At 64.8% G+C, this 106,597-nt stretch carries 80 protein-coding genes, 1 pseudogene and 1 riboswitch; of the genes and pseudogenes, 49 read left to right on the top strand and 32 right to left on the bottom strand.

Annotated elements, in window-relative coordinates; translation table 11 throughout:
• Nucleotides 1-215: 215 nt before the first annotated feature.
• The gene (locus tag AC1VXC_RS04970) at nucleotides 216-1,031 is read right to left on the bottom strand and encodes an SDR family oxidoreductase (protein WP_481529204.1); all 816 of its coding nucleotides are present in this window, start codon (nucleotides 1,029-1,031) and stop codon (nucleotides 216-218) included.
• Nucleotides 1,032-1,173: 142 nt separating this feature from the next.
• Here AC1VXC_RS04970 and AC1VXC_RS04965 point away from each other — a divergent pair, with 142 nt between their 5' ends.
• The gene (locus AC1VXC_RS04965; protein ID WP_313173506.1) at nucleotides 1,174-1,848 is read left to right on the top strand and encodes a hypothetical protein; all 675 of its coding nucleotides are present in this window, start codon (nucleotides 1,174-1,176) and stop codon (nucleotides 1,846-1,848) included.
• Nucleotides 1,849-1,902: 54 nt separating this feature from the next.
• Here the strand turns inward: AC1VXC_RS04965 and AC1VXC_RS04960 are convergent, their stop codons facing one another.
• Both AC1VXC_RS04960 and AC1VXC_RS04955 read right to left on the bottom strand, forming a co-directional pair.
• Entirely contained in the window at nucleotides 1,903-2,445 is a 543-nt protein-coding gene (locus AC1VXC_RS04960; RefSeq protein ID WP_481539933.1) for a DUF2867 domain-containing protein, read from the bottom strand.
• Nucleotides 2,442-3,104: a protein kinase family protein gene (locus tag AC1VXC_RS04955; protein WP_313173508.1), complete on the bottom strand. Its 663-nt coding sequence runs from the start codon at nucleotides 3,102-3,104 to the stop codon at nucleotides 2,442-2,444. Before AC1VXC_RS04955 ends, AC1VXC_RS04960 begins: the two co-directional genes overlap by 4 nt.
• A gap of 126 nt (nucleotides 3,105-3,230) precedes the next feature.
• Here AC1VXC_RS04955 and AC1VXC_RS04950 point away from each other — a divergent pair, with 126 nt between their 5' ends.
• Entirely contained in the window at nucleotides 3,231-5,234 is a 2,004-nt protein-coding gene (locus tag AC1VXC_RS04950) for a bifunctional DedA family/phosphatase PAP2 family protein (protein WP_313173509.1), read from the top strand.
• A 171-nt stretch (nucleotides 5,235-5,405) separates the two neighbouring features.
• Here AC1VXC_RS04950 and AC1VXC_RS04945 read toward each other — a convergent pair whose 3' ends face one another.
• The 3 genes from AC1VXC_RS04945 to AC1VXC_RS04935 form a co-directional block, all read right to left on the bottom strand.
• Complete coding sequence (locus AC1VXC_RS04945) at nucleotides 5,406-6,014, bottom strand: LON peptidase substrate-binding domain-containing protein (RefSeq protein ID WP_313173510.1); 609 nt, start codon at nucleotides 6,012-6,014, stop codon at nucleotides 5,406-5,408.
• Nucleotides 6,015-6,129: 115 nt separating this feature from the next.
• Nucleotides 6,130-7,608: a UDP-N-acetylmuramate:L-alanyl-gamma-D-glutamyl-meso-diaminopimelate ligase gene (mpl, locus tag AC1VXC_RS04940; RefSeq protein ID WP_313173511.1), complete on the bottom strand. Its 1,479-nt coding sequence runs from the start codon at nucleotides 7,606-7,608 to the stop codon at nucleotides 6,130-6,132.
• Nucleotides 7,609-7,935: 327 nt separating this feature from the next.
• Nucleotides 7,936-8,499 (bottom strand): adenylate kinase, encoded by a 564-nt coding sequence (locus AC1VXC_RS04935; protein WP_313401961.1) that lies wholly within the window; start codon nucleotides 8,497-8,499, stop codon nucleotides 7,936-7,938.
• Nucleotides 8,500-8,640: 141 nt separating this feature from the next.
• Here AC1VXC_RS04935 and AC1VXC_RS04930 point away from each other — a divergent pair, with 141 nt between their 5' ends.
• The 3 genes from AC1VXC_RS04930 (at nucleotide 8,641) to AC1VXC_RS04920 (ending at nucleotide 11,834) form a co-directional block, all read left to right on the top strand.
• Nucleotides 8,641-9,897 carry a 6-phosphofructokinase gene (locus AC1VXC_RS04930; RefSeq protein ID WP_313493901.1) on the top strand — a complete coding sequence of 419 codons (1,257 nt, stop codon included), beginning with the start codon at nucleotides 8,641-8,643 and terminating at the stop codon, nucleotides 9,895-9,897.
• 691 nt (nucleotides 9,898-10,588) lie between these two features.
• On the top strand, nucleotides 10,589-11,254 hold the full coding sequence (locus AC1VXC_RS04925) for a hypothetical protein (protein ID WP_481538900.1): 666 nt from the start codon (nucleotides 10,589-10,591) through the stop codon (nucleotides 11,252-11,254).
• A gap of 4 nt (nucleotides 11,255-11,258) precedes the next feature.
• Nucleotides 11,259-11,834: a DUF2846 domain-containing protein gene (locus AC1VXC_RS04920; RefSeq protein WP_481538901.1), complete on the top strand. Its 576-nt coding sequence runs from the start codon at nucleotides 11,259-11,261 to the stop codon at nucleotides 11,832-11,834.
• A 48-nt stretch (nucleotides 11,835-11,882) separates the two neighbouring features.
• Here AC1VXC_RS04920 and AC1VXC_RS04915 read toward each other — a convergent pair whose 3' ends face one another.
• Nucleotides 11,883-12,389 (bottom strand): hypothetical protein, encoded by a 507-nt coding sequence (locus tag AC1VXC_RS04915; protein WP_313173516.1) that lies wholly within the window; start codon nucleotides 12,387-12,389, stop codon nucleotides 11,883-11,885.
• A gap of 242 nt (nucleotides 12,390-12,631) precedes the next feature.
• Here AC1VXC_RS04915 and AC1VXC_RS04910 point away from each other — a divergent pair, with 242 nt between their 5' ends.
• On the top strand, nucleotides 12,632-14,659 hold the full coding sequence (locus tag AC1VXC_RS04910; protein WP_313493895.1) for a sodium-translocating pyrophosphatase: 2,028 nt from the start codon (nucleotides 12,632-12,634) through the stop codon (nucleotides 14,657-14,659).
• A gap of 750 nt (nucleotides 14,660-15,409) precedes the next feature.
• Here AC1VXC_RS04910 and AC1VXC_RS04905 read toward each other — a convergent pair.
• The gene (locus tag AC1VXC_RS04905) at nucleotides 15,410-16,078 is read right to left on the bottom strand and encodes a glutaminyl-peptide cyclotransferase (protein ID WP_481538902.1); all 669 of its coding nucleotides are present in this window, start codon (nucleotides 16,076-16,078) and stop codon (nucleotides 15,410-15,412) included.
• A 47-nt stretch (nucleotides 16,079-16,125) separates the two neighbouring features.
• A complete protein-coding gene (locus tag AC1VXC_RS04900) occupies nucleotides 16,126-17,346 on the bottom strand; it encodes a helix-turn-helix domain-containing protein (RefSeq protein WP_481538903.1) in 1,221 nt (406 codons plus the stop codon).
• A 529-nt stretch (nucleotides 17,347-17,875) separates the two neighbouring features.
• Between AC1VXC_RS04900 and ppa the strand changes: the two genes are divergently transcribed.
• Complete coding sequence (gene ppa / locus AC1VXC_RS04895; protein WP_313173520.1) at nucleotides 17,876-18,421, top strand: inorganic diphosphatase; 546 nt, start codon at nucleotides 17,876-17,878, stop codon at nucleotides 18,419-18,421.
• Between the two features lie 161 nt (nucleotides 18,422-18,582).
• Complete coding sequence (locus tag AC1VXC_RS04890) at nucleotides 18,583-19,698, top strand: HDOD domain-containing protein (protein ID WP_313493889.1); 1,116 nt, start codon at nucleotides 18,583-18,585, stop codon at nucleotides 19,696-19,698.
• Nucleotides 19,699-19,917: 219 nt separating this feature from the next.
• Here the strand turns inward: AC1VXC_RS04890 and AC1VXC_RS04885 are convergent, their stop codons facing one another.
• From AC1VXC_RS04885 to AC1VXC_RS04845, 9 genes and pseudogenes are all read right to left on the bottom strand, one after another.
• Nucleotides 19,918-22,776, bottom strand: coding sequence for a TonB-dependent receptor (locus tag AC1VXC_RS04885; RefSeq protein ID WP_313173522.1), 2,859 nt, complete (start codon nucleotides 22,774-22,776; stop codon nucleotides 19,918-19,920).
• A gap of 61 nt (nucleotides 22,777-22,837) precedes the next feature.
• Nucleotides 22,838-23,740, bottom strand: a complete 903-nt coding sequence (locus tag AC1VXC_RS04880; RefSeq protein ID WP_313173523.1) for a helix-turn-helix transcriptional regulator — start codon at nucleotides 23,738-23,740, stop codon at nucleotides 22,838-22,840.
• Nucleotides 23,741-23,873: 133 nt separating this feature from the next.
• Entirely contained in the window at nucleotides 23,874-26,147 is a 2,274-nt protein-coding gene (locus AC1VXC_RS04875; protein ID WP_481538904.1) for a winged helix-turn-helix domain-containing protein, read from the bottom strand.
• Nucleotides 26,148-26,389: 242 nt separating this feature from the next.
• On the bottom strand, nucleotides 26,390-27,067 hold the full coding sequence (locus AC1VXC_RS04870; RefSeq protein WP_481538905.1) for an ion channel: 678 nt from the start codon (nucleotides 27,065-27,067) through the stop codon (nucleotides 26,390-26,392).
• Nucleotides 27,068-27,135: 68 nt separating this feature from the next.
• Entirely contained in the window at nucleotides 27,136-27,726 is a 591-nt protein-coding gene (locus tag AC1VXC_RS04865; RefSeq protein WP_313173526.1) for a DUF4136 domain-containing protein, read from the bottom strand.
• Nucleotides 27,727-27,831: 105 nt separating this feature from the next.
• The gene (thiC, locus tag AC1VXC_RS04860; protein WP_313493885.1) at nucleotides 27,832-29,706 is read right to left on the bottom strand and encodes a phosphomethylpyrimidine synthase ThiC; all 1,875 of its coding nucleotides are present in this window, start codon (nucleotides 29,704-29,706) and stop codon (nucleotides 27,832-27,834) included.
• A gap of 115 nt (nucleotides 29,707-29,821) precedes the next feature.
• Nucleotides 29,822-29,923, bottom strand: a riboswitch (TPP riboswitch).
• A 42-nt stretch (nucleotides 29,924-29,965) separates the two neighbouring features.
• Nucleotides 29,966-32,344 carry an NHL repeat-containing protein gene (locus AC1VXC_RS04855; protein ID WP_481538906.1) on the bottom strand — a complete coding sequence of 793 codons (2,379 nt, stop codon included), beginning with the start codon at nucleotides 32,342-32,344 and terminating at the stop codon, nucleotides 29,966-29,968.
• Entirely contained in the window at nucleotides 32,332-33,519 is a 1,188-nt protein-coding gene (locus AC1VXC_RS04850) for a YncE family protein (RefSeq protein WP_481538907.1), read from the bottom strand. The genes AC1VXC_RS04855 and AC1VXC_RS04850 overlap by 13 nt, the downstream gene beginning before the upstream one ends.
• A 167-nt stretch (nucleotides 33,520-33,686) precedes the next feature.
• Nucleotides 33,687-34,511, bottom strand: a pseudogene (locus tag AC1VXC_RS04845) (gamma-glutamyltransferase); the annotation flags it as partial.
• Between the two features lie 401 nt (nucleotides 34,512-34,912).
• Between AC1VXC_RS04845 and AC1VXC_RS04840 the strand changes: the two are divergent.
• Nucleotides 34,913-36,493 carry a BCCT family transporter gene (locus tag AC1VXC_RS04840; RefSeq protein ID WP_481538908.1) on the top strand — a complete coding sequence of 527 codons (1,581 nt, stop codon included), beginning with the start codon at nucleotides 34,913-34,915 and terminating at the stop codon, nucleotides 36,491-36,493.
• A gap of 311 nt (nucleotides 36,494-36,804) precedes the next feature.
• On the opposite strand, the gene ggt is transcribed toward AC1VXC_RS04840, so the two are convergent.
• Nucleotides 36,805-38,508, bottom strand: coding sequence for a gamma-glutamyltransferase (gene ggt / locus AC1VXC_RS04835; protein WP_481538909.1), 1,704 nt, complete (start codon nucleotides 38,506-38,508; stop codon nucleotides 36,805-36,807).
• Between the two features lie 153 nt (nucleotides 38,509-38,661).
• Between ggt and AC1VXC_RS04830 the strand changes: the two genes are divergently transcribed.
• From AC1VXC_RS04830 to AC1VXC_RS04760, 15 genes are all read left to right on the top strand, one after another.
• A complete protein-coding gene (locus tag AC1VXC_RS04830) occupies nucleotides 38,662-39,456 on the top strand; it encodes a prepilin-type N-terminal cleavage/methylation domain-containing protein (RefSeq protein WP_313173532.1) in 795 nt (264 codons plus the stop codon).
• Nucleotides 39,457-39,460: 4 nt separating this feature from the next.
• Nucleotides 39,461-40,036, top strand: a complete 576-nt coding sequence (locus AC1VXC_RS04825) for a hypothetical protein (protein ID WP_481538910.1) — start codon at nucleotides 39,461-39,463, stop codon at nucleotides 40,034-40,036.
• A complete protein-coding gene (locus tag AC1VXC_RS04820; protein WP_313173534.1) occupies nucleotides 40,033-41,415 on the top strand; it encodes a hypothetical protein in 1,383 nt (460 codons plus the stop codon). The genes AC1VXC_RS04825 and AC1VXC_RS04820 overlap by 4 nt, the downstream gene beginning before the upstream one ends.
• Nucleotides 41,412-41,936, top strand: a complete 525-nt coding sequence (locus AC1VXC_RS04815; protein ID WP_481538911.1) for a hypothetical protein — start codon at nucleotides 41,412-41,414, stop codon at nucleotides 41,934-41,936. Before AC1VXC_RS04820 ends, AC1VXC_RS04815 begins: the two co-directional genes overlap by 4 nt.
• A complete protein-coding gene (locus tag AC1VXC_RS04810) occupies nucleotides 41,933-42,553 on the top strand; it encodes a hypothetical protein (protein WP_481538912.1) in 621 nt (206 codons plus the stop codon). The genes AC1VXC_RS04815 and AC1VXC_RS04810 overlap by 4 nt, the downstream gene beginning before the upstream one ends.
• Nucleotide 42,554: 1 nt before the next feature.
• Nucleotides 42,555-43,343, top strand: a complete 789-nt coding sequence (locus AC1VXC_RS04805) for a type II secretion system protein (RefSeq protein ID WP_481538913.1) — start codon at nucleotides 42,555-42,557, stop codon at nucleotides 43,341-43,343.
• Nucleotides 43,344-43,377: 34 nt separating this feature from the next.
• Complete coding sequence (mshL, locus tag AC1VXC_RS04800) at nucleotides 43,378-45,105, top strand: pilus (MSHA type) biogenesis protein MshL (protein WP_313495736.1); 1,728 nt, start codon at nucleotides 43,378-43,380, stop codon at nucleotides 45,103-45,105.
• Between the two features lie 146 nt (nucleotides 45,106-45,251).
• Nucleotides 45,252-45,989, top strand: coding sequence for a hypothetical protein (locus AC1VXC_RS04795; RefSeq protein ID WP_482995009.1), 738 nt, complete (start codon nucleotides 45,252-45,254; stop codon nucleotides 45,987-45,989).
• Nucleotides 45,986-47,395, top strand: coding sequence for an AAA family ATPase (locus AC1VXC_RS04790; protein ID WP_481539730.1), 1,410 nt, complete (start codon nucleotides 45,986-45,988; stop codon nucleotides 47,393-47,395). Before AC1VXC_RS04795 ends, AC1VXC_RS04790 begins: the two co-directional genes overlap by 4 nt.
• Nucleotides 47,382-49,097 (top strand): GspE/PulE family protein, encoded by a 1,716-nt coding sequence (locus AC1VXC_RS04785; protein WP_313173541.1) that lies wholly within the window; start codon nucleotides 47,382-47,384, stop codon nucleotides 49,095-49,097. The genes AC1VXC_RS04790 and AC1VXC_RS04785 overlap by 14 nt, the downstream gene beginning before the upstream one ends.
• Complete coding sequence (locus AC1VXC_RS04780) at nucleotides 49,094-50,350, top strand: type II secretion system F family protein (RefSeq protein WP_313173542.1); 1,257 nt, start codon at nucleotides 49,094-49,096, stop codon at nucleotides 50,348-50,350. Before AC1VXC_RS04785 ends, AC1VXC_RS04780 begins: the two co-directional genes overlap by 4 nt.
• A 14-nt stretch (nucleotides 50,351-50,364) precedes the next feature.
• Entirely contained in the window at nucleotides 50,365-51,045 is a 681-nt protein-coding gene (locus AC1VXC_RS04775; protein ID WP_313173543.1) for a type II secretion system protein, read from the top strand.
• Between the two features lie 14 nt (nucleotides 51,046-51,059).
• Nucleotides 51,060-53,681 carry a hypothetical protein gene (locus tag AC1VXC_RS04770; protein WP_481539731.1) on the top strand — a complete coding sequence of 874 codons (2,622 nt, stop codon included), beginning with the start codon at nucleotides 51,060-51,062 and terminating at the stop codon, nucleotides 53,679-53,681.
• On the top strand, nucleotides 53,678-54,769 hold the full coding sequence (locus AC1VXC_RS04765; RefSeq protein WP_313173545.1) for a type II secretion system protein: 1,092 nt from the start codon (nucleotides 53,678-53,680) through the stop codon (nucleotides 54,767-54,769). The genes AC1VXC_RS04770 and AC1VXC_RS04765 overlap by 4 nt, the downstream gene beginning before the upstream one ends.
• Nucleotides 54,766-56,064: a type II secretion system protein gene (locus AC1VXC_RS04760; RefSeq protein WP_481539732.1), complete on the top strand. Its 1,299-nt coding sequence runs from the start codon at nucleotides 54,766-54,768 to the stop codon at nucleotides 56,062-56,064. Before AC1VXC_RS04765 ends, AC1VXC_RS04760 begins: the two co-directional genes overlap by 4 nt.
• A 184-nt stretch (nucleotides 56,065-56,248) precedes the next feature.
• On the opposite strand, the gene AC1VXC_RS04755 is transcribed toward AC1VXC_RS04760, so the two are convergent.
• Nucleotides 56,249-57,097 (bottom strand): AfsR/SARP family transcriptional regulator, encoded by an 849-nt coding sequence (locus AC1VXC_RS04755; protein ID WP_313173547.1) that lies wholly within the window; start codon nucleotides 57,095-57,097, stop codon nucleotides 56,249-56,251.
• Nucleotides 57,098-57,740: 643 nt separating this feature from the next.
• Here AC1VXC_RS04755 and ilvC point away from each other — a divergent pair.
• The 12 genes from ilvC to AC1VXC_RS04695 all read left to right on the top strand — a co-directional run bounded on the left by ilvC (nucleotide 57,741) and on the right by AC1VXC_RS04695 (nucleotide 71,003).
• Nucleotides 57,741-58,715, top strand: coding sequence for a ketol-acid reductoisomerase (gene ilvC / locus AC1VXC_RS04750; protein ID WP_313173548.1), 975 nt, complete (start codon nucleotides 57,741-57,743; stop codon nucleotides 58,713-58,715).
• 38 nt (nucleotides 58,716-58,753) lie between these two features.
• Complete coding sequence (ilvG, locus tag AC1VXC_RS04745) at nucleotides 58,754-60,481, top strand: acetolactate synthase 2 catalytic subunit (RefSeq protein ID WP_481538882.1); 1,728 nt, start codon at nucleotides 58,754-58,756, stop codon at nucleotides 60,479-60,481.
• Nucleotides 60,465-60,716: an ACT domain-containing protein gene (locus tag AC1VXC_RS04740; RefSeq protein ID WP_313173550.1), complete on the top strand. Its 252-nt coding sequence runs from the start codon at nucleotides 60,465-60,467 to the stop codon at nucleotides 60,714-60,716. Before ilvG ends, AC1VXC_RS04740 begins: the two co-directional genes overlap by 17 nt.
• 111 nt (nucleotides 60,717-60,827) lie before the next feature.
• The gene (locus tag AC1VXC_RS04735; protein WP_482995008.1) at nucleotides 60,828-61,928 is read left to right on the top strand and encodes a threonine dehydratase; all 1,101 of its coding nucleotides are present in this window, start codon (nucleotides 60,828-60,830) and stop codon (nucleotides 61,926-61,928) included.
• The gene (locus AC1VXC_RS04730) at nucleotides 61,925-63,478 is read left to right on the top strand and encodes a 2-isopropylmalate synthase (RefSeq protein ID WP_414717093.1); all 1,554 of its coding nucleotides are present in this window, start codon (nucleotides 61,925-61,927) and stop codon (nucleotides 63,476-63,478) included. Before AC1VXC_RS04735 ends, AC1VXC_RS04730 begins: the two co-directional genes overlap by 4 nt.
• Before the next feature lie 35 nt (nucleotides 63,479-63,513).
• A complete protein-coding gene (gene leuC / locus AC1VXC_RS04725; protein ID WP_481538885.1) occupies nucleotides 63,514-64,932 on the top strand; it encodes a 3-isopropylmalate dehydratase large subunit in 1,419 nt (472 codons plus the stop codon).
• Between the two features lie 85 nt (nucleotides 64,933-65,017).
• Nucleotides 65,018-65,596: a 3-isopropylmalate dehydratase small subunit gene (gene leuD, locus AC1VXC_RS04720; protein ID WP_481538886.1), complete on the top strand. Its 579-nt coding sequence runs from the start codon at nucleotides 65,018-65,020 to the stop codon at nucleotides 65,594-65,596.
• Between the two features lie 172 nt (nucleotides 65,597-65,768).
• Entirely contained in the window at nucleotides 65,769-66,830 is a 1,062-nt protein-coding gene (leuB, locus tag AC1VXC_RS04715; RefSeq protein WP_481538887.1) for a 3-isopropylmalate dehydrogenase, read from the top strand.
• A 135-nt stretch (nucleotides 66,831-66,965) separates the two neighbouring features.
• Nucleotides 66,966-68,309: an NADP-specific glutamate dehydrogenase gene (gene gdhA / locus AC1VXC_RS04710; RefSeq protein WP_313173130.1), complete on the top strand. Its 1,344-nt coding sequence runs from the start codon at nucleotides 66,966-66,968 to the stop codon at nucleotides 68,307-68,309.
• A 359-nt stretch (nucleotides 68,310-68,668) separates the two neighbouring features.
• A complete protein-coding gene (locus AC1VXC_RS04705; RefSeq protein ID WP_481538888.1) occupies nucleotides 68,669-69,937 on the top strand; it encodes an aminotransferase class I/II-fold pyridoxal phosphate-dependent enzyme in 1,269 nt (422 codons plus the stop codon).
• On the top strand, nucleotides 69,934-70,194 hold the full coding sequence (locus AC1VXC_RS04700; RefSeq protein WP_481538889.1) for a hypothetical protein: 261 nt from the start codon (nucleotides 69,934-69,936) through the stop codon (nucleotides 70,192-70,194). Before AC1VXC_RS04705 ends, AC1VXC_RS04700 begins: the two co-directional genes overlap by 4 nt.
• The gene (locus AC1VXC_RS04695) at nucleotides 70,194-71,003 is read left to right on the top strand and encodes a hypothetical protein (protein WP_481538890.1); all 810 of its coding nucleotides are present in this window, start codon (nucleotides 70,194-70,196) and stop codon (nucleotides 71,001-71,003) included. The genes AC1VXC_RS04700 and AC1VXC_RS04695 overlap by 1 nt, the downstream gene beginning before the upstream one ends.
• A gap of 35 nt (nucleotides 71,004-71,038) precedes the next feature.
• On the opposite strand, the gene AC1VXC_RS04690 is transcribed toward AC1VXC_RS04695, so the two are convergent.
• The 3 genes from AC1VXC_RS04690 to AC1VXC_RS04680 form a co-directional block, all read right to left on the bottom strand.
• Nucleotides 71,039-73,990, bottom strand: coding sequence for a ligand-binding sensor domain-containing protein (locus AC1VXC_RS04690; RefSeq protein ID WP_481538891.1), 2,952 nt, complete (start codon nucleotides 73,988-73,990; stop codon nucleotides 71,039-71,041).
• Between the two features lie 143 nt (nucleotides 73,991-74,133).
• A complete protein-coding gene (locus AC1VXC_RS04685) occupies nucleotides 74,134-77,295 on the bottom strand; it encodes an efflux RND transporter permease subunit (RefSeq protein WP_313492872.1) in 3,162 nt (1,053 codons plus the stop codon).
• 3 nt (nucleotides 77,296-77,298) lie between these two features.
• Nucleotides 77,299-78,426 carry an efflux RND transporter periplasmic adaptor subunit gene (locus tag AC1VXC_RS04680; RefSeq protein WP_481538892.1) on the bottom strand — a complete coding sequence of 376 codons (1,128 nt, stop codon included), beginning with the start codon at nucleotides 78,424-78,426 and terminating at the stop codon, nucleotides 77,299-77,301.
• Between the two features lie 106 nt (nucleotides 78,427-78,532).
• On the opposite strand from AC1VXC_RS04680, the gene AC1VXC_RS04675 reads away from it, so the two are divergent.
• From AC1VXC_RS04675 to AC1VXC_RS04665, 3 genes are all read left to right on the top strand, one after another.
• Complete coding sequence (locus AC1VXC_RS04675; RefSeq protein WP_481538893.1) at nucleotides 78,533-79,207, top strand: TetR/AcrR family transcriptional regulator; 675 nt, start codon at nucleotides 78,533-78,535, stop codon at nucleotides 79,205-79,207.
• 125 nt (nucleotides 79,208-79,332) lie between these two features.
• Nucleotides 79,333-79,980 (top strand): protein-L-isoaspartate O-methyltransferase family protein, encoded by a 648-nt coding sequence (locus tag AC1VXC_RS04670; RefSeq protein ID WP_481538894.1) that lies wholly within the window; start codon nucleotides 79,333-79,335, stop codon nucleotides 79,978-79,980.
• A gap of 20 nt (nucleotides 79,981-80,000) precedes the next feature.
• The gene (locus AC1VXC_RS04665) at nucleotides 80,001-81,359 is read left to right on the top strand and encodes a TolC family outer membrane protein (RefSeq protein ID WP_313173122.1); all 1,359 of its coding nucleotides are present in this window, start codon (nucleotides 80,001-80,003) and stop codon (nucleotides 81,357-81,359) included.
• Between the two features lie 251 nt (nucleotides 81,360-81,610).
• Here the strand turns inward: AC1VXC_RS04665 and waaA are convergent, their stop codons facing one another.
• On the bottom strand, nucleotides 81,611-82,918 hold the full coding sequence (gene waaA / locus AC1VXC_RS04660; RefSeq protein ID WP_481538895.1) for a lipid IV(A) 3-deoxy-D-manno-octulosonic acid transferase: 1,308 nt from the start codon (nucleotides 82,916-82,918) through the stop codon (nucleotides 81,611-81,613).
• Nucleotides 82,919-83,120: 202 nt separating this feature from the next.
• Between waaA and AC1VXC_RS04655 the strand changes: the two genes are divergently transcribed.
• On the top strand, nucleotides 83,121-84,041 hold the full coding sequence (locus AC1VXC_RS04655; protein ID WP_313173120.1) for an LpxL/LpxP family Kdo(2)-lipid IV(A) lauroyl/palmitoleoyl acyltransferase: 921 nt from the start codon (nucleotides 83,121-83,123) through the stop codon (nucleotides 84,039-84,041).
• A gap of 29 nt (nucleotides 84,042-84,070) precedes the next feature.
• On the opposite strand, the gene AC1VXC_RS04650 is transcribed toward AC1VXC_RS04655, so the two are convergent.
• Genes AC1VXC_RS04650 through AC1VXC_RS04640 form a run of 3 tightly spaced genes read right to left on the bottom strand, consistent with a single transcriptional unit; the run spans nucleotide 84,071 to nucleotide 86,706 of the window.
• Nucleotides 84,071-85,405: an O-antigen ligase family protein gene (locus tag AC1VXC_RS04650; protein WP_481538896.1), complete on the bottom strand. Its 1,335-nt coding sequence runs from the start codon at nucleotides 85,403-85,405 to the stop codon at nucleotides 84,071-84,073.
• Nucleotides 85,386-86,498 (bottom strand): glycosyltransferase, encoded by a 1,113-nt coding sequence (locus AC1VXC_RS04645; protein WP_313492880.1) that lies wholly within the window; start codon nucleotides 86,496-86,498, stop codon nucleotides 85,386-85,388. The genes AC1VXC_RS04650 and AC1VXC_RS04645 overlap by 20 nt, the downstream gene beginning before the upstream one ends.
• 10 nt (nucleotides 86,499-86,508) lie before the next feature.
• Complete coding sequence (locus tag AC1VXC_RS04640) at nucleotides 86,509-86,706, bottom strand: zinc-finger domain-containing protein (protein WP_282267169.1); 198 nt, start codon at nucleotides 86,704-86,706, stop codon at nucleotides 86,509-86,511.
• 77 nt (nucleotides 86,707-86,783) lie between these two features.
• Between AC1VXC_RS04640 and AC1VXC_RS04635 the strand changes: the two genes are divergently transcribed.
• Nucleotides 86,784-86,918 (top strand): hypothetical protein, encoded by a 135-nt coding sequence (locus AC1VXC_RS04635; protein WP_481528058.1) that lies wholly within the window; start codon nucleotides 86,784-86,786, stop codon nucleotides 86,916-86,918.
• A gap of 70 nt (nucleotides 86,919-86,988) precedes the next feature.
• Here AC1VXC_RS04635 and AC1VXC_RS04630 read toward each other — a convergent pair whose 3' ends face one another.
• Nucleotides 86,989-89,733, bottom strand: coding sequence for a M16 family metallopeptidase (locus tag AC1VXC_RS04630; RefSeq protein WP_481538897.1), 2,745 nt, complete (start codon nucleotides 89,731-89,733; stop codon nucleotides 86,989-86,991).
• A 194-nt stretch (nucleotides 89,734-89,927) separates the two neighbouring features.
• Complete coding sequence (locus AC1VXC_RS04625; protein ID WP_481538898.1) at nucleotides 89,928-91,028, bottom strand: HlyD family secretion protein; 1,101 nt, start codon at nucleotides 91,026-91,028, stop codon at nucleotides 89,928-89,930.
• Nucleotides 91,029-91,477: 449 nt separating this feature from the next.
• Between AC1VXC_RS04625 and AC1VXC_RS04620 the strand changes: the two genes are divergently transcribed.
• Nucleotides 91,478-91,843, top strand: a complete 366-nt coding sequence (locus tag AC1VXC_RS04620) for a helix-turn-helix transcriptional regulator (protein WP_313173115.1) — start codon at nucleotides 91,478-91,480, stop codon at nucleotides 91,841-91,843.
• Between the two features lie 239 nt (nucleotides 91,844-92,082).
• Here the strand turns inward: AC1VXC_RS04620 and AC1VXC_RS04615 are convergent, their stop codons facing one another.
• Both AC1VXC_RS04615 and AC1VXC_RS04610 read right to left on the bottom strand, forming a co-directional pair.
• Complete coding sequence (locus tag AC1VXC_RS04615) at nucleotides 92,083-94,374, bottom strand: NADP-dependent malic enzyme (RefSeq protein ID WP_313173114.1); 2,292 nt, start codon at nucleotides 94,372-94,374, stop codon at nucleotides 92,083-92,085.
• 238 nt (nucleotides 94,375-94,612) lie between these two features.
• Entirely contained in the window at nucleotides 94,613-95,944 is a 1,332-nt protein-coding gene (locus AC1VXC_RS04610) for a dicarboxylate/amino acid:cation symporter (protein WP_313492882.1), read from the bottom strand.
• A 184-nt stretch (nucleotides 95,945-96,128) separates the two neighbouring features.
• Here AC1VXC_RS04610 and AC1VXC_RS04605 point away from each other — a divergent pair, with 184 nt between their 5' ends.
• Nucleotides 96,129-98,771 carry a PAS-domain containing protein gene (locus AC1VXC_RS04605; RefSeq protein ID WP_481538899.1) on the top strand — a complete coding sequence of 881 codons (2,643 nt, stop codon included), beginning with the start codon at nucleotides 96,129-96,131 and terminating at the stop codon, nucleotides 98,769-98,771.
• A 298-nt stretch (nucleotides 98,772-99,069) separates the two neighbouring features.
• On the opposite strand, the gene AC1VXC_RS04600 is transcribed toward AC1VXC_RS04605, so the two are convergent.
• Entirely contained in the window at nucleotides 99,070-99,711 is a 642-nt protein-coding gene (locus AC1VXC_RS04600; protein WP_313173111.1) for a response regulator transcription factor, read from the bottom strand.
• A gap of 116 nt (nucleotides 99,712-99,827) precedes the next feature.
• Between AC1VXC_RS04600 and AC1VXC_RS04595 the strand changes: the two genes are divergently transcribed.
• From AC1VXC_RS04595 to AC1VXC_RS04570, 6 genes are all read left to right on the top strand, one after another.
• Nucleotides 99,828-100,976 carry an OprO/OprP family phosphate-selective porin gene (locus AC1VXC_RS04595; RefSeq protein WP_481539895.1) on the top strand — a complete coding sequence of 383 codons (1,149 nt, stop codon included), beginning with the start codon at nucleotides 99,828-99,830 and terminating at the stop codon, nucleotides 100,974-100,976.
• Between the two features lie 124 nt (nucleotides 100,977-101,100).
• On the top strand, nucleotides 101,101-102,366 hold the full coding sequence (locus tag AC1VXC_RS04590; protein WP_481539896.1) for an amino acid deaminase: 1,266 nt from the start codon (nucleotides 101,101-101,103) through the stop codon (nucleotides 102,364-102,366).
• A gap of 23 nt (nucleotides 102,367-102,389) precedes the next feature.
• Nucleotides 102,390-103,745: a GntT/GntP/DsdX family permease gene (locus AC1VXC_RS04585; RefSeq protein ID WP_313173108.1), complete on the top strand. Its 1,356-nt coding sequence runs from the start codon at nucleotides 102,390-102,392 to the stop codon at nucleotides 103,743-103,745.
• Nucleotides 103,746-103,747: 2 nt separating this feature from the next.
• Nucleotides 103,748-104,623: a MurR/RpiR family transcriptional regulator gene (locus AC1VXC_RS04580; protein ID WP_313173107.1), complete on the top strand. Its 876-nt coding sequence runs from the start codon at nucleotides 103,748-103,750 to the stop codon at nucleotides 104,621-104,623.
• 3 nt (nucleotides 104,624-104,626) lie between these two features.
• Entirely contained in the window at nucleotides 104,627-106,066 is a 1,440-nt protein-coding gene (locus AC1VXC_RS04575; RefSeq protein ID WP_481539897.1) for an N-acyl-D-amino-acid deacylase family protein, read from the top strand.
• A 34-nt stretch (nucleotides 106,067-106,100) separates the two neighbouring features.
• Nucleotides 106,101-106,499 carry a RidA family protein gene (locus tag AC1VXC_RS04570; protein WP_481539898.1) on the top strand — a complete coding sequence of 133 codons (399 nt, stop codon included), beginning with the start codon at nucleotides 106,101-106,103 and terminating at the stop codon, nucleotides 106,497-106,499.
• Nucleotides 106,500-106,597 lie beyond the last annotated feature (98 nt).

The raw sequence follows: 106,597 nt of genomic DNA, 5'->3' as shown, positions 1-106,597 counted from the left end.
GTCCCCGCTGGGCCTCGGGGGTGTCCACGCGGGCGCTCGGGTCCAACTGCGCGGCCGCCCCGGGCCCCCCCCACTACAGGTGAGGCTGTAACGGTGAAGTCCCCTGCCCGGCATGGCTCGGCATTACAAGTTGGGATTCCCGGTAAAGCCCCTTGCCGAGCATGGCTCGGCACTACGGGGCTCCCCTTGCGCGTTGCGCGCAAGGGGGAAGGCAGTCAGAGAAACAGATCCGGCATCAACGGACGCGACGGGTCCACCGCATAACCCGACAAATCGGTGATGCCAGCCTCAGCCAGCACCTCGTCATCCAACAGGAACTGCCCGCTGAACCCGGCCGCCGGCCGCGTCAGCACCGCATGGGCGGCATCCGCCATGATTTCCGGCTTGCGGCAACCACCCACGTCCACGCCAGGAATCATGTTGATCGCGTCGGTGGCAATCACCGTGCGCGGCCACAAGGCATTGACCGCCACGCCCTTGCGGCCGAACTCTGCTGCCAGGCCCAGGGTGACGAAGCTCATGCCCATCTTGGCCAGGGTGTAGCCGGTATGCGGGCCCCACCATTTCGGATCGAGGCTGGGCGGCGGCGCCAACGTCAGGATGTGCGGGTTGGGGGCCTGCAGCAGGTGCGGCAGGCAGGCCTGCGCGCACAGGAAGCTGCCGCGTGAGTTGACCTGCTGCATCAGGTCGAAACGTTTCATCGGCGTGTCCAAGGTGCCACGCAGCCAGATCGCCGAGGCGTTGTTGACCAGGATGTCGATGCCGCCAAAGGTGTCCACGGTTGCAGCTACTGCCGCATTGACCTGGTCTTCTTCGCGGATGTCGCACTTCAGCGCCAGACCCTGCCCACCCGCGGCATTGACCGCCTCGGCCGCGGTATGGATGGTGCCCGGCAGCTTGGGATTGGCGACCGCCGACTTGGCGGCGATGGCGACGTTGGCACCATCGCGCGCGGCGCGCAGGGCGATGGCCAGGCCGATGCCGCGCGAGGCGCCGGTGATGAAAAGGGTCTTGCCTTGCAAGCTGCTCATGCGCACTCCGGAACCGGTAAGAAAGCTGTCCGCATTATGCAGATACCAGCACCCACGCACAGTCCCGCCGCTTTCCTGAGGCGCGACACTCAGGGTTCATATGGTTTGCCGATACTTGTGCACTATCGCGCAAGGATTCCCGATGAAGACACTGCACCTCGCTGCTCCGCTGCTGCTCGCCCTGAGCCTTGCGGCATGCCAGAAGCCACACCCCGCTGCCGAAGTTGCGTCGGCGACCAAGGATGTCACCGCGCAGACCACCGGCCTGGGCGAACAAGCCACCCGCATCGGCCCCACCGCCGTATGGACGGGATCGATTGAGGCCTGCCGCACCGACACCGCCGCCGACAACTGCCTGTTGCAGGTAATGCGCACCGCCGGCGCGTCACCTGTCGCACTGGCGGCTGCCAGCACCTTGTCCGCGCAGGGCAAGCCGGGCTATGTGACCGCATGGCAGGACGTCGAAGGCGTCGGCGTGGCCACGCTGGAATTCCCGTTCCGCGCCAACACCAACCAGGGCACCTGGCTGGTGGATGCCAATGGCCTGGCCATCGATGTGGACGAGGAAGTGCTGGATGACACGGCACGCGGCTCGGACGCCTACAAAGCCTTCTCCAGCAAGCATCCCGACTCTGGCCCGTTCGCGCCGGCAGTGGCCGCCGGCACCCAGGCCTTGCCAGACGGCGGTGTGCGCCTGCGCTACACCACACCGCTGCGCAGCTGCCATGCCTGCGCCGATGATGGCCATGTGACCATCGGCTACGACTTTGATGGCAAGCGCGGCTTCAAAGGCAAGCAACTGCTCGAGCTACGCTGAGAAAGCGCCCGTTGTCGCAGGGCAAGCACTTGCGCTCGGCACAGGCAGTGAAGCTCAATGCCGCCCGGGCGCAGCCATGCGCCGCGCATAGCGCTCCAGCAGCTGCGGCACGATGCGCCGGTGCACGGGTGCTACCGGCAACATGTACAGCCGCCCAAACGGCCGGTGCAGGTGAACCACGGTGCTCACCTGCAGCTGGCAGCCGTCGTGCCCGGGGCCAAGCTCTACTGACAGTTCGACGCGCAGGTGACGGTCGCTGTCGCCCAGTACCACGCCATCGCCCGTCAACGCCCGCACAGTGAATATCCCGAGCCTGTCGCCAACCGCCAGTCCTTCCGGTGCCTGCACCGGCACGCTGCGGATCGCGCCCAGGTGCTTCATTCCCAGCAGGCGCATTCCGGCATTGCGCAGCCGCATCAGGCCCTCGAACCAGGCCGGCACCTGCCGGGCGATATCCAGATAGGCCTGCACCGCACTGTCCGGCCGGCGCTGCAAACGCAGCTCGGCCGCATGGGCGAAATGGCTGCCGGGCAACAGCGGGTGCAGCATCGCATCGGCGCCTATCTCGACCTCGCAAGCACGCCCAATACGGCTCAAGGCTTGGGTCCCTGCCCCTCGTTGTCTTCCCAGTGCAGGATGCGGCGGGTGACAAAACGATAGACCGGCTTGCCTGTCGCAAACCAAAGCTCGCGTATCCATGAGTGCCGTTTTAGCAGGCGCAGCTCCACCGGGGTCAATGCCTGGCGGCAGTACATGCGCTTGTGCTTGAGCAGGTGACGCAGGTCCTCGCGCGCCAACAGCCGCATCCAGCGCGAACGCGGGTTGCCGCACACGGCCAGCTGGAAGTCGATCAGCGCCGGTGAACCATCCTCGCGTACCAGCCAATTGGCCTCCTTGGCCAGGTCGTTGTGGGCGATGCCGTGGCGGTGCACGCGTTGCAGCAGGCGCCGCGCCGCGCGGAAATAGCCCACGTCGCCATGCGGCGGGCGCTGGTACATGGCCGCGCCCTCCATGAAGCTGCGGTCCAGCCAACGCCCATCCCAGGCCAGCAACCGCGGCGTCGCCTCCATGCCGGCAAGCTTGGCCAGCGCGCGCGCTTCGCGCCGCGCCAGCCACCACGCAGGCAATCGCAGCCACCAGGGCGTCGCCCCGAGGTCTCGGCGCACGAAGCGTCCGTTGGGGCCTTCCATTAGCAGGATGCGCCCGAAGCTGTCTGCTTTGAGCGCGGCAACGGTAGCCGGTGAGGATTCAGTCATCACAATAGTCTAGTCGCCACGCTGGCATTCACCGAACGGCATCGCAGGTGAACAGGCCACCGCACATTCCACTGAACCTCCACCGCTGCCATCGGTCTGACTCGGGCTTCCCTTTATAATCGGCCGATGAATTCTTCCTGGATCGACGCCACGCTTGCGTGGATCGCCGCCCATCCCGTCCTTGCTGGCCTGGCGATCTTCGCCATTGCCTTCTGCGATGCCGTGATCATCCTTGGCGCCATCGTGCCGGCCCTGCCGCTGATGATCGCGGTAGGTGTATTGATCGGCATGGGCGAGCTGTCCGGCCCCTATGCGGTGATATGTGCAACCTTGGGCGCCTTCGCCGGCGACGGCTTGAGCTATTGGGTGGGCCGCCGCTGGGGTGATCGCCTGCGCGGCGTCTGGCCGTTCAGCCGCTACCCGCAACTGCTCGACCGTGGCGAGTTCATGTTCCGCCGCAATGCCTTCAAGAGCATCCTGATCGCCCGCTACGTAGGCGCCATCCGGCCCTTCGTGCCAGCAATCGCCGGCATGGCCAACATGCGCTTCAGCAGCTATCTCAAGGCCAGCGGCCTGGCCTGCCTGTCCTGGGCGATCCTGTTCCTGCTACCCGGCTGGGCGCTGGGCCAGGCCTATGACGCCGTGGCGGCGGTGGCCGGGCGCCTGTTCCTGGTGATTGCCCTGCTCGGCACCTTGCTGGGACTGGTCTGGGCCATCGTGCTGTACAGCTACCGCTGGTCGGCGGCACGCATGGACGGATGGCTGGCCCGGCTGCTGGCCTGGTCACACCGCCACCCGCACTTCATCGGCCATTCGCTGAGCGACCTGTTCGACCCCAAGCGTCGCGAATCGGTGCCGCTGGCGATGCTGGCGCTGATGCTGCTGGTGCTGGGTTGGGGCTGGTTCGCGCTGCTGATGGTGGTGGTGGGACATGGCGAGCCGCTGGCGCTGGACCTGGCGGTGCACCGGCTGATGCTGGCCCTGCGCAACCCGCTGGCGGACTATCCAATGGCGGCGCTGGCCTCGCTGGGCGATTGGCAGGTGCTGTTGCCGGCGATTGCCGCGGGCATGGGCTACCTGGCCTGGCGGCGGCGCTGGATGGCGGTCTTCCATTGGTTGGCGGCGCTGGCTTTCGGCCTGGCCCTGACCAAGCTGCTGGGCGCCACCGTCGATGTGGTGCGGCCGCCGGCCGCGAGCAGCGGGTTTGGTTTCCCGTCGGTGGCAGTGACCATGGCGACCATCACCTTTGGCTTCTTCGCCGTGCTGATCGGCCGTGAACTGCCAGGACGTACCCGCGTCTGGCCGTACCTGCTGTCTGGCGCGGTGGTCACCGTGATCGGCTTTGCCCGCATCTACCTGGGCGCGCACTGGCTCAGCGACGTGATCGGCGGCATGTTGTTCGGCGTGTTCTGGCTGTTGGTGCTGGGCGTGGCCTATCGGCGCCGCTTCAACCGCTCGTTCTGGGTCAAGCCGGTAGCCTGGCTGTTCTATGGCGTGTTCGTGATTGCCGGGCTCTGGTATGCCCCGCGCAACGTGCCGGCCAAACTGGCCAAGTTTGAACCTGCGGCTGCCAGCATCGTGCAGATGGACGCCTCGCATTGGTGGCAAGCGGGTTGGCGCGAGCTGCCGGCACGCCGCAATGATTTCGATGATGACCAGCGTTGGCCGCTGGACGTGCAGGTGGCCGGGCCGCTGCCCGCCCTGCAGCAGCAGCTCGAACGCAATGGCTGGAACCGGCAACCACAGGCGGGCTGGCAGCAGGCGCTGATGATGCTGGACATGAAGGCCACGCCGCAGCAGGTACCGGTATTGCCGGCAACGCTGGACACCAATGTCGAGGCACTGCTGATGCTGCGCCCCGGCGAACGCCCGGATGAGGTCTACGCCCTGCGGCTATGGCCCTCTTCGGCCCGTCTGCAGCCGGGACAGGCTCCGGTGTGGCTGGGCAGCGCACAGACCCTGCGTTACCAGCGCCACCTCAAGTTGTTCGGAATGTGGCGGCCGCTGCGTGGGGTAGACCCCGCGCTGGATGCACTCAAGCAGTCGCTGGATGGCGTTGAAACCCAGCAACAGGTGCAGCCGGAAACCGGCTTGCCGTTGTTGATGATCCGCGCCGAACCAACACCATGACAACGTAGTGCCGAGCCATGCTCGGCAAGAGGGGCGTTCCCCGCGACACGTCAGTGCGGTAGTGCCGAGCCATGCTCGGCAGGAGGCATTATCGGGACAGCTCCTGCCGAGCATGGCTCGGCACTACGACCGCGGACCGCGTTGCCCGCTCACGCCGCTCCTGCAACTCGGCTACAGATCGCCCTCGATCGGCACGTCCAACTCGGGGATCCACTCCAGCAAACGATCCAGGCGCCGCTGCGGATCGTTCTCCTGCAGCAGCTGCAACCGCTGCGTTTCACGCAGCGGCAATAGTTCGGCCAGGCGCCAGCCCACCCACGCCGCCTGATCCAGCTGCGCCGGACCGGCAGTCGTGTACTCGCCACCAATCTGTTCGATGATGTGCTCCAGCACCGTGCCCAGCAAACCGTGCTCGGGCTGCAGTTCGTCATCACTGTCGCGCTCGCACCACTCCACGTCGGCCATCACCAGGCCGTTGTCACGCACGTGGCTTGCACTCACATGGAAGCGCCGCGCACCGCGCAGTCGCAACACCAGGATGCCGTCCGCACCGACATCGAAATCCTCGACCACTGCCTCCACCCCCCATGCAGCAGGGATCGCCGGCGCACCCACTTCTTCACCCTCCAGGATCAGGCACACGCCGAAACTGCTGCCGCTGCGCCCACATTCGCGCACCAGGTCCAGATAGCGCGGTTCAAATACACGCAGGCTCAAGGTCGCACCGGGCAGCAACACCGCGTGCAGGGGAAACAGGGCAAGACTGAGCAATTGCATCATCCGGGTAACGTTTCAGCAGACGCCCTGATGGTACTCCACCGCATCGAAGCGACCATTCATCGCCTGCCGCAGCCGCCGCTGCAGCGCCGGGTTGCATGCAACCCGGCCTGCCTCATCAACTGCCCTGCAGTTGCGCCAGGAAACGTCGCGGTGCGCCATCAAAGCCGCCGTTGGACATGAACACCACGTGGTCGCCAGCACGTGTGACATTGCCGAGCTCGCTCAGCAATGCGTCCGTATCGGATACGGATTGCGCATCCCCACGCACGGCATCGATCACCCTGGCGGCATCCCACGGCAGTTCCGGACGCGCCAGGAACACCACCGCATCGGCAATGTCCAACGACGGCGCCAGCGCCTGCGAATGTGCGCCCAGGCGCATCGAGTTGCTGCGTGGCTCCATCGCCACCACGATGCGTGCCTCACCCACCCTGGCGCGCAGCCCTTCCAGCGTGGTGTGGATCGCTGTCGGGTGATGGGCGAAATCATCGTAGATGGTGATGCCCTGCGCCTGGCCGATGACCTCCATGCGCCGCTTGACGCTGTGGAAACCCGCCAGGGCCGGCGCAACCTGTGCCGGATCCACGCCCACCGCATGCGCGGCTGCCAGCGCGGCCAGACCATTGAGCACGTTGTGCCGACCCAGCAGCGACCATTCCACCGTTGCCACTTCAACACCGCGATGCAGTACCGCGAAAGCGCTGCCGTCCTGCTGGATCAGGCGCGCGCTCCATTCCAGCGCCGGATCAAATCCAAACCGTTCGACCGGCGTCCAACACCCCATCGCCAGCACTTCGGCCAGATAGGTGTCCTCACCATTGACGATCAGGCGGCCACGGCCCGGTACGGTGCGCACCAGGTGATGGAACTGACGCTGGATCGCAGCCACGTCCGGGAAGATGTCGGCGTGATCGAATTCCAGGTTGTTGAGGATGGCGACCAGCGGACGGTAATGGACGAACTTGCTGCGCTTGTCGAAGAACGCGGTGTCGTACTCGTCAGCTTCCACCACAAAAAGCGGTCGACTTGAACCTGATCGATCCGAAAGGATCGACGCGTCCTCCCCTTCCCCCGCCGGGGGAAGCTGCCCCGCAGGGGCGGATGAGGGTAAGACCTTGCCCGCAACCTCGACCAGCGACCGTCCCAATCGCGCCGACACCCCGAAATCCTCGGCCACGCCGCCGATCAGGAAGCCCGGCTCACGTCCTGCGGCCTGCAACAGATAGGACAGGATGGTGGTGGTGGTGGTCTTGCCGTGGGTACCCGCCACAGCCAGCGTGTCACGACCGGGCAGCACCCGTTCGGACAGCCATTGCGCCCCGGAGGTATAGCGACGGCCTGAATCGAGCACAGCCTCGACCGCAGCATTGCCACGCGAAAGCGCGTTGCCCACCACTACTTCGTCGCAATCCGCACTGATATTGGATGGCAGGTAGCCCTGCGACAGGCGGATACCCAAGGTTTCCAATTGCGTGGACATCGGCGGATAGACCGCCTGATCGCTGCCCTCGACCTGATGACCGAGTTCGCGGGCCAAGGCGGCCACACCGCCCATGAAAGTGCCGGCAATGCCGAGAATATGGATCTTGCTCATTCACCGATTGTCGCCGATGCGTCGATCCAGGGGTATCCGGAGCAACCCCCAGCTGTACCCCTAATCACATGTAGGGGATTCCCCGATACCGTCACACGACATTCACACTGAAAATACGTGACGCCAGCCTCAGTATCCCTCAGGTCCTACTCCCCAAGAGGCCATCCCCAGGGAGCTCATGCTGATGGGGCCGTGAGCACGCCCTTAGCTGGCTTTTATAAGCGAAACGCCCGGATCCAGTGCATGGATCCGGGCGTTTCCGTATGCGCGGCGGCCTTCGCTGACACGCAGACGGCCGTGGCGGTCACCCGCCACAGCCGGACATCCTCAGCGCTTGATCGCCGCCAGGATGCGGGCCAGCACTTCGTCCAGCGCGCCAACGCCATCGACGCGGGCCAGGGTGCCCTTGGCGGCGTAGAAATCGATCACCGGCGCGGTGGAATCGTTGTAGACCTGCAGGCGCTGGCGCACCGATTCCGGGTTGTCGTCGGCGCGGCCCTGCTCCTTGGCGCGGCCGGCGATGCGCTCGACCAGCAGTTCGGTCGGCACGTCCAGCTGCACGATGGCATCCAGCGGCTGGTTCAGCTTGGCCAGCAGTTCACCCAGTGCATTGGCCTGGGCCACATTGCGCGGGTAACCGTCCAGGATGAAACCCTTGGCGGTATCGGCCTGGGACAGGCGCGACTCCAGCATGCCCAGCAGGATGTCGTCGGACACCAGGTTGCCGGCATCCATCACCGCCTTGGCCTGCTTGCCCAGCTCGGTGCCGGCAGCCACTTCGGCGCGCAGCAGGTCACCGGTGGAAATGTGCGGAACCTGCAGTTGTTCCTTCAGGCTCGTCGCCTGCGTGCCCTTGCCCGAACCGGGCGGTCCCAACAGAACCAATCGCATTCCTGACTCCCATATGTTTGAGGTAACGGGACGGACAGCGGCGTTAGACTCATGGGCCGATTCACGCTGCACCGCAATATGTGCAGCTTACCGCATCCGGCCAATGTCCCGGAATGTCCCCCGCTCTGGAGAGTATTGCCCATGTCCAAAGGCACCTTGCTATATGCCCAGTCCGGCGGCGTCACCGCCGTCATCAATGCCACCGCCTCGGCCGTCATCAGCGAGGCAAGATCGAAGAAAATCAAGGTGTTGGCTGCACGCAACGGCATCCTCGGCGCCCTCCGCGAGGAGCTGATCGATACCTCGAAGGAGTCGGCCGCCAACATCGCCGCACTGGCCCACACCCCGGGCGGCGCGTTCGGCTCGTGCCGCTACAAGCTCAAGTCGCTCGAGGCCGACCGCGCCAAGTACGAGCGCCTGCTGGAGGTGTTCAAGGCGCATGACGTGCGCTGGTTCCTCTACAACGGTGGCAATGACTCGGCCGACACTGCGCTGAAGGTCTCACAGCTGGCCAAGGAGTTTGGCTACCCGCTGACCTGCGTAGGCGTTCCCAAGACCATCGACAACGATCTGGCGGTCACCGATACCTGCCCTGGCTTCGGCTCGGCGGCCAAGTACACCGCCATTTCGGTGCGCGAGGCGGCGCTGGATGTGGCGGCGATGGCCGAAACCTCGACTCGCGTCTTCATCTACGAAGCGATGGGCCGCCATGCCGGTTGGCTGGCCGCAGCTGCAGGACTGGCTGGCGAGAACCCCGATGACGCGCCGCAGATCATCCTGTTGCCGGAGCGTGCCTATGACGAGCCGGTGTTCCTGGCCAAGGTGAAGCAAGTCGTTGAGAAGGTCGGTTTCTGCGTCGTGGTGGCCAGCGAGGGCATCCATACCGCCGACGGCCAGTTCGTCGCCGATGCCGGCGGGGTCAAGGATTCCTTCGGCCACACCCAACTCGGCGGCGTGGCCTCCTACCTGGCCGGCAAGGTCAAGGCCGAGCTCGGCTACAAGGTGCACTGGACCTTGCCCGACTACCTGCAACGCTCGGCCCGCCACATTGCCTCCAGGACCGACTGGGAACAGGCGCAGGCGGTGGGCAAGGCAGCGGTGCAGTTCGCGCTGAAGGGACAGAACTCGGTGATGCCGGTGATCGTGCGCAGCTCCGACGTACCGTACCGCTGGAAGATCGAAGCCGCGCCGTTGTCCAAGGTAGCCAACCACGAGAAGAAGATGCCGGCCGGCTTCATCCGCAAGGATGGCTTCGGCATCACCGAAAAAGCACGCCGCTACCTGCAGCCGCTGATCCGTGGCGAAGCGCCGCTGCCGTATGGCCGCGATGGCCTGCCCAAGTACGTGACGTTGAAGAACATCGCCGTAGCCAGGAAGCTCCCGAGCTGGGAAGCCTGAGCAGGCAATGTAGTGCCGAGCCATGCTCGGCAGAGGCTCCACCGGCAACGCCTCAGCCGAGCATCGCTCGGCTATACAGGGGATGATTTCCTGGTAACGCCTCAGCCGAGCATGGCTCGGCTCTACAGGGGACGATTTCCCGGTAACGCCTCAGCCGAGCATGGCTCGGCTCTACAGGGGACGATTTTCTGGTAACGCCTCAGCCGAGCATGGCTCGGCTCTACAGGGGACGATTTTCTGGTAACGCCTCAGCCGAGCATGGCTCGGCTCTACAGGGGACGATTTCCCTGTAACGCCTCAGCCGAGCATGGCTCGGCTCTACAGGGCAGGTACTGCCATGACTTCAGACAGGTGTGGCGCGCGGAATGGCGGCGCATCCTTCGGCCAAGGTTCCCACCCGGCCGGTGCAGCATGTTCCGCAAGATAGTGATCGGGATGCTTGGCTTCCTCGTCGTCTGCATATTGGCCGGCGCGGGTTACCGCGTTGGTCAGCATCTGGCACAGCAGGACAAGGCAGCCGCCGCAAGGTAAACCATCCCGGCATCAACCCGTCACAACAAATGGCGCTCCTCTCCGCTGCCATCGGCATGCCCTGGCTGACACATTCCAAATCCATGTCAGTGCCGCTAGCATCGCCTGTTCAGGCAGGGGGCCTATCCACATGTCATCACTTCTGTTCCGCTGCGTCGCCATGGCGCTGGCACTGCATGCGGCATCCAGCAACGCAGCCAATCAGGGGCTGGACTCACACGCGCTTGCGAGCGCTGTCGAAACTGCACCTGCACCGGCAGCTGACACGCTTCCCATGATTCCTGCCGGCACGCCCGTCATTATTGAAATCGCCGAACCCCTGGCATCCTCCACCAATAAGCGCGGCGACGTATTCGCCATCACGCTGGTCGAGCCACTGCTGCTGGATGGCGTTGAACGCCTCCCGCGCGGCATCCGTGGAACCGGTCAAATCGTCCACGCCGCAGCGGCGCGTGGCGGCGGCGCCCCCGGTGAACTGCTGATTGCCGCACGCACATTGGAAACATCGCAGGGCCAACTGCTGCTGCGCGGTTTCAGTCTCGGTGCCGCCGGTGATGACAACACCGGCATGGCGCTTGGCGTATCAATCGCAGCGGGGCCTTTTGCGATGTTCATCCGAGGCCGGGAAATCGAGATTCCCGCAGGCACGCGCGGCATCGCCAGAACCAAGGCCGCGGCAACACCTGTAACCAGCGCAACTCCTGCCGCCGAGCCGGACACCACAAGCCATCCTGATCCAGCCGTCGACTCCGGCAACGGCAGCACCGCCGTTGCCGGCCCTGTTGTCCCACCCCCGCCGGAAACCCCGGCCCAATCCAAGGAATAGTTCGATGCGCCTACGTTCGTGCGCGATGGCACTGTCTGCAAGCTTGCTGATACCGCTTGGTGCTTTCGCACAGCAAGTGCAGGCACCCACCGATGCCACCATCGCCACCCAGGAAGCGTCCGTCAGTGCGCCGGAGGAAGCAGAAGCAGCCGATACCGCGACAGCTGGTGATACGGCGCAAACCGCGCCTGCAGCGGTCGCTGACAGTCCTGCCGCAGCTGAATCCCCCGCCCGCAGCGGTCTGATTGCAGCCGCACCCGCCGACAAGGCACAAATCGTGTTCTTCCGTCCCTCAAAATTCACTGGCGGCGCGATCGGCTTCAAGGTCCGCGAGGGTCAGCAGGAACTGGGCAAGCTGCGCAGCGGCAATTATTTCATCCACCTTGCCGAGCCCGGCACCCATGAGTACACCGTCCACTCCGAGGCCAAGGACGTGTTGACGATTGAGGTGGAAGAGGGTGAGACCTACTTCGTGCAGGGAACCATCACCATGGGCGTGTTCGCAGGCCGTCCCAACCTGTCGCCATCCGACCAGAGCACCTTCGACGGCATGGCAGACAAACTCACACTGCGCGAGTAAGCAGCATGGCATGGGCGCAGCGCTGCGCCCTGCAGTGACCTGCCGCCCTCAGCGACAGCTTGCTCCTTCCATTCTCAGGACGGCCGAATACGCTGGCAATGCGGCCAGGCGCCCCGCCGCCGCCTGCGTCTTGGCATCTTCCAGGTACACCCGGTTCTGACCCTGCCCGTCCAGCGCCACCTGTTGGCCGGCCGGTTTTCGCCACACCTCGATCAAGGCCTGCTGCGTGTTGCAGCTTGCCGAGGGGATGCGCACGACTTCGTTGAGTTTCCAACCGCTGGCTTCGCTGGGCGTCACCTTGGTTGAATCAAGGAAAGCAGCGCGCGCCTGACATTGCGCGCTGATCCGCACCAACTGCATGTCATAGGGAGCGGCGGCATCGCCAGTGAAACGCCCTTCGATGCGGGTGCAGGCTTCGGGAATCTGTCGCACGGTGTGCAGCGCAGCAACGGCCTGTGGGCTGGCTGCTGGCCGTTCGATCTCGGGCTTGGCGTTGGCCGCGAACAGCGGCAGTGGCAGCGCGGCAAGCAGGATCAAGTGGAATGCGACTTTCATCATGGTGTTCCCTATCGGCAAGCTGCCGACGTTGCCAGCGTCTGCCTGAACCGCCGGGCAAGAACGCTGCCTGCTGGCGGTGGAGACAGCTGGCAGTCATACTCAGGCCGCCTCAGAGTGTTTGAACACAGCGACACGTACCACAGCCGCACGCGGCCCGGGTCTGTTCCAGTGCTTCGATCTACCCGGCGTGTCCCCGCTTCATCCACAGCTGGATGGCATCCACCAACGCTGGAGGGGTCATGCTCGAACAGTACGGTCTTGTGCTTTCGCTTGTCTGCGCCGCTGTCGCCATCGTCTACGGCATCATCTCGGCCCAATGGGTCCTACGCCAACCTGCCGGCAATGCCCGCATGCAGGAAATCGCCGCCGCCATCCAGGAAGGTGCGCGCGCCTATCTCAACCGCCAATACCTGACCATCGCCATCGTCGGCGTGGTGTTGTTCGTGCTGGTCGGTGTCTTCCTCAGCTGGTACACGGCGATCGGTTTCGCCATTGGCGCGGTGCTGTCCGGTGCTGCCGGTTATATCGGCATGAACGTGTCGGTACGTGCCAACGTGCGCACCGCCGAGGCCGCTCGCAACGGCATGAGCGCGGCCATGGATGTGGCGTTCCGCGGCGGTGCGATCACCGGCATGCTGGTGGTCGGGCTGGGCCTGCTTGGCGTGGCGGGCTACTACCTGCTCCTGCAGCGCATGGGTCTGAGCCAGGCCGACAACCTGCATGCGCTGGTTGGGTTGGCATTTGGCAGCTCGCTGATATCGATCTTCGCGCGACTGGGCGGCGGCATCTTCACCAAGGGTGCGGACGTCGGCGCCGATCTGGTCGGCAAGGTCGAAGCCGGCATTCCCGAGGACGACCCGCGCAACCCGGCGGTGATCGCCGACAACGTCGGTGACAACGTTGGCGACTGCGCCGGCATGGCTGCCGATCTGTTCGAGACCTACGCGGTAACGGTGATCGCCACCATGCTGCTCGGCGGCATGATGATGGCCGAAGTCGGCCGCAACGCGGTGCTGTACCCGCTGGTGCTGGGCGGCGTGTCGATCATCGCCTCGATCATCGGTGCGTTCTTCGTCAAGGTGAAAGCCGGCGGCTCGATCATGGGCGCGCTGTACAAGGGCGTGATCGTCTCCGGCGTGCTGGCCGCCATCGCCTTCTGGCCGGTCACCACGCAACTGATGGCCGATTCCAGCCACGGTGCCACCAATCTTTACATCTGCGCCTTGATCGGCCTGGTGTTGACCGGCCTCATCGTGTGGATCACCGAGTACTACACCGGCACCCAGTACAAGCCGGTGCAGCACGTGGCGCAGGCATCGACGACCGGCCACGGAACCAACATCATCGCCGGCCTCGGCGTGTCGATGAAATCCACCGCACTGCCGGTTATCGCAGTGTGTGTGGCGATCTGGTCGGCCTTCCACTTCGGCGGCCTGTACGGCATCGCCATCGCAGCAACTGCGATGCTGTCGATGGCCGGCATGATCGTCGCGCTGGATGCCTACGGCCCGATCACCGACAACGCCGGCGGCATCGCCGAGATGGCAGAGCTGCCGTCGGACATCCGCGACATCACCGATCCGCTGGATGCAGTGGGCAATACCACCAAGGCGGTGACCAAGGGCTATGCGATCGGTTCGGCGGCATTGGCAGCACTGGTGCTGTTCGCCGACTACACCCACAACCTGCAGGTGGCGCATCCGGGCGAGGCCTTTGCCTTCGATCTGTCCGACCACACGGTGATCATCGGCCTGTTGATCGGCGGCTTGATCCCCTACCTGTTCGGCGCGATGGCGATGGAAGCGGTAGGCCGCGCGGCCGGCGCGGTGGTGGAAGAAGTACGCCGCCAGTTCCGCGAGATCCCCGGCATCATGCAGGGCACCGCCAAGCCGCAGTACCACAAGGCGGTGGACATGCTCACGCGCTCGGCGATCAAGGAAATGATCGTGCCGTCATTGCTGCCGGTCGCAGTACCGGTGGTGGTTGGCCTGCTGCTCGGGCCGAAGGCGCTGGGTGGCCTGTTGATCGGCACCATCGTCACCGGCCTGTTCGTGGCGATCTCGATGACCACCGGTGGCGGTGCCTGGGACAACGCCAAGAAATACATCGAGGACGGTCACTTCGGCGGCAAGGGCAGCGAAGCGCACAAGGCGGCGGTGACTGGCGATACCGTGGGCGATCCGTACAAGGACACGGCCGGGCCGGCGATCAACCCCCTCATAAAAATCATCAACATCGTGGCATTGTTGCTGGTGCCATTGCTCTGATCGAAGCCGACTGCGCATGGCACCTTCCCCTGCTCGCGAGGGAAGGAGACGGGATGGGGCGCCGCAGGCGCAGAGCACGATCATCAACATCGTGGCGCAGCTGTAGGCGCCGCTGCTGTAGTTGAAGCTGACCGCGGGAAGCGGCCCTCACCCCAACCCCTCTCCCGCGCGCGGGAGAGGGGCTTTGTATCCGGCGACGTGACGGTCGGAAGCTGCAGGTAATGTCTCCGCAACCAGCGGCACCTGCAGGAGCGGCGTATGCCGCGAAGCAGATGGCATAGTCGTCATGCTGCTGTTGGTGCTGTTGGTGCTGTTGGTGCTGTTGGTGCTGTTGGTCCCGCTGCTGTAGTTGAAGCTGGCAGCGAGAAGCTGCCCTCACCCCAACCCCTCTCCCGCCCGCGGGAGAGGGGCTTTGTATCCAGCGACGGGAAGGTCGGAAGCTGCAGGCGATGTCTCGGCAACCAGCGGCACCTGCAGGAGCGTAAGCCGCGAAGCAGATGGCGTAGTCGTCATGTTGGTGCAGTTGGCGCCGTTGTTGGTGCCGTTGCCGTTGTTGAAGCCAACAGCGAGAAGCTGCCCTCACCCCAACCCCTCTCCCGCACGCGGGAGAGAGGCTTTGTATCCGGCGACGGGAAGGTAGGAAGCTGCAGGTAATGTCTCCGCAGCCAACGGCACCTGCAGGAGCGGCGTGAGCCGCGAAGCAGATGGCGTATCAGCCACAAATCCTCGGTGGTACTGCCACCGCTCCAATCAACGCGGCCGCTTCACCGCATACACCCTGCCGTCGTTGCCGCCGCCGCAATAGAACAGCTCGCCGCCATCGCCTTCCAGGCCACTGACGCTGATCCCGTCCGGCATCTGCAGGCGTTCCAGCACCGCGCCGGTATCGGGCTGGACACGACGGATGTCGCTCTGCCCGGCCTCGCCAGTGGCATGCCAGAGTTCGCCATCCACCCACGACACGCCGGTGACGAAACGGTCGGATTCGATGGTGCGCAGGATGGCGCCATCGGCGGGATCAATCTGGTGGATTTTCCGCTGGCGGTATTGGCCTACCCACAGGCTGCCTTCCGCCCATGCCATGCCCGAATCCGTGCCACCGCCGGGTGCGGGAATCGTCGCCAGCACCTCACCACTTCGCGGGTCGATCTTGTCGATGCGCGCCTCGGCGATCTGCCAAAGATAGGTGCCGTCGAACGCCGTGCCTGCGTCACAGGGCAACGCCAGGCTGCGCACGGGTTCGCCACTACCCGGATCGAAGGCCACCAGGGCGACACCCGTGGCAGCCCAGACATTTTGTCCGTCGAAGCTGACGCCGTTGACGGTGTCCGAGCCGGCAAACGGGCCGTACTCGCGAATCACCTCGGCGGGTCGAACCTTGCCTGCCGCCATCGCAGGGTCGAGTGCTTGTGTGTTCATCGCTGCAATCTCCTGGCATGTCCGTGTTTGGCTGCCTGGCAATCAAACTAGTCAATCGGTAGCGCAGCAGGGAGTAACAAGATCGTCGTGAATCCGCCCAGCGGCATCGCCCGCCAGCGCTGCGCGCGGCCACGCCCTTGCGCATGCACGCGCCCTGCCGCCTCCAGTTCCAGCAGCGCCCGTTGCACATTGCGTTGGCTGCTGCCCAAGGCCAGTCCCAAGGCCGACGAGGACCAGGCCGCGCCATCGGCAAGCAGCGCGATCACTGCAGCCAGTTCCCCTTCGATCGGCGGCACCAGCACCCTCACCACGCTGGCGCTGCGGGGAGACAAGCGGAAACCCGCAGGCGTCGCTTCAATGTGCGCCTGCACCGTGATGAGTCTGCGCAGGCGGCCGATCTCCACCCGCAACCGTGCCCGCAGCGTGTCGTCGTAATGACGCATGCCGAACGCACGCATGATCAGCACCTCGCGATCCACCTCGGCTGGCCAGGCCTCGGCCAGCGCCCGAGCAAGCGCGAGCAGCACCGGCCGCCTCGCCAGTGACAACCAGCAGTCACCTATCCTGATGCCGCGCCGGCAAGCGTCCACGATCAGCGCGCCCGACTCCAGCAGCGCCTGTACCTGATCGATGCACAGCAGCTGATCGATACCGTTGCCAAGACAACGTGCCGCGGGCTGGTCCAGCTTGAGCAAGGCTCGGTCCACCTCCGCCCGCAATGCGGCAATGCCTGCACCTGCGGCAGCGCTACGCGCATGCGCGAGGGCCGTGCGTGCCTGGCCGATCCGCATTCGTCGCAGGGCCAGCGTTGCCGCCGTCAATCCGGCCATGGCAGCCAGCGCCGCCGGCAGTGGCTTGCCCTCCAATCGCGCCAATGCATCCGCGGCCTCCTGCAACCTGCCCAGCAACAGCCATCGCCGCGCAAGAATCAGCCAGGCCTGCAGCGCATTGGCGTGATCGCCGCACGCGTCCAGCACCCTTGCAATGGCAATCAGCGGCTCGGCGTTACCGCCGAGCTCACGCAATGCCAGCCCCACTTCGGCCTCGGCCAGCTCACAGCGCGCGCGCGCCACTACTTCGTGCGCGCCGAAGCCACGCCGCGAATTTCGCAGCAGTTCGCGCGCGCGCGGCAGATCACCCAGTTGGGCCATGGCGATCCCGCGCAGCGCCAGCGCTGGCGGATCCTCGCGCAATGCGACGTGCTTGAGTGCGGTCAGAACGTCGCCGGTGGCAAGGGCACGCGCGGACGCGGAGATCAGGGAGTCCATGGGTGCAGGCTAGCCGCGGTCGTGCGCGGATGCACTTGTTCGGCGCAGCACCGCGAGTGACGGCTGGACCATTGTGGGTGGCCGATGGGCAGTGGCCCCCCATTGCGCCCCCTGCGTGGCGCGGCGTAATCGCCACAAGTCCCGGCGCAGCCCCCGCGCGTGCGCTGGTGGAGCTCGGCATGCAGACACCCGGATCTTGCCTCCCTGGATGCCGTCACCGGTTTCGCCGCCCCTGCAGGGCAGCCGCGCCGGTACTCGCCGCAGCGGGGGCCCTTCACTGATCAGCGGTCCGTCCAGGCCTGGCATTGCTGGACGTGGACGCCGTAGCGGCAAGCCGCGGGCGCCGAACTGGCTGAGCGGGGGCGGCAGAGCGACGGGCCAGCAGGAAATGATAATGATTCCCATAACCTCCATTCAGGCAGGCGCCCTTCTGTCGGTTCGGCCCGCTCGCCGCGGTTTGGTGCGCCGCAATAGCCGTGGGCGTAGAATGGAGCTCTTTTTCAACCAACAACGATTCGGAGTCAGCGCAATGGGCCTGAAACTGGTCTCGCCGGGCAAGAACCCGCCGGAAGAAATCAACGTCATCGTCGAGATCCCGAAGGATTCGGAGCCGGTGAAGTACGAAATGGACAAGGAAAGCGGCGCGATGTTCGTCGACCGCATCCTGTCCACCCCGATGCGCTACCCCTGCAACTACGGCTTCGTGCCGCAGACCCTGTGCGGCGACGGCGACCCGGCCGACGTGCTGGTGGTGCTGCCGCTGCCGCTGGTCCCGGGTTCGGTGGTGCGCTGCCGTCCGGTTGGTGTGCTGAAGATGAGCGACGAAGCCGGTAGCGACGAGAAGATCCTGGCCGTGCCGGTTGCCAAGATCTTCAGCGGCTACGCCCATGTCGAAGATATCGCCCAGGTGTCCAGCCACTGGCTGGAGCGCATCGGTCACTTCTTCGAGCATTACAAGGACCTGGAGAAGGGCAAGTGGGTCAAGATCGAAGGCTGGGGCGATGCCGCTGAAGCCAAGCGCATCCTGAGCGAAGCCCACAAGACCTACCTCGCCACCCAGGAACAGGACGTCTGATTGCGCCCGCGCACGGTCGTAACACCCGGCCCTGCGTAGCGACAACCATCACGTTTTTCTCGTAGAGGGCATGACCCTTTGCCAGCGATTAGCTACATTGACAGGCCGGTTTCCGGCCTGTTTTTTGTTCGGATTTTGCGTTTTGTCCAAGGGGAAGTGTCTTGCGAATCCTGTTAGTCGGCGGCGAAGCCAGCCTGTCGGCCGAGCTGCTTGAGTACATCGGCGATCTCGGCGACGAGTGGGAAGTAGAGTCGGTCCCGGACGGCAGTGCCGCCATCGTCGCAGTGTCTTCCGCCACGATCGATGCGGTCATTGTTGCCCCGGTTCTGCCCGACCTGGCCCCGGCCACCCTGCTCGGCCAGATCCGGACCCTGCGTCCGGAAACCATCCGCATCGCCCTGATCGACGGCGACAACAGCCAGCGCGTGCCATCGGCGCGCATCATCGGTGTCGCCCACCGCTTCCTGCCCCTGCCGCTGCCACCCGAGATCCTGCTCGAGGCGCTGACCAGCCTGGAAGAACTGCGTGAGCTGCTGGACAGCCCGCGCCTGCGCCAGGCCATCGGTCGCATCGAGAAACTGCCCTCGCCGCCGCACCTGTACCTGAGCCTGATGCACGCGCTGGAAGAGGACGAGGAGAGCAACGCGGCGGAGATCGCCAAGCTGGTTGCAGCCGACCCGGCCATTGCCGCCAAGGTGCTGCAGCTGTCCAACTCCGCGTTCTTCAACAATGGCCGCGCGATCTCCGATCTGCGCGGCGCGGTGACCCGCCTGGGCATGGCAACGCTGCGTGACCTGGTGCTGGCCAGCGAAGTTTTCGCCCTGCCCGGCATGTCCGGGCCGGATCGCAACACCATGCAATCGCGTGCCCTGCTGGCCTCGCGCCTGGCCGCGAAAATGCTGCCGTCCGCCAGCGCCGAGCTCGGCTCGACCGCGGCATTGCTGGCCGACATCGGCCTGCTGCTGCCGGGTGTGCGCGACGAGCGCCAGCCCGCCGAGGCCGACGAAAGCCGTCCCGGCCATGCGGAAGCCGGTGCCTATCTGATGGGCTTGTGGGGCCTGCCGATGCCGATCATCGAGGCGGTCGCCTTCCAGCTGCAGCCAGGCCGTTCCAATGTGCGCAGCTTCTGGGTGGCCGGTGCCGTCCACGTCGCCACCGCCCTGGCCGCTGGCACCGCGGTGGATGAGCAGTACCTGGCCAATGTCGGCGTGTTGCCCAAACTCGAACAGTGGCGTGCGATCGCCGACGAGATGATGGGCCTGAGCGTGGACGCCTGAGCCAGCGTCGCATCGGCACGCATGACCAGCAGTGAATGACAACGGCCGCCCAGCGGCCGTTGTTGTTTTTGCAGGGCGCACCCGGTTGGCGTGCCGTGCGATGTGCAGCCCGCCCCGCTCCCCCGGGCTGCGCGCGCCTACCCGGGCCAGGCAACACACAAAAAAGAAGGGTGGGCCTTTCGGCCCACCCTTCGTCACGCATCACAGTGCTTCAATGGATCAGAAGCGCTGGGTGTACTTCATGTACAGGAAACGGCCGATGTCGAAGCCGCCGTAGTAGGCGAAGTCGCTGTTTGGAGCCGAGTACTGCAATGCACCGCGGTGGTTGAACACGTTGTTCGCGCCCACTGCGATGGTGGCATCCCACGGCGCCTTGTAGCTGACCTGCAGGTCGTGGAAGGTGTTCGAACCGGTGGTACGCAGCGGAGCCTTCTCACCGTTCTCATAACGGTTCGGCAGGTCACACCAGCCCTCGGCCTTGGAAACGCAGGTTTCCTTCATGCCCGAGTAGTAACGCGCGGTGTAGTTCACACCGAAGTCGCCGTACTCCCAGTTCACGCCCAGGTTCGAGCGCACGCGGAAGATACCCGGCGAACCAACGTTGCCGACGATGATGTTCTGGCCCTTGCTGTTCTGGCCGACTTCGTCGTACTTGGCGGTGTAGGTGGTCTGCGAATCGATCGAGATCTGACCGAACGACATTTCCGGCAGACGGTACTTCACACCCAGGTCGTAACCTTCGGTTTCCATCTGACCCAGGTTGGCCAGGCCGTAGAACATGTCGCTGATGTGGCCATCAGCAGCACGCACGACGTTGGCGCAACGGCTGTTGTCACCCAGCACGTAGCAGTCACGCAGGATGCGGTTGACGCTGTCGGAGATGATCATGTCCTTGATCTGGTAGTTGTACCAGTCAAGCGAGATGTCCAGACCCTGCACCCAACGCGGGCTCCACACAACACCGATGGTCTTGCTGGTCGAGGTTTCCGGCTTCAGCGCCGGGTTGGAACCGGAGATGAACTGGTCCGGCGTCTGGCACGGGTAGGTGGTGCACGGGATCAGACCCTGGCCCAGCTGGGTGTAGCCCAGCGGCACGCCAGCAGCATTACATGCTGCATTGCCGTTGACGCTGCCCGGTGCGCCGATGCCGCACGGATCGGTGTACTTCTCGAAGCTGCCACCGATGCCGCCGTACATGTTGTCGACCGACGGAGCGCGGAAGCCTTCAGCGTAGGTACCACGGACCAGCAGTTCATCCAGCGGACGCCAGGTCACGCCGAACTTGCCGTTCACGGTGTCACCGAAGTTGCTGTAGTCCGAGTAACGGCCAGCAACGTTGATGGTCAGTTCCTTGGCGAACGCCATGTCGGCCAGCACCGGGATGTTCAGTTCGAGGTAGACCTCGTCCAGATCATACTTGCCGTTGGTGGTGCTCTGCGGCAGGCCGGTGTACTCGCCCGACTGCATGAACGCGTCCGGCACGAAGCGGCCTTCTTCTTCACGGTGCTCGACACCGATGGCGAAGCCCAGGTCACCGGCCGGCAGGGTCACGATCGAACCCGCCAGGTCAGCGGTGAACGAGGTGGTCTTGGTGACGCCGGTGGTGGTGAAGGTCGGGAACAGGAACTCCTGCAGGTCCTTGTTGTCCAGCGAACCCGGGCCAGCAACGCCGGCCGGCAGCAGCGGGTTCCAGGCAAGGCAGCCAGCGATCGGCTTGGCAGCAGTGCCGCAACGGGCAACGCCGTCAGCGTCGATGAACGACTGGCCCAGGGCCTGACGTGCAGCAATCAGGCTCATGTCGCCGTGGTTGCTCTTGGTCGATTCGTTGCGGTTGAACAGCGCACCGACGTTCCAGTCGAAGGACTTGCCGGCGAAATCGAAGAAGCCGCTGATGGTCGGCGCGAAGCGCAGGGTCTTCAGCTTGCTTTCGGTGGTACGCGGCATTTCCCACAGGCGGCGACGGAACTCGACGTCCTGGCCGATCGGGTTGAATGCGCTGTTGCCAGCCAGCGGGGTCTCGAAGGACTGCGACTGGTACGGGTAACCGGCGATCTGCTGGTCGGTGGAGCGCTCGTTGTACAGGATGTCGGCATTGAACGACACGTTGTCCGTGAAGTCATAGGTGCCATTGACGTACACCGACTTGCGCTCGATGCCGGTCTGCAGGGACATCTGCTGGTTGGCGTTGGCGTACTCGCCCGGGGTCAGCGGGTGGTAGTCGTTTTCGTTGGTCGGGTTGCCACCCGGGTTCAGGGTCTGCCAGATGACGGTCGGGCCGTCCTTCTTCTGCAGGCAGTCGCCGAATACGCGCGGATCACACCACACGCCGTTCGGGCCGATCGGGCTCAGGTCGGCAGCAGTGGTGTTCGGGCCCTTGCCACCGTTGCGCGAGAACCAACGGTCCTTCGCCATCACCGGATCCTGCTTGGAGTACTCGGCCGACAGGGTCAGGCTGCCGCGCTCGCCAGCCGAACCCAGGGTGAAGGAGTACTGGTTCAGGTCACCGTCGCCTTCGCCGTACTGGCCGATATAGACGTTGGCTTCAGCGCCGTCGAAGTTCTTGCGGGTGATCACGTTGACCACGCCGGCGATGGCGTCCGAACCGTAGATGGCCGAAGCGCCGTCCTTCAGGACTTCAATGCGTTCGATGGCCGACATCGGGATCTGGCTCAGATCCTGGTAGCCGCCCGAGGTAGCGCCCAGGCGCTTGCCGTTCATCAGCACCAGGGTGCGGTTGGCGCCCAGGTTGCGGATATCGATGTAGTAACCACCGACGTTCTCGCCCGAAGCCAGCGACTCCGAACGGGAGATTGCCGGGGAACCGGCCGAGGTCATGTTCTGCAGCACGTCGGCGACCGAGGTGAAGCCCTGCTTTTCCAGGTTCTCACGGCTCAGGGTCAGGATCGGCTGCTGGGTTTCCATGTTCGCGCCACGAATGCGCGAGCCGGTGACTTCCAGGCGGTCCAGCGTGGTGGCGCCGGCAGCAGCTTCCTGCGCCGAAGCAAAAGACGGGGTCAAGGCAATAGCAATGCCGGCCGGGAGCAAGCCCAACCGCACTGCAGAATTACGAAGCTTCATCAATCTCTCCAAAGAGCTAAACAAACGACAAAGTTAGCGGTGTGTTAAACACCCCTGAACGTTACGTTCGTACTGCCGCCTTGGTTTTGCGCAAGCCATCCTTAAACTTTGCCGAATCTGGCTTCAACGCCTCCGGCGTCTCGCGGTACTGCGTGGCCGATGCGCCAAAACGTGCACGAAATGCACGCGCAAAGCTGCAACAGTTATCAAAACCGCTGGCAGAGGCCACTTCACCGATCATCATGTCGGTATCACGCAACAGCATCGCCGCGCGCTCCAGTCGCAGCCGCGCCGACAGGGACTGCGGGCTTTCTTCATACAGGCTCTGGAAGGTCTTGGACAGGTACCAGCTGGAGAAGTTCGTCAGCTCGGCCAACTCACCAATGCGTACGACGCGGTGGCTGTTGCCTTCCAGATACATGCGCGCACGCTGCATGCGACCGAACACCTGCCGCTTGCGGATGCGCGAACGCCCAGGGCAACGCTGCACCGTACCGGCGAGATCACGTTGCAGCGAAGCAAGATGCAGCAGCAGCGGACGCAGCTGGTGGATGGTTGAACCCGGTGCCTGCGCCTCGCGCCATAGCCGCAGCGCCAAGCGCGCCTCACCCAGGCTCATGCGGCCGCGCCCGGTATACACGCTGCAATCGGCCAGCGTGCCCAGCATGCGCAGCGCGTCGGTATCCAGGCTCACGCCAATGCAGATGCCGTCCCGGCCCGCCTGGATCAGCGGCCGCGATTCTTTCTCGAAGGCAATCCATTCGCGCTGACGCAGGCGGAACTTTCCTTCCTTGGATTCCACCCAGGCAGTACCGCGCAGCTGCAGCCAAACCGTGAATACCGTGCCCGAGGTCTGCAGGCTGCCGAGTCGGGCCACGCCGACACAGGCTGGCCGCGGGCCATCCTCCGCAGGCTTTTCAAACGAAACCGACTGACCACGATCCACCCACGAAACCTGCCGCATGTCGCACACCATCGTTTGCTCTTATTGAGCGAACGTTTTGCCAACTTTGGCGATGTGGGTCAGGAAAGTCTGGCGAGATTGCTGCGAATTCTTCCCGATATGGCATACGAAAAACTTACGAAACCAAATTTCCCTATGGTGACAACCACTTGGCCAAGCCCATCACCCGCCGCGGCGCACGCTGCGGAACCCGCATCATGCCGATATCGGCGTTGTCGGCGGTGGCCAAGGCGATGAAAACAGCACTGCCGTCCGGCGCCAGGCTCAGACCATTGCCGGCGCTGAAGCGCTTGGCATCCAGGCACTGGCTGGCACCGTCGCCGGCAATGGCGGTCAACCGGCTGCTGCAGTTGCGGCTGATCTCCTGGTACTCCACTGCACCATTGGCGGCCACGGCCCAGGTCCGGTAGCGCCAGCGGCTGGGCAATTCGGCGTGCACGTTTTTCACGCTGTCCTGCGCCAGATTGGATGCGGCCTGCCAGAGCCCACCACTGGCCAGCCGCGTGAACAGCACCCGCTGCGCGGCGCGGTCATAGCGCACCTGTGATACCCCTTCCAGCGATGCCAGGCGCTTCCACGGTTGTTGCCGGCGATCAAACAGGGTCAGCGCCATCCGCTCATCATCCCCGCGCTCCACCACCAACAGCGTATCGGGCGTGGGGCCATACACCGCCTGCAGCGGTTCCCGCACAGGCACCGCCAGCTTCACCCAATGACCTTCTTCCGGTGCCACCTCGTAGATGCCCGGCACACCGTCGGCATCACGGCCGGTCACCAACAGGCGCCGCCCATCCTCGGACCAGTCCATGGGCTGGCGTGCTTCAGGGCGCACGCCCTCGATAATCTGCAGCGATGCCGGCTCATCCAGACGCGCCCACCACAGCGCGAACGCACCGGAACGGTCCGAGGTGAACGCCAGCTGCGCGCCATCGGGCGACACCATCGGCTGGCCATCGCGCGCGGACGATGCAAACAGACGCTGCGGCGGCTCGTTTTCGTCGCCGAGTGGAATGCGGAACAGGCCGAACTGCGGCTGGCTGCGCACGAAGGCCAGATTGCCACCACCCCGCGACACCGCCGGGCTCTGCGCGTTGTCGATGCCCATGTCACGCAGTGCGCGCGTGGCCACATCCAGGCGATACAGGCGCGCTTCGCTGTCGATGCGACGACCAAACACCATCTCGTCCGAGCCCAACCAACTCCAGCCACGAATCTCGGCTGCGTCGTCGGTCAAACGCTGCGCATTGCTGCCGTCGGCATCCATCACCCACATATCCCCCACCTGGGGATTGCGCACGAAACCGATCTTTTTCCCGTCTGGCGAATAGCGCGGCGCATAGTCGAAGTCGTCGCTGCCCATCTCATAGCGCAGCGATGACCAGCGTCCCGATGCCAGATCCAGGCTGCGGATGCCGCGGCTGGCATAGCGCCCGGTCATCGACCCAAACAGCAGGCTCGCCCCGTCGGGCGCCCAGTCGAAGCTGAGCATGTCCGTGCCATCACAACGCGTGGCGCGACGCAGCCCGGTGCCGGTGGCCGATACCACCAGCACCTCGCAGTCGCCCTGTGGCAGGAATCGCGCAAAGGCCACATTGCGGCCATTCGGTGACCATACCGGGAAGCGATCCAGGGCGCCGGCAGGCGGCGTCAGCAGCGGCGTCGCGGTTGCATTGCTCACGCTCTGTATCCACAAGCTGGAACTGTTGTCCTGTTCGCGGGCGAACACCACCAGCGCGCCGTCGGGCGACAGCGAAGGATTCACCTCCACGCCTTCGGTCGCCGTGATCAGGCGGTAGGGACGCGCAGGACTGCCCACTACCCGATTGCCTTCGACCACCGTTGCGTCCGTCTGCGACGGCGCATCACGGCCCCACAGCAACCAGGCCATCATCAGCGTGCTCAACAACAAGGCGACACCGATCGCCAGCAAGCCGTAACGGCGCACCTTGCGCCGCGTATGGCGCGCGCCATCGTGCACAGGCGCCAGCGGCGCATCCACACCCGCTGCGTCAGCCTCCTCGGGCGCATCGGCAACCGCGGCGTCCGGGCTCGATTCCCAGGCAACCGGGGCCAGCAGGCGGTAGCCGGTTTTGGCGATCGTTTCGATATAACTTGCGCCTTCGCCTGCTTCGGTTGCAGCGAAGGCCTTGCGCAGCTGGGTAACCGCCTGGGTCAGCACGTCGTTGGTCGGCATGGTGTCCGGCCAGACCTCGGCAAACAGCTCGTCGCGGGTCACCACCTGCCCAGGTCGACGCGCAAGCACCAGCAACACCCCCACCGATTTGGGCGTGAGCCGTTGGGTTCTGGATGTTGCTGGCTGGTGCACCTCGCGGGAGGAAAGCACCACCAGACACTCACCGACACGCAGTCGGTCAGAGCTTGGTTTTTCGATGAAATTCGTTGCCATCGCGGTCGTTCAAAATCGCTGGCGGACACGCATCCTGTGTCCAGCTGTCAGGGCCCATGCCCTTCCAAGCCGCCAAGTTCCGCAAAAGGCATCAACGCACAGAGCAAATGTTTTTTCTGGAACCAATATTACTCTAACCGGGTTCCCCACGCGCCCACGCGTGGATGACATCAGGCTCTCTCTCGCCGACGTAATTACATAATCCGCTACATGATTCGCGCCGTACGGCGCGATTTTTTTATCTAGTGTTCAGTTTTCTCGGCTTTGTAAATGGTCAGGCCGACCAGCCGCGAAACCACCAAAGCAACGTACATAACGCCTGCAAACTGCTCCAGCATCACCAATGCACGGGCCTGCGGATGCACCGGCACGACATCACTCAAGCCTACCCCTGACAGCAAGCTGAAGCTGAGATAAAGCAACTCTACCCAGCTTCGGAAATCGCCCTCGCTGGTGGCCACAAAACTGCCCGGATACACGTGCTGGCAGACTGAATAGGCGAACGCGAACGCCCACGCCAGCAGCGTAAACGTGGCGCCTGCCGCGAACAGCTCATCACGCGTCACCTTGTGATCCTGCAGCATGTAGGCGATCAAGCTGCAGGAGGTATAGAAATACAGCAGGCATTCGAATGCCTGCGCCACCGCGATCAGCGAATAACGCCCGAGCAAGGCCCCGGCGATCGAGAACACCACCGCCGGGATCGCCAGCGTCAACGCCAGCCACAGCAACAACGGGCTGCGCCTTACCACCCACACCGCCAAGCCCAGCACCAGCATGCCGAATACGCCGAACAACGCGCGCCCGGCGGGCATGTGCTCCATCGCCGGGTACAGCAGTACGCCGAGCAGTTGCACCGCCAGCAGCCACGCCGACGGGTGCCGGCGCGCCATCACGATCCATCTCAAGCGCGATTGCATATGCTCTTTCAGTGCCTCAGTGCCGGTGGCGAACGCTGCTGTTGCTGCATTGCGCCTGGGCGGGAATATCAGGGAGCAGGATTGGCCGACATTCCAGCGCGATACGGATAGGTGGCAAAGATCGCCGCCACCGCTGCGTCAATCCGCTCGCCCCGCTGCTCCGGCTTGACCCGCCCGACCGTGCCCACCGCGACACCTTCCCAGACCAGGCGCTTCTGCCGTGCATCGACGACATCCACGTTCAATGTGCCCTCGGTGTACTGGCGCACGTCGGTGCGGTCACGCCAGTACGGCACGGCGACATAACCACGGGCGCGATAGCTGTAGTAATAGTCGTAATCCACTTCCGGCATCGTGGTGACCTGGGTCTTGTCCTGCAGGTAGGCGTTGAGGTTCACCCACAGGTCCGGATTGGCTTCATCGAACCGATAACCGCGCGCCTCCATCTGCGTGCGCACCGCGGCGCGGATGCGGTTGCTGGTTATGGTGGTATAGCCGTGCTGCTCGAGCGCCAGCGGCGTGAAGAACGCGAAACTGCGGTAGCGCGAGAAATCCGCACTGGGATCGGCCTGGCTGGCGACGCGCGGTGTACTGGCGCAGGCGCCCAGCAGGAGCAGCGTGGACAGGACGAAAAACAGCGAAACAAAGCGAAGTTTCATGGCCTACCCCTGGTGTGGACGGCTGCACGCTAGCACGTCCGTCCTGCGTGTGGCGTCAAGCATGGGCCAGGGCACCCGCGCAGGTGCCCTGGCCCGCTGGCGGGGCTATTCGGCGCGGTAGACCTGGCCGCCTTCGGCCAGGAACTGCGCGGACTTCTCGGCCATGCCCGCCGCCAGCGCCTGCGCCTCATCAACCCCCTGCTCGGCCGCGTACTCGCGCACGTCCTGGGTGATCTTCATCGAACAGAAATGCGGGCCGCACATCGAGCAGAAGTGGGCCAGTTTGTGCGCGTCCTTGGGCAGGGTTTCGTCATGGAATTCCTTGGCCTTCTCCGGATCCAGGCCCAGGTGGAACTGGTCCTCCCAGCGGAACTCGAAGCGCGCCTTGCTCAGTGCGTTGTCGCGAACCTGTGCGCCGGGATGGCCCTTGGCAAGGTCAGCGGCATGGGCGGCGATCTTGTAGGCCATGATGCCGTCACGCACGTCCTGCCGGTTGGGCAGCCCAAGATGTTCCTTGGGCGTCACGTAGCAGAGCATCGCGGTGCCGTACCAGCCGATCATCGCTGCACCGATCGCACTGGTGATGTGGTCGTAACCCGGCGCGATGTCGGTGGTCAGCGGCCCGAGGGTATAGAACGGCGCTTCGCCGCATTCGTGCAGCTGCTTGTCCATGTTCTGCTTGATCAGATGCATCGGCACGTGGCCGGGGCCTTCGATGATGGTCTGCACATCGTGCTTCCAGGCGATACGGGTCAGTTCACCCAGCGCTTCCAGTTCACCGAACTGGGCGGCGTCATTGGCATCGGCGATACAACCCGGGCGCAGACCGTCGCCAAGGCTGAAGGACACGTCGTAGGCCTTCATGATGTCGCAGATGTCTTCGAAGTGCGTGTAGAGGAAGTTTTCCTTGTGGTGCGCCAGGCACCACTTGGCCATGATTGAACCACCGCGCGAGACGATGCCGGTCACGCGTTTGGCGGTAAGCGGCACGTGTCGCAGCAGCACCCCGGCGTGGATGGTGAAGTAGTCAACGCCCTGCTCGGCCTGTTCGATCAAGGTGTCGCGGAAGATCTCCCAGTTGAGCTCCTCGGCACGACCATCCACTTTCTCCAACGCCTGGTAGATCGGCACGGTACCGATAGGCACCGGCGAATTACGCACGATCCACTCGCGCGTCTCATGGATGTGCTTGCCGGTGGACAGGTCCATCACCGTGTCGCCGCCCCAGCGGATCGCCCACACCAGCTTCTCCACTTCCTCGGCGATACCCGAGGACACCGCGCTGTTGCCGATGTTGGCGTTGATCTTGGTGAGGAAATTGCGGCCGATGATCATCGGCTCACACTCGGGGTGGTTGATGTTGTTCGGCAACACCGCGCGGCCCCGCGCGATTTCATCACGCACGAATTCCGGGGTGATGATTTGCTGAATGTTGGCACCGAAACTCTGCCCCGGATGCTGCGCGAGCAGACCGGCATCACGCACCGCGTCCAGCCGCTGGTTCTCGCGGATGGCGACGTACTCCATCTCCGGGGTGACGATCCCGCGGCGCGCGTAATGCATCTGGGTGACGTTGGCGGTACCAATCGCGCGGCGCGGCAGCGTGCGGCCGGGGAAACGTACGGCATCGAGTTTGGCATCGTGTTGGCGACCGCGGCCAAACTCGGAACTGAGCCCGGCCAACTGCTCGGTATCACCGCGCTCCTCGATCCAGGCGTTGCGCACCGCTGCCAGCCCCGCTGCCAGATCGATGGTGGCCTGCGGATCCGTATACGGGCCCGAGGTGTCGTACACGGTAATCGGATGGTTCTCCTCGCCGCCAAACAGGGTTGGCGTGCGGGTCTGCGCGATCTCGCGCATCGGCACCTGCAGGTCCGGGCGCGAACCGGCGACGAAGATCTTGCGCGAGCCGGGTATCGGCCGGGTCACCGACTCGGAAAGTTGCTGGGCCTGTTGCTGCAGGCTGGGCTGTGCATTCATGGGCATTCGTCCTGTCTATCCACACGCGGGGTGCGAAGGCCACGCGAGGGATTCGCATGACGGAACGAAGCGAAGGCGCACGCTGCCAAGTCCAGGCCCATCACGGGCTCATCGACTGGCAGCACACAAAGCTTCCCTACGCCGGTATGAACCGGATCAGGTTCGAAGGGTATGTCTCAACCGCAGCCCCAAGGCTGCGGTACCCCCGCTTCGGGCGCTATTAGACCTGCAAAGCCCCGCAAATCCAACCCATCTGCTGTCAGCGCACAGGATCCTCGGGTATCCCACCCGCGCCGGGCACGGCGATGCTGAAGGGTGCCTGTGCCGGATTGCGCAAACGCATGACACCTTGTTCGTTGACGTTGATCATCAGGTCGCCTTCCGCCGAGAACGCCAGACCACCGGGCTTGTGCAGGCCGCCCGGTAGCGCACCCGCCCTGTTGCCGACCTGATCCAGCGCACCTGCTATCACGCCAGCCTTGCCATCCAGCCCGATCCGCAGCACCGTGTTGTTGCCCACGTCGCTCAGATAGACATTGCCCTGCGCGTCCACCTCGATGCGCTCGGGGCGACACCATACCCAGCTGCAACTCGCAGCCGATAGCGCCTCCCGCTCCGCGCTGCTTTTGGCTTGTGCGTAAGCGAGCTCATACGCTTTCTCCAGCGGCCGCTCCGCAACGTGGAACAGCATGCGGTGCAAACCACTTTCCGGGTCGATCCGCCAGACTGCATTCTCGTCCAATGCATACACATACCCATCAGGACCGACCGCGATGTCCTTGTAGATCACGGTTACGGCCGCGCGGTTGACCCGTTGCAGCTCGCCTGACGGAGCGATCACGTCCATCGGCCGGTGTTCATCGGAGGCCAATGTGGTGACCTGGCCCGAGCGCAGATCCAGGCGCCGCAGACGCACGTCACCGCTGCCAACGTAGGGGGTGTCATCCAGCACGTACAGCACGTTGCGCGCTTCATCCAGTGCGATGTACTTCGGCTCGTAGAAGCTGGCCCTGGCAAAGTCGCCATCGCCGCGAAACGATTCCGAATAGTTGCCGGTCAGTGTCTGGACCACCCCGTCAGGCCGTACTGCACGGATCCGCGCACTGCCACTATCGGCAACGTATACCGTTCCGTCGCGCGCCCTTGCCAGATCCGTGGGATAGGTGAAACGCGCTTCAAGCCGCGGGCCATCGCTGCGGCCCTTCTTGTCGTTCCCCGCCCACAGCGCTGCGTTCCCATCGCGATCGACCTGGAACAAGGCGTTATCCAGTCTGGCGACATAGAGCGTGCCGCCATCGGGCAGCATGACAATGCTGTCGTCAAGCGAGGCCGGCAGTTTGGCCGACCTGCGTTTGTCGATGTCGTCACCTTGCCACCATGCCGAAGGCGGCGCATGCCCGGCAACCAGTGCCAGCCGGCCGTCCGCTCCCAGCGTAAACAGCGCGCTGCCACCGTCAATCGCCAGCACGATGCGCCCCTTGCCATCGACGGCCACCGCGTCGATCCGGCTGTCACCATAGCCGCGATCATCCGCTGCCGCTGGCAACGCCAACAGCGTCGTGAACTCCGCTGAGCGCGGCTCGAAGCGCAGCAACCGGTGGCGATCAATCAGCAAGGGCCGCCCTTGCGGATCAATCGTCAAACCACTGAAATCCACCGGTGCCGCGTCCCTGGGCCGCGAAGGCATCGGCGGCAGGCTGCCGCGTCCGGAAAACGGTACCTGCCCGATCAGCGCGGCTACCGGGCCACTGGCCGGCGGCTGGACGAGGTAGTCGGCCGGCGGCGTCCACTCGGGTACGTCCAGGCTGCCCATCACCTCGGCACGGTCGTCATGCAGGCGGAACAGCAGCTTGCCGTTGATGCCCCACAATTTTCCGTCGGCTGCCGCGGCGATCTTGCGCAGCATGATCATCTGCCCGGGTTCCCACAGACGTGCCTTGCCTTGCGTATCGATCACCAGGGTGCGCTCGCGATAGCTGCCGCTGTCGGCGACCCAGATCCGCCCCTTGGCGTCGACTGCAATGCCCGAGGGATCAGGTAGCAGTGGCGCTTCCGGCGCAACGGGAGCAGCAGTCTGGCGGCTTTCGGCAGGAAGTGACGGCGGCGATGGCGGCGCCGGGGCGACCACAATGTCCACGGATCCGCCAGCACCCAAGGCAGGGGCCTCCGCCATCGGCTCGCCCTTGCGAAGCTGCAGCGCGGTGATCCGGCCCTTGGCATCCACCGCGCGCAATCCCTTGACGCGCTGCTCGACCACCAACAGGCGACCGTCGGCCAGGCGGGCCAGTTCAGACGGGCGCGTCAGCTGCTGTGCGTCGCCGCCGGCCGCCATCGGATTTGCCGTGCCGGGCTTCCCGATGATCGTGGTGACAATCCCATCCTGGCCGATCCTGCGCAACGCATTGCCGTCGGCATCGGCTACCAGCAGTGCGCCATCCTTGTCGCGGTAAGGCGTCAGCGTTCCCATGAAGCGAGCGTCCAGCGCAGGACCGTCAGAATTTCCATAGGAGCCTGCCTGACCCATTTCCCATTGCAGGACCGAGTGTTCACTGGCCCCCACTGCTGCGGCCAGCATCAGCGGCACGACCAGCACCCATCGCGTCGACCTGGCCGACATCGCGCTCTTCAACGCATCCATTGCATCGTCTCCGTGTTCGGCTGGCAGAACAGTTCACTCAACTGCGAACGTAGCGGTTCAAGGTCCATCGGTGCATGCACATCCAGCAGCGATACGGATGCCGTATCTCCCGCATTGAGCACCGCAAGCAACCGCGAGTCGGGCGAGAACGCGACCTTCATCGGCCAGGCATCGGTTTGGAAGACGTGCGTCAGCAGGCCGCTGTCGCGCGCCACCACCATGGCCAACGCATTCTTGGGAAAGGTCAGCGCCAGTAGACGGCCATCGTCACTCAAGGCCATGTTCCAGGTAGTGACCTCATTGCAGAAGCGATAAGCGCGCAGCGGCGACAGCGTAGCGGCCGCGTAGTCGACGACGCCGTCTTCGTATAGCGCGACGAGATTGCCATTGTTCCGATCGACCGCCAGATCGTAAGGCGACGCCCCGCTTTCGATCAGCGCACTGCGCGAACGCTTCGCGGTATCAAACACCTCGATGCCGTCGCCGAAGATGCTGTTTACGTAGAGGTGACGCCCATCGACAGCCATCGTCAGCGCAAGCTGCCGTCCGAACGACAGGTTGCGCGCATCGCCGCCATCCAAGGGAAGCGCATCAGCAACCACCTCGCCGGTAGCGGCATCCACCACCGACAGGGAATTGGCAACGCCGTTGAACACCCACGCCTGCGCACCATCGGGAGTCAATAGCAGCGGCTGCGGAAAGCGCTGCAAGGGGGTGCTCCAAAGCGCCTGCCCGCTGCGCAGATCGAAAGCAGTCAGTGCATTGATGTTCCAGGAACTGACATAAGCGCGCTGACGCTGTGCATCGACGGCAATACCCGCCGCACCGCTGCCACGGCAGAAGTTGTGTGAGCAGCCGTCACCTTCCGGAGCTTTCCACCCGCCATCACCGAACCTGCGCAGAACGCTTCTGCGTGCAACATCGACTACGACAACCGTGTTGTCTTCGTTCTCGGTGACATAAAGTTGCTGCCCATCGGCGGAGAACACCATATCGGCCGGGCCCGCTCCAACCGCAACCCGTGCGCCCGTCGCGAACTCGGGTGATGCTTCACCCGCGCCAGCCGCGAGGCTGGCAATCAGACATGCCGAAAACACCATGATCCGTGGCATTGAAACAACGTGGGACATCGCGCGACTCCGAAAGGGAATGGTGCAAGTCCGGCCGATACGCATCGTTGCTGCTTATCGTCTACCGTCCATGGCTGCGCCATTCTAGCCCCAACCTGCCGCTTGGCGGGGTCAACCGTCCAGACCCGCGGCCACGCAACGGGAACATCCGCCGTGGGCATCACGATCCCGAGCGCGACCATGCGCTGCGAACCACCCTGTACGGGCCGAACTCAATAGCCTGCCGCCTGGCCATCCTTGCGGCTCTCCGATGCACCGTGGTAAACGCCGCTTTCCGGGTCGCGCATGATCGCCTGGTAACCACCATAAGGGCCATCGGCGAACGTCACCCGGTGCCCCTTGCGCATCAGGCCACGCACGGTTTCCCAGCTGAAGCCGGTCTCCAGGTTGACCTCGCCACCATCGCGCATCACGGTGGCCTGCCCGGTTGGCTCGGCAGAGCCTTCATGCTGGATGCGCGGCGCGTCGCCGGCCTCCTGCAGGTTCATGCCGCAGTCGACCAGGTTCATCACGTTCTGCGCATGCTGCATCGCACCGCCCATCACGCCAAAACTGGCGAACGGCTTGCCGTCCTTGGTGATGAAGGCCGGGATGATGGTCTGGAACGGGCGCTTTCCCGGCGCATAGCCATTGGGATGGTTCTTCTGCAGGACAAACATCTCGCCGCGATCCTGCAGGATGAAACCCAGCCCCGTCGGCGCCATGCCGCTACCCATGCCGCGACAGTTGGACTGGATCAGCGACACCATCATGCCGTCGGCCCCGGCCACAGTCAGGTAGATCGTGTCACCTTCCTCCAGCTGTTTCGGCGTATCCGGCTGCACTTCCTTCATGGCCTTGTCCAGCGAATTCAGCGCACGACACTGCGCGGCCTGCTCTTTGGAGAACAAGCGCGGTACCGGTGCCGGCGAAAATGCCGGGGCCGCGTAGAAACGGGCACCATCGGCGAATGCCAATTTCTTGGCTTCGACGAACAGATGAGTATGTTCTGCCGAGCCAAACGGAATCGTCGAAGAATCGTAGCCCTCCAGCACATTGCCCTGGCCCTATGCGGGCACATCGACTGGCGGCACACGAAGCTTATCTACGCCTGTATGCGCCGGATCAGGTTCGAAGGGTATGTCTCAACCGCGACCCAGTGGCCACTGCCCCCCCGGCTTCGGGCGTCATTGGACCTGCAATCAATGAGAACGCCAAGCCAACACCGGTCAACGGGCTGCAGCTACTGCTGGGTGGCAGCGCCATGCGCACCGTCACGACCCACTAACGCAATCGTGACACGCCATTCAGTAACATCCCGCACAGGCTCGTTCCGAATGACTGCCTTGCGGCGCTTGCCGCCCCTCCTTTCCCGGCCGGGTGCAATGGTGCCAGCCGGTTGTCCTGCAAGCTCAGGCCCACTCCCCTCAATCACTCTTTTGATCGGAGAAGCTCCTTCATGGTGTTTCGTGTCTCCATTGCATTGGTCGCGCTACTGGTGCTGATTGCCGGCCTCGCGCCCGGCCCCTTCAACGACGTGGTGCAGGCCGCGCTGGCCCAGGTTGTGCGTGGCGCTGGCTGGATGTACCTGCTGATCGTGTTCCTGACACTCTCCTTCCTGCTGTACCTGGCATTCGGCCGCTTCGGCAGCCTGCGCATCGGTGGTGAAGATGCCGAGCCTGACTTCTCCCGTGCCAGCTGGCTGTCGATGCTGTTCGCCGCCGGCATGGGTATCGGCCTGGTGTTCTGGGGCGCGGCCGAGCCGATATCACATTTCGTCACTCCTCCCGAAGGCCTGCCGCCGCAGAGCATGGATGCCGCCCGTGCCGCGATGCGTTACTCGTTTTTCCATTGGGGCCTGCACCCGTGGGCGATCTATGCGCTGATCGGACTGGCAATGGCCTGGTTCCAATACAACCGCAATGGTCGCGGGCTGATCAGCGACATGCTGCAGCCGGTCATCGGCCGCCATCATCGCGGCTGGATCGGCAAGATGGTGAACATCGCCGCCGTGGTCGCCACCGCAATCGGTGTCGCCACCACGCTGGGATTCGGCACGATACAGATCGCTGCCGGCCTGCAACGTGTGTTCGGTGTTACCGCAGGCGTGCCGTTGCAGATGACCGTCATCGCCATCGCCTTTGTGCTTTACATGATCTCCACCACCAGCGGTGTGGACCGTGGCATCAAGTGGTTGTCCAATTTCAATCTTGCGCTGGCGGCATTGCTGCTGGCCGCCGTGCTGGTGCTCGGCCCCACCGGCTTCATCTTCGATACCTTCACCACCACCCTTGGCGCCTATCTGAACCAGCTGGTGACAATGAGCCTGCGCATGTCGCCCTTCTCGGGCAGCACCTGGGTCGCCGATTGGACAATCTTCTACTGGGCGTGGTGGATCGCCTGGGCACCGTTTGTGGGTTCCTTCATTGCCCGGGTATCACGTGGCCGCAGCGTGCGCGAGTTCGTGGTCGGGGTGGTACTGGCGCCAACCCTGCTTGGCTTCCTGTGGTTCTCCGTATTCGGTGGCACCGCGCTATGGGCGCAACTGTTTGGCCACGCTGATCTCGTCCAGGCGCTGGGCAATGGTTATGAAACGGTATTGTTCACGCTGTTCGACAGCATGCCGGCCTCCTTGCTGCTGTCGGGCCTGGCCTTGGTCCTGCTGGTCATTTTCTTCGTAACCTCGGCCGATTCCGCGGTGCTGGTGCTGGCCAGCATGTCCACCGATGAGGCCGGCGACCCACCGCTGTCACGCAAACTGGTGTGGGGCATCGCCATTGCACTCATCGCAGCGGCATTGCTGCTGGCGGGTGGGCTGGATGCACTGCAGGGCATGATCACCATTGCCGCACTGCCGTTCGCACTGTTGATGGTGCTGGTGATGGTATCGCTGTATCGCGTACTGGACGCCGAGCACAACCGCCAGCGTCGGCTCGCGCAGCGCGCACGGCACATGATCGAGGCATGGATCGAGCGCGAGCAGGCAGCACAGGAAGAAGCACGTGCAGTCACTGAGCGTTTGTCAGGTCTGGACAGGTAAACGGGAGCTGCGGGGGCTGTGAACTGCCGCGGCGCATCTGGCTGGCTTGGCATCCAGCTGCGTAATGGGGCTGAACAATTGGGTGATAAGGACGGCAGCGAAGAGCTACCCCTCCCCAACCCTCCCCTTCGCTGCGCGAAAGGGAGGGGGCAGAAGCAGCTCCGCCGCCATCTTGTAGATCGCCAAGAACGGCCCCCTCCCTTTCGCGCAGCGAAGGGGAGGGTTGGGGAGGGGTGCTTTGGCTTTGGCTTTGGCTTTGGCTTTGGCTTTGGCTTTGGCTCCGGTCCTGCCACAACCAAAAGAAGCGAAGATCAGTACCCCGCCGCCTGACCGTCCTTGCGGCTCTCCGAAGCACCGTAGTAAACGCCGCTTTCCGGATCACGCATGATCGCCTGGTAGCCGCCATAGGGGCCATCGGCGAAGGTCACGCGATGCCCCTTGCGCATCAGGCCACGCACGGTTTCCCAGCTGAAGCCGGTTTCCAGATTGACCTCGCCGCCATCACGCATCACGGTGGCCTGCCCGGTTGGCTCGGTCGAGCCTTCATGCTGGATGCGCGGCGCATCGCCGGCCTCCTGCAGGTTCATGCCGAAGTCGACCAGGTTCATCACGATCTGCGCATGCCCCTGCGGCTGCATCGCACCGCCCATCACGCCAAAGCTGGCGAACGGCTTGCCGTCCTTGGTGATGAAGGCCGGGATGATGGTCTGGAACGGGCGCTTTCCCGGCGCATAGCCATTGGGATGGTTCTTCTGCAGGACAAACATCTCGCCGCGATCCTGCAGGATGAAACCCAGCCCCGGCGGTGCCATGCCGCTACCCATGCCGCGGTAATTGGACTGGATCAGTGACACCATCATGCCGTCGGCATCAGCCACGGTCATGTAGATGGTGTCGCCCTCCTCCAGCTGCCTGGGCGTGCCCGGCTGTACTTCCTTCAAGGCCTTGTCCATCGAGATCAAGCTGCGACGCTGTGCAGCGTAGTCCTTGGATATCAGTCGCTGTACCGGCGCCGGCGAGAATGCCGGGTCCGCGTAGAAACGGGCGCGATCGGCGAAGGCCAGCTTCTTGGCTTCAACGAACAGATGGATGTGCTCGGCCGAGCCGAATGGAATCTTCGAGAAGTCATAACCTTCCAGCACATTGAGGATCTGCAGCGCTGCAATCCCCTGGCTGTTGGGTGGCAATTCCCACACGTCGTAGCCGCGATAGTTGCTGCTGACCGGCTCCACCCACTCGCCTTCATGGGCGGCCATGTCTTCATAGCTCAGGTAACCGCCATTGGCCTTGAAGTAGTCGCCAATACTGCGGGCGATTTCTCCTTTGTAGAAGGCCTCGCGACCACCATCGGCTATTTGCTGCAAGGTGTTTGCCAGGTTTGGATTGCGCCACATCTGGCCCTTGCGCGGCGCATGCCCGTCGATGGTGAACTGTTCCCTGAAGCCCGGATACTGCACCAGCTTCGGCACCGAGCGGTCCCAATAGTAGGCAATGACTTCCGCCACCGGGTGCCCTTCGCGCGCATAGGCGATTGCCGGCGCCAGATTCTCAGCCATCGGCTTGCGCCCGAAGCGCGCGTGCAATGCGAACCAACCATCCACCGCGCCAGGCACCGACACCGGCAACGGCCCGGTCGCGGGAATCTCCTTCAGGCCGCGCCGCTGGAACTCCGCCAGCGTCAGCGGCCGCGGCGAGCGGCCCGAACCGTTGTAAGCATGCAGCTTGTGTGTCTTCGGGTCCCAGACAATGGCGAACAGATCGCCGCCAATACCGTTGCCGGTAGGCTCCATCAAACCCAGCGCCGCATTGGCGGCGATGGCTGCGTCCACCGCCGAGCCGCCATCTTTCATCACGTCCAACGCGATCTGCGTGGCCAGCGGCTGCGACGTAGCCGCCATCGCGTGCGGCGCAATCACTTCGGAGCGGGTCGCAAATTCGTGACCGGTAACACGGTCTGCGGCAAACGCAGCCGCCGATACCGTGGCGAGGGCAAGCAGAAGCGCAGTACGCAGCATGGCAGGTGACCGGCAGGAGAATGCCGGGAAGATAGCTCTTACGCACGTCTTACGCACGTCTTACGCCGCCGCCGTATCTAGTCCGCTGAAACAAACCACCCGTCGCTGCAGACCCGCGCCGGGTACACAGGTTCTTCCACAAGGGGCTCTTCAATGCAAATGCGATCCAAGCGCCATCAAGGCGGTTTCACTCTGGTCGAAATGGCCGTGGTGCTGGTCATCATCGGCGTGATCATCGGTGCGGTGATGATCGGCCGCGACGTCCAGCGCAATGCCGAATACACGCGCATCAAGCAGAAGTACGTCGATCAATGGGTCGTGGCCTACAACAGCTACCACCAACGCTTTGGTGCCCCCGTCGGCGACAACCAGGCCGCGCCGCGCTTGATGGTCGCCGGCAAGGAATACGACATCGACATGGCCAACAACACCGCCACCAAGGGCGCGATCTGCAATGGCTCGGCGTCGACCAAGAGCGACCAGCCGGTATCGGCTGCCTCGCAGGACGGTGACAAGCTGCGTGACTTCATGCGCGGCGCCGGCATCAGCTTGCCGCCGGGCCGTGGTGAGGGTTTTGAAGACCGCTATGTCTATCTGGATACCAACGGCAACCCGCAGGAGATCCAGGTCTGCTTCCAGTGGAATCCGGCAGAGACCGCCTCCGGTGCCGGCAATGTGATGGTCCTTTCCGGCCTGACCCCGGATCTTGCCCGTTCGCTGGACCAGATGATCGATGGCAAGCCCGATCCGCAGTCCGGTGCGTTCCGTCAGGTGGGCCTGAACAAGCGCAGCGTCGGCAGCAATGCCGATGCCGAGAGCATGGAGTGGAAGGGCAACAACACCAACAAGTCGGGTTCGGCCGGCTCGGCCAACTCCAACGTCGCCGGCGGTGGCGATGACACCGACCAGATCATCACCCTGGTCGCCCACTACAAGATGAATCAGTAATCCCATGACCATCGCCTCCATGCTGGGCCGGCTGCGCCGGTCACGACGTCTCTCCCTGACGATCTTTGCGGTGACCCTGCTGGCCCTTGTGGTCACCGCCGTGTGGTTCATCTCCGCGCGCAGCAGCCTGGCCCGCGCCTACGACCAGCTCAGCAACAGGAACGAGCTGCTGTCGCAGGCCCGGATGGCCCAGCAGGAGGCGCAATTGAAGGTCGACAACGCCAACTCCGCCCGCCAGTTGCTGGATCAGCTCGCCGATCTGGGCATGGAACCCATTGGCTGGGGCGAGCGATTGATAAACCTCAATCAAAGCCAGATGTCGCGCGTGGATTCGGATGCATTGCTGGGCAGCATAGCGCCCAGCCCGGATCGCATCTTTGGCGCCGACGTCTTCGAGCTTTCGGTCACCGACCCGAGCGAAGGGCTGTTCCATCTGCCCACCACCTTGTCCGATCGCCCGCCGGCACCTTTGTCGCTCACGCTACGTGGGAGCCTCCTTTTCCGCACCGCGACCGGTCCATTGGCGTCGAACGCCCCGGTGCCCCCGCCACAAAGCACGCCCGGAGGCGCGCAGCAATGAGCATGCACAGCATCGTCCAGCTAGCCGGGCGCTGGCTTTCCTTTGGCCAGGACAGCGTCGCCATCAGCGAGACCCGCCCGCGGCTGGAAGGTCCCGCGTGGCTGTTCGCCGAATTCGAAGGCGGCAATAGCGGGGTCATGTCGTTGGAAGGCAGCTCCGCCCATGCCGTAGCCCTGATCGAGAAACGCCTGCGTGCCGATGGTCTGATCGATGGCGATGCCAAGATCCTGATCCACAAGAACCGCTCGATGGGTGCCGGCTACCAGACCTTGTATACAGCGGTTCCGCTGGATACCTGGCAGCAGAGCTATGCATGGGCCGAAGCCCAGCCGGACCACTGCCTGCTGTTGCCGATCACCTCGCTGATGTGGCGCACGCTGAAGCCGGGTGAAGGCCTGATCGTGCACTGTGGACGGCAGATGAGCGTACTGGCGCTGCGCAAGCACGACATCATCCATCGTGCATCGATGGCCTACAGCGAAGATCCATCCGACCTGTCAATGACCGCCAGCGCACTTGCCCAGCAGGTTGCGGATGATCTGTCGCGCAGCGACGAGGAACCTGATCCATTGCTGTTCCGCTGGTGCTCGTTGTTGCTCCCGGCTTCCGAATCGGAGCAGATACCGCTCAATGAGCGGCTTGCCGAGATCTTCTCGATCGCTACCGGCAGCCAGGTCAAGCAGGTGCCCATGCACATCTACCGCGATGAGCACGGCCAGTCCTGGTCCAGCGGCATTGCCTGGATGCGCACGCAGGCATCCTCGCGTGATGCGGTGAACCCCTTGCCCAGCCGCGCGGCGTACCTCGCCGAATGGGCCCTGCCAATGGCATCGGCCGCATCGCTGCTCATCGCCATTGCATTGGGTGCGTTGGGTACCCGCTGGATGCTGGCCGCGCACGATGCCAACGAACGCAGCGAAGCCATCAGCCAGGAAATCAGCACACTGGAGCAGGAAGCCCGCCTGCTCGCCGACAAGGCAAACATGCCCGCCGGGCTGGATGGTGCCCTGCAGTTCGTCAGCAAGGCCAAGGCATTGACCGATGGCATCGATCCGGTAACCGGACTGGAATCGGTGCGCAGGGCCGCACAGGACGAGGTCCGCATCCTGCGCGTACGCGTCGAGCAGCCCGCCCCAGGCCAGGCCAATGCAGGTCCGCCGCGCACGCTGCGCGTGGATGGCATGGTCGATGCGGACCGCGGCACACCTGGCATGCAGATCGCGGCCTTCGTTGAGCGCCTGCGCCAGGAGGGCTTCGATCCAGTGCCGCTGGATCCGCAATCCGGTGGTGCAACGCGTGCCGGTGGCGGGGTCTTCTCCTACCTGCTCAAGACCACCACCCCAACCAGCGCCGACGCAGTGACGGAGCCCACCACGTGAAGAAGAAATACATCGCAATGACGGCCCTGCTTTGCTGGCTTGCGGTCTCCGGCTGGCTGGCCTCCATGGTCGTCGCCAAGCCGGCGGTCCTGTTCATTGGCAACAACGCCGAGGAGAGCGCAGAAGCTGCACGCCTGCGTGCCTCCCTGCAACGCAACAAACTGGTACTGGAAACGGCAGCAACACTGCGACCGCAGCCGCGCTTCGAGGGTAGCCAACTGATCGCGGTACCGGACAGCCCCGCAGCGGGTAGCGCGGGCCCCGCCAGCAATGGCGTGGCAGATGCCGATACCTTGTCCCTCGTGCCGGCATCGCTGTCGCTGGTGGTCACCGCGGATGGTCGCTCGACCGCGATCATCAACGGCATGCCGGTTCGCCAGGGCGCGCGGCTGGACGATGGCACCCGCGTGCTTGCCATCGGCAGCAACTGGGCGCGTGTGCGCAGCCCCGCTGGAGAGGTAAGCACCTTGCGTGTGCGCCACATCGGCCAGTCGCCTGAAGCCGCCGGAGCCAGCCGATGAATCCCTACGTCAAGATCGGCGCGATTGCCGGCAGCATGATCCTGGTGGGGGTGCTCCTGACCGTGGGTCTGCGCAAGACCAGCAATGCCCCGCTCGCAGCGCCAGCCGCGACAGCGGCAACAGCAACAGCCAGCGATAGCGCCCCCCCGCCCACCGCTACCGCTGCGGAGATCACGCCGTCCGCCACCGCGACCGCAGCACCGTGGGAGACCGGGCCGCATGCACGCACCACCGCCCCGGCCCCGGCGGCCGCCATCCGCATGCCACCACCATCGCCGCCAACCTCCTCGAATGCGCAACTGCGCACGGCCATGGAGCAGATGGATCGGCAGATGACCCAGAACGAAGTGCAGGCACAGGCTTTGCTGCGGCAGCTCGATACCGCCCAGGCGACCGGCAATCTTCCTCCCGGCATGAACCCCGAAGCGGCTCGCAGCAACATCCGCATCGCCATCAGGGCCCAGCAACTCGGGCGGGAACTGGTGAGTGTCAGCCAGCAGCCAGATACGCCAGGGCGTCAGCAGCGCATGGCGCAGATAAGCAACGAGCTGATCACCCTGCGCGAGAGCCTGCGCTATGACGTCAACCAGCCCATCGCGGCCAAGACGACGCCCTGACATGCACGGCCTCCGCCTACAACGTGGATTCAACCTCCTCGAGCTGACGATCGTGGTGGGTGTTCTTGCGTTGCTGACCAGCGCCGCAACGGGCACCTACGAGGCATTCCAGCAGTCGCGCAGCTACAGCGAGGCCAGCGCACGACTCGGTGAATCACGACAGGCGATCAAGGCGTTCGTCATCCGCAACAAACGCCTGCCCTGCCCCGACAGCAGCCCCAAGGGTGATAGCGGCCGCGAGAACGGCGGCGTGGCGGGGTGCCCATTGGGATTGAACGTCGGATGGCTGCCATACGAAAGCCTGGGACTGACGCTGCCAGAGCAACGTGCACGCATCCGTTACGCGGTCCACCGCAGCAGTACGGCAGACCTGGTGATTCCTGCTGGCAGAGGGGCCGAATTCGCCGACAAGGACGGTTCCAGCAAGCTGTTGGCAACCTTGGCAAGCGCCATGCGAGCGCCGGCCACTACAGGCCAGCCGTACTACAAGATGCCGCCCGCCAATACGCCCTATCCAAGCGAGACACCCGCGAATCCGGAGGTTGCCTGCAATGGCGTCGGCGAAACGATCAACCCGGCGTTCGCGCTGATCGCGCCGGGCATGGACATGGACCAGGCCGGTGGTGCCGCTGCCGGCTTCGACACCATGAACAACGCCATCGCCACGCAGCCCGCCAGCTCGCTGTGCATGGCGCCGCCCGAGCGCCCCGCAAGCTTCCGCAATGACGACCAGACCAGTGCCGAGTCAGCCACCAGCCTGCTCGGTTGGCTGACCTCCCTTGAACGATAAGCAATCGACCCCGCATAACTCCGAGGCCTTTGAAATGACGAGCCACCACAGCAACTCACCCTGCCAGCGCCAGCCGCGCCATCTTCCCCGCCTGCTGGCCGGTGGTGTCGGCACGCTGCTGTTGGCTGCGTGCACCAACATGCCACCACGCAGCGTGCAGGATCTTCCGCCCGTCGAGCACAAGGCACTGGAGCGCACCAGCACCGCTCTCGCGGAGGAGTCCGCGAAATTCCTGGAAGCCCAGGACAAGCGCCTTGCGGCGATCGAACACAAGGGCACGGCAGCACCAAGCACCAAACCGCTGGCACCGGTGTATGACCCGCTGGAGCACAGCGTGGTCAGCATCAGCATGTTCGATGCGGATGTCGGGCAGCTGCTGTGGGCGTTGGCCGGCGAGCTGAAGATGAACCTCATCGTCGATCCCAAGGTGCTGGAGCAGAAACAACGTTCCAGCCTGCAGCTGAGCAATGTGTCGGCGCGCGAGGTGTTCAACCACATCCTCGATGCGTTCGACCTGCATGGCGAGCTGCGCGGCGGTGCGCTGGTGGTGAGCCAGACCAAGGAACGCATCTTCAACGTCGACATGCTCAACTCGGTGACGTCATTGGAGCTCAACAGCGGTGGCGACGTATTCGGCGCCGGCATGGCCGGCGAAGGCGGCGGTGGCCAGTCACTGCGTGGATCACTGAGCATGAGCGGCAGCGTCGGCAAGGACAATGATCCTTACAAGCAGCTCGCGGCGGCACTGGACGTGATCCTGGATACCGACAAGAGCAAGCAGGCCGTTGCGCCCACCGGCCCGGACCAGCCCAAGCCGGCGGCCACCGCCAGCTACAACCTGGATGCCGGCAGCGGCACCTTGTTCGTGCGCGCACGGCCCTCGCAGATGCGCGCCGTCGAAGAACTGATCGAGCACAACAAGCAGAAGCTGCGGCGTCAGGTACTGGTCGAGGCGCAGATCCTGGATGTGACACTCAACGACAGCAGCAACTACGGCGTCGACTGGAACCTGCTGCGTGATCGCGTCGCCGGCATCTATGGCGATACCGCCGCCACCATCCTGCCCGACGCCAATAGCCCGCTGTCCTATGATGGCCTCACCCGCCTGGGTCAGCAGCCGCGCACCATCACCTTCCCCAACCAGACGCTTGGCTCGGGCCTGGGCCGGGCGCTGGGGCTCAGCTACGCCACTGACACGTTCTCCGCGGCGGTGAATGTGCTGCGCGGCTTCGGCAACGTCAAAGTGCTGTCCAATCCCAGCGTGCGCGTGCGCAATGGCAGCCCCGCCTACCTGAGCGTGGGCACCAACATCCGCTATGTCACCAAGTCCACCAGCAACTTCTCCAACACCGGTGGCAGCGGTGGCTCCTACAACCAGTCCACCGACATCCAGACCGATTCGCTGTTCTCCGGCGTGGTGATCGGCGTGGCACCGATGATCCATGAGAACGGCAGCGTCGAACTGCTGGTCCATCCAATGCAGACCGAGGTCGATACCAGCAGCCTGGTCCTGCGTGAGTTCCCCAACGGCAACGCCGTTACCCTTCCACAGGTCAACGTCAAGGGCATCACCACCACGCTCAACCTGCGCGACGGTGACACGGTGATGCTCGGCGGCCTCATCGATCAGAATGCGTCGCTGGACGATCGTGGCGTACCGGGGCTGTCCGACGTGCCGGTATTCGGGCGCATGTTCGGTTCCCGCGCCAAGACCCATAGCACCCGCGAACTGGTGCTGGTATTGCGGGTGAAGGTGCTGTGAGCCTGATCTTCGACGCCCTGCGCCAAAGCGCTACGACTACGGCGACCGGCACTTCGCCGGCCGCCGCGCAGGCGCACGGCCGGACGTCGCGGAAACGTCTGTATTGGCTGGGGGCTGCGGCGTGCGTAGTACTGGGATCGACACTGGTGCACGTATTCTCCAGCAACGCCAATCCGGTACAGGCAGCGCATCCCCACAACCTGGCTGGCGCAGTGCAGGCTGCGTCGGCAGCACCCGCCCGCCAGGTCGCCCCCGCGTCCTTGCCAAGCACGGCGCCGCCGATTCCGGCCTTGCCGCCCCTGCGCCCGGCCGCGGCAGTGGCTGGCGCGGCGCCTGCGCTGCCGCGCTCGACCCCGTCGCCCGCCGCCGCTGCGGGGGGCGCAACCGACCGTCCCCCGATTGCTGCGGCGGCACAGGACGTCGTCCATGTGCAGTCCCAGCAGTTGAACATCACCGTCAGCAAAAGTACGGCACCAGCCGCACAGACACGGCCCGCGGCCACTACCACCAGGGACAGTGAAACCGCCATAACCCAAGCCATCCGGACGCTGCAGGAGGCGGTGGCACAAAAAGACGATGCCGCCGTCGCACTGCAGTTGCAGAGGCTGCGCCAGCTGCTGCCCGCCGATAGCCTGACCCTGCTGCGCAATGAAGCCTGGATCGCACACAACCAGGGCGACCTGCTCGCCGCGGAAGAACGCTATCGGCAGATCCTGTCGCGTGTGCCCGAAGACACCCAGGCCGGTGTGAACCTGGCGCTGCTTGAAGCGGCACGCGGGCAGACCGACAACGCACAGACACGCCTGTTGCGGCTCGCTGCGGAGAACGGCGAGTCGGCGCTGATCATCCAGGCACTGGCGCAGATCCGCGGAACGCAGCAATGAATCCGGCCACCCGCCAGCACCTGCAGCAGCTTGGCCTGCATCGTTCGCCGTTCCCGCCGACGCCGGACAGCGTCGCCTACTTCCAGACCGCTTCGGTGGAGCGCGAGCTGGTGGAGGCAAGCCATTGCCTGCGCACGCGCTCGGGCTTCGTCCTGCTCACCGGCGAGGTGGGTACCGGCAAGAGCACGTTTCTACGCCGCCTGCTGGCCGCGCTGGAAAGTGAAGACATGGTGGTCTCGCTGGTCTTCAATACCTATCTGCAGGGCAATGACCTGCTTGCGGCGGTGTTGCGTGACTTCGGCCTGTCGCCCGAAGCGAGTGCCGCCGACAACATCGATCGCCTCAATCGCTTCCTGCTCGAGCGTTGGCAGCGCCAGGTCACCTGTGTCCTGCTGATCGACGACGCCCAGAATCTGGACATCGAAAGCCTCGAGTTGCTGCGCCTGCTTACCTGTCTGGAATCCGGGCAGGAGAAGCTGCTGCAGATCGTGCTGGCCGGGCAACCGGAGTTGCTGCAGTCGCTGGCGCAGCCCGCCATCCGCCAGCTCAGCAGCCGCATCAGCAAGCATGTGCAGCTCTCGGTCTTGCCGCAGGACCGCGTTGCCGACTATGTCCATTTCCGCCTCGACAGCGCCGGTGCGGACGGCAGCATCGCGCTCGACGACGCGGCGGTAAGCGCGTTGCATCGCCTCAGCAAAGGCAACCAGCGCCACATCCACCAGATCATGGACCGCAGCCTCTATGGCCTGTACGGGCATAGCACTACGCCCAGGAAAATCGATGCGGCATTGATACGCACCGCCGCTGCCGAGGCCGGCATCCGTGCGCCGACGGCAGTGCGCAGACATACCTGGGCCCTGGCCGCTTCGCTGGGGGGCATCCTCGTGCTGGGCGCGCTCGCCCTCTCGTTGCGTCCGGCGGTCACCCACGCCGAACCGTCGGCGCCGGCGCAGCACTCCGCCATCACCCACGCTCAGCCCGATCCTGTGTATGCCAACGCCAGCTGCCTTGCCGGGCTTGGCACGGGCGCACAGCTCAGCGTCGCCGTCCGCGCCGAAGCCGCGGCGCTGCTGCAGCAACGCGCCGATTTCTGCCTGCAACGGTCAGCGCAAGGGCTGCGCGCCACCTTCGTGCCGCACATCTCCGCCACGCAACTGCTGCAGCGCCAGCCCAATACGCATGTGCAGGAACTGCAGTACAGGCTGCAACAGCAAGGCCACTATGACGGCCAGCTCGACGGCCGCTTCGGCCCCCTGACCCAGCGCGCACTTTCGCGCATGCAGCAGCGCAGCTTCCTGCCTGTAACAGGCACGCCGGACCCCTTGACCTTGCACCTGCTTTCACTCAGCAAGCCGCAAGCCACCTCCTCGAACGACATGGATCCCTCCGCCAATGGCCACGGTTGATTCCCGCATCCCCTCCGCCTCCGCCAACTCGAGCCAAGGTCTGGTAAGCCTTGAACAGGCCAAGCTGGGCGTACTGCTAAACGAGCAGGGGCTGCTTGACCCGATCCAGCTGCTGTACGCCCGCCAGAAGAACCTGGTGGAGCAGACCAGCTTCGGCCGCCTGCTGATCCGCCATGGCCTGGCCAACGAATCGGACATCGTGCGCACCCATGCAGGCATGCTGGGCATCGAGTTCGCGCCGACGGAAACCCTGCCGATCGCCGACCCGCAGATCCTGGCCATGTTCAACCGGGAACTGTGCCAGATGCGCCAGTTCCTGCCGCTGCGTCGCGACGGGGATCAACTGGAAGTCCTGCTCGGTGATGCCGACCAGGCGGCCGTGGCCCAGCTTGTGCTGCAGCGCTGTGGCCTGCGTTGCCGCTTCCTGCAAGGCGAGTACGGCAAGGTCGCGCGGTTGATCCGGCAGACCTATTACTTTGCACAGAACCCGATCGAAGCGCTGCTGGAGAAAGAGATCCGCCGCCTTGCGACGGACAACGACCACGCCTACAGCCCGGAGAAGTTGCTGGACTACCTGCTCCACCTGGCCGTTCGTGAGCGTACAACCGACATCCACATCGCGCCGTCCGAACACAGCCTGCATGTCCTGTTCCGCGTCGACGGCGTGCTGCGGCCGATGTGGGCCATGCCCAACTCGCTCAGCCGCCTGCTGGGTTACATCAAGCTCGCCTCGGAGATGGACATCTCCGAGCAGCGCCGTCCGCAGGACGGCAGCTTCCGCGCCACGGTGCTCGACTCCGCGCTGACCGTTCGCGTCTCCACCCTGATCACCGAGTCCGGCGAGCGCATGGTCATGCGCCTGCTGCCGGAGCACAGCGATCTTGCCGGCCTGGAGGAACTTGGCTTCTTCCCCGAGGATGTCGCCCTGCTGGAGCGCCTGTTCGCCAAACCGGCGGGCCTGATCCTCATCACCGGCCCTACCGGCTCGGGCAAGAGCTCATCGCTGCACGCCGCACTGCGCATGCAGTCCTTGATCGAACGCAATGTGCTGACGGTCGAAGACCCCATCGAGTACCGCGTGCCGGGTGCCGGTCAGACCGAGGTCAACCGACGCGCCGGCTATGAATTCGGTTCCGCCCTGCGCCACTTCCTGCGCCACGACCCGGACGTGATCCTGCTGGGCGAAATGCGCGACGCAGAAACCGCACAGGCGGCAATCGAAGCCGCCGCAACCGGTCACCTGGTGTTGTCGACGCTGCACGTGACCACGGTCTTCGGCGTGGTACCTCGTCTCCGTCCATTGGGCCTGGAGGCACAGGTGATCGCGGACAACCTGCTCGCGGTTGTCAACCAGCGACTGGTCCGCCAGGTATGTCCGTTCTGTGCCGCCGATGTTCCCTTCAGCGACAAGGAGTGCGAATGGCTGGAGCTGCCCATCGGCAGCCTTGGGCGCCGCGGCCCCGGCTGCGACCGCTGCCGTGGCAGCGGCTTCTATGGCCGACTGCCGGTCTACGACATCATGATCGTCGACGAACCCCTGGCCAATGGCATTGCCGATGATGTCAGCCGCGAGGCCCTGCGCGGGCTGGCCATGGGTGCCGGCTTCAAGGGCATCGAGCAGGTCGCACGTGCACGTGTCATCGCCGGCCAGACCACCACCGAAGAAGTGTTGCGCGTGGTTGGTGTAGGCCCGTCGCCATGAACGTCTACTACTACCGACTGCTGCTCTCCAACGGCCGCGTCCGCGCAGGGGTAACCCAGCTGGCGGTCGAGCACGATGCCTCCGCACGCATGTGGCTGGAGAAGAACTTCGATGCGGTGGTGCTGAAACTCTACCGCTTCCCTGGCTGGCTGGCGGAAACCCAGCGCTCCATCACCCACCTGATCAAGCCCAGCATCAAGCCGGTGGAGCTGGCCGGCATGCTGCGCGACCTGGCGGTCATGACCAGCAGTGGCATTCCGGTCATGGAGGCACTGCGCGCAGTCGCCAACGAGGTCAGTTCCGGCCGTGCTTCCAATCCGGCCCGGCTGGCACGGCGCCTGCTGGATGAGCTGGATGCCGGTGCATCGCTGAGTGATGCCTTCGGCCGCTATCCGGATGCGTTTCCCGAGACGGTTCGCAACCTGATCATGATCGGCGATGAAACCGGCTCGATGGACAAGATGTTGATGGAAGCGGCCGACCACGTCGAACGCATCTCGCGGATGACCGCCGACACCCGCCAGGCCTTGATCTACCCGGCCTTCGTGTTCTCGGCGATCTTCGCCGCCGGTGGCTTCTGGATCTACTACGTCATCCCCAACCTGTCCGACCTCTTCAAGCAGATGAACGCCAAGCTGCCGCCGCTGACGGTCTGGGTGATGCGCAGTTCCGAGTGGCTGATCGGGCACATCGCCATGATCGCCGCCGGCATGGTGGCGCTGGCCTTCGTGCTGTGGGTGACCTGGCGCTACAGCCGGCGCTTCCGTCGCGCCGTGCACTACACACTGCACAAGCTCCCCATCGCCAAGACCATCATGTTCTCCTCGGGACTGGCCTTCTTCACCGAATACATGGCCCTGCTGATCCGCGCCGGCGTCGACATGGTCAGCAGCCTGCAGGTGATGGAGCGCGCCATGCGTGACGAGTACTACCGTGATCGCATCATCGCCATCCGCCAGGTGCTTGAACGCGGTGACCGGGTGTCCTCGGCTATGCGCCAGGTGGGCGGTTTCCCCTCGATGATGGTGCGCATGATCAGCGTTGGCGAGGATACCGGCACCCTGGACAGCCAGTTCTCGCGGCTGTCCGAGGAGTACAGCCTGCGCCTGCAGCGCCTGATCACCAACCTGTCGGAGATCATCAAGCCGGTTGTCGTCCTGTTCGGCGGCGGCATGTTCGTTTTCCTGATCGTCGCCTTGCTGCTACCGGTCTACGACCTGGTACAGCAGGCCATCACATCGCCGCAGATGTAAGGACCGCCCCGACCATGAAATCAATCCGATCCAACCGTGGCTTCACCCTGATGGAGATGTCGGTGGTGCTGGTCATCATCGCGCTCATCCTGGGTGCGGTCACTGTCGGCCGCGACGTCTACCGCGGCGCGGTCGCCGAACGCATCAGCAGCGAGTTCGTGCAGGGCTGGATTCTCGCCTATGACCGTTACGCGAGCCAGACCGGTAGCGTGCCGAACGACGGAACCCTCACCGGCATGATTGGTGGCGGCACCGCCGCGACCGCGCTGTGCAGCACGCAGCTGGTCGACGAGATGCTCAAGGCGGGCGTGACCCTGCCACAAGGTGCAATGGAGGGCCGCCAGGATGCCTACATCTACCAGGACCGCAATGGCCTGCCGCAACGCCTGCAGGTCTGCCTGCAGGCGATCTCCGGCTGGCACGAACCAACCAGTTCCACCGGCTACGTCCAGCGAACACGCAACGTGCTGGTACTCCACGGTCTGACGCCGGAGCTGGCACAGCAACTGGATCAACGCATCGACGGCAAGGTCGATGCGCGCGCAGGGCGTGTGCGCGAGAAGCGGCCAGGTACCAACAAGGTCGCCACCCCCACGGAGAACGCCGCCTGGTCGCGCGACGAAATGAGCAATGCAACCACCAGCATGGATGCCGCCAGCGCAACGGTCACCGCCTACATAAAAATGAGCCAGTAATCGGACCTGCAGTCATGCACAACGTCAGCCCTGATCCACTCGCCGATACCTCCACACCCCCCGCCCAACGCGGCTTTGGCCTGCTGCAGGTCATGCTGGTGCTGATGCTGGCAGGCGTGGCGGTGGCCGCCGCCACCCTGCTCCTCAACGCCAAGCGACCACTCGCCCAGGCAAGCAACCAGCAGCACACCCTGCGCTGGGCGGACGAAGCCCTCACCGCGTATGCCGCAGCATATGGACGCCTGCCCTGCCCGGCCAGCCGCTGGAGCGAGGAACCCTCCAGCGTATTGGAGAGCTGCGTTGATGATGGCAGCGCCGGCTCGCCGCAGGCCGTCGGCTTCCTTCCCGTGGCCGTACTTCCGGGTGCCATGGAACTCGGGGCCGGCATCGGACCGATCCGCTACTCGGTATCACGCGGCGTGATCGCCACGGACCCAGCTGGCGCGCAGCACCGCCAACCGGCCCTCTCCGACACCGGCGACGCCTACATCCCGGTCAACGAGCAGGGCGAAGCCTTCGAGGACTATGTCGATCCGGCCGCGGGCCAGGGCAATGGCCTGGACTTCTGCGCCGCGCTCGGCCAGAACGCCGTTTCCGGCGGCATCGCCGATGCCTACGCCACCACGAGGACCGCAGACCAGCAGTACAACCTTGCCTATGGCCTGGTAGCGGCCGGTATCACCGGCAATGAAGGCAGCCGTTTCGACAGCACCGCCTCAGCGGCGTTGCCAAGTCCCGCCAAGCCGGGTGATGTCGACTACGACGACCGCACGCTTGCCCGCACCTTCGCCGAGCTGGCGCCACTGGTGGGCTGCCGCCAGTACGCGGCAACGAACGCGATGGAGGCCCCCAGCAGCGTGGCGTTGCTGTCCATGGACGTGTTGGCCGGTGCCGTCGCCAATCATGCCACCGTCATCGATTTCCAGGACACGAATGAAGGCAACGGTGAGGCCCAGGTCCGCGATGCCACCTTCGCCCAGGTCATGGCGATCACCTCCATCGTGCTCAGCTCGCTGACGCTGGTGGATTCCATCCAATCGGCGGTATTCCACGGTGTCACCCTGGGGATCGATACCGCGATATGCATCGCCTCGCTCGGTATTGTCTGCGCGCCGTTGGGCAAGGACATCATCGCCAATATCCTCAGCGTGGGCGCCATGATCCAGTCGATCTCGGCACTGGTGCAGAACACCGTGGCGCTGGTGCCCATCGGCCTGGCCCTGGATGCGAACGTCAAGGCGCGTGATCGCGCCAAGGAATCAGGGCAGCGGCCGGACACAACCTCGGTCGAGGGGGTGCTCAAATCAATGGAAAAGATGTTGTACGGCGCCGATGCAACCGTCTGCGAGACGAAGACAGACCCCACCACCGGACTACCGATACAGCGCCGGGACCCCGCCGGAGAATTGATTTTCAACGACGCGGGCATCCCGCAATACGAGTGTGAGGAAAAAACCGGCTTCCAGCCCGGGTTGAAGCAGGATGTCGAGAGCGCAAAGGTGACCGAGCGCAACATGGTCGCCGCCGAACAGGTGTATTACGTCAACCGCATCCTGCCGTTCGAGGACGCATCGCTGGCCTCGTTGATGGTGCTGGGCCCATCCGCGGCCAAGTACAAGAGAACCACCTGTGAGTACACAGGCTCCGGCCCATACAAGAACAGCAACGGCAACTGCGTCGCGGTCATCCCACCGGAACCCGCGGGCTGGAGCTCGGTGACCCGCTTCCTGCCCAATGCGTTGCAGGATGCCAAGCTCCGTCGCGGCTATGCCCAGCGATGGACCGTGCTGCAGCGCGAGGCCAATGACATGAAGCGTGCCATCGACCAGAAGACAGCCAACCGGACGCAGTGGCTGGGATTGGTTGCGGGTGCGGAGAAGGACGCCGAAAACGTATGTCGCGGGGCCAACAACCCCGACTCCATGCAGATCTGCAAGAACTCGCGCCAGCAGGTCCATTACATGAAAACCTGCACCTATACCCTGGCCAACCCCGATGGCTCCACCCGCGTGTTCAACGAACTCAGCCCGGGTGCCGGGGAGCCGATCAACTATGACGCCCAATGCACGCCGATGATCGATCTTGACCTGCAGCGCGCAAAGGACGCGCTGGCAAACAAGGAGCGCGACCGCGACGCTACCAAACGCTCCTACGACCGGCAAAGCTCGCCCTACCTGAGGTACCCGACCAGCTGGAACAATCGCAGGGTCGTCATCGATACCAGCGTCCCGACGTTCACCTGGGACACCAGCAATGTCTGGCGCTACAACGAGCTGCCGATCGATGGCGCCAATGGCGTACATCTCATCAGCACGGAAAACGTGGTGTCCGGCGATGCCTGCGATTTCCTCAGGACGACCGGGCAATCGGGGTCCGAGTGCTCCCGCTATCCCTACTCCCGCGCCTATGGCGACTGGCTGCAGGCCAAGGAAGGTGCGGACAAGGCAATCACAAATCGCACACAGACCGAGGCCCGCTTCAAGGAGCTGGAAGCCAAATATCTCACGCTGCAGAATGCAGCAGGGCCGGGCTCAGGCAACGAGGAGGCGCTGGTAGTGGGCGCTCCCGCGCTGCTGCTGAAGGCCGACACGCGCGGCGCGGTGGGCCCAGCGCGCCCCGCGGTGGCTACGCCATGACCATCCATCGTCACGCACAACGCGGCTTCAGCCTCGTCGAGATGGCCATTGCCCTGGTGATTGCAGGGTTGATCTCGGCCGTGGTGTTCGCCTTGATACCTGCGGGCACGCAGGTGCTCAAGGCTGACAATGACGAACAACGGATGGCACAGGCCGAGCATGCCCTGCTGGGGTATCTGCGTGCCAACCTGAAGCTTCCGGCGGCGGACACCGATGGTGATGGCCGTGCCAATCCGGGCCAGACCGCCGGATGGCTACCGGTACGCGACCTGGGCCTGTCCAGCGACACGCGCATCCTCTACCAGGTGCAGGCGGATCTGCTGCCGACGCTTGGCAGCCATTTTTCCCCGCGCATCCCCGATGGCACTGCCACCAACCCGACCTCGCCGATAAACGGGCTGGACCTGTGCCTGCGCCTGATGGACCTGCAGAAAACCGCGCCGAAGCTTCCTGGCATCGAGTTTGCTGCAGCCTATGCACTGGCCATCAACAACCATCGCGCCGATGTCGGCGCGGATGTCGGCAGTGCCGCAATTGCGTTTCACCTGCCCGGGTTGCCAGACAATGCGCATCGCCTCACCCAGGCCGCCGGCATTGGCGAGCTGTCCAGCCGTCTGTCCTGCAGTGACCGCGTGGGTCGTGCGCAGGGAGCCGCGCAGTCCGCGGCAGCGGCCTACAGCACCGCTCGGGTCGCCGAGTTCAATGCCCGGTTCCGGAAGTTCGACGAGCGGACAGCGCGTGCGCTGAAGGCCGCCACCGATGCCGGCATGGCCGCTGCCGGCGCCGCACTGGCATTCGCAATATTCGATGAAACAATTGCCGCAGTGATGACCACACCAGGCGACTTCGAAACGCCGCTGAAGATCACCATCGCATTGGGCGAGCATGCCAATGCACTCACCGGCATCGGCTATGCGAGTTATCTGGTCCACCTCGCCACCGGTGAGGTGGAAGAGGCCGAGGCGGCCTTGCAAGCGGCAAAACAAGCCAAGGAGATCGCCGCCACACAGTGGCAGAAGGCCTCCGCAGCAAGCCAGGCCGCCAAGCAGAGTGCCATAGCCCTGGACAGCGCAGGAATCGATAAATGAGTCACCCCAACATTTCCTCATCCCGCGTACGTGGCTTCTCGCTGATCGAACTTACCGTATCGCTGGTGATCCTGGGCATCGTTGGCGTGCTGCTGGCACGGTGGCTGATGCTCAGCCACAGCGAGAGCCAGCAGATCATGCAACGCACGCTGCTGCAGCGCGCCGACGATGCGCTGCTGGCCTATGCGGCAAGCAATCATCACCTGCCCTGCCCGGCTGCCGATAACAACGGCATCCCCGACTGCAGTCTGGAACATGGCCAGCTGCCGTACCGGGAGCTCGGTCTCCCGGACCAGCGCGCTGCCGGCCTGCGCTACGCGGTCTATCGCAACAATGCGCTCGCCGCTGTTGATCCGGATGTGACAACCGTCAACGCCGACCTCACCGTGGCAGCCAACCGCGCGCCCACCCTGCAGGTGCTAAGCAATGCCACGTCTTCCAGCATCGCCTCGATGGTGATGCTGCCCGACACCTGCACGAAGCCGGGGGCTTGTGACGACACAGCCGACCTCGAGGTCAATGGCCTGGACTTCTGCTACGCACTGCGCAGCGCGATGAACGGTGGACTGCAAGCCGGGCAGCTGCGCACCCTGCGCGCGGAGGGGAGCGGCGAGGCCATGGTGGGCAATATCGCCTATGCACTCTCCACCGCTTCACTGGACTCCGCGGCGAGCAGCGCACTGCCCTCTCCACGGCGACCTGCCAGCGTCGAACATCCCGAAAGGGTACGCGCGGTAGGCCTGGAGCAGGTGTGGACCCGGCTGCGCTGCGGTGAATCGGTGGGTGCAGCCCTCCACGCCCATGCCAATGCAGCCGCCGCTGCTGCCATCAACGTACCGGCGATGGAGGACTACGCCGAGCAGCTCTCCATCATGTCCGAGCTTGCACGGGCGTCCGACAAGAGTGCGGATGCCGACATCCAGTCGGCAGTCGCGCAGATATCCGCCGCCATGGGTGGCAGCAACGATACCGTGTCTGAAGCGTTCAATACCTATGGCGCATGGACCTGGCGCGCCGGTTTGTCCATCGTGGGGGTAGGCAGTGCGATTGGCGCCACGGTCGCCGCCGCAGCCTCCAAGGCCAAGTCGGTGGAAAGCGTCAGGACAGCGGAGAAGACCGAGGCGGCATTTGCCAGTGGCAACCCCACCGACGACGACCCCGATCGTACCGTGTACTCACTCACCAGCCGCTCGACCGAACTTGCCAGAACCATCGACCTGGAGGCACGCAGGGCGGATATGTTGGGCATATCGCCGCGGCTTCCCCAGCAGGCGGCGGCCGAAGGTCTCAAGTAGGCAAGGCCGCGGTTGTTGCATGGAACCCCGACCACCAACGCCGCCACCCAAGGCGGCGTCCAGAAAGACAAAGCACCGCCGTAACCTGTCCTGCACCGGCAGCGGACGCACCGTCATGCTGCTTTTCCGGAACGAAAAAGGCGTGCCGCGAGGCACGCCCTTGCAGTGCTCCGGGGGATGTCGCTCACGCCAGCGCGACGCGCCCCATGTGCGTCCGCTCCGTCCCCATTCCGCCGCTCCGCGCGGATGCCAGTGCCCCTGCCCCGCTGGATATCTGCGCGAACAGGTGGCGTATCTCCTTGCCGGGGTCCAATCCCAGTTCGGATCGGAGCATCACTTCGAAGCGCTGATAGGCATTGACGGCGGCGCTGAGCATGCCGCTGCCGGTATAGGCCCGCATAACCCGCTGCGCGTGCGCCTCGTTCCACGGATCATGCTGGCCCAAGGCGCGCGCCATCAGCAGCGCGCGCTCCCATTGGCGGCTCGACAGCAGCTCATCACAGCATTTCTCCGCGGCCGCAACCAGCCTGCCATCCAGTTCCTGCCGACTGGTCTCCAACCAACTACGGAAATCTATGCCGGCGATATCATCCATGCCATCCAGGAAGCTGCTGTGCCTTGCCAGCATATAGACCGCCTGGCAGGGCACCGATTGCAGCAGGTCGATGTCAAAGCGCATCTCCTGGTCCCGGAACAACCCCACGCTGCCGCGCTCGATGCGCAGTATGTCCGTGCCGAGGGCTGCACTGCAGAAGCGGTTGAGATTGCTCAGCACCTGGCGCAGATTGGTCAGTGCACTGGTTTCGCCCAGCGTCGGCCACAGCAGCGCCGCCAGCGCCGTGCGCGAATGCATGCGGTTTGACTCCATCGCCAGGTAGCCCAGCAGGGCCCAACCCTTTCGATAGATCAATGGTGCCGGCAGGCCGTCGCCCTGCCCCATCAACTGCACCAGACCCGTGACCGGTGCGCTGTTGTGCCCGCCACACCGGTTTGCGCCTATGCATGGCGTGTCCTGCTCTACTACGTGCGTCATGGTTTTGCCCCCGGTTGGCCCAGCAAATGAGGCCCTTACTTGTTAAACCGGCAAAAGCAGCGCAATCCAATCATCAATCTGCGAATGATCGCGTTCGGACCTTGGTCGGGCTGCTGCCGTGGGGCGAAATCCGCGCAATCGGCGCGCTGCGGATCGGCCCCGACGTAGGTTTCAGCCGCAACCATGCCGCTACGACGGGGCTTGCGCGGCAAATCCAGGCAATCACACCTGCAAGCGTTGACACCGCGTCTACGGGGTGGTTATCTCGACCCATGCTGCAACGCCACAACGCCACCGCTGACCTGACTTCGACCCCGGCCCACGCCGTGGCCTCGATTCTTGTACTCGTACTTATTACCGAGCCAACAGGTGCGGGGCAGACTGGCGCGTAACGTAAAGACAGCCAGATTCGACTAAAGACCCCGCGCCGACCCCGGTGCGGGGTTTTTCGTTTCCAGCTTCTATTTCATCTGAAACCATGTACCCAACCACTGACACCACGAACAAACACACCGCCAACGCTGCCTGCCGCAGCGCTGCCGCCTGCATGGTGTCTGCCCCGCCCGCCCCGGCCGCTGCGTCCTGACGCAACGGCCGTTTTTATTTCTGCATGTCTCTCTTGATCGCAAGGAACCCAAGCACCATGAGCACCAACGAACTGCCCCAGATCAAAATCGCCGTCGTCGGTTACGGCAGCCAGGGCCGCGCCCATGCCATGAACCTGCGTGAATCCGGCTTCGACGTGGTTGTCGGCCTGCGCGCTGGCGGCCCCACCGAGGTCAAGGCACAGGCCGATGGCTTCACCGTCAAGACCCCGGCCGAAGCGGTCAAGGACGCCGACCTGGTCGCCGTGCTGACCCCGGACATGGTGCAGAAGAAGCTCTACAACGAGGTGCTGGCACCGAACATGAAGCAGGGCGCCTGCCTGCTGTTCGCACACGGCCTGAACGTGCATTTCGGCATGATCGAGCCGCGCGCCGACCTGGACGTGGTGCTGGTCGCGCCGAAGGGCCCGGGTGCGCTGGTGCGCCGCGAGTATGAAATCGGCCGCGGCGTGCCGTGCATCTACGCGGTCTACCAGGACAAGAGCGGCAAGGCCGAGCAACTGGCACTGGCCTATGCCGCCGGCCTGGGCGGCGCCCGCGCCAACATCATCAAGACCACCTTCAAGGAAGAGACCGAAACCGATCTGTTCGGTGAGCAGGCCGTGCTGTGCGGTGGCGCTTCCTCGCTGGTCCAGGCCGGCTTTGAAACCCTGGTCGAAGCCGGCTACCAGCCGGAAATCGCCTACTACGAAGTGCTGCACGAACTGAAGCTGATCGTCGACCTGTTCTACGAAGGCGGCATCACCCGCATGCTGGAGTTCATCTCCGAGACCGCGCAGTACGGCGATTTCGTCAGCGGTCCGCGCGTCATCGATGCCTCGGTGAAGGCCCGCATGAAGGACGTGCTGACCGACATCCAGAACGGCACCTTCACCCGGAACTGGGAAGCCGAGTACGACGCCGGCCTGCCGAACTACAAGAAGTTCCAGCAGGCCGACATGGAACATCCGATCGAGAAGGTTGGCAAGGAACTGCGCGCCAAGATGGTTTGGCTGCAAGGTCAGACTGCGTAATCCGCGGTCCCCCACCCGCAACTGGCAAAGGTCGCTGCATGAACACTTCCACCCCCGGTGCGCCCCGTAACGGCGCACGCTGGCTGACGCAGGCCCTGGAAGCCGAAGGCGTGCAAACGCTGTTCGGCTACCCGGGCGGCACCATCATGCCGTTCTACGACGCATTGGTGGACTCCAGCCTCAAGCACATCCTGGTACGACACGAGCAGGGTGCGGCGCTTGCCGCCAATGGTTATGCCCGCGCAAGCGGCAAGGTAGGCGTATGCGTGGCCACCTCCGGCCCGGGCGCGTCCAACCTGGTCACCGGCATCGCCGACGCCATGCTCGACTCGGTACCGATGGTGTGCCTGACCGGCCAGGTCGGTACCCCGCTGCTGGGTACCGACGCGTTCCAGGAACTGGATGTGTTCGGCATGACCATGCCGATCGTCAAGCACAGCTGGCTGGTGCGCAGCGTTGATGAGCTGCCGCAGGTGGTTGCCGAGGCCTTCCGTGTCGCCCGTGAAGGGCGGCCCGGTCCGGTGCTGATCGACCTGCCCAAGGACGTGCAGCTGGGCGATGCCTCGCACCTGCCCGATCACGTGCCGGCCTCGATCGATCCGGTTCCGGCACCGTCGGCCGAGCGTTTGGCCGCTGCTGTGGAAATGATCGCCGCTGCAGAGAAGCCGGTCATCTATGGCGGTGGTGGCATCGGCCTGGCCGATGCGGTTGGCGAGTTCCGCCACTTCGTCGAAAGCTCGGGTATCCCGACCGTGCTGACCCTGCGCGGCCTGGGTGCACTGCCGGCCAATCACCCGCAGTACCTGGGCATGCTGGGCATGCACGGCACCCGCGCCGCCAACATGGCGGTGCAGGAGTCGGACCTGTTGATCGTGGTCGGCGCCCGCTTCGATGACCGCGCCACCGGCAAGCTGGCCGAGTTCGCGCCGTTCGCCCGCGTCATCCATCTGGATGCCGATGCCTACGAGATCTCCAAGCTGCGCGCGGTCGACATCGCCATCCCCGGCAACGTCAAGACCGGCCTGCAGGCGTTGACCAGCATCCGCAGCAGCTGCAACAGCTGGCGCGCACGTTGCGCCGCCAACCGTGAAAAATTCGCCGCCCGCTATGACGCCCCCGGCCACGACATCTATGCCCCGGCGCTGCTGAAGCGGCTGAGCGAAGTGGCGCCGGCGGATACCGTCATCGCCTGCGATGTCGGCCAGCACCAGATGTGGGTGGCCCAGCATTGCCGCTTCAACCACCCACGCAACCACCTGACTTCCGGTGCGCTGGGCACGATGGGCTTCGGCCTGCCGGCGGCGATGGGTGCACAGTTCGCCTGCCCCGATCGCACCGTGGTGCTGGTCTCCGGTGATGGCAGCTTCATGATGAACGTACAGGAGCTGGCCACCATCGCCCGCTGTCGCCTGCCGGTGAAGATCGTGCTGCTGGACAACGCCTCGCTGGGCATGGTCCGCCAGTGGCAGGAGCTGTTCTTCGCCGAGCGTTACAGCGAGATCGATCTGTCCGACAACCCGGATTTCGCAGCGCTGGTGCAGGTATTCGGCATCCCCGCCACCCGCATCACCCAGCGTGCGCAGGTTGAAGACGCACTGGCCGCCATGCTGGACACGCCCGGTCCGGCGCTGCTGCACGTGTCCATCGATGCACGCGCCAACGTGTGGCCGCTGGTGCCACCCAACAACGCCAACAGCACCATGCTGGACAGCAACCCAGCCCATGCCAAGGCAGTGCAGGAGAGTTCCAATGCAATACCGGCTTGACCTGGTGCTGAAGCCTGCCGAAGGCGCGCTGGTGCGCGTGATCGGCATGGTCGAACGGCGCGGCTTTGCCCCCAGCAACATCGCCGGCAATCGCAATGCCGACGATGCCGGCCGCTGGCACGTGCAGATGGACATCCATGGCACGCGCCCGCCGGAAACCCTGTGCCACCAGTTGCAGAAGGTCTACGACTGCGAATCCGTGCAGCTGGTACCGGTAGCAGGTGCCAGCGTATGAGCAGCGACGTAAGTGGCGTACCGGTAGTACGCCGCCACAAGCCACGGAGGCGTCTTCTTCAACGCGAACAGTCGACAGCTGGTTCGCTTGTATCCGGTGACGGCCACGTACATGCCTGACCGTGGCCGCACCGTCGCAGTTGCAACACCCGCTGACACGTTGAACGTCAGCGTCGCCGACGTATTGGCCGCGCAGGCCCGCCTGCGCCGTTTCCTGCCGCCTACCCCGCTGCATTACGCCGAACGTTTCGGCACCTGGCTCAAGCTCGAAAACCTGCAGCGCACCGGTTCCTACAAGGTGCGTGGCGCCTTGAACGCCATGCTGGCCGCGCTGGAGCGCGGCGACGAACGCCCGGTGATCTGCGCCTCGGCCGGCAACCATGCCCAGGGCGTGGCCTGGGCCTCGCACCGGTTGGGCGTGCAGGCCATCACGGTGATGCCGCATGGCGCACCGGCCACCAAGATCGCCGGCGTCCAGCATTGGGGCGCCACCGTACGCCAGCACGGCAACAGTTATGACGAAGCCTATGCCTTCGCCCGCGAGCTGGCCGAACAGAACGGCTACCGCTTCCTGTCCGCCTTCGACGATCCGGACGTGATCGCCGGCCAGGGCACGCTGGGCATCGAACTGGCACCGCATGCACCGGACGTGGTGATCGTGCCGATCGGCGGTGGTGGCCTGGCCTCGGGCGTTGCGTTGGCCTTGAAGTCGCAGGGCGTGCGCATCATCGGCGCGCAGGTCGAAGGCGTGGACTCGATGGCACGCGCGATCAAGGGCGATGTGCGCGAAGTTGATCCGGTGCCGACCCTGGCCGATGGCGTCAAGGTCAAGATCCCCGGTTTCATCACCCGCCGCCTGTGCGCCAGCCTGCTCGACGACGTGGTCATCGTGCGCGAAGCCGAACTGCGCGAAACCCTGGTGCGACTGGCACTGGAAGAACACGTCATCGCCGAAGGTGCTGGCGCGCTGGCGCTGGCCGCGGGCCGCCGCGTCTCCGGCAAGCGTAAGTGCGCAGTGGTATCGGGCGGCAACATCGACGCCACGGTATTGTCGACCTTGTTGTCTGAAGTACGCCCCAGTCCACCGCGCAAACCTCGACGGCGTAACGCCGAACGACTTAGAAGCCGTGTCGTTGCATCGACACAGCGCAGTTCCAGATCCGAATCCCCCCAAATTTCCGTTACCGCCGCAGTCGAGGAGACCCTCTGGTGAATACTCCAACCAACAATACCCCGCGAATTACCATCTTCGACACGACCCTGCGCGACGGTGAGCAATCACCCGGCTGCAGCATGACGCCACCGCAGAAGCTGGTGATGGCAAGGGCGCTGGCGGAACTGGGCGTGGACGTGATCGAAACCGGCTTCCCCGCAAGTTCGCAGTCCGACCGCGAAGCAATGGCGCTGATCGGCCGCGAGGTACGCCAGCCGGTCCTGGCAGTGCTGTCGCGCTGCCTAGCCGGCGATATCGAAACCTCCATCAAGGCGTTGGAAGCCGCAGCGCGCCCGCGCCTGCACCTGTTCCTGTCCACCAGTCCGTTGCACCGCGAGCACAAGCTGCGCATCAGCAAGGAACAGGTGCTGGAGTCGGTGCACAAGCATGTGAGCATGGCACGCGGCTATCTCGACGATGTCGAGTTCTCCGCCGAGGACGCCACCCGCACCGAGCTGGACTTCCTGACCGAAGTCACCCAGGTCGCCATCGCCGCCGGTGCCCGCACCATCAACCTGCCCGACACCGTTGGCTTCACCACGCCGGAAGAAATCCGCGCGATGTTCCAGCATGTCATCGCCAATGCCGCCGGCGCCGACAAGGTGGTGTTCAGCACCCACTGCCACAACGACCTGGGCCTGGCCGTGGCCAACTCGCTGGCCGCCATCGAAGGCGGTGCACGCCAGGTGGAAGGCTCGATCAACGGCATCGGCGAGCGTGCCGGCAACTGCGCGCTGGAAGAAATCGCGATGGTGCTGAAGGTACGCAACGCCTTCTACAACTTCGATACCGGCTTCGACACCCAGCGCATCGTGCCCACCTCGCAGCTGCTGCAGCGCCTGGTCGGCATGCCGGTCCAGCGCAACAAGGCCATCGTCGGCGCCAATGCCTTCGCCCATGAATCCGGCATCCACCAGCACGGCATGCTGCGCAATCGCAACACCTACGAAATCATGCGTCCGGAAGACGTGGGCTGGGAGTCCTCGCAGATGGTGCTGGGCCGCCACAGCGGCCGCGCCGCGGTCGAGGCGCGCCTGCGTGCACTGGGCTACTGGCTGGAAGAAGAAGAACTGAAGCTGGTATTCGACCAGTTCAAGGCGCTGTGCGAGCAGCAGCGCGTGGTCACCGACGCCGACCTGCAGACCCTGATGCAGGGCACCTCCAGCAGCGACGGTTACCGCCTGGCCTCGATGACCATCAGCGACGTCGGGAGCCGTGCCAATGCGCTGGTCGAGCTGTCCGATCCGGAAGGCAACCGCGTGGCCGAAACCGCGCAGGGCGACGGCCCGGTCGATGCATTGTTCTCGGCCTTGTCGGCCGCCACCGGCATCCAGCTGACCCTGGACAGCTACCACGTGCACAGCGTCGGCATCGGCGCCGATGCCCGCGGCGAAGCCAACCTGAGCGTGCGCCACGAAGGCGAGATCCTCGAAGGCACCGGCACCAGCCGTGACATCATCGAAGCCAGCGCCCTGGCCTGGCTGGATGTCACCAACCGCCTGCTGCGCCAGCGTGAAGGCAGCAAGACCGAGGAAGCCGTCAGCGCCTGAGCGCGACGGCAGAACATAGGCAACGGAACGTACTGATGAGCTCCGCACCCAAAACCCTGTACGACAAACTGTGGGACGCCCACGTTGTCGTCCCCGAATCCGACAACGCGCCGGCCGTGCTGTATATCGACCTGCACCTGATCCACGAAGTGACCTCGCCGCAGGCCTTCACCGAACTGCGCCAGCGCGGCCTGAAGCCGCGCCGCCCGGACCGCACCAAGGCGACGATGGACCACTCCACGCCGACCCTGCCGGCCGGCCCCGACGGCAAGCTGCCCTACGCCAGCAAGGCCTCCGAGGCGCAGGTTGAAACCCTGGCCAGGAATTGCGCCGAGTACGGCATCGAGCTGTTCGACATGTCCTCGGCCAACCGCGGCATCGTCCACGTCATCGCCCCGGAGCAGGGTTTCACCCAGCCGGGCATGACCATCGTCTGCGGTGACAGCCACACTTCCACGCATGGTGCGTTCGGCTCGCTGGCCTTCGGCATCGGCACCAGCGAAGTCGGCCACGTGCTGGCCACGCAGTGCCTGCTGCAGCGCAAAGCCAGGACCATGGCCATCACCGTTGATGGCGAACTGGCCCCGGGCGTCGGCGCCAAGGACGTGGTGCTGCACATCATCGGCGTGATCGGCGTCAACGGCGGCACCGGCCATGTGCTGGAGTTCCGCGGCTCGGCGATCCGCGCGATGGACATGGAACAGCGCATGACCCTGTGCAACATGTCCATCGAGGCCGGCGCCCGCGCCGGCATGGTGGCACCGGACCAGGTCACCTTCGACTGGGTCGGCAAGACCCCGCGTGGCCCCAAGGGCGCTGACTTCGACACCGCCGTGGCGTACTGGAAGACCCTGAACACCGACGACGGCGCGCGCTTCGATGTGGAAGTGCAGATCGATGCCGCCGACATCCGCCCGACCCTGACCTGGGGCACGCACCCGGGCACCGCGATTGCAGTGGATGCGCCGATCCCGGCCGCCAACGACGCCGCTGCGCAGAAGGGCCTGGACTACATGAAATTCGAGGCCGGCCATTCCCTGGTCGGCACGCCGGTGGACGTGGTGTTCGTCGGCTCCTGCACCAATGGCCGCCTGAGTGACATGCGCGAAGTGGCGCAGGTGCTGCGCGGCCGCCGCGTCGCCGATGGCGTGCGCATGCTGGTGGTGCCGGGTTCGGAGATCGTCAAGCGCGACGCCGAGGCCGAAGGCATCCACGAGATCGTGCGCGCTGCCGGTGCCGAATGGCGTGAGCCGGGCTGCTCGATGTGCATCGCCATGAACGGTGACCTGGTCGCACCGGGCCAGCTGGCGGTGAGCACCAGCAACCGCAATTTCGAGGGCCGCCAGGGCCCGGGCTCGCGCACCCTGCTCGCCTCGCCGATGAGCGCGGCATGGGCGGCGGTGAACGGCCGCGTTGCCGATACCCGCGATCTGTTTGCCAAGGAGGTGGCGTGATGAAAATTACACAAGCACACCCTCATCCGGCGCTGCGCGCCACCTTCTCCCGGTGGGAGAAGGGCTACGCACTGGAGCTGTACTGATGGCCGCACTGACCCGCATCGTTTCGCGCAGCGTGGTACTGCGCCAGACCAATATCGACACTGACCAGATCATCCCGGCGCGTTTCCTGTCCACCACCGAGCGTGCCGGGCTGGGCAAGAACGCGTTCAACGACTGGCGCTGGCAAGCCGATGGCTCGCCGAATGCGGACTTCGCCTTCAACCAGCCGCACAACCAGGGCCGCGCCATCCTGCTGGCCGGGCGCAACTTCGGTTGCGGTTCCTCGCGCGAACATGCGCCGTGGGCATTGACGGATCTGGGCCTGCAGGCGATTGTCAGCAGTGAGATCGCCGACATCTTCCGTGGTAACTCATTGAAGAACGGCCTGCTGCCGATCGTGCTGGACGAAGCCGACGTGCAAGCGCTGATGCAGAACCCGGATGACGAACTGACCGTGGATGTGGCGGCGCGTGAGCTGCGCACGTCCAGCGGCAAGGCGTACAGCTTCCCGCTGGATGGCTTCTCGCAGACCTGTCTGCTGGAAGGCGTGGATCAGCTGGGCTGGTTGCTGGGGCGCTCAGATGAGATTGGCCGTTTTGAGGCTGCACTAGTGGCGTAAGAGGCAAACCCTTCTCCCTTCGGGAGAAGGTGCCCCGCAGGGGCGGATGAGGGTTAGGGCGAAGCCTCATGCAGCCAAGCACCGCACGATGCTCCCTACCCTCTCCCCAACCCCTCTCCCGGAGGGAGAGGGGCTTCAGACAAAAACAGTACAAAGCAACCGGAACCCCTACATGCAAGCCAATATCGTCGTACTGCCGGGTGACGGCATCGGTCCTGAAATCACCGCCGTCGCCGTCGACGTGCTCAAGGCCGTCGCCACCCGCTTCGGTCACAGCTTCAGCTTCAGCGAACACGACATCGGCGGCATTGCCATCGACAAGCACGGCGAGCCGCTGCCGGCCGCCACGCTGGAAGCCTGCAGCAAGGCCGATGCCGTGCTGCTGGGCGCCGTCGGTGGCCCCAAGTGGTCCGATCCCAATGCCAAGGTGCGCCCGGAACAAGGCCTGCTGGCCATCCGCAAGGCGCTGGGCCTGTTTGCCAACCTGCGCCCGGTACGCACCCACCCGGCCGCGCTCAACGCCTCACCGATCAAGCCGGAACTGCTCAAGGACGTGGACTTCGTGGTGGTGCGCGAGCTCACCGGCGGCATCTACTTCGGTGACAAGACCCGTGACGCCGACAGCGCCAGCGACCTGTGCCGCTACACCGTGGTGGAAATCGAGCGCGTGCTGCGCAGCGCCTTCCGCCTGGCCCAGCATCGCCGCGGCAAGCTGACTTCGGTGGACAAGGCCAACGTGCTGGAAACCTCGCGCCTGTGGCGCGATATCGCCGCCCGCATCGGCCGCGAAGAGTTCCCGGACGTGGAGCTGGAACACCAGTTGGTCGACTCCATGGCCATGCACCTGATCGCCAAGCCGCGCGTCTACGACGTGATCGTCACCGAGAACATGTTCGGCGACATCCTCACCGACGAGGCCTCGATGCTGGCCGGCTCGCTGGGCCTGTTGCCTTCCGCCTCGTTGGGGGAACAAGGCAAAGTCGGCATCTACGAGCCGATCCACGGTTCGGCTCCGGATATCGCCGGCAAGGGTATTGCCAACCCCTATGCCACCATCTTGAGCGCGGCGATGCTGCTGCGTCATTCGTTGGGGCTGGAAGCCGAAGCCGCCGCCATCGAACAGGCGGTCACCGCAGCACTGGATGGCGGCCACTTCACCGCCGACCTGGCCGCGCAAGGCCAGGCACTCAGCACCCGGCAAGCCGGCGCGACCGTGCTTGCGCAGTTGAAATGATGTAACTGGACGCGGCCTTTGGCCGCGTCTTTTTTTGCGGGCTGTTCCCGCCTGGTGGATACCACGCTGCTTTTTTTCTTGGACCTGTCTCCTATTGGACCCGTTCTTCAGGTCCCGCATTGAAAAGGAATGACCTTGAACTACCGTACCCCCGACGACTTCCTGGCCTATGTGGCCAAGCGCGACCCCAACCAATCCGAGTTCCTGCAGGCAGTCAAAGAGGTGGCCCACAGCCTGTGGCCCTTCCTGCAGCAGAACCCGAAATACACGCAATACGGGTTGCTGGAACGTCTGGTAGAGCCGGAGCGGGTCATCCAGTTCCGCGTCGCCTGGGCCGATGACAAGGGCCAGACCCACGTCAACCGCGCCTGGCGCGTGCAGCACAGCTCGGCGATCGGCCCGTTCAAGGGCGGCATGCGTTTCCACCCCTCGGTGAACCTGTCCATCCTCAAGTTCCTGGCCTTCGAGCAGACCTTCAAGAACGCACTGACCACCCTGCCGATGGGCGGTGGCAAGGGCGGCTCGGACTTCGATCCCAAGGGCAAGAGCGATGGCGAGGTGATGCGCTTCTGCCAGGCGCTGATGCTGGAGCTGTACCGCCACCTGGGCCCGGATACCGACGTGCCGGCCGGTGACATCGGCGTCGGCGCACGCGAGGTCGGCTTCATGGCCGGCATGATGAAGAAGCTCAGCAATGACGCCGCCTGCGTGTTCACCGGCAAGGGCCTGGCCTATGGTGGCAGCCTGATGCGGCCGGAAGCCACCGGCTTTGGCACGGTCTATTTCGTCGAGCAGATGCTGCACCACGCCAAGCGCCAGACCCATGGCGCCAAGGTGCTGGTCTCCGGCTCCGGCAATGTCGCCCAGTACGCGGCCATCAAGGCCAGCGAACTCGGCGCCAAGGTCCTGACCTTCTCCGACTCCGGCGGCACCCTGTACGCACGCGATGGCTTCGACGAGCAGGGCCTGCAGGAAGTGATGGCGTTGAAGAACGAGCGCCGCGGCCGCCTGTCCGAACTGGCCGACGATGCCCGCTTCGAATTCCTGGCCGACCGTCGCCCCTGGCATATCCCGGCCGACATCGCCCTGCCCTGCGCCACCCAGAACGAACTGGATGAAACCGACGCCCGCACCCTGGTCCACAACGGCGTGCTGTGCGTGGCCGAAGGCGCCAACATGCCGTCCACGCTGGAAGCGGTGGATGTGTTCCTGCAGGCCGGCACGCTGTATGCACCGGGCAAGGCCAGCAACGCCGGTGGCGTGGCAACGTCCGGCCTGGAAATGAGCCAGAACGCATTGCGCCTGTCCTGGCGCCATGCCGACGTCGACGAGCGCCTGCACGTGATCATGAAGGAGATCCACGCCAACTGCGTGCAGCATGGCGTGCGTGCCGATGGCAGCGTCAACTACGTGGACGGCGCCAACATCGCCGGCTTCGTCAAGGTTGCCGACGCGATGCTGGCGCAGGGTCTGTACTGAGGCAGCACCAGGAAACGCAGCACAGCAACGGCGCCCCTGGGCGCCGTTCTCTTTTACGGTACGTCATCGTTGGCCACTTCCACATGCCACCGATGCCTGCCGCAACCCACCGCACTGTAACGCCTGGTACGCGTGCAGCAGGCTGTTGGCACTGCCAACATTCACGGCGACATCAATGCACGCGCAGCGTGCAGGCCCCCTTCTCTGCCGATAGCTGCCAGCGAAAAATTCCTTCCGTACAGCACTACAACAACGGAAGCGGTGCGTGCTTGCTTATTCGAATGCAGCTTCAGGCTTGAAATATTCCGGCTATGAAGCGCTGGCTACATTCAGCGCTCCCAACGGAATGGAAGCTGGAAATGGCGATCTCCCACTCAAGCATGGACCTGCACATCGACACCGCCGGCACGTCTGCGGACGATGATGCAAGGCGCAGGAATCTCTACGGCATGCAGATCCTGGAGTGCGGCCGCAACCGCACACTGCGCGTGCTGGCTGCCGGTGGCTCGCGCTGGGTAACCGACTTTCTCTCCAACAGCCCGCTGGGGCTCAACACCCGCACCGAAGTATCACGCGCGTCCATTGATGCAATCGCCCAGTTTGGTGCCGTGCACTCCAGCGTGGCGATGGCGCGCGCGCAAACCGCGCTCACCCATGAGATCAGCCGACGCCTGGTGGAGATGAAGACCGGCGACTCACAGGCCAGAATCTATCCCACCACCCTCTCCGCCAACATCGCCACCGCCGCCGGCTTTGCCGCGGATGCCGTCGATGCCACCGCGGTCGTCCACCCGAATGCACACGCCACCGTGCACTTCGCGGTAAAGGGCGCGTTTGCAGCCAATCGCGTCATCACCACGAGGAACACCGTCGCCGTTGCCAGTGCGCTGGCAAGAACCACGCGACGCGCCGTGGTTGTCATCGAAGACGGCCTGTATTCGATGGGAGGTTTTGCCGATTTCGAGGGGCTCTCACGGTTCCTCGATGACAATGCCAATGGCCAGCTGTGGCTGGATGATGCGCACTCGGTTGGCATGCATGGCAGCAACGGCCGCGGCAAGGCCATGGAAGCGCTGCAGCAGCATGCGGGACGCACCGTTGTTACCGGTTCCTTCGGCAAGGCCTTCGGCGCGGCGGGAGGTTTCATGGTCGGCCCGCGGGCCTTCGTTGGCGGTTTGCTGAAGGATTCGGTCGCCGACCGGTTCTCCTGCAACCTGGATGCCTCGGCGCAGGGCGCGATCCTGGCAGCGATGAAGATCCTGGCGACTCCCGCGGAACATCGTCGCTTGAGCACGACCCTTGCGGCGCGCCTGGCCTTGTTCGACAGCCTGCTCGGCGCGGCTGGCATCACCACCCAGCAGGCCGGCACCGATATCGCGTTCAGGGTCATTCCCTGCCGCGATGCCGCCGCGGCCATTGCCAGTGCGGATACGCTGCTGAGCCTCCATGACGCCATCACCACCCCGGTTTACTACCCCACCATCGCCCGCGGCCAGGGAGCAATACGGATATCCCTATCCGCAGCGCATACCGTCGACCAGGTCCGCCAGCTGGGCACGGCACTGACGGCGCTGCTGGCAGCGCCGTCGCTACGCAACCGACGCAACACGCAGCAGGCAGCGCCATGAGCAAGGGGCAAGCACCGCCGACCAACCTTCCTCGCCCTGCATCGAAGATTTCCTTGTTGCCTGATCCAGGTGACGTCGGCATCGAGGACAAGCAATGCATCGCTGCGCAGCGCTTCCCAGCGCGACAGGGACAATCCGCTACGCCCGCCGCAGCCAGCAAGTGGCGCACCGTTCCGCGCCGTCTGCCCATTCCCATCACTCTTCCCCGGCGGCAATACGGCAGCTTCGTGCGTCCGACGGCGATCGGACCGGGCTGATGCGAACGCTGCTGCTCGGCGCTGTTGCCAGCCTGCTGTCCGCCATCACCGCGCTGATCGTCAGCAGCCAGGGCAGCGCATCGATCCATCCGCTATGGCTGTTGATTGCACAGTATCTGGTAGGCGCACTGCTGAACCCGCCACACGAGCTTCCCAAGGCACCCCTGCGCCTGCATGCCCTGCGCAGCGTGGTGGGGGTGTGGGCGTTTGCGGCGTACTACGCCGCGCTGTCCTGGCCGGGCGCAAGCGCGATCGAGGTCTCGATGCTGCTAAACGCCGCCCCCCTGCTGGTAACGTTCCAGGCAGTGCGCGACCTGCGCGCACGTGCAGGTGCGGTGCTGGCCTTCGCCGGCCTGGCCTTGACGCTGCAACCGGGAACCGCCGGTCTCAACCTCAACGGTTCGCATCTGCTGGCCGCTTCCGCCGCGCTGGCCTATGCCGGGTCGTTCCTGACCCTGGGCCAGCTTGCGCTGGCAGGTGAACGCGCCAGCACCACCAACGGTCTCTACAACCTGTCCGCCGGCATGTTGACCCTGATCCTGCTTGCCGCCATTCGTCCTGCCTGGCCGGCATCGCTGTGGCCGGTCGCCGCGATCGGCCTGATCGCCGCCGCGCGCATCCACGTCATCACCGTCGCCGCACGCAACCCCGGTGATGCCGCCCTGGTATCGGTCCTGACCAATCTCGCTTTCTTCTGGCTGGCGCTGGCCGATATCTACCAGGGCAATACCTATGGCGCGCTCAGATGGACAGGCCTGGCGCTGGTGGCCTGCGGCATCGGCATGACACCGTTGCGCAGGCCCCGCTGATCAGCGCGAAGTCCAGCAGCACCCCTTTGCGCGGATCAGGCAAGCACCCGGTTGCGGCCTTCACGCTTGGCCCGATACAGCTGCCGGTCCGCGGCCGCCAACAGGGTACGAACGGTATCCTGGCCGGGTCCGAGCGTGGCAACGCCGATGCTGACAGTGACTCCCACCTCGGCATCCACCTCTTCAAAGCGCAGCCGCGCCAACCGGACCCGCAATTCCTGCAGGACCTCCACCGCCGCCTGCAGCGACATGCCCGGCATCACCACCAGGAACTCCTCGCCGCCATGGCGGGCCACGAACTGGCACTTGCCCAGGCGCAGCTGCAGCAGTCCGGCGATATCCCGCAACACCTGATCTCCCGCTTCGTGCCCGTAGCGGTCGTTGATCTGCTTGAAGTGGTCGACATCGACCAGCGCCACGTTCAAGGACGTGCCATCGGCTGCCGCCTGCGACAGCGCCCTCTGCAGGTACGCATCACCCGCACGCCGGTTCGGCAGGCCGGTCAGCGCATCGTGCATGGCCTGATGCTCCAGCCGTTGCAGCAGACTTGCGCGCTCGAAATCGGCCTGCTCGAGCGCACGATTCTTCTCGCTCAGTTCCTGTGTACGCGCGGCGATCTCGTCGTTCAGGCGTTTCTGCCGCAGCCGGTAGCTGGTCGCGCGCCAGCCCAGCAACAGCAGCAGCAAACCCAGCAACGCAACGCCGCTCAACCAACGCACCCAGGGCCGCTGCCAAAGCGGGGCGGCGATATCCAGGCTCAGTACCGCCTCGCCGCCGCGGCTGGTGTTCTCCCAATCCAGCGGCAGCGACATGGCCTGGATCCGCAGCCGATAGTGTCCCGGCGGCAGATTGGTGTAGACCGCTTCGATACGGCTGCCTGCATCCACCCAGTCCCGGTCGAAGCCCTCCAGCCGATAGCGATAGCGCATCTTGTCCGGCGCGCGGAAGCCCAAACCGGCATAGGCCACGGCAATCCGGTCCACGCCGGCGGGCAAGCCATAGGCGCTGCGCAGTGGTTGCGGATCGCCATCAACCACCACGCTTTCGATGGCGACGGGGAATTTGTTGAAACGGGTATTGCCGTCCACGCGTTGCGGATCGATCACCGCCAGGCCGCCGCCAGTGGGAAACAACAGCTCCCCTTCGTTGGTGAGCCAGCCTGCCGGCGTGGATGCGCCATTGCCCTGGCTGCTGGGCATGCCATCGGTATGGTCCAGCACCTGCACCGCGAGATGGGTGCGGGCACCGGCGGCTACCGCGATCAGGTCGCGGCGGTCCAGCCGGAACACCCCCTGGTTGCTGGACAGCCACAGGTGTCCGCCACCGTCATCGATCACCCGGAAGATCTTGTCCCGCGGCAGTCCGTTGCGGTGGTCGAACACGGTGATGTCCAGCCCCCGCTTGCGCAGCAAACCGTGGTCGGTTGCCATCCACAGGTCACCATTGTCGTCCCCCAGGAAATCGAAGACATAGCGGGCAGGAAAGTCGAGATCGGCCGACCACCCTTGCAGCTTGCCGTCCTTGCCCAGGCTCGCCATGCCACCGTTGGTGCCGATCCACAGCACACCCGAGGCATCGCGATACAAGGCATGCACGGCCAGGCTTGGCAATCCCTCCTCCAGTCCGTAGTGGCGCAGCTGCCCCTGCCGGTGATGAAACAGTCCTTCGGAACTGCCTATCCACAGACCGCCATCACTCTCGCTGAGCAGGCTGCGCACCAATGGCTGGACCGTACCGGGCAACGGAATCCGTTGCAGCACCTTTCCCGCCGCGTCCAGGTGGAACACGCCCTTGTTGTACGTGCCGGCCCACAACGCATCGCCACGTGTCGCCAAGGCCAGCACCGACGCATCGCGGCCATTGCCAGGGAGCAGCCGCACGCGGCTGATCGCCTCGTCGCGCAGCCGGTCGAGCCCTTCGGAGTGGCCAATCCAGACATTGCCGTCCGCCGATTGGATCAGCGCGCGCACATAGTCCGAGCCCAGCCCGTCCTCACTGGTCAGGCCACGCGCAGCCCCCTCGTCGATGCGGAACAAACCGTCGGTGCTGCCCGACCAGACCAGGCCCTCGCGATCGATCATCAGCGCCGGACTGACCTGGCCGGGGATCGCGATCCGTTCGATATTGCCTGCATTCCAGCGCACCAGGCGTCCAGCCGACAGGCTCAGCCATACCGCACCGCTGTTATCCAGGCGTACCGCATCCACCCGCTCGCCAGGCAGCAGATGCTGGCGGCGGCCATCGCCGTGCAGCCAATGAACGCCGTCATCGGCGGCGATCAACCAGCCGCCCTCTGCGTCGGGAAGCAGGTCACGCACCACCCATCCGGCGGTGTTGTTCCACGCGCCCAGCTGTCCCTTGCGGATCTGGTAGACGCCTTTTTCAGTGGCGACGAGCAAGGTGTCACCGCTGCCGGCATGCAGCGCGGTGATGGGCACCTCGGGCAAGCCGAGGGCACTGCCCGCATCCAGCAACTGCCCCGAAGGCAGCAACTTCAGCAGTTTGTCGTTTGCCCCGATCCAGAGGTCACCGGCGCCATCGCGCAACAGCGCGCTTACCGAGAGATGCCGGGCATCGGCGCCGCCAAGCGCTTCCCAGCGGCCGCGGTGGTAGCGATAAACGCCATCGGAAACCGTGCCGAACAGCATCGCACCATCGGCCTCGGGCAGGATGCTGAGCACCCCGGACAGCTCCATGCCGGGCGTATTCTGGCGGTCGAAGATGGTGAAGCTGCGGCCATTGAAGCGGACCACGCCCTCCCACGTACCCAGCCAGATGAAGCCATCGCTGCCCTGCGCGATCGACTGCACCAGATTGTGCGGCAGCCCCTGCTCCATACCCCAGCCGGCCACGGTATGCCGGGCCGCCTGCGCGCCGCCGGCCCACAGCAGGCTGCTGGCGAGTAGCACCCAAAGCAGCCCAGCCATGCGAATGCGAACGGCCTGCAGTGCGGCAATGAGCGTGGATGGGCTGTGGCGTCTGGACAAACCCGCCTCCGCAGGTCGCGTCGGCTCCCCCGCCGACGCGCCAATTTACCATCTCAAACGTGAAATCCATCGCCGTTTCTTACGCCGTCCTTACGCAGGCTGCTTATGCGCTGGCCTGCGGTCCGTTCCCGGCGGGCCGGTCCTCAGTGGCCGGCCTCGTCCGCGCGCACCCGGAACCAGGCCGCATACAGGGCCGGCAGGAATACCAGGGTCAGCACCGTACCGACGATCAGCCCGCCCATGATCGAGATCGCCATCGAGCCATAGAAGGCACTGCGCGACAGCGGGATCATCGCCAGCACTGCAGCAAGCGCAGTCAGTACGATCGGCCGGAAGCGGCGCACGGTGGCATCGATGATGGCGTGCCAGCGGTCATGGCCGGCATCGATGTCCTGCTGGATCTGGTCGATCAGGATCACCGAGTTGCGCATGATCATGCCGGCCAGGGCAATCGTGCCCAGCATCGCCACGAAGCCGAACGGGGCCTGGAACAGCAACAGGAACCAGGTCGCGCCGATGATGCCCAGCGGTGCGGTGATGAACACCATCGCCGCCCGCGAGAAGCTGCGCAGCTGCACCATCAGCAAGGTCGCCACCACCGCCAGGAACAGCGGCATGCCGGCCTTGATCGAGTCCTGGCCGCGCGCGGAGTCCTCCACCGTGCCGCCGGTTTCCAGCAGGTAGCCGCTGGGCAGGGCATCACGGATCTCGCTCAAGGTCGGCACGATCTGTTCGACCACGCCTACCGGCAGCATGCTGTCGCCGATATCGGCGCGCACGGTGACGGTTGGCAGACGATCGCGGTGCCAGATGATGCCGTCCTCGAAGGCATATTCCAGCTTGGCCACCTGCGACAGCGATACCGATTTACCGTTGGCGGTTGGGATGGCCAGGCTGCCGAGCATGTCCAGACGCGCCCGTTCGTCATCCGGGCCACGCAGCAGCATGCCGATCTGGCGATTGCCTTCGCGGTAGGTGCTCACGCTCATGCCCGACAACGAACTGGTCAGGAACTGTGCGATCTGCGCACTGCTCACGCCCAGTACCCGCGCGCGGTCCTGGTCGACGACCAGCCGCACCACCTTGCTCGGCTCGCTCCAGTTGAGGTTGACGTTGGTGGTATGCGGGTTCTGCCGCACCTTTTCCGCCACCTGCGCGGCTATGGCCTGCACCCGCTCGATATGCTCGCCGGAAATACGGAACTGCACCGGGTAGCCAACCGGCGGGCCGTTCTCCAGCCGGGTCACACGCAGCTGCACATCACCGAACTGGGGCACGACCTCCTTCAACAGCCAATCACGCAGCTCCTCGCGCGCCTTGGTGTCCTGCGCCAGCACCACGTACTGGGCGAAATTGGTGGCCGGCAACTGCTGGTCCAACGGCAGGTAGAAACGCGGCGAACCATTGCCGACATAACCTACGAAGTTGGCGACGCCCTTGTGGCCCTTGATCAACGCCTCGAACTTCTCGGCCTGGGCCTGGGTAGCGGTCAGCGATGCGCCTTCAGCCAGTTCGATATCCACCATCAGCTCGGGCCGGGTTGAATCCGGGAAGAACTGCTGCGGCACGAAGCGGAAGATCACCAGCGAGAACACGAACAGACCTGCCGTGGCCAGGATCACCAGCCAGCGACGCCGCAGGCAGGCATCCAGGAACACCCGGAAGCGCTGGTAGAACGCGCTTTTGTAGGGGTCATGGTCGTGCGCCAGCTCCTTCGGCTTGACCAGGTTGGCCAGCGCCGGATTGCGGTCGGCCCAACGCAGCCGCAACGCGCGCCAGCGTCCGGCGATGCTGCCCGGCTTGGGCGGCTGCGGGTTGTGGAGGTCCGGCAGCATCTTGTCGCCGAGGTAGGGAATGAACAGCACCGCGGCGATCCACGACACCACCAGCGCGATCGTCACCACCTGGAACAGCGAACGCGTGTACTCGCCGGTGCTCGAGGCCGCGGTGGCAATCGGCAGGAAGCCGGCGGCGGTGATCAAGGTGCCGGTCAGCATCGGGAACGCGGTGGATGTCCAGGCAAAACTGGCCGCGCGCAGGCGGTCATAGCCCTGCTCCATCTTGGTGGCCATCATCTCCACCGCGATGATCGCGTCATCCACCAATAGACCCAGCGCCAGCACCAGGGCACCCAACGAAATCTTGTGCAGGCCGATGTCGAACTGGTGCATGACGAAGAAGGTCATCGCCAGCACCAGCGGGATCGACACCGCCACCACCAGGCCAGTACGCCAGCCCAGCGAGAAGAAGCTCACCAGCAGCACGATCACCACCGCCTCGGTCAGCACCTTGACGAACTCGCCCACCGATTCCTTCACCGCATGCGGCTGATCGGACACCTTGCGCAGCTGCATGCCGGCCGGCAGCGTCTTCTGCAGCTGCTCGAACTCGCTGTCCAGGGTCTTGCCCAGCTTGAGGATGTCACCGCCGTTCTTCATCGCCACCGCAATGCCGATGGCGTCCTCGCCCATGAAACGCATCTTGGCCGAAGCCGGGTCGGCGAAGCCGCGCTTCACCTCGGCGATATCGCCCAGCCGCACCGTGCGATCACCGGCCTGGATCGGGAAATTGCGGATGTCCTCGACCGAGGTGAACTGACCGGTCACACGCAGCTGTACGCGATCGGTCGGGGTCTCGAACCAGCTGGCCGGGGCCACCGCATTCTGCTGCGCCAGCGCCTGCTGCACCTGCTGCATCGACACACCCAGCGTCGCCAGCTTGGTGTTGGACAGCTGGATCCAGACCTTCTCGTCCTGCAGGCCGAGCAGATCGACCTTGCCCACGTCATCCACGCGCTGCAGCTGCAGCTGGATGCGGTCGGCATAGTCGCGCATCAGCGCATAGTCGAAGCCCTTGCCGGTCAACGCGTAGATATTGCCGAAGGTGTCGCCGAACTCATCGTTGAAGAACGGCCCGATCACTTCGGCCGGCAACTGCGAATGGATGTCGCCAACCTTCTTGCGCACCTGGTAGAACAGCTCGGGCACGTCCTTGGACGGCATCGAGTCGCGCGCCATGAAGATCACCTGCGACTCACCCGGGCGCGAATAGGCCTGGATGAACTCGAACTGCCCGGTGTTCATCAACGCCTTTTCAATCGGTTCGGTGACCTGCTTGGACACCTGCTCGGCGGTGGCACCGGGCCACATGGTCTGCACCACCATCGCCTTGAAGGTGAACGGCGGGTCTTCGGACTGCCCCAGGTGCTTGTACGACCAGGCACCGATGATCGCCATCGCGATCATCATGAACAGCACCAGCGGGCGGTTACCGAGCGCCCATTCGGAGAGATTGAAGCGCTTCACGCCTCACTCCCCTTTCTTTGCGGACACGGCGGCAGGCGCAAGCACCGGCCGGTTGCTGCGATCAACGGCAGTCACCTGCTGACCTTCGCGCAGCAGATGGCCGCCAGCGGCAACCACCCAATCCTCAGCCTTCAATCCCGCCAGCACGGGCACGCTCTCCGGGCCATAGGCGCCCAGCGTCACCGCGCGCGCCTGCAACTTGCCATCGGCCGGGCTCACCACCCACACGCTGGCCTGCTGCGGCTGCTTGCCAGGCTGTACTGCCGCCAGAGGGATGCTCATCACACCGTCCTTGCCGTGGGCGATGAACACCCGCGCACTCTGGCCCAGCTCGACTGCGTCCAATGCCTCAGCCGCCAGACTGACCCGCGCGGCATAGGTACGCGCCTGCGGATCGGCAGCGGCGGCGATCTCGCGGATGCTGCCTGACAGACGCTTGCCCTGCTGGTTCCACAACTCGACCTCGACCGCCTGGCCAACGCTGAAATCGCGGATGGCGCTTTCCGGCAGGGCAATAGCCACTTCGCGCGCGCCATCGGCGGCCATCGTATAGATGGTCTGGCCGGCGGCCACCACCTGCCCGGCCTCGGCCTCGCGGCTGGCGATCATGCCGCCTTCCGGCGCGAGCAACCGGGAATAAGCCGCCTGGTTGCGCGCCACGTCCAGATTGGCCCGCGCCGCATCGGCCTGGCCCTGCGCGGCCTTCAACGCCGCAGTCTGCGCATCCAGCGCCGACTGGCTGACCAGCTGCTGGCTGGCCAGGGTCTGGTAGCGCTTGTGCTCATCGCGGGCACGGACCAGGTCGGCCTCGGCGGCGGCGTATTGCGCCTGTGCCGCGCGTGCCTGCAGGCTGTAGTCAGCCACATCCAGCTCGGCCAGCAACTGCCCCTTGTCCACCCGCTGGCCGGCGTCGACTTCACGCCGCAGCAGCTTGCCGCTGACCCGGAAGGACAGCGCGGTTTCCTCGCGGGCACGCACCTCGCCCGGATAGGCACTGATCGCTACCCCGCCATTGCCGGCCGGGTGCTCCACCAGCACGGGTACAGCATGTACAGGCGCGGTTTCAGGCTTGCCGCAGGCAGCAAGCAAGGACAACAGCAGGCAACAGCCAATCCATCGAAGGTGGGTCATAAATAAGGTCGCAAACGCAAGGGGAGAGAGATGGCGGGATTTCACCGCCATTACTGAACGCATCGGTATAGTATAAATATCGAACCAGCTGGTCTAGTATTACCTGATGTGCCCGAAAACATCCTCCCGCGCCGCCACGACAGCGACGCCACGCAGTTCCGGTCCGGGTCGCCGCAAGGATCTGGGCAAGCGCGCGGCCATCCTTGAGGCGGCCAAGGAATTGTTCATCGAGCAGGGTTTCAACGGCGTCAGCATGGATGAGATCGCCGCCCGCGCCAGCGTCTCCAAACTTACGGTGTACAGCCATTTCGGCGACAAGGACACCTTGTTCAGCGAGGCAATCCAGGCCAAGTGCGTGGAAATGATGCCCGATGATCTGTTCGTCACCGACAACGAGGCCCCGCTGCGCGGCCAGTTGCTGGGTATCGGCCATGCCTTCTTCACACTGATCAGCAGCGATGCGGCCATTGCCACCCAGCGCATGATGATGACCCCGGATACCGACGACCGGGTCCGGCAGATGTTCTGGCAGGCAGGCCCGGCCCGCACCGAGGCGGCCCTGGCCGAGTTCCTTGGCGCCCGCGTCAGCCGTGGCCAGCTGGCCATCGAGGATACGACCCTGGCTGCCCGCCAGTTCTTCTGCCTGATCAAGGGCGAAGTCCATACCCATATGATGTGTGGCCTGTGCGCCGCTCCGGACCAACTCAATGCCGACGTGCATATCGCCGCCAGCGTCGATTTCTTCATCCGGGCGTATGCCCCGCGCCAGCAAGCTGAATGAACCGGAGGTGCGAATGACTTCCGGCACTGCGTCCAACGCGGTCCCCGCCGCAATGTTGGGCCCGTACTTTGTGCCTGGTAACCGGTAAAATGGCCGGCCCACTGCGCAGGAATGATGAGCTTCCCATGACGATCAATTACTCCCACGTCCGCGAAATGATGGTTGAACAGCAGATCCGGCCCTGGGATGTGCTGGAGGTCCGCGTGCTGGACATGCTGGCCCGCCTGCCGCGTGAGGCCTTCGTCGCCGAATCGCACCGTGCCCTGGCCTATGCCGATATCGAGCTGCCGCTGGGCCATGGCCAGAAGATGATGAAGCCGGTCATCGAAGGCCGTACCTTGCAGGCGCTGGACCTGCAGCCCACCGACGAAGTGCTGGAAATCGGCACCGGCAGCGGCTTCCTCAGCGCCTGCATGGGCGAACTGGCCCGCGAAGTGCTGAGCCTGGAAATCCAGCCCGAACTGGCCGAGCGCGCGCGCCAGAACCTGGACGCCGCCAAGCTGGGCAGCAATGTCCGCATTGAAGTGGCCGACGGCCTGAATTGGCAGAGCCAGCGTCAGTTCGACGCCATCTGCATCACCGGTGCGGTAGAAACCGTTCCGGTGGAACTGCTGAAGCTGCTGCGCACTGGCGGCCGCCTGTTTGCCATCCGCGGCGTCTCGCCGGTGATGGAAGCGGTGCTGGTCCAGGCCGACGGCAGCGTCGCCTCGCTGTTCGAAACCGATCTTGATTACCTGCAGGGCGCTGCGCCCGCACCGCAATTCCAACTCTAAAACCGTCCAAGGAAGCCGCAATGATCCGCCGATCCCTCACCCTTGCGCTGGCAGTCGCCCTCACTCCGCTGACTTCCCATGCCGCCGACCTGTTGCAGGTCTACGAAATGGCCCGCAACGGTGACACGCAGCTGGCTGCGGCTGAATCCACGCGCCTGATCAACAAGGAAGGCCAGGTACAGGCCCGCGCAGCACTGCTGCCGCAGATCGGCGGTGAAGCGTCCTTGAACCGTACCCGCACCAGTTACGACGACATCAGCGGCAGCTCCACCTCCAAGACCCGCAACTACGGTATCAACGGCAGCCAGACCCTGTTCAACTGGAGTCAGTTCGCCAACCTGCGCGCGCAGCGTGACGTCAGCAAGGCTGCCGATTTCGATCTCGAGTCGGCCAACGACGAGCTGATCGTGCGTACTGCGACCACCTACTTCAACGTGCTGGTCGGCATCGAGTCGCTGACTGCCGCCGAGACCAACGAAGCCGCTGCGAAGAAGCAGTTCGACTACGCCGACAAGCGTCTGGAAGTGGGCCTGGCACCGATCACCGACATGCACGAAGCACGTGCCCAGTACGATCAGGCCCGCGCCAATACCATTCTTGCCCGCAATGCACTGGAAGATGCCTACCAGGCGCTGACCGAGCTGACCGGCCAGCCGGTGCGCGACCTGCGCGGCCTGCCGGTCGACTTCCGCCCGGAAGTGCCAGCCAACCGCAGCAACGTCGACCAGCTGGTCGCCGATGCGGTCTCGCGCAACCCGGCGCTGAAGGCGCAGGAGCTGCAGGTCAGCGCCGCAGAGTCCAACGTCTCCTCCGCCCGTGGCGGCCACTATCCGACCCTGTCCCTGGGCGGCAGCTGGGGCAAGAGCGCGCGTTGGGGTGACAGCACCGGCAGCGGCACTGCTGTTCCGGATGCCACCACCAACTCGATCGGCCTGACCCTGAACGTGCCGATCTTCGCCGGTGGTGCCACCCAGTCCGGTGTGCGTCAGGCGCTGGCCCGTCGCGATATCGCCCAGGATACCTTCGAGCAGCAGAAGCGTGCCCTCGACCGCAACACCCGCAATGCCTACCAGGCGCTGGTTGCCGGTATCAGCGAAGTGGAAGCGCGTCGCCTGACCGTGGTCTCGGCACAGAGCGCCTATGATGCCTCGCAGGTCGGCCTGGAAGTCGGCACCCGTACCGTGTTGGACGTGGTGCAGAACCAGAAGACCCTGTTCCAGGCCCAGCTGGACTACGCAACGTCGCGCTACAACTTCCTGCAGGCCCGCCTGCAGTTGAGCCAGGCCATCGGCGATCTGGATATCAGCGAAATCCAGGACATCAACCGCCTGCTGACGGTGGATGCCGCTTCCAAGCTGCAGCCGAACAACGCGCAGTAACGCTGCGCGGAAACGTAATGCAGAAAGGCGGGCCTCGGCCCGCCTTTCTTGTTTCTGGAACATTGCTGGCGAGCACCACCACCCAAACGATGCCCCCACCAGTGCAGCACAGCATTGCTTCGTTGTAGGAGCGGCGTAAGCCGCGAAGCAAGCACCGTATAAGCGTGCACGGGTGCAGAGGACTCAAGCACCATCAGCTTCGCGGCTTACGCCGCTCCTACAAACAGACCCCAGCGCTTCGCTTACCCCGGCTAGGCAGCGGACTCACTCGGCGGCGGCAACTGCGGTGTGATCAATGCAATCGTATGTTCCAGCGCGCCACGGCCATTGGCGACCAGCGCGCGCCCTGCCTGCACCATGCGCTCACGCTCGGCCACGTCCTGCAATAGACGCGACACGGCTGCCTCCACTCCGGCGGCATCAGCACAGATGCATAGCGCTCCAGCCTCATCCATCCGTCGCGAAATTTCGGCGAAGTTGTGCAGGTGCGGGCCGGTAACCGCGGCCGTACCCATCGCTGCCGGCTCGAGCAGATTGTGGCCGCCGATGGCCTGCAGGCTGCCGCCGACGAATGCCACCTGCGCGCAGGCATAAAACGCCATCAATTCGCCCAGGGTATCGATCACGAATACCTGCGCATCCGCATCGGGCCACTGCTGTGCCTTGCGCGTGGCTACGCGCCAGCCGGCCTCGCGCGCCAGCACCTCGGCCTTGGCAAAGCGCTCGGGATGCCGCGGCGCCCACAGCAGCAAGGCATCCGGATGCTGCCTCAGCAAGCGCGCATGGATCTCGATCACCGCCTGTTCTTCACCTTCGTGGGTGCTGGCAGCAATCCATATCGGTCGCGTCGCCGGTACATGCTGGTGGAACGCCTGCAGCACCGTCGTCGGATCCGGCGGATGGATATCGAATTTCAGATTACCCAGCGCCTGCACCTGCTCGGGCAAAGCGCCCAGCTCGATGAAGCGCTCCGCATCCGCCTGCGACTGCGCGGCGACGCAGGTCACCGTGCGCAGCGCACGCCCAACCAGCGCTTTCAGCACGCGATAGCCTTTCAACGACCGCGCCGACAGGCGCGCGTTGAGAATGTAGACCGGAATGCCGCGATCACGACAGCCAAACAACATGTTCGGCCACAGCTCGGTCTCCAGGATCAGCGCCAGGCTGGGCTGGAAGTGCTCGAGAAAGCGACTGACGCTGCCCGGCACGTCGTATGGCAGATACACATGATCCACCGCATCGCCCCATAGCGCACGCACACGCTGCGAGCCGGTGGGCGTGATGGTGGTGATGATCCAGCGGATATCCGGGCGCTGTGCACGCAACGCATTGACTAGCGGCGCTGCCGCATTGACCTCGCCCACCGACACCGCGTGCAACCACACCCGCGGTTGACTGCCGCTATCCGGATACGAGGCATAACGCTCGTCCCAGCGGCGGAAATATTCGCGCACACGAAAGCCGCGCCATACCAGGTGATACACGGTGATGGGCAGCAGCAGGTAAAGCACCGCGGAGTAAATGCCGCGCAGCAGAAGTTCAACAGGATCCTTACGCATCGGCGAAGGATACGGGAGAACACCGAAATTGCGAGAGACAAGGGCCGCGGCTGCACACTGCAACGCCGTGCCTGGACACCGTTCCAGCCATTCCCCGCGCATGCGCACCGCCCGGTCATCGCCAGCCGGGCCCGCATCTGCCCGCCCACTCCAGCAAACCCCATCTGCTCCCCCGTCACCGCCCGTGGCTTAGAATCGACGCATGTCCGATTCACCCTCCAGCGCCACCCGGCCCTCGCTGCTGCAGCCACGCCACTGGCCCACCTTTGCCTGGCTGGGCATCGCCTTCGTCGCCGCGCGCCTGCCATGGACGCTGCAGCGAGCATTGGGCCGTGGCATCGGCTGGCTGGCCCTGCACCTGGCACGCAGCCGCCGCCGCGCGGCCGAGGTCAATCTCAAACTGTGTTTCCCCGAGAAAGACGAGGCCTGGCGCCAGCGCCTGCTGCGCGACAGCTTCGATGCACTGGGCGTCGGTGTGTTCGAGTTCGCCCGCGCCTGGTGGGGCAAGATCGATGTCATCCGCCCGCAGGTGCAATGGGAGGGACTGGAGCACCTGAAGGCACTGCAGGCCGAAGGCCGTGGTGTGCTGCTGGTATCAGGCCACTTCATGACCCTGGAAATGTGCGGCCGCCTGCTCTGCGATCACGTACCGCTGGCCGGCATGTACCGTAAGTACCGTAATCCGGTAATGGAATGGGCGGTAAAAAGCGGGCGGCTCAAGTACGCCTGCGCGATGTTCGCCAACGAGGACATCCGCGCCACGGTGCGCCACCTGAAGAAGGGCGGCTTCCTCTGGTACGCGCCGGACCAGGACATGCGCGGCAAGGATTCGGTCTTCGTGCCGTTCTTCGGCATGCCCGCATCCACCATCACCGCCACCCATCAGTTCGCGCGGATGACCGGCTGCGCAGTGGTGCCGTACTTCCATCGCCGCGTCGGCAGTGGCTATGTGCTGAAGATCGCCCCGCCCCTGCCCGGCTTTCCCACCGACGATGCCGTTGCCGATACCGCCCAGGTCAACGCCGCGATCGAGCAGATGGTGCGCGAGGCACCGGACCAGTACCTGTGGATCCACCGTCGTTTCAAGCGCCAGCCCGAAGGCCGCAGCCACTTCTACGATTGAGCCGGGCTACACCGCAACCGCCGACTGGCTCAAGGGTCCTGCCCGTCGGTTTCGGCCAGCAGCGCACCGGCATACAGCGCCGCCAGCAATACCGTCACGCCACCCCAGAATGCGGAGTAGAACGCCAGATGGGTATTGAGCGGGAATACCGTCACCAGCAAGGCCAGCGCTGCCGGACGCGCGCGATCACGCGCCTGCGGGCCAGAATAGATCCAGGCCCGCAAGGCCATCGCCGCACCGGCAATCCATAGCAGCAGGCCCAGCACACCGGTTTCAGCAAGGATCTCCAGGACGATCTGGTGGGCGTGCAGCGCCGGGCCCTCGCCCCACACCGGATCCTGTGCCGGGGTTGGATTGCAGCCCGGGTAGGCATCACGGAAACCGCGCGCCCCCACCCCGTTGAGCGGGTGCTCGCGCACCATGCACACGGCCGCGGACCAGATCTGGCCGCGCCCGGAAAGGGCTTCGTTCAGCCCCTCGGCACCGCCGCCGAATGCCATCGCCGTGCGCGCAAAGCGTTCGCGCACCTGTGCCGAGCCACCCGCCAACGCGCCAATGCCGACAACCGCCGCCAGCATCACCAGCAGCAGCCATTTCCTTCCCAGCAGGCGCCAGCCGGAGATCAGCAGAACCAGCGCATAGGTGATCAGCGAAGCGCGCGACCCGGCAAGCACCAGCACCACGCCAACCGCCGCGGCGGCCAGCAACCAGCCTCCACGGCCGAGACGCGCGCCGGCCAGGAACAGCAGGAACGGCGACAGACTGGCCAGGACCTGGCCGAACTTCAGATTGCAGGGGCCGAAGATGCCCGGCAGGCGATCGGCTGCCGCGACCTCGTCCAACGAGCACAGCCCATGCCCGCTGCTCAGCCACTTGAGTTGATCCAGGCTCCAGAACAGGGGGCTGGTCCCACTACCGGCCTGCAGCAATGCATCCAGCGTCCACAACCCGCTGATCAACGCCAGCCCGCTGAAGGTGGTGTTGCGCCGCCGGGGTGTACCCACGGCTATCGCCACCAACCACATGAAAGGCAGATAGCGCAGCCCGCCGGCGACCTTGCCCCAGACTTTCCCCGGATCCTCCGCGCCTATCGCCGAACCGAGTTGCGGCAGCCAATACGCGCAGAACAACACGCTGGTCAGCGCCAACGCCGGCACACCCAGCAGGCTGCGGATGCCGCCTCCCTTGCGCAACCGCAGCAGCAACAGGCGCACCACGGTAAACAAGGCGCCCAGCACCAGCACCGATTCGGCGATACCCGGCAACGGCAACAATGCGACATAGGCGATCACCCAGATCGGCGCCCACCAGCCTGGCTGGCGCGGAGCCACTGCAGGGGACGGATCAGCCAGCGAGTTCTGCATAGACGTCCAGGGTCGCACGCTGCATCGACTGCAACGTATAGGGGATGCGTCGGGGAAGGGATGGTGGGTCTTGCAGCAGCTGCAGCGCGCTTTGCGTCAGCTGCTGCATGTCGCCCTGGGCGACCGCGCCGGAGGGCTGCAGCTGGCCAAGCAGTTCGCCCACGCCGCCATGGTTCCAGCCGACCACAGGACGGCCAACCGACAGCGCTTCCAGTACGGTACGGCCAAACGCCTCCGGTTTATCCGACAACTGCAGGACCAGATCGCTGGCGGCATAGGCCTCGGCGATGCGGGCTGTGGGTTCGCTCAGCACTACCTGTTCGGCCACCCCCAGCGTTCCTGCCAGTTGCTCCAGCTCGCGCACATAGGTTTCGCGGCCCGGCTCGCGTACGCCCGGCATCCACAGCACCGCGGGTTGGCCCTCGCGTTGCAGCGCCGCCAGCAGATGCAAGGCATGCGCATGTCCCTTCAGGCGGGTGCCGCGGCCGGGCAGCAGCAACAGCGGTACCGCCACCGCCAGGGAGGGATGCAGCGCCGCCACCGCCAGCCGCGGCCGGCGGTCGCTGCGCTCCACGCGCGGGAACTGGCCTACGTCCACGCCGCGCGGAATCACCCGCAGCCTGCCCGGATCGGTCTGCCGGTAGTGCTGCAGCAGATAGTCACGCACGGTCTGCGATACGCAGACCACCCGTTCGCCACTGGCCATGATGCCGCTGTAGCGGCCGGGCGAATTCAGCCCGTGCATGGTGGTCATCCAGTGCGGCCGTTGGTTCGCTGGCATGCCGCGCAACGCATACCAGCCCAGCCAGGCCGGCAAGCGCGAACGGGCATGCACGATGTCGGCACCGGTTTCGCTGAACAGGCGCCGCAGCGAGGCCACGTGCCGCAGGGTCAGCAGCGACTTGCGGCCGATGTCCAGGGTCAGATGCTCGGCACCACTGTCCAGCAAGGGCTGCAGCAGGCGGCCACCGGCGGACACGACAATGGCCCGGTGTCCGGCGGACACCAGTGCAGCAGCAATTTCCAGGGTTGAACGCTCGACGCCGCCGGAATGCAGCGCAGGCAGCAACTGCACCACCGTCAAACGGCGCATCGGTCAACGATCAGTCGGCCAGGACGAACACCGAACCGCAATACGGGCAGGCAGCCTCGCCATTGGGTTCGTTCTCGATCGGCAGGTAAACCCGCGGATGCGAGTTCCACAGCGCCATTTCCGGCGTCGGGCAGCTCAGCGGCAGGTCGGCGCGGTGCACGGTGTAACGCTTCTCGGCATTGGCGGGCGCGGTGGCGGTATGGCTCATGGCGTCATTCACGAAAAAAACCAGGACTGCGCAATTCTAGCAGCGCCGGGCCGATGCAGCCGCTTCGAAGCATCCGGATGCGGCAAAAAGCCGGCGACAACCCCAACGCAGCCGGCCAAGCCCGCCCTGCCCGGCTGCTGGTGTCGCTGTGGGCCGACCGGGTAGCGATCCTGTCGGTCAAAACAACGGCGCTGGCCCGTCACCCACGCTGAGTGCCGCCGGTTGCAGCCAGCAACGGGGCGACCGCCGACCACCCCGTTGCCAGCTTGCCCTGTGCCGACGTTACTTGAAGTCCCCGGCGACAAACACACTAAGCCGCTCGGGCTTGAGGTGTTTGCGGATGGCGGCATTGACCTGTTCCACCGTCAGCGCCTGGTAGGCGGCATCACGTTGCGCTTCAAACGACATGTCGCGACCGTAGTACAGATGGTCGCTCAACAGCCCTGCAATGGCGCCGTCGGCCGCGCGCGACTGCTCGCGCGCCACCTTTTTCTCAGCCACCGCGCTGCGCAGCTCCTCCGCAGTGATGCCGTCGGCGACCAGCCGGGCCAGCTCCTCACGCAACGCCGCCTCCAGCTTGCCCATGTTTTCCGGCGCAGCGATGGCCTGGATGCTCAGGCTGCCGTTGTCATCACGGCCCGTGCGACTTTCGTCGGCACTCAGCCCGGCACCGACGTTGTAACTCAGGCCATCCTTCTGGCGGATGCGATCGCCCAGGCGCGCCTTGAGCGGGTCGCCACCGAGGATGGCGACGGCGATGTTCAGCGCCGGGAAGTCCGCATCAGCCAGATTGATCGAGATGTTCTGCCGCGCCAGCAGTACCGCATTGGGCTTGTCAGGAGTGACGAAGCGTTCATGCGTGGCCGCGACATCCCGGTAATGGGTGCTGATCGGCGCATAGGGCTTGGGCGACTTCCAGTCGGCGAACAAAGCCTGCAACTCGGTTTTCAATGTCACTGGATCGAAATCGCCAACCACCGCGATCTCACCTTCCGCAGTGCCGTAGAAATCCCTGTGATAAGCACGCACGTCCTCCAGCTCGAGCGCCTTCAATCGGGCCAGTGACTCATCGATCGATTGCACGTGCAGCGGGTGCCCAACCGGCCACGGATCGAAATACTGGCTCAAGGCCAGCGATGCCTGGGTTCCCGGCTCCTTGCGCTGGAACTCCAGCCCGGTGATCGCCTGCAGCCGCAGCTGCTCGAACTCGGCCTGCGGGAATGCAGGGTTGCGCAGCACGTCGGCTGCCAGTCGCAGGGCCTCGGCCAAGCTTTCGCGCTTTCCGTTGAGGCCGATACTGGCACCCTGCATGCCACCGCTCACCTGCGCCTGGGTATTGAGCGCATCAAAGCGGGCGGCGATCTGGCCACGATCCAGACGCTTGCTGCCCGCCATCAGCATCGGTCCTACCCAGCTACCGGCCTCGCTGCGCCCGGTAATGGCCTGCTCGTCGGCGAAGCGGAACGTCGCCGTCAACGCTACCGTCTGCCCGCGATTACGCTTGGGCAGCAATGAAACCCGCAGGCCGTCGCCGATGACAAAACTCTCGGTACGCGCGGCGATGTTCTCCACGCTGGGATCAAACGCTTCACCTGCGCTGACTGCCGCTCGGCCCTTGTAGCCATCCACCAGGGCCGCAACGGCGGGCGCGGCGGGAATCACTGCGCGGTCCGGTACGGCAGTCGGCACAAAGCGGCCGAGCGTACGGTTCTGCGGCTTCAGGTAGGCCGCTGCAACACGATTTACATCGGCAGCAGTCACGCCTTCGATTGCATCGCGCTGCACGAACAGCAGGCGCCAGTCGCCGGCGGCCTGGTATTCGGACAATGCCATCGCCATCGCATTGACGTCACTGGCGCGCTTGTCGATGGCATTGGCGATACGCTGTTTGGCAGCCGTCACTTCCGCCTCGGTGATCGGCGCCGCGGCGATGGCTTCTGCCTGCTTCAACAACTCGGCCTCCACCTTGTCCGGGTCGCCGTCCTTGGGCAGCACCGACATCAGGGTGAACAAGCCAGGATCATGCAGGGTCTCGCTGCTGGCGGTGGCGAAGGCGGCCAGCCTGGTTTCCATCATCGCCTTGTAAAGGCGGCCATTGGGGTTGTCTCCCAGCACATTGCCCAGCACCGTCAGCGGCGCGTTGTCAGCCTGCGCCAGCGCCGGCACGTGATAGCTGGCGGCAACCAGCGACAGCTCACTGCTACGGCGCACGCTGACTTCGCGCTCGCCGTCCTGCACCGGTTCAACGGTGTGGAAGCCGGGCAAGGTCCGCATCGGCTTTTTCAGCGGTGCGAAATGCGCGGCCACCCGGGCCAGCGCCCGCCCGGCGTCAATGCGGCCGGCAACGATAAGCAAGGCGTTGTCCGGCTGATACCAGGTGCGATAGAACGCCTTGAGGTTCTCGATAGGAACATTCTCGACGTCCGAGCGTGCGCCGATCGGCATGTTCGCGTAGTTGTGCCAATCAAACGCCACCGAACGCATGCGTTTCATCAGCACGCCGACCGGATTGTTGTCACCGGCTTCCATCTCATTGCGGACCACCGTCATCTCGCTGTCGAGGTCGGCCTTGGCCACGTTGGCGTTGAGCATGCGGTCGGCCTCCATCCCCAGCACCCAGTCGAGCGTCTCGTCATTTGCCGGAAACGAAGCGAAGTAATTGGTGCGGTCCAGCGAGGTGGTCGCGTTCTTGCTGATCCCGCGCTGCTGCATTTCGCCCGGAATATCCGGGTGCTTCGGCGTGCCTTTGAACAACAGGTGTTCAAGCAGGTGCGCCATGCCGGTTTCACCATAGTTTTCGTGCAATGAACCAACGCCATAGACCAGATTGACGGTCACCGTCGGTTTGCTGGCATCGGCGAACAGCAGCACCCGCAGACCGTTCTGCAGGCGGTATTCGCAGACGCCTTCGACGCAGGGCCCGGCCTGCACGCCGCCGGGCAGGTCGGCGCTGGCCCGGCTCGCCTGTGCCAGTGGTACCACCGCCAGCGACAGGGCCACGGCCAGGGAACAACAAAAACGCTTCATCATCGGAATCCAGCCCTCGGCAGTTTGCGATCAATACCCGAATCCATGCACATCACCTTCCCTGCATCGCACCCGCGGACGCCAGGCAGCACTGCCCATCATCGCAAAACCCGGTGAGGTGGTGGCATCCCGGCCTTGGCGCTGTGGCGACCGCACCCGCCCGACAACAGCACCCGCCGGCGCCGCTGGCGACCTCAACGCCCACCCAGCCAGCCCCCAAGCGAATACACCGGCTGCAACAGGCGATCGCTCAGCGGCTCATGCTCGCCGCTGACCAGCGCATCCAGCATCATGCCGGGTTTGAGCGGCTCCAGCCGGCCATGGGCAAGAATGGCCTGATCGGCCAACTCGACGGTGACGCGATAGAACGCCTCCCTCATCACCGGCACTTTGGGTGTGAAGCTCGCCTCTTCACTGTCCACTGCAGTGCGGCTGATGTGGGCGATGGTGCCGTGCTGTGCACCGAACTTCTGATGCGGAAACGCCTGATAGCGCAGCACGACACGATCACCGGGCGCCAGCGCGCCAATCACGCGCCCGGGCACCATCAACTCGGCCTCGAGCCGACCATCGCCGGGCAATACACTGAGCAGCGGCTGGCCAGGGTGGACCGACTGCCCCGGCTTGACCAGCCGCGCAACCACCACGCCATCAACCGGCGCCTTCACCAGCAAAGCGGCATTGGCCTCGTTCTCAACCTGATCCAGGCGCAGTTGCGCCAGATGCTCCGCGTAGGTGGCTTCATTGGCCTTGTGCCGTCCCGGCAGCTCCTGCATGGCCTGCTTCAACTGCGCGATCAGACGCTGGGCGGCAGCCTGTTGCCGGCGCAGCGACTGCAACTGCACCGTGTAATCGAGCAGCAGCGCCTCCTGCTGCTCAGCCGCGGCAAACCCGGCCACCGATGTGCCCGCGGCTTCCCGCAGACGGGCCAGCGCCGCGTCCGCGATGCGTATCTGCTCGCAGCGGGTGGCTATCTCCAATCCGATCTGCCGTGCCTCGGTGCGTGCCGCCTGCATCTGCTCGTGCAGGCCTGCAGCCTGCGCCGCCAACTGCTCCTTCAGCGCGTCGCGCGCCAGTGCGATGCTGTCTTCGCGTTGCCGCAGCCCAAGCTCCAGCGCCACATTGGCATCACCGATCTCGGGCATCGTCCGCTGGCTGACCACCAATGCCAGCGTGTCCCCCTCCACCACCCGCTTGCCATCATCGACATCCAGCCAGCGGACCACCCCGCCCACCGGCGCCACCACCGTCGCCATCCCCTGCACCGGCACCAGCCGGCCCGCAATAGCGGCCAAGTCGTTGTCCGTGCGAAGGGAAAGTACGCCCCACCCGACGACCAATAGTGCGAATGTACCCGCGGCACATGCATACAGTTTTGCAGACCCTTTGAACCCCATCCGCGCCCACCTGCATTGATCGACAGCCTGCAGCTTTTCATTCGATTCGGTTTGCGACACACATGCACCAGCAGTTAAACGCATAAGACAAAAGCCAATCAAGCTATCAGCGTTTTCCCAAGGAAATCCCATTGGTTTCGCAGCTCGCAGTGCAGCCTAGCGACATCAAACAACACGGGCAGCAGTTGCAAGTTACATTGGCAAAAGTCGTCAATATCGATGACGAGTTTCGTTCGGATAATCCACGGACGTAATGAACATTGACAATAAGTCTTTGCCGACTGCGCAAGCTCGCAATGGCTTAGGCTTTTGGTCGGCTCTCATGGTCAACGCTCGAGGAGAAATTTATGCATGACCATCTGGGAATCCGCATCCGCAAAGCGCGGAGGAAGATGAAGATGACGCAGGCGGAGTTGGCCAGCCAACTGAAAGTAAGCCGTAGCGCGGTGGGTAACTGGGAAAGTCCGACGGGCATATCACCCAGCACGATGCGTCTGATCACCATCGCACTGGTGACCGACGTTTCATTTGAATGGCTGGCGACAGGGCGCGGGGAACTGGATGCAATCTCCGCGGCGATCCCCAGCGAAAACGCAGAGCTGGTGGATGACCCGTCGGAGCGGAGGTTGTTGCTGGCCTATCGCTCCTGCCGCGCAGCTACCCGCAAACTCGTATTGCAGATAGTGGAGGCGCAGAAGATTCCACAGTTCTGATGCTTGGCGGCGACCGGGAATTCAACCGGCGCCGCCTGTCCGATACACATGCCATTGATTGTGGGAGCGGCGTCAGTCGCGAAGCTGGAATTCCCAAGGTATCAGCCAATTCTTCCATCTGACGGAGCGCCTGCTTCGCGGCTGACGCCGCTCCTACAAAAGATCGGCAGTTCTCGCATCACCGGCAAAAGAAAAGCCGGCGCAAGGCCGGCTCTGCTTTGACGCATGCGGGTTGGCAATCAACCTGCGCGTTCGGCTTCCATCTGCTTGCGGATCTGCGCATCCACCGCGGCAATCGCGGTCATGTTCAGCACGCGGCGCGAACTGGCACTGCTGGTGAGGATGTGCACCGGCTTGGTCATGCCCATCAGGATCGGGCCGATCGCAACGCCGTTGGTGAACACGCGCACCAGGTTGTAGGCGATGTTGGCCGCTTCCAGGTTGGGCAGCACGAACAGGTTGGCACGGCCCTTGAGCGTGCTGTTGGGCAGCAATTTCTCGCGCAATGCCTCATCCCATGCGGTGTCACCCTGCATTTCGCCGTCCACGTTCAGGCGCGGGTTGCGCTTGAGCAGCGCCTCACGTACCTGGCGCATCTTCAGCGCGTCCTTGGAATCGTGGCTGCCAAAGTTGGAATGCGACAGCAGCGCGATCTTCGGCTCGATGCCGAACAGCTTCATGCGGTAGGCCGCCTGCAGCGTGGATTCGACGATCTGCTCGACGCTCGGGTCTTCCTGCACATGGGTGTCGACGAAGAAGAACACGCCCTGGTTGTTGATCACGCCGGTCATGGCCGAGGTCGAGCTGACCTTGGATTCCAGCGGGATCACGCTGCGCACATAGCCGAGCTTCTTGTGGAAGCGGCCAACCAGGCCCGACAGCATCGCATCGGCCTCACCGCGGGCCACCATCACCGCCGCGATCAGGGTAGGACGCGAGCGCATCAGGTTCTTGGCCGCGGCCACGGTGACGCCCTTGCGGCCGGTCATCTCGTGGTAGTACTGCCAATACTCGTTGAAGCGCGGATCGTCGTTGATGTTGGTGATTTCAAAATCGACACCGGCGCGCATGCGCAACGCCAGCCGCTCGATGCGGGCCTCGATCACGTCCGGACGGCCGATCAGGATCGGGAAGGCCACGCCTTCGTCGATCACGTTCTGCACCGCCTGCAGCACCACCTCTTCCTCACCCTCGGCGTAGACCACGCGCTGCTTGTCCGAGCGCGCGCGGTCATAGACCGGCTTCATGAACAGACTGGTGCGGTAGACGAACTGGGCCAGCTTGTCGCGGTAGGCGGCCATATCGGCGATCGGGCGGGTCGCCACGCCCGAGTCCATCGCCGCCTGCGCCACGGCCGAGGACAGCTCGACCAGCAGGCGCCGGTCGAACGGACGCGGAATCACATAGTCACGGCCGAAGCTGGGGACCTCGCCGCCGTAGGCCGAGCCCAGGTCGGACGCTTCCTTGCGCGCCAGCGCGGCAATCGCGCGCACGCAGGCGACCTTCATTTCTTCGTTGATGGTGGTCGCGCCCACGTCCAGCGCACCGCGGAACAGGTAGGGGAAGCACAGCGCGTTGTTGACCTGGTTCGGGTAATCCGAACGGCCGGTGCCCATGATGATGTCCGGGCGCACCGCGTTGGCATCTTCCGGCAGGATTTCCGGGTAGGGATTGGCCAGGGCGAAGATCACCGGATCACGCGCCATGCTGGCGACCATGTCCTTGCTGAGGATGCCGCCAGCCGACAGGCCCAGGAAGATGTCCGCACCATCAACGATCTCGGCCAGCGTGCGCTTGTCGGTATCGCGGGCGTAGCGGGCCTTTTCCGGGTCCAGGTCGGTACGGCCGGTGTGGATCACGCCGTCGCGGTCGTAGGCCAGGATGTTTTCCGGCTTCAAACCCAACGAAACCAGCATGTTGACGCAGGAAATACCCGCCGCGCCCATGCCGGTGGTGGCCAGCTTGACCTCTTCGATCTTCTTGCCGGTGATCACCATGGCGTTGAGCACGGCAGCGCCGACGATGATCGCAGTGCCGTGCTGGTCGTCATGGAACACCGGGATGTTCATCCGCTCGCGCAGCTTGCGCTCCACGACGAAGCACTCCGGTGCCTTGATATCTTCCAGGTTGATGCCGCCGAAGGTCGGCTCCAGCGAGGCGATGATCTCGACCAGCTTGTCCGGGTCGTTCTCATTGACTTCGATATCGAACACATCGATGCCGGCGAACTTCTGGAACAGCACACCCTTGCCTTCCATCACCGGCTTGCCGGCCAGCGGGCCGATATTGCCCAGGCCCAGCACGGCGGTGCCGTTGGTGATCACGCCAACCAGATTGCCGCGCGCGGTCATCTCGCTGGCCATGGCCGGGTCTTCCATGATCGCTTCGCAGGCATGTGCCACACCCGGCGAATACGCCAGCGACAGGTCACGCTGGGTCAACATGGGCTTGGTAGCCACCACCTTGATCTTGCCGGGCGGCGACATCCGGTGATATTCGAGGGCGGCCTGCTTGAAATCTTCGTTGGACATCGAGTTGTGAGCGCTAATGGGCAAGAAGGACGGGAGATGATAACGCCGTTAAGGCGGCTGGACCTGTCGCTATGCTGTCGCAGTCATGCTGCAACCGCACAATTCCGATCCTTCCACGCAACCGCATGTGTGCAAGTCTCCGCCCTGGGGATGACAGGCTCGGGACGGTAAAAAGGTCGCGGGGCCGCCTGCTCGGTTGCGAGCCCCGCGCAAAAACGCACACACACACAGGTAAAGCTCAGGCCCTCGTCGTCGGCGACGGCGGCAGTTCGGACGGCTCCATGCCGGCGAGCACCAGTGCCAGGCGCTGCCGATCCAGCGCCCCTTCCCAACGCGAAACCACCACCGTCGCCACGGCGTTGCCGATGAAATTGGTCAACGAACGGCATTCACTCATGAAGCGGTCCACGCCCAGGATCAACGCCATGCCCGCCACCGGCACCTCCGGCACCACCGCCAAGGTCGCGGCCAGGGTGATGAATCCCGCACCGGTAACCCCGGCCGCGCCCTTGGAGCTGAGCATGGCCACCAGCAACAACGCGATCTGGTGGCCAAGACTCAGTTCGGTATTGGTGGCCTGGGCGATGAACAATGCCGCCAGGGTCATATAGATGTTGGTGCCATCCAGGTTGAACGAGTAGCCGGTAGGCACCACCAGGCCGACGACGGACTTGCTGCAGCCGGCCCGCTCCATCTTCTCCATCAGCGAGGGCAGCGCCGATTCGGATGAGGAGGTGCCCAGTACCAGCAGCAATTCGGCCTTCAGGTAGCGGGCCAGCTGGAATACCGAGAACCCGCAGACGCGGGCCACCGCGCCCAGCACCACCACCACGAACAGCAGCGAGGTCAGGTAGAACGCGCCCACCAGCCAGGCCAGGTTGACCAGCGAGGCGATGCCGTACTTGCCAATGGTGAAGGCGATGGCGCCGAACGCACCGATCGGCGCAGCCTTCATCAGCAGGTGCACCAGTTTGAACACCGGGCTCGTCAGCGCTTCCAGCAGGGCCAGCACCGGCCGTCCTTTCTCGCCAACCGAGGCCAGGGCAATGCCGAACAGCACGGCCACGAACAGCACCTGCAGGATGTTGTCGCCAACGAAGGGGCTGAGCAGGGTCCTGGGAATGATGTCCAGCGCAAAGCCGACCAGGCTCAGCTCATGCGAGCGCTGCACATAGCCATCCACCGCACTCTGGTCCAGGTCAGCCGGATTGATGTTCATGCCGGCGCCGGGCTGCACCACATGCGCCACCACCATGCCGACCACCAGTGCCAGGGTGGAGAAGAACATGAAATAGGCCATCGCCTTGGCAAACACGCGGCCGACGCTGCGCAGGTGGGTCATCCCTGCGATGCCGGTGACGATGGTCAGGAAGATCACCGGCGCGATGATCATCTTCACCAGCTTGATGAAAGCGTCACCCAGCGGTTTGAGCTGCTCGGCGAACAGCGGCTCGAAGTGACCCAGCAGCACGCCCAGCGCGATCGCCACCAACACCTGTACATACAACTGGCGATAAAGCGGCAACCGACGCCCGCAAGGGCCGGCAACAGAAGCGGAAGGGGCAAGCATGACGGGGAACACCTCGAGTTCACTACCGGTTGTTTTTTTACCCGCCAAAGCGCGCGCCGCCGATAACGCATTGGTGTTACTGCCAACACGCCGCGCGATCCGGGAAGCACTTCCAAGCCGGCCTCGCCAATAACCGGACAAGACCTATGGCCGGCTGCGACAGCACTGCCAGACCATCGGGGGCATGCCGTTCTTTCCCACCCATCGGCGCCGCATGCGCTGGCTGCTGCCACTCACAGCCAGCGTAGCCATCACCGCGACCGGGCTGGTGGCCCTGCGCCATTTCGAGCGCAGCAGCCTTGCCGGCGACGCCGAGCGCGCGACCACCCAACTGCACCTGCATGGCGAGGCCCTGCAGGCCCTGATCGAACGCCACCGTGTGCTGCCAGCGGTGCTGGCGCTGGATCCGGATGTGCGCAGCGCGCTGACCCGGACCACGCTCGTCCAAGCGGAGCTGAAGCGCCTGAATCGCAAACTCGAGCGCGTCAATGGCGTGGCCGCCACCTCGACCCTGACCCTGCTCGACCGCAACGGACTGGCCCTGGCCGCCAGCAACTGGCGCATGCCACGCAGCAGCAATGTCGGCAATGACTACCAGTTCCGCCCGTACTTCCAGCAGGCAATGCAGGACGGCAGCGGCACCTTCTATGCCGAAGGCGTGACCACCGCCATGCCCGGCTATTTCCTGTCTGAAGCGGTACGCGACGAGCGCGGCCAGCCGGTCGGCGTGGTGGTGGTCAAGGTCATCCTGCGGCCGCTGGAGCAGACCTGGGCCGATACCGCCGATATGGTTTTCGTCAGCGACAGCAACGGTGTGATCTTTCTCTCCAGTCATCGACCATGGCGTTATCTGACCCTGCAGGCACTGGATGACAAGGTCCGCGAGGAACTCCAGCGCACCCGCCAGTACACGCAGCTGCCCCGGCAGCTGCTGCAGCGTTCGCCCGGCACACGACTGGGCCCAAACCAACAGCGGGCGGAACTGGCCGATGCCGGCGACGTGATCTGGGTCTCGCAGCCACTGCCGCAACAGCAATGGACCCTGCATCTGCTGCGCAGTACCGCCAGCAGCAGCAACAGCGCGCGCAGCTTTGCCGCCGCGGTGATGGCCAGCCTGATCGCGGTGCTGCTGCTCGGTTATGGCCTATGGCAACGGCAACGCCTGGCGCGGTTGCGCGAGCGCAGCCGTCGCGAGCTGGAGCAACTGGTGGAACTGCACGCACAGGAGCTGCGTACCGCCCAGGACGGCGTGGTGCATGCCGCCCGTGCCGCCGACTATGGCGAGAGCGCCAGCCTGCAGCACCTGCCGCAGGGCGTCTGCGTGGTCGATGCCCAGCTCAACCTGGTGGCCTGGAACCGGCGCTATGTCGAACTGTTCCGGTTCCCGCCGGGGCTGATCCAGGTGGGCCGCCCGATTGCCGATGTGTTCCATTACAACGCACGCCGCGGACTGCTCGGCCCCGGCCCGGTGGAGGAAGCAATCGAACGGCGGCTCAACCACCTGCGCTCAGCCACCCCGCACATGCACGAGCGTGAGAGCGGCGACGGCAATGTGATCGAGATCCGCGGCAACCCGCTGCCGGACGGCGGCTTTGTCACCAGCTATACCGATATCACCGCCTACCGCAATGCCGCCCGCGATCTGCGTTCGCTGGCCGATACACTGAGCCTGCGGATCAGCGAGCGCACCCACGACCTGGCCGGCGCCAAGCGTGATGCCGAGGAGGCCAACCAGGCCAAGACGCGTCTGGTGGCCGCAGCCGTGCACGACCTGCTGCAGCCGCTGAATGCCGCACGCATGTTCCTGTCGGCGCTGCGCAGCCGCCTGCCCGATGCAACCAGCCGCGACATCGCCGACAACGTCGACAATGCGCTGACCGCACAGGATGGCATCCTGACCAGCCTGCTCGATATTTCCCGGCTCGAATCCGGCGCGCTTGAGAAACGGGTCCGTGACTTCGCGCTGGAGCCCATGCTCGAAGCATTGAGCATCGAGTTCGGCATCCTCGCCAATGCGCGTGGCCTGCGGGTCAGCCATGTCGCCACCCGCGCGGTGGTGCGCAGCGACGAGGCACTGCTGCGGCGTATCCTGCAGAACCTGCTGTCCAATGCCGTGCGCTATACCCGCAACGGGCGCATCGTCGTCGGTTGTCGCCGCGATGGCGAGCAGCTTCGCATCGAAGTCCACGACACCGGCACCGGCATCCCGGAGGCACGCCAGCAGGAGATCTTCGAGGAATTCCGTCGGCTCGACAATGCAGGCAGCGAGGAGCCGGGCGCCGGCCTGGGTCTGGCCATCGTTGATCGCATTGCCCACCTGCTCGATCACCGCATCGGCCTGCGCTCGACGCCTGGGCGTGGCAGCGTGTTCTCGGTCAGCCTGCCACGCGGTGATGTTGGCTGCTGCACCCTGCCGGTGATGTTGCCGGAGGAACCGCAGATGGACTCGCTGTTGGCCGGGTGCCGGACCTGGTGCATCGACGACGATCCGCGCATCAGCCTGGCCACCCGCCTGCTGCTTGAACGCTGGGGCTGCCAGGTAGAGTTCGCCGGCGGCGTGGATGCGGCACAGGCCACAGCACAGCCAGGCAACGATCCCGACCTGCTGTTGCTGGATGTGCGCATGGGCGATATCAGCGGCCCTGCGCTGTTGCCCTTGCTGGTGGAACGCTGGGGCAACGAGCCCGGCGTGATCCTGTTCACCGCCGAACAGGACCCGGACCTGCGCGAGCTCGCACGCGAGCGCAACTGGGGCTTTGTTTCCAAGCAGGCACGAACCGCGGCGTTGCGTTCGCTGATGACGCATCTATACCAGCGCGCGAGCTGAGCCAGCACTGGTATGCGCTGCACGGTAGCGCCGAGCCGTGCGCGGGGCATTACCCGGAATGCCCCACCTGTAGAGCCGAGCCATGCTCGGCTGGGGCATTACCCGAAATACCCCACCTGTAGTGCCGAGCCATGCTCGGCTGGGGCATTACCCAAAATGCCCCACCTGTAGAGCCGACCCATGCTCGGCTGGGGCATTACCCGGAATGCCCCACCTGTAGTGCCGAGCCATGCTCGGCTGGGGCATTACCGGGAAAGCCTCTGCCGAGCATGGCTCGGCGCTACCCCAACGTCCTGGGCTACTCCGGCTCCCACTCCGCCTCCAGCGTCTTCAACAACACCGCCGCCTGGGTGCGGCTATTGCACTCCAGCTTCTTCAGCACGGCGGTGACATGTACCTTCACCGTGTTCTCGGCCAGCCCCAGCACATGGGCGATCTGCTTGTTGAGCAGGCCATCGGCCATGCACAGCAACACGCGGATCTGCTGCGGGGTCAGCCGCGCCAGCCGTGAGGCAAGCAGCGCGTCGTGCTCGGAGCGCACCGCTGCCAACGGGGGGAAGCAGGTATCACCGTCCATCACCGCAGCCACTGCAGCCCCTATCGATTCCACCGGTGCGGATTTGGGAATGAAACCGACCGCACCGAACTGCTGGGCACGGCGGATCACCCGCGGATTGTCGTTGGAGGAAATGATGATCACCGGCAGCTCGGGCCGCTCACCCCGCAGCCACACCAGCGAGGAAAATCCATGCGCCCCCGGCATGGTCAGGTCCAGCAGGACCAGATCCACATCGGCGTGCCCGGCCACTGCCTCGGTCAGCGCCGAGACACTGGCCACTTCCAGCATCTCGCCCACGGCCCCGCCGTCGCGCAATGCATGCAGCACTGCGGCGCGGAACAAGGGATGGTCGTCGGCAACAAGTACCTTGATCAGACTCATCGCAGCAGTTTGGCACGGCCACCGCCCAGCTACCCTAGCCCTAGTCCCAAATCGTTATTGGTGACTGCATTCCCGCTGTCTATCGTCCGCACACTTCCCCTGTGTCGAGGCAACGGATGGCCGATTTCCCCCTGTGCACTGCATTCACCGGCCTGCTGATGCTGGCCACCGCGCCCACCGCACTTGCCAACGACGACATCACCGCCAAGTTCAGCGGCCGCCTCTACTACGAGTTCGCCCATTTCGACAATGACACGCGCGGCCCCGCAGAACGCAGCGGCGACGATCTGCGCGCTGCGTGGTTGGGCGTGGCAGGCAAGGTGCACAGCGTGGGCTACAAGCTCGAGGCCGACTTCGCTGGCCATCGCCCGGTCGCACGCGACGTATATCTCACCCACAAGATCGGCACTGCCCTGCTGACTGTCGGCCAGTTCAAGCAGTTCTACACGCTGGATGATCGCAGCAGCGCCAACCACACCCCCACCATCGAGCGCAGTTTCCTGGTGCAGTCGCTGGGGACGGCTTACCGGTTGGGCATCGGTGCGCAAGGCAACCATGCAGGCATTTTCTGGAGCGGCAGCGTTTTCAGCCTGGAGAGCATCGACGTCTGGCAGGCCAAGGGGCACGTCATCGGCGGCCGCGTCGGCCACGCGCCCTGGCAGCAACCGGGCCATGTCCTGCACTTTGGTGTCTCCGGTGCCCACGAGCACCACAGCCATCCAGGTGCCGATGGCGCCCTGCCGCTGCGTGCGCAGGCTCGCACCACCGGCCACTGCGGTGACAACGGCCGTTTGCCACTGGTGGACTTCCGCAGCGGCCGCGCAGTCTCGGTGAACCGCTACAGCGTCGAAACCGCAGGCGTGTCCGGCCCCTGGTCGTGGCAGGCCGAGTACGGCGGCGCCCGCTACGACGACGGCCAGCAACGTGGCGAAGTCCAGGCCGGCTACCTGCAAGGCAGCTGGCTGCTCACCGGCGAAACCCGTCCCTATGACCCCAAAGGTGGCCGCTTCATCCAGCTGGAACCGGAGGGGGACATCGGCGCCTGGGAACTTGTCGCCCGCTACGACCGCATCAACGGCCGCCAATGGCCAGCGCAGCAGCGCGATGTCACCGCTGAAGCCTGGACCCTTGGGGTGAACTGGTACGCCTCCAGCAAGGTCCGGCTGATGCTGGACTGGACCGACAGCCGGCGCCGTGATGAACTGCGCGGGCAGACGCTGGACCATACCGGCGTGCTTGCCGGACGCGCCCAACTGCACTTCTGAGCCCGCTTGTCAGGCCCGCCCGGGCGGGCGCCGTGCACACAAGAAAATAATTTTCACGTATTCTCCACCTTTCGCCCCAATCGCCATCCATAATCCCGGGTGACCACGGCAAGAGGCAGGATTCGTGCAGGAAAATTACTTTCATTCCGAAGCAGTTCTAGTCGGCAAGGGCCTCCCCAGCGGCGGCCCGTGGACGCCTGCGTCGATCGCAGCCGCCGCACCTTCGATCCTGGAGGAGCAACTGAGCCTGCCAGCCGCGGTGCTCAGTGCCCCGGCGCTGCAGCACAACCTGCAGTGGATGCGTCGGTTCGCGCAGGCCTATGGCTGCCAGTTGGCGCCGCACGGCAAGACCACCATGAGCCCGGCCCTGTTCCGCATGCAGCTCGATGCCGGTGCCTGGGGCATCACCCTGGCCACCGCGGCACAGACCGCCGCTGCCCATGCCGAAGGCGTGCAGCGCGTGCTGCTGGCCAACCAGTTGGTCGGCAAGGGCAATTTCGAGTTGGTCGCCTCCCTGCAGCAGCGCGACCCGGGCTTCTGGTTCGCCTGCGTGGTGGACTCGGCCGCCAATGTCGCCGCGCTGGGCAGCTATTTCAGCGCGCGCGGGCAGCAGATCAAGGTGCTGCTGGAGATCGGCCTGGCCGGGGGACGTACCGGCGTACGCGATGAGGCGCAGGCGCAGGCGGTGCTGGAGGAAATTGCACGCTGGCCCGATGCCGTGGCATTGGTGGGCGTGGAAGTCTACGAAGGTGTCGCCGGCGACGAGGCCGGCGTCCGCGCCATGCTGCAGCGCAGCCTGGCACAGTGGCAGGCGATCCACGCCAATGGCGGCTTCCGCCAGTTGCCGGCCATCCTCAGCGGCGCTGGCTCGGCCTGGTTCGACGTGGTTGCCGAGGAATTCTCGGTGCTGGCCAACGATGCGGATGCACAGATCGTGCTGCGCCCGGGCTGCTATCTCAGTCACGACGTCGGTATCTACCGGCAGGCCGCCGAACGCATCCACGCCAGCAACCCGGTCGCCCGCGAAATGGGCAGCAGCCTGCAGCCAGCGCTGCGCCTCTGGGCCTATGTGCAGTCACGGCCGGAACCGGGCAAGGCGATCATCGGCCTGGGCAAGCGCGATGCCGCCTTCGATGCCGGCTTCCCGGTCCCCGCCCTGCACTATCGCCCCGGCGAGGCGGCGCCGAGCAACGCCGCCGCGCATTGGAAGGTCACCGCGATGATGGACCAGCACGCCTTCCTCGAAGTGCAGGCCGACGATGCGCTGCAGGTGGGCGACATGCTCTGTTTCGATATCTCCCATCCCTGCCTGACCTTCGACAAATGGCGCCACCTGCTGGTGGTCGATGACGCACACCGCGTCGTCGGCGCCGTTTCCACGCAGTTCTAACCGCTTCCTCCGGGCCTGTACGCATGACCGACGGTAATCTGCTGTTGATCTACGCCGCCTTGTCGATCCTCGCACTGATTGTGCTGATCGCCCGCTTTCGGCTTAACCCCTTCATCAGTGTCACCCTGGTTTCAGTGGGCCTGGCACTGTTTGCCGGCATGCCGGCACCGGAAATCCTGCCGGCCTATGAACAAGGCGTGGGCAAGACCCTGGGACATATCGCCCTGATCGTCGCGCTGGGCACCATGCTCGGCAAGATGATGGCCGAGTCCGGCGGCGCCGAGCGCATCGCGCGCACGTTGATCGCCCGCTTCGGCACGAAGAACGTGCACTGGGCGATGATGCTGATCGCCTTCTGCGTGGGCTTGCCGATCTTCTTCGAAGTCGGCTTCGTGCTGCTTATCCCGATCGTGCTCAACGTGGCCCGCCGCACTGGCGTGCCGCTGCTGCTGGTCGGCCTGCCGATGGTGGCCGGCCTGTCGGTCGTGCACGGCCTGGTGCCACCGCATCCGGCCGCGATGCTGGCGGTGAATGCCTATGGCGCCGATGTCGGCCGCACCGTGTTCTATTCGCTGCTGGTCGGCTTGCCGACGGCCGCCCTGGCGGGTCCGGTGTTCGCCAAATTCGTTGCTCCCAGGGTGCAGTTGCCCGCGCACAACCCGATGGAAGCGGCATTGCTCGATGAAGGCCATAGCCGCATTCCCGATGAGCAACTGCCCGGTTTCGGCATCACCCTGGCGACCTTGTTGCTGCCGGTCGGGTTGATGCTGCTCGGTGGCTGGGCCGACCAGATCGCAACACCCGGCTCGTCCCTCAACCACGGCCTGCGTTTCATCGGCCATTCGGTGGTGGCGCTGCTGCTGGCGACCTTGATGAGCTTCATCACCCTGGGCCTGCTACGTGGCTTCAGCCGTGAGCAGATCCTCAAGTTCACCCAGGAGTGTTTGGCCCCCACCGCTGCCATCACCTTGCTGGTGGGCGCCGGCGGTGGTCTCAACGGCATCCTCGTGCACACCGGCGTTGCGGCGGAAATCATCGGCCTGTCGCAGCGCTTTGAACTGTCGCCGCTGTTGATGGGCTGGACCATGGCCGCGCTGATGCGGATCGCCACCGGCTCGGCGACCGTGGCGATGACCACGGCCTCCGGCATCGTCGCGCCGATCGCCGCGGCGATGGGCTATGCCCACCCCGAGTTGCTGGTGCTGGCCACCGGTGCCGGCTCGGTGGTGCTGTCACATGTCAATGACGGTGGCTTCTGGCTGGTGAAGGAATACTTCAACATGACCGTCGCCCAGACCTTCAAGACCTGGACGGTGCTCGAAACCCTTATCTCCGTCGTCGCCCTGCTGCTGGTGATGGCCCTCTCCATGGTGCTTTGAACATGTCGCAGAATACGTTCGATATCGTCTATGAGCTGCGCCAGCGCCAGCATGAGTTCAGCCCGGTGGAAGCGCGCATCGCCGCGGCCATCCTTGCCGACGTGGACGCCGCTGCACAGTACGGGGTCAGCGAACTGGCCGAGCGTGCCGAGGTCAGCGCCGCCGCCATCTCGCGTTTCGCCAAGGCCCTGGGCTGCGAGCACGTGCGCGAACTGCGCGCACGCCTGGCCTCCGCCAGCGCGGTCGGCAAGCGCTTCCTGGAGCAGCAGAACGCGCCGCCGGTATCGGCGCTGTACGCGCAGATCTGCGATGACATCCAGGAAAGCCTGCGCCACAACATCGCCAACCTGAAGGAAGACGTGGTGCAGGGCCTGGCCGAGGCGTTGTGCAAGGCGCGGATGATCCACATCTTTGGCCTGGGTGGCTGCTCCACCGTCTTCGCGCAGGAACTGCAAAGCCGCCTGGTGCGCTTTGGCCGCCCGGTATCGGCCTGCAGCGACGCGCTGATGATGAAGATCATCGGCGCCACGCTGGGACCGGACGACCTGGTGCTGGTGTTGTCGGTCAGCGGCATCACCCCGGAGATCGTATCCGCCGCCGATATCGCCCGCACCTACGGTGCGCGCATCGGTGCCATCACCCAGGCCGGCACCGCCCTTGCCGAGCGCAGCGACTGGCTGCTGCCGATCCAGATCGAGGAAACGGATTTCGTGTTCAAACCTTCCGCGTCGCGCTACGCGATGATGCTGGCGATCGACGTACTCGCCACCACCACCGCACTCAGCGACGCCAACGCCAACCACGAGCACCTGCGCCGCATCAAGCTGGCACTGGACCGCCACCGTGGCGGTGATTCACGCCTGCCGCTGGGTGACTGATCCATGCATGACTTCTTGATACGCAACGCGCTGATCTTCGATGGCAGCGACCAGGCCGGCGTGCAGGGTGATGTGGCCATCCATGCCGGCCGCATCGTCGCCGTTGGCCAGCTTGGCGATGCCGCGGCGGCAAATGTGATCGACGCCCAGGGCCTGGCCCTGGCGCCGGGCTTGATCGATGTGCATACCCATGACGACCTGGAAGTGATCCGCAATCCGGACATGCGCAGCAAGTTGTCGCAGGGCGTGACCACGGTGGTGGTCGGCAACTGCGGCATCAGCGCCAGCCCGGTGCATATCCGCGACCAGGTGCCGGACCCGATGAACCTGCTCGGCGATGCCGAGGATTTCCGCTACGCGGATTTCGCCAGCTACCGCAGGGCGGTGGAGCAGGCCGGTCCGGCGGTGAACGTAGCCGCGCTGGTCGGCCACACGGCCCTGCGCCAGAACCATATGGACCGGCTCGACCGTGCCGCCAGCGCCGATGAGATCGACGCGATGCGGACACAGCTGCGTGAGAGCCTGGCCCAGGGCGCGCTGGGACTGAGCAGTGGCCTTGCCTATGCCTCGGCCTTCAGCGCGCCATCGTCGGAAGTCGACGCACTGGCCATGGAGCTGCCGCGCAACGGCTTGTACGCCACCCACCTGCGCGACGAATTCGGCGGCATCCTCGATGCGATGGAGGAGGCCTTCAGCGCCGCACGTGCACCGCAGGCCGCCGTCCGCGTCTCGCACCTGAAGTGCGCCGGCATCGACAACTGGGGACGCAGCGGCGAAGTGCTGGCCAGCCTGCACGCCGCCTCCGCCACCCAGGACGTTGCCTGCGACTGCTACCCCTATGCCGCCAGCGCCTCGACGTTGGACCTGAAGCAGGTCACCGACGCCTTCGACATCCTGATCACCTGGTCCGAGCCCGAGCCCGACCAGGGCGGCCGCCTGCTGGCGGCGATCGCCGCCGACTGGAATGTGTCGCTGCTGGACGCCGCCATCCGCCTGCAGCCTGCTGGCGCCGTCTACCACGGCATGGACGAGGCCGACGTCCGCCAGATCCTTGCCCATCCACTGACCATGATCGGTTCGGATGGCCTGCCGCGCGACCCGCGCCCGCATCCGCGGCTGTGGGGCACCTTCCCGCGCGTACTTGGCCACTATTCCCGCGATGAGCAGTTGTTCCCGCTGCATACCGCCGTGCACAAGATGACCGGCCTGCCCGCGTCGCGCTTCGCGATGGGCGCGCGCGGCTTCATCCGCGCCGGCTGGTGTGCCGACCTGGTGCTGTTCGACCCGGCACGGGTACGCGATACCGCCAGCTTCCACGATCCGATCCGTGCCGCCGAAGGCATCAGCGCGGTCTGGGTCAATGGCTGCCTGAGCTACGACGGCCGGCAGGTCGTGGCCCGCGCAGGCCGTTTTGTCTGCCCCGAGGCTGCACCAGCCGCCTGAATGCAACCGCTGTACCCAAAACAAAGGACTATCGATGAGTGACATCAAACGCTATGGCGCCGAAGGCGGCGTAGGCCAAGGCAAGCAGCACATGCCGTTCTCGCGCGCGGTCGAAGCCGACGGCTGGCTGTACGTCTCCGGGCAGGTACCGATGCGTGATGGCGAACTGGTGGCCGGCACCGTGACCGAGCAGTCGCATGTGGTCATCGGCAACGTACTGGCGATCCTGGCCGAAGCCGGCTACGGCCCCGAGCATGTCGTGCGCTGTGGCGTATGGCTGGACGATGCCCGTGACTTCTACGCCTTCAACGGCGTGTTCAAGCATTACTTCGGCGAACACCCGCCGGCCCGTGCCTGCGTCCAAAGCCGCATGGTGGTGGATTGCAAGGTGGAAGTGGACTGCGTGGCCTACAAGCGCCCGCAGCGCGACTGATCCAACCGTAGTGGGCCGCCCCGGTACCAGCGGGCCGGGGAGCGGAGGGCGCAGCCACGCCAAGGGGCGGGCGGAGAGTGGGGTGGGGGGGGGTGTGA

This window comes from Stenotrophomonas sp. STEN033 (genome assembly GCF_056856655.1).
This window is presented reverse-complemented; position numbering and strand designations above follow the sequence as displayed.

Excerpts from the sequence above, each read along its gene's own strand:
- AC1VXC_RS04665 (WP_313173122.1), top strand. The coding sequence starts at position 80,001 with ATGATCCGCCGATCCCTCACCCTTGCGCTGGCAGTCGCCCTCACTCCG.
- AC1VXC_RS04765 (WP_313173545.1), top strand. The coding sequence starts at position 53,678 with ATGACCATCCATCGTCACGCACAACGCGGCTTCAGCCTCGTCGAGATG.
- AC1VXC_RS04805 (WP_481538913.1), top strand. The coding sequence starts at position 42,555 with ATGCACGGCCTCCGCCTACAACGTGGATTCAACCTCCTCGAGCTGACG.
- AC1VXC_RS04925 (WP_481538900.1), top strand. The coding sequence starts at position 10,589 with ATGGCGCTGGCACTGCATGCGGCATCCAGCAACGCAGCCAATCAGGGG.
- AC1VXC_RS04595 (WP_481539895.1), top strand. The coding sequence starts at position 99,828 with ATGGCCGATTTCCCCCTGTGCACTGCATTCACCGGCCTGCTGATGCTG.
- AC1VXC_RS04920 (WP_481538901.1), top strand. The coding sequence starts at position 11,259 with ATGCGCCTACGTTCGTGCGCGATGGCACTGTCTGCAAGCTTGCTGATA.
- mpl (WP_313173511.1), bottom strand. The coding sequence starts at position 7,608 with ATGAGCAAGATCCATATTCTCGGCATTGCCGGCACTTTCATGGGCGGT.
- AC1VXC_RS04645 (WP_313492880.1), bottom strand. The coding sequence starts at position 86,498 with ATGCGCCGTTTGACGGTGGTGCAGTTGCTGCCTGCGCTGCATTCCGGC.
- AC1VXC_RS04935 (WP_313401961.1), bottom strand. The coding sequence starts at position 8,499 with ATGCGATTGGTTCTGTTGGGACCGCCCGGTTCGGGCAAGGGCACGCAG.
- AC1VXC_RS04775 (WP_313173543.1), top strand. The coding sequence starts at position 50,365 with ATGAAATCAATCCGATCCAACCGTGGCTTCACCCTGATGGAGATGTCG.
- AC1VXC_RS04610 (WP_313492882.1), bottom strand. The coding sequence starts at position 95,944 with ATGCTTGCCCCTTCCGCTTCTGTTGCCGGCCCTTGCGGGCGTCGGTTG.
- AC1VXC_RS04705 (WP_481538888.1), top strand. The coding sequence starts at position 68,669 with ATGGCGATCTCCCACTCAAGCATGGACCTGCACATCGACACCGCCGGC.
- AC1VXC_RS04695 (WP_481538890.1), top strand. The coding sequence starts at position 70,194 with ATGCGAACGCTGCTGCTCGGCGCTGTTGCCAGCCTGCTGTCCGCCATC.
- AC1VXC_RS04810 (WP_481538912.1), top strand. The coding sequence starts at position 41,933 with ATGAATCCCTACGTCAAGATCGGCGCGATTGCCGGCAGCATGATCCTG.
- AC1VXC_RS04830 (WP_313173532.1), top strand. The coding sequence starts at position 38,662 with ATGCAAATGCGATCCAAGCGCCATCAAGGCGGTTTCACTCTGGTCGAA.
- AC1VXC_RS04905 (WP_481538902.1), bottom strand. The coding sequence starts at position 16,078 with ATGAACACACAAGCACTCGACCCTGCGATGGCGGCAGGCAAGGTTCGA.
- leuD (WP_481538886.1), top strand. The coding sequence starts at position 65,018 with ATGGCCGCACTGACCCGCATCGTTTCGCGCAGCGTGGTACTGCGCCAG.
- AC1VXC_RS04615 (WP_313173114.1), bottom strand. The coding sequence starts at position 94,374 with ATGTCCAACGAAGATTTCAAGCAGGCCGCCCTCGAATATCACCGGATG.
- AC1VXC_RS04760 (WP_481539732.1), top strand. The coding sequence starts at position 54,766 with ATGAGTCACCCCAACATTTCCTCATCCCGCGTACGTGGCTTCTCGCTG.
- AC1VXC_RS04855 (WP_481538906.1), bottom strand. The coding sequence starts at position 32,344 with ATGGATGCGTTGAAGAGCGCGATGTCGGCCAGGTCGACGCGATGGGTG.
- AC1VXC_RS04840 (WP_481538908.1), top strand. The coding sequence starts at position 34,913 with ATGGTGTTTCGTGTCTCCATTGCATTGGTCGCGCTACTGGTGCTGATT.
- AC1VXC_RS04900 (WP_481538903.1), bottom strand. The coding sequence starts at position 17,346 with ATGGACTCCCTGATCTCCGCGTCCGCGCGTGCCCTTGCCACCGGCGAC.
- AC1VXC_RS04670 (WP_481538894.1), top strand. The coding sequence starts at position 79,333 with ATGACGATCAATTACTCCCACGTCCGCGAAATGATGGTTGAACAGCAG.
- AC1VXC_RS04945 (WP_313173510.1), bottom strand. The coding sequence starts at position 6,014 with ATGATGCAATTGCTCAGTCTTGCCCTGTTTCCCCTGCACGCGGTGTTG.
- AC1VXC_RS04875 (WP_481538904.1), bottom strand. The coding sequence starts at position 26,147 with ATGGCAACGAATTTCATCGAAAAACCAAGCTCTGACCGACTGCGTGTC.
- AC1VXC_RS04785 (WP_313173541.1), top strand. The coding sequence starts at position 47,382 with ATGGCCACGGTTGATTCCCGCATCCCCTCCGCCTCCGCCAACTCGAGC.
- AC1VXC_RS04675 (WP_481538893.1), top strand. The coding sequence starts at position 78,533 with ATGTGCCCGAAAACATCCTCCCGCGCCGCCACGACAGCGACGCCACGC.
- AC1VXC_RS04650 (WP_481538896.1), bottom strand. The coding sequence starts at position 85,405 with ATGCAGAACTCGCTGGCTGATCCGTCCCCTGCAGTGGCTCCGCGCCAG.
- AC1VXC_RS04620 (WP_313173115.1), top strand. The coding sequence starts at position 91,478 with ATGCATGACCATCTGGGAATCCGCATCCGCAAAGCGCGGAGGAAGATG.
- ppa (WP_313173520.1), top strand. The coding sequence starts at position 17,876 with ATGGGCCTGAAACTGGTCTCGCCGGGCAAGAACCCGCCGGAAGAAATC.
- AC1VXC_RS04820 (WP_313173534.1), top strand. The coding sequence starts at position 40,033 with ATGAGCATGCACAGCATCGTCCAGCTAGCCGGGCGCTGGCTTTCCTTT.
- AC1VXC_RS04865 (WP_313173526.1), bottom strand. The coding sequence starts at position 27,726 with ATGAAACTTCGCTTTGTTTCGCTGTTTTTCGTCCTGTCCACGCTGCTC.
- AC1VXC_RS04700 (WP_481538889.1), top strand. The coding sequence starts at position 69,934 with ATGAGCAAGGGGCAAGCACCGCCGACCAACCTTCCTCGCCCTGCATCG.
- ilvG (WP_481538882.1), top strand. The coding sequence starts at position 58,754 with ATGAACACTTCCACCCCCGGTGCGCCCCGTAACGGCGCACGCTGGCTG.
- AC1VXC_RS04880 (WP_313173523.1), bottom strand. The coding sequence starts at position 23,740 with ATGCGGCAGGTTTCGTGGGTGGATCGTGGTCAGTCGGTTTCGTTTGAA.
- AC1VXC_RS04780 (WP_313173542.1), top strand. The coding sequence starts at position 49,094 with ATGAACGTCTACTACTACCGACTGCTGCTCTCCAACGGCCGCGTCCGC.
- AC1VXC_RS04790 (WP_481539730.1), top strand. The coding sequence starts at position 45,986 with ATGAATCCGGCCACCCGCCAGCACCTGCAGCAGCTTGGCCTGCATCGT.
- AC1VXC_RS04575 (WP_481539897.1), top strand. The coding sequence starts at position 104,627 with ATGCATGACTTCTTGATACGCAACGCGCTGATCTTCGATGGCAGCGAC.
- AC1VXC_RS04885 (WP_313173522.1), bottom strand. The coding sequence starts at position 22,776 with ATGAAGCTTCGTAATTCTGCAGTGCGGTTGGGCTTGCTCCCGGCCGGC.
- AC1VXC_RS04870 (WP_481538905.1), bottom strand. The coding sequence starts at position 27,067 with ATGCAATCGCGCTTGAGATGGATCGTGATGGCGCGCCGGCACCCGTCG.
- mshL (WP_313495736.1), top strand. The coding sequence starts at position 43,378 with ATGACGAGCCACCACAGCAACTCACCCTGCCAGCGCCAGCCGCGCCAT.
- AC1VXC_RS04640 (WP_282267169.1), bottom strand. The coding sequence starts at position 86,706 with ATGAGCCATACCGCCACCGCGCCCGCCAATGCCGAGAAGCGTTACACC.
- waaA (WP_481538895.1), bottom strand. The coding sequence starts at position 82,918 with ATGCGTAAGGATCCTGTTGAACTTCTGCTGCGCGGCATTTACTCCGCG.
- AC1VXC_RS04825 (WP_481538910.1), top strand. The coding sequence starts at position 39,461 with ATGACCATCGCCTCCATGCTGGGCCGGCTGCGCCGGTCACGACGTCTC.
- AC1VXC_RS04740 (WP_313173550.1), top strand. The coding sequence starts at position 60,465 with ATGCAATACCGGCTTGACCTGGTGCTGAAGCCTGCCGAAGGCGCGCTG.
- AC1VXC_RS04655 (WP_313173120.1), top strand. The coding sequence starts at position 83,121 with ATGTCCGATTCACCCTCCAGCGCCACCCGGCCCTCGCTGCTGCAGCCA.
- ggt (WP_481538909.1), bottom strand. The coding sequence starts at position 38,508 with ATGCTGCGTACTGCGCTTCTGCTTGCCCTCGCCACGGTATCGGCGGCT.
- AC1VXC_RS04630 (WP_481538897.1), bottom strand. The coding sequence starts at position 89,733 with ATGAAGCGTTTTTGTTGTTCCCTGGCCGTGGCCCTGTCGCTGGCGGTG.
- leuC (WP_481538885.1), top strand. The coding sequence starts at position 63,514 with ATGAGCTCCGCACCCAAAACCCTGTACGACAAACTGTGGGACGCCCAC.
- AC1VXC_RS04570 (WP_481539898.1), top strand. The coding sequence starts at position 106,101 with ATGAGTGACATCAAACGCTATGGCGCCGAAGGCGGCGTAGGCCAAGGC.
- AC1VXC_RS04605 (WP_481538899.1), top strand. The coding sequence starts at position 96,129 with ATGCCGTTCTTTCCCACCCATCGGCGCCGCATGCGCTGGCTGCTGCCA.
- AC1VXC_RS04915 (WP_313173516.1), bottom strand. The coding sequence starts at position 12,389 with ATGAAAGTCGCATTCCACTTGATCCTGCTTGCCGCGCTGCCACTGCCG.
- AC1VXC_RS04585 (WP_313173108.1), top strand. The coding sequence starts at position 102,390 with ATGACCGACGGTAATCTGCTGTTGATCTACGCCGCCTTGTCGATCCTC.
- AC1VXC_RS04635 (WP_481528058.1), top strand. The coding sequence starts at position 86,784 with ATGCGGCAAAAAGCCGGCGACAACCCCAACGCAGCCGGCCAAGCCCGC.
- AC1VXC_RS04755 (WP_313173547.1), bottom strand. The coding sequence starts at position 57,097 with ATGACGCACGTAGTAGAGCAGGACACGCCATGCATAGGCGCAAACCGG.
- AC1VXC_RS04955 (WP_313173508.1), bottom strand. The coding sequence starts at position 3,104 with ATGACTGAATCCTCACCGGCTACCGTTGCCGCGCTCAAAGCAGACAGC.
- AC1VXC_RS04910 (WP_313493895.1), top strand. The coding sequence starts at position 12,632 with ATGCTCGAACAGTACGGTCTTGTGCTTTCGCTTGTCTGCGCCGCTGTC.
- AC1VXC_RS04770 (WP_481539731.1), top strand. The coding sequence starts at position 51,060 with ATGCACAACGTCAGCCCTGATCCACTCGCCGATACCTCCACACCCCCC.
- AC1VXC_RS04680 (WP_481538892.1), bottom strand. The coding sequence starts at position 78,426 with ATGACCCACCTTCGATGGATTGGCTGTTGCCTGCTGTTGTCCTTGCTT.
- ilvC (WP_313173548.1), top strand. The coding sequence starts at position 57,741 with ATGAGCACCAACGAACTGCCCCAGATCAAAATCGCCGTCGTCGGTTAC.
- AC1VXC_RS04970 (WP_481529204.1), bottom strand. The coding sequence starts at position 1,031 with ATGAGCAGCTTGCAAGGCAAGACCCTTTTCATCACCGGCGCCTCGCGC.
- AC1VXC_RS04950 (WP_313173509.1), top strand. The coding sequence starts at position 3,231 with ATGAATTCTTCCTGGATCGACGCCACGCTTGCGTGGATCGCCGCCCAT.
- thiC (WP_313493885.1), bottom strand. The coding sequence starts at position 29,706 with ATGAATGCACAGCCCAGCCTGCAGCAACAGGCCCAGCAACTTTCCGAG.
- AC1VXC_RS04600 (WP_313173111.1), bottom strand. The coding sequence starts at position 99,711 with ATGAGTCTGATCAAGGTACTTGTTGCCGACGACCATCCCTTGTTCCGC.
- AC1VXC_RS04735 (WP_482995008.1), top strand. The coding sequence starts at position 60,828 with ATGCCTGACCGTGGCCGCACCGTCGCAGTTGCAACACCCGCTGACACG.
- leuB (WP_481538887.1), top strand. The coding sequence starts at position 65,769 with ATGCAAGCCAATATCGTCGTACTGCCGGGTGACGGCATCGGTCCTGAA.
- AC1VXC_RS04930 (WP_313493901.1), top strand. The coding sequence starts at position 8,641 with ATGTCCAAAGGCACCTTGCTATATGCCCAGTCCGGCGGCGTCACCGCC.
- AC1VXC_RS04850 (WP_481538907.1), bottom strand. The coding sequence starts at position 33,519 with ATGCGTATCGGCCGGACTTGCACCATTCCCTTTCGGAGTCGCGCGATG.
- AC1VXC_RS04580 (WP_313173107.1), top strand. The coding sequence starts at position 103,748 with ATGTCGCAGAATACGTTCGATATCGTCTATGAGCTGCGCCAGCGCCAG.
- AC1VXC_RS04965 (WP_313173506.1), top strand. The coding sequence starts at position 1,174 with ATGAAGACACTGCACCTCGCTGCTCCGCTGCTGCTCGCCCTGAGCCTT.